General features: G+C 72.0%; 73 protein-coding genes, 2 tRNA genes and 1 pseudogene (1 of these 76 only partly in view). 50 read left to right on the top strand and 26 right to left on the bottom strand.

Going from position 1 to position 87,143, the window contains the following annotated elements; translation table 11 throughout:
- The 6 genes from DEJ24_RS10775 to DEJ24_RS10800 all read left to right on the top strand — a co-directional run.
- Positions 1-102, top strand: partial view of an amidohydrolase gene (locus DEJ24_RS10775; protein ID WP_111078640.1) — the 3' portion only. Its footprint begins 1,092 nt before the window's first position; only the last 102 of its 1,194 coding nucleotides appear in the window; its start codon lies off the left edge, out of view; its stop codon occupies positions 100-102.
- A gap of 147 nt (positions 103-249) precedes the next feature.
- The gene (locus tag DEJ24_RS10780) at positions 250-798 is read left to right on the top strand and encodes a hypothetical protein (RefSeq protein ID WP_111078641.1); all 549 of its coding nucleotides are present in this window, start codon (positions 250-252) and stop codon (positions 796-798) included.
- Positions 799-837: 39 nt separating this feature from the next.
- Positions 838-2,058: a PIG-L family deacetylase gene (locus DEJ24_RS10785; protein WP_111078642.1), complete on the top strand. Its 1,221-nt coding sequence runs from the start codon at positions 838-840 to the stop codon at positions 2,056-2,058.
- Positions 2,059-2,097: 39 nt separating this feature from the next.
- Positions 2,098-2,412 (top strand): ferredoxin, encoded by a 315-nt coding sequence (gene fdxA, locus DEJ24_RS10790; protein ID WP_110903275.1) that lies wholly within the window; start codon positions 2,098-2,100, stop codon positions 2,410-2,412.
- Positions 2,413-2,415: 3 nt separating this feature from the next.
- A complete protein-coding gene (dapC, locus tag DEJ24_RS10795; protein WP_111078643.1) occupies positions 2,416-3,534 on the top strand; it encodes a succinyldiaminopimelate transaminase in 1,119 nt (372 codons plus the stop codon).
- Positions 3,535-3,713: 179 nt separating this feature from the next.
- Positions 3,714-5,012, top strand: a complete 1,299-nt coding sequence (locus DEJ24_RS10800) for a citrate synthase (RefSeq protein WP_110903273.1) — start codon at positions 3,714-3,716, stop codon at positions 5,010-5,012.
- A 1,046-nt stretch (positions 5,013-6,058) separates the two neighbouring features.
- On the opposite strand, the gene dapD is transcribed toward DEJ24_RS10800, so the two are convergent.
- Positions 6,059-7,042 (bottom strand): 2,3,4,5-tetrahydropyridine-2,6-dicarboxylate N-succinyltransferase, encoded by a 984-nt coding sequence (dapD, locus tag DEJ24_RS10805; RefSeq protein WP_111078644.1) that lies wholly within the window; start codon positions 7,040-7,042, stop codon positions 6,059-6,061.
- A 96-nt stretch (positions 7,043-7,138) separates the two neighbouring features.
- On the opposite strand from dapD, the gene dapE reads away from it, so the two are divergent.
- From dapE to DEJ24_RS10825, 4 genes are all read left to right on the top strand, one after another.
- Complete coding sequence (gene dapE, locus DEJ24_RS10810) at positions 7,139-8,221, top strand: succinyl-diaminopimelate desuccinylase (protein ID WP_111078645.1); 1,083 nt, start codon at positions 7,139-7,141, stop codon at positions 8,219-8,221.
- Complete coding sequence (locus DEJ24_RS10815; protein ID WP_258374635.1) at positions 8,218-9,465, top strand: mannosyltransferase family protein; 1,248 nt, start codon at positions 8,218-8,220, stop codon at positions 9,463-9,465. The genes dapE and DEJ24_RS10815 overlap by 4 nt, the downstream gene beginning before the upstream one ends.
- A 106-nt stretch (positions 9,466-9,571) precedes the next feature.
- Positions 9,572-9,742 carry a DUF3117 domain-containing protein gene (locus DEJ24_RS10820; RefSeq protein WP_017887054.1) on the top strand — a complete coding sequence of 57 codons (171 nt, stop codon included), beginning with the start codon at positions 9,572-9,574 and terminating at the stop codon, positions 9,740-9,742.
- A gap of 223 nt (positions 9,743-9,965) precedes the next feature.
- Positions 9,966-10,637 (top strand): AAA family ATPase, encoded by a 672-nt coding sequence (locus tag DEJ24_RS10825; protein WP_111078694.1) that lies wholly within the window; start codon positions 9,966-9,968, stop codon positions 10,635-10,637.
- A gap of 122 nt (positions 10,638-10,759) precedes the next feature.
- Here DEJ24_RS10825 and DEJ24_RS10830 read toward each other — a convergent pair whose 3' ends face one another.
- Entirely contained in the window at positions 10,760-11,392 is a 633-nt protein-coding gene (locus DEJ24_RS10830; protein ID WP_111078647.1) for an O-methyltransferase, read from the bottom strand.
- A 63-nt stretch (positions 11,393-11,455) separates the two neighbouring features.
- Here DEJ24_RS10830 and DEJ24_RS10835 point away from each other — a divergent pair, with 63 nt between their 5' ends.
- Complete coding sequence (locus DEJ24_RS10835) at positions 11,456-11,830, top strand: twin-arginine translocase TatA/TatE family subunit (protein ID WP_111078648.1); 375 nt, start codon at positions 11,456-11,458, stop codon at positions 11,828-11,830.
- A 10-nt stretch (positions 11,831-11,840) separates the two neighbouring features.
- Here DEJ24_RS10835 and DEJ24_RS10840 read toward each other — a convergent pair whose 3' ends face one another.
- Genes DEJ24_RS10840 through DEJ24_RS10850 form a run of 3 tightly spaced genes read right to left on the bottom strand, consistent with a single transcriptional unit; the run spans position 11,841 to position 14,920 of the window.
- A complete protein-coding gene (locus DEJ24_RS10840) occupies positions 11,841-13,001 on the bottom strand; it encodes an Mrp/NBP35 family ATP-binding protein (protein WP_111078649.1) in 1,161 nt (386 codons plus the stop codon).
- Positions 12,994-13,542, bottom strand: a complete 549-nt coding sequence (locus DEJ24_RS10845) for a DUF1003 domain-containing protein (RefSeq protein WP_111078695.1) — start codon at positions 13,540-13,542, stop codon at positions 12,994-12,996. The genes DEJ24_RS10840 and DEJ24_RS10845 overlap by 8 nt, the downstream gene beginning before the upstream one ends.
- Positions 13,543-13,588: 46 nt before the next feature.
- Entirely contained in the window at positions 13,589-14,920 is a 1,332-nt protein-coding gene (locus DEJ24_RS10850) for a magnesium transporter MgtE N-terminal domain-containing protein (RefSeq protein ID WP_111078650.1), read from the bottom strand.
- Positions 14,921-15,012: 92 nt separating this feature from the next.
- Here DEJ24_RS10850 and DEJ24_RS10855 point away from each other — a divergent pair, with 92 nt between their 5' ends.
- A complete protein-coding gene (locus tag DEJ24_RS10855; RefSeq protein WP_111078651.1) occupies positions 15,013-16,158 on the top strand; it encodes a general stress protein in 1,146 nt (381 codons plus the stop codon).
- Between the two features lie 176 nt (positions 16,159-16,334).
- On the opposite strand, the gene DEJ24_RS10860 is transcribed toward DEJ24_RS10855, so the two are convergent.
- Together DEJ24_RS10860 and DEJ24_RS10865 are read right to left on the bottom strand one after the other, a co-directional pair.
- Positions 16,335-16,808: a GNAT family N-acetyltransferase gene (locus DEJ24_RS10860; RefSeq protein WP_220034470.1), complete on the bottom strand. Its 474-nt coding sequence runs from the start codon at positions 16,806-16,808 to the stop codon at positions 16,335-16,337.
- 10 nt (positions 16,809-16,818) lie between these two features.
- Positions 16,819-18,303: an aminopeptidase P family protein gene (locus tag DEJ24_RS10865; RefSeq protein WP_111078697.1), complete on the bottom strand. Its 1,485-nt coding sequence runs from the start codon at positions 18,301-18,303 to the stop codon at positions 16,819-16,821.
- 162 nt (positions 18,304-18,465) lie between these two features.
- Here DEJ24_RS10865 and DEJ24_RS10870 point away from each other — a divergent pair, with 162 nt between their 5' ends.
- Positions 18,466-19,338, top strand: a complete 873-nt coding sequence (locus DEJ24_RS10870; protein WP_111078652.1) for a PHP domain-containing protein — start codon at positions 18,466-18,468, stop codon at positions 19,336-19,338.
- A gap of 237 nt (positions 19,339-19,575) precedes the next feature.
- On the opposite strand, the gene DEJ24_RS10875 is transcribed toward DEJ24_RS10870, so the two are convergent.
- Positions 19,576-21,129, bottom strand: coding sequence for a DEAD/DEAH box helicase (locus DEJ24_RS10875; RefSeq protein WP_111078698.1), 1,554 nt, complete (start codon positions 21,127-21,129; stop codon positions 19,576-19,578).
- An 84-nt stretch (positions 21,130-21,213) separates the two neighbouring features.
- On the opposite strand from DEJ24_RS10875, the gene DEJ24_RS10880 reads away from it, so the two are divergent.
- Positions 21,214-21,927: a ferritin-like domain-containing protein gene (locus DEJ24_RS10880; protein ID WP_258366129.1), complete on the top strand. Its 714-nt coding sequence runs from the start codon at positions 21,214-21,216 to the stop codon at positions 21,925-21,927.
- A 105-nt stretch (positions 21,928-22,032) separates the two neighbouring features.
- On the opposite strand, the gene DEJ24_RS10885 is transcribed toward DEJ24_RS10880, so the two are convergent.
- On the bottom strand, positions 22,033-22,329 hold the full coding sequence (locus DEJ24_RS10885; RefSeq protein WP_110903263.1) for a hypothetical protein: 297 nt from the start codon (positions 22,327-22,329) through the stop codon (positions 22,033-22,035).
- 10 nt (positions 22,330-22,339) lie between these two features.
- Positions 22,340-22,564 (bottom strand): DUF3107 domain-containing protein, encoded by a 225-nt coding sequence (locus tag DEJ24_RS10890; protein ID WP_110903262.1) that lies wholly within the window; start codon positions 22,562-22,564, stop codon positions 22,340-22,342.
- Positions 22,565-22,705: 141 nt separating this feature from the next.
- Here DEJ24_RS10890 and DEJ24_RS10895 point away from each other — a divergent pair, with 141 nt between their 5' ends.
- Complete coding sequence (locus tag DEJ24_RS10895; RefSeq protein ID WP_146245975.1) at positions 22,706-25,861, top strand: UrvD/REP family ATP-dependent DNA helicase; 3,156 nt, start codon at positions 22,706-22,708, stop codon at positions 25,859-25,861.
- An 86-nt stretch (positions 25,862-25,947) separates the two neighbouring features.
- Positions 25,948-29,193, top strand: coding sequence for an ATP-dependent DNA helicase (locus DEJ24_RS10900; RefSeq protein WP_375334704.1), 3,246 nt, complete (start codon positions 25,948-25,950; stop codon positions 29,191-29,193).
- Between the two features lie 51 nt (positions 29,194-29,244).
- Here DEJ24_RS10900 and DEJ24_RS10905 read toward each other — a convergent pair whose 3' ends face one another.
- Complete coding sequence (locus tag DEJ24_RS10905) at positions 29,245-30,243, bottom strand: phosphotransferase (protein ID WP_110903384.1); 999 nt, start codon at positions 30,241-30,243, stop codon at positions 29,245-29,247.
- 81 nt (positions 30,244-30,324) lie between these two features.
- Here DEJ24_RS10905 and nudC point away from each other — a divergent pair, with 81 nt between their 5' ends.
- Together nudC and DEJ24_RS10915 are read left to right on the top strand one after the other, a co-directional pair.
- On the top strand, positions 30,325-31,260 hold the full coding sequence (gene nudC / locus DEJ24_RS10910; RefSeq protein WP_111078655.1) for an NAD(+) diphosphatase: 936 nt from the start codon (positions 30,325-30,327) through the stop codon (positions 31,258-31,260).
- Positions 31,257-33,002 (top strand): ATP-dependent helicase, encoded by a 1,746-nt coding sequence (locus DEJ24_RS10915; RefSeq protein WP_181436587.1) that lies wholly within the window; start codon positions 31,257-31,259, stop codon positions 33,000-33,002. The genes nudC and DEJ24_RS10915 overlap by 4 nt, the downstream gene beginning before the upstream one ends.
- On the opposite strand, the pseudogene DEJ24_RS17320 reads toward DEJ24_RS10915, so the two are convergent.
- Together DEJ24_RS17320 and DEJ24_RS10925 are read right to left on the bottom strand one after the other, a co-directional pair.
- Positions 32,953-33,750, bottom strand: a pseudogene (locus DEJ24_RS17320) (TOMM precursor leader peptide-binding protein); the annotation flags it as partial. The gene DEJ24_RS10915 and the pseudogene DEJ24_RS17320 overlap by 50 nt on opposite strands.
- Before the next feature lie 119 nt (positions 33,751-33,869).
- Entirely contained in the window at positions 33,870-35,306 is a 1,437-nt protein-coding gene (locus DEJ24_RS10925; protein ID WP_111078656.1) for a zinc-dependent metalloprotease, read from the bottom strand.
- 103 nt (positions 35,307-35,409) lie between these two features.
- Here DEJ24_RS10925 and DEJ24_RS10930 point away from each other — a divergent pair, with 103 nt between their 5' ends.
- The 3 genes from DEJ24_RS10930 to DEJ24_RS10940 all read left to right on the top strand — a co-directional run bounded on the left by DEJ24_RS10930 (position 35,410) and on the right by DEJ24_RS10940 (position 39,873).
- A complete protein-coding gene (locus DEJ24_RS10930) occupies positions 35,410-36,519 on the top strand; it encodes a PDZ domain-containing protein (RefSeq protein WP_258374634.1) in 1,110 nt (369 codons plus the stop codon).
- Between the two features lie 163 nt (positions 36,520-36,682).
- Positions 36,683-39,733, top strand: a complete 3,051-nt coding sequence (locus tag DEJ24_RS10935; protein ID WP_258374795.1) for a UPF0182 family protein — start codon at positions 36,683-36,685, stop codon at positions 39,731-39,733.
- 63 nt (positions 39,734-39,796) lie between these two features.
- Positions 39,797-39,873 (top strand) — tRNA-Met (locus tag DEJ24_RS10940).
- A gap of 201 nt (positions 39,874-40,074) precedes the next feature.
- Here the strand turns inward: DEJ24_RS10940 and DEJ24_RS10945 are convergent.
- Entirely contained in the window at positions 40,075-41,016 is a 942-nt protein-coding gene (locus DEJ24_RS10945) for an aldo/keto reductase (protein WP_111078658.1), read from the bottom strand.
- Positions 41,017-41,115: 99 nt separating this feature from the next.
- On the opposite strand from DEJ24_RS10945, the gene DEJ24_RS10950 reads away from it, so the two are divergent.
- On the top strand, positions 41,116-41,712 hold the full coding sequence (locus tag DEJ24_RS10950; RefSeq protein ID WP_111078659.1) for a TetR family transcriptional regulator: 597 nt from the start codon (positions 41,116-41,118) through the stop codon (positions 41,710-41,712).
- Positions 41,713-41,782: 70 nt separating this feature from the next.
- Entirely contained in the window at positions 41,783-42,598 is an 816-nt protein-coding gene (locus tag DEJ24_RS10955; protein ID WP_111078660.1) for a carbon-nitrogen hydrolase family protein, read from the top strand.
- A gap of 50 nt (positions 42,599-42,648) precedes the next feature.
- On the opposite strand, the gene DEJ24_RS10960 is transcribed toward DEJ24_RS10955, so the two are convergent.
- Complete coding sequence (locus tag DEJ24_RS10960; protein ID WP_111078661.1) at positions 42,649-43,851, bottom strand: aminotransferase class I/II-fold pyridoxal phosphate-dependent enzyme; 1,203 nt, start codon at positions 43,849-43,851, stop codon at positions 42,649-42,651.
- A gap of 221 nt (positions 43,852-44,072) precedes the next feature.
- Here DEJ24_RS10960 and DEJ24_RS10965 point away from each other — a divergent pair, with 221 nt between their 5' ends.
- The 5 genes from DEJ24_RS10965 to DEJ24_RS10985 all read left to right on the top strand — a co-directional run bounded on the left by DEJ24_RS10965 (position 44,073) and on the right by DEJ24_RS10985 (position 50,394).
- Positions 44,073-46,043 (top strand): S1C family serine protease, encoded by a 1,971-nt coding sequence (locus DEJ24_RS10965; RefSeq protein WP_111078662.1) that lies wholly within the window; start codon positions 44,073-44,075, stop codon positions 46,041-46,043.
- 228 nt (positions 46,044-46,271) lie between these two features.
- Entirely contained in the window at positions 46,272-47,315 is a 1,044-nt protein-coding gene (locus DEJ24_RS10970) for a glycosyltransferase family 2 protein (protein WP_111078663.1), read from the top strand.
- A gap of 5 nt (positions 47,316-47,320) precedes the next feature.
- A complete protein-coding gene (locus tag DEJ24_RS10975) occupies positions 47,321-48,169 on the top strand; it encodes a CDP-alcohol phosphatidyltransferase family protein (RefSeq protein ID WP_111078701.1) in 849 nt (282 codons plus the stop codon).
- A 50-nt stretch (positions 48,170-48,219) separates the two neighbouring features.
- The gene (locus DEJ24_RS10980) at positions 48,220-49,074 is read left to right on the top strand and encodes a glycosyltransferase family 2 protein (RefSeq protein ID WP_258374632.1); all 855 of its coding nucleotides are present in this window, start codon (positions 48,220-48,222) and stop codon (positions 49,072-49,074) included.
- An 87-nt stretch (positions 49,075-49,161) separates the two neighbouring features.
- A complete protein-coding gene (locus tag DEJ24_RS10985) occupies positions 49,162-50,394 on the top strand; it encodes a CDP-glycerol glycerophosphotransferase family protein (RefSeq protein WP_111078664.1) in 1,233 nt (410 codons plus the stop codon).
- A gap of 90 nt (positions 50,395-50,484) precedes the next feature.
- On the opposite strand, the gene DEJ24_RS10990 is transcribed toward DEJ24_RS10985, so the two are convergent.
- The 4 genes from DEJ24_RS10990 to DEJ24_RS11005 all read right to left on the bottom strand — a co-directional run bounded on the left by DEJ24_RS10990 (position 50,485) and on the right by DEJ24_RS11005 (position 53,264).
- Positions 50,485-50,787: a hypothetical protein gene (locus tag DEJ24_RS10990; RefSeq protein ID WP_111078665.1), complete on the bottom strand. Its 303-nt coding sequence runs from the start codon at positions 50,785-50,787 to the stop codon at positions 50,485-50,487.
- Between the two features lie 108 nt (positions 50,788-50,895).
- Complete coding sequence (locus DEJ24_RS10995; RefSeq protein WP_111078666.1) at positions 50,896-51,666, bottom strand: ABC transporter ATP-binding protein; 771 nt, start codon at positions 51,664-51,666, stop codon at positions 50,896-50,898.
- The gene (locus DEJ24_RS11000) at positions 51,666-52,490 is read right to left on the bottom strand and encodes an ABC transporter permease (protein WP_111078667.1); all 825 of its coding nucleotides are present in this window, start codon (positions 52,488-52,490) and stop codon (positions 51,666-51,668) included. The genes DEJ24_RS10995 and DEJ24_RS11000 overlap by 1 nt, the downstream gene beginning before the upstream one ends.
- A gap of 78 nt (positions 52,491-52,568) precedes the next feature.
- Entirely contained in the window at positions 52,569-53,264 is a 696-nt protein-coding gene (locus DEJ24_RS11005; RefSeq protein ID WP_111078668.1) for an NTP transferase domain-containing protein, read from the bottom strand.
- Between the two features lie 362 nt (positions 53,265-53,626).
- Between DEJ24_RS11005 and DEJ24_RS11010 the strand changes: the two genes are divergently transcribed.
- The 3 genes from DEJ24_RS11010 (at position 53,627) to DEJ24_RS11020 (ending at position 56,801) form a co-directional block, all read left to right on the top strand.
- Positions 53,627-54,850 carry an ABC transporter ATP-binding protein gene (locus DEJ24_RS11010; protein WP_258374796.1) on the top strand — a complete coding sequence of 408 codons (1,224 nt, stop codon included), beginning with the start codon at positions 53,627-53,629 and terminating at the stop codon, positions 54,848-54,850.
- Positions 54,826-56,397, top strand: a complete 1,572-nt coding sequence (locus DEJ24_RS11015) for an ABC transporter permease (RefSeq protein ID WP_146242577.1) — start codon at positions 54,826-54,828, stop codon at positions 56,395-56,397. Before DEJ24_RS11010 ends, DEJ24_RS11015 begins: the two co-directional genes overlap by 25 nt.
- A 140-nt stretch (positions 56,398-56,537) precedes the next feature.
- On the top strand, positions 56,538-56,801 hold the full coding sequence (locus DEJ24_RS11020; RefSeq protein ID WP_110823714.1) for a DUF3039 domain-containing protein: 264 nt from the start codon (positions 56,538-56,540) through the stop codon (positions 56,799-56,801).
- Between the two features lie 16 nt (positions 56,802-56,817).
- On the opposite strand, the gene DEJ24_RS11025 is transcribed toward DEJ24_RS11020, so the two are convergent.
- Positions 56,818-58,104 carry a nicotinate phosphoribosyltransferase gene (locus tag DEJ24_RS11025; protein WP_111078670.1) on the bottom strand — a complete coding sequence of 429 codons (1,287 nt, stop codon included), beginning with the start codon at positions 58,102-58,104 and terminating at the stop codon, positions 56,818-56,820.
- Between the two features lie 129 nt (positions 58,105-58,233).
- Here DEJ24_RS11025 and murI point away from each other — a divergent pair, with 129 nt between their 5' ends.
- The 3 genes from murI (at position 58,234) to rdgB (ending at position 60,528) form a co-directional block, all read left to right on the top strand.
- Entirely contained in the window at positions 58,234-59,073 is an 840-nt protein-coding gene (gene murI / locus DEJ24_RS11030; protein WP_111078671.1) for a glutamate racemase, read from the top strand.
- Between the two features lie 82 nt (positions 59,074-59,155).
- Positions 59,156-59,902, top strand: a complete 747-nt coding sequence (rph, locus tag DEJ24_RS11035) for a ribonuclease PH (RefSeq protein WP_111078672.1) — start codon at positions 59,156-59,158, stop codon at positions 59,900-59,902.
- Complete coding sequence (gene rdgB, locus DEJ24_RS11040) at positions 59,899-60,528, top strand: RdgB/HAM1 family non-canonical purine NTP pyrophosphatase (protein ID WP_111078673.1); 630 nt, start codon at positions 59,899-59,901, stop codon at positions 60,526-60,528. Before rph ends, rdgB begins: the two co-directional genes overlap by 4 nt.
- Positions 60,529-60,768: 240 nt before the next feature.
- Here rdgB and DEJ24_RS11050 read toward each other — a convergent pair whose 3' ends face one another.
- The 3 genes from DEJ24_RS11050 to DEJ24_RS11060 form a co-directional block, all read right to left on the bottom strand.
- Positions 60,769-61,446: a DedA family protein gene (locus DEJ24_RS11050; protein ID WP_111078674.1), complete on the bottom strand. Its 678-nt coding sequence runs from the start codon at positions 61,444-61,446 to the stop codon at positions 60,769-60,771.
- Between the two features lie 132 nt (positions 61,447-61,578).
- Positions 61,579-61,658 (bottom strand) — tRNA-Leu (locus DEJ24_RS11055).
- A 207-nt stretch (positions 61,659-61,865) separates the two neighbouring features.
- Positions 61,866-63,203, bottom strand: coding sequence for an MFS transporter (locus DEJ24_RS11060; protein WP_111078675.1), 1,338 nt, complete (start codon positions 63,201-63,203; stop codon positions 61,866-61,868).
- A 41-nt stretch (positions 63,204-63,244) separates the two neighbouring features.
- Here DEJ24_RS11060 and mnmA point away from each other — a divergent pair, with 41 nt between their 5' ends.
- The 9 genes from mnmA (at position 63,245) to DEJ24_RS11105 (ending at position 76,324) form a co-directional block, all read left to right on the top strand.
- A complete protein-coding gene (gene mnmA, locus DEJ24_RS11065) occupies positions 63,245-64,351 on the top strand; it encodes a tRNA 2-thiouridine(34) synthase MnmA (protein ID WP_111078676.1) in 1,107 nt (368 codons plus the stop codon).
- Positions 64,352-64,438: 87 nt separating this feature from the next.
- A complete protein-coding gene (gene ligA, locus DEJ24_RS11070) occupies positions 64,439-66,793 on the top strand; it encodes an NAD-dependent DNA ligase LigA (RefSeq protein WP_111078677.1) in 2,355 nt (784 codons plus the stop codon).
- 179 nt (positions 66,794-66,972) lie between these two features.
- Positions 66,973-68,316, top strand: coding sequence for an alpha/beta hydrolase (locus DEJ24_RS11075; protein WP_111078678.1), 1,344 nt, complete (start codon positions 66,973-66,975; stop codon positions 68,314-68,316).
- A 202-nt stretch (positions 68,317-68,518) separates the two neighbouring features.
- The gene (locus DEJ24_RS11080; protein ID WP_146245976.1) at positions 68,519-70,885 is read left to right on the top strand and encodes a transglycosylase domain-containing protein; all 2,367 of its coding nucleotides are present in this window, start codon (positions 68,519-68,521) and stop codon (positions 70,883-70,885) included.
- A gap of 110 nt (positions 70,886-70,995) precedes the next feature.
- Positions 70,996-71,295, top strand: coding sequence for an Asp-tRNA(Asn)/Glu-tRNA(Gln) amidotransferase subunit GatC (gene gatC / locus DEJ24_RS11085; protein WP_111076257.1), 300 nt, complete (start codon positions 70,996-70,998; stop codon positions 71,293-71,295).
- An 11-nt stretch (positions 71,296-71,306) separates the two neighbouring features.
- Positions 71,307-72,854 (top strand): Asp-tRNA(Asn)/Glu-tRNA(Gln) amidotransferase subunit GatA, encoded by a 1,548-nt coding sequence (gene gatA / locus DEJ24_RS11090; RefSeq protein ID WP_111078680.1) that lies wholly within the window; start codon positions 71,307-71,309, stop codon positions 72,852-72,854.
- The gene (gene gatB / locus DEJ24_RS11095) at positions 72,854-74,356 is read left to right on the top strand and encodes an Asp-tRNA(Asn)/Glu-tRNA(Gln) amidotransferase subunit GatB (protein WP_111078681.1); all 1,503 of its coding nucleotides are present in this window, start codon (positions 72,854-72,856) and stop codon (positions 74,354-74,356) included. Before gatA ends, gatB begins: the two co-directional genes overlap by 1 nt.
- Positions 74,357-74,468: 112 nt before the next feature.
- The gene (locus DEJ24_RS11100; RefSeq protein WP_111078682.1) at positions 74,469-75,638 is read left to right on the top strand and encodes a type III polyketide synthase; all 1,170 of its coding nucleotides are present in this window, start codon (positions 74,469-74,471) and stop codon (positions 75,636-75,638) included.
- Complete coding sequence (locus tag DEJ24_RS11105; RefSeq protein ID WP_258374629.1) at positions 75,635-76,324, top strand: methyltransferase domain-containing protein; 690 nt, start codon at positions 75,635-75,637, stop codon at positions 76,322-76,324. The genes DEJ24_RS11100 and DEJ24_RS11105 overlap by 4 nt, the downstream gene beginning before the upstream one ends.
- A gap of 82 nt (positions 76,325-76,406) precedes the next feature.
- Here the strand turns inward: DEJ24_RS11105 and DEJ24_RS11110 are convergent, their stop codons facing one another.
- A complete protein-coding gene (locus DEJ24_RS11110; RefSeq protein ID WP_111078683.1) occupies positions 76,407-77,459 on the bottom strand; it encodes a zinc-binding dehydrogenase in 1,053 nt (350 codons plus the stop codon).
- Positions 77,460-77,538: 79 nt separating this feature from the next.
- On the opposite strand from DEJ24_RS11110, the gene DEJ24_RS11115 reads away from it, so the two are divergent.
- Complete coding sequence (locus DEJ24_RS11115; protein WP_111078705.1) at positions 77,539-78,477, top strand: DUF3097 domain-containing protein; 939 nt, start codon at positions 77,539-77,541, stop codon at positions 78,475-78,477.
- 67 nt (positions 78,478-78,544) lie between these two features.
- Positions 78,545-79,198: a spermidine/putrescine ABC transporter substrate-binding protein gene (locus DEJ24_RS11120; protein WP_111078684.1), complete on the top strand. Its 654-nt coding sequence runs from the start codon at positions 78,545-78,547 to the stop codon at positions 79,196-79,198.
- Here DEJ24_RS11120 and DEJ24_RS11125 read toward each other — a convergent pair.
- Positions 79,195-79,620: a DUF3054 domain-containing protein gene (locus DEJ24_RS11125; protein WP_111078685.1), complete on the bottom strand. Its 426-nt coding sequence runs from the start codon at positions 79,618-79,620 to the stop codon at positions 79,195-79,197. The two genes, DEJ24_RS11120 and DEJ24_RS11125, sit on opposite strands and share 4 nt — an antisense overlap.
- Positions 79,621-79,725: 105 nt before the next feature.
- Between DEJ24_RS11125 and DEJ24_RS11130 the strand changes: the two genes are divergently transcribed.
- The 4 genes from DEJ24_RS11130 to DEJ24_RS11145 all read left to right on the top strand — a co-directional run bounded on the left by DEJ24_RS11130 (position 79,726) and on the right by DEJ24_RS11145 (position 84,216).
- A complete protein-coding gene (locus tag DEJ24_RS11130) occupies positions 79,726-81,312 on the top strand; it encodes an inositol monophosphatase family protein (RefSeq protein ID WP_220036712.1) in 1,587 nt (528 codons plus the stop codon).
- Between the two features lie 124 nt (positions 81,313-81,436).
- The gene (locus tag DEJ24_RS11135) at positions 81,437-82,225 is read left to right on the top strand and encodes a hypothetical protein (protein ID WP_111078706.1); all 789 of its coding nucleotides are present in this window, start codon (positions 81,437-81,439) and stop codon (positions 82,223-82,225) included.
- An 87-nt stretch (positions 82,226-82,312) separates the two neighbouring features.
- Positions 82,313-83,359 carry an ATP-binding cassette domain-containing protein gene (locus tag DEJ24_RS11140; protein WP_111078687.1) on the top strand — a complete coding sequence of 349 codons (1,047 nt, stop codon included), beginning with the start codon at positions 82,313-82,315 and terminating at the stop codon, positions 83,357-83,359.
- Positions 83,356-84,216: an ABC transporter permease gene (locus DEJ24_RS11145; RefSeq protein WP_111078688.1), complete on the top strand. Its 861-nt coding sequence runs from the start codon at positions 83,356-83,358 to the stop codon at positions 84,214-84,216. Before DEJ24_RS11140 ends, DEJ24_RS11145 begins: the two co-directional genes overlap by 4 nt.
- 30 nt (positions 84,217-84,246) lie before the next feature.
- On the opposite strand, the gene DEJ24_RS11150 is transcribed toward DEJ24_RS11145, so the two are convergent.
- Complete coding sequence (locus tag DEJ24_RS11150; protein WP_111078707.1) at positions 84,247-85,932, bottom strand: long-chain-fatty-acid--CoA ligase; 1,686 nt, start codon at positions 85,930-85,932, stop codon at positions 84,247-84,249.
- 199 nt (positions 85,933-86,131) lie between these two features.
- On the opposite strand from DEJ24_RS11150, the gene DEJ24_RS11155 reads away from it, so the two are divergent.
- Positions 86,132-87,082, top strand: coding sequence for an oxygenase MpaB family protein (locus DEJ24_RS11155; protein WP_111078689.1), 951 nt, complete (start codon positions 86,132-86,134; stop codon positions 87,080-87,082).
- Positions 87,083-87,143: the final 61 nt, after the last annotated feature.

Here is an 87,143-nt window from a genome sequence, read left to right on the forward strand (position 1 = left end):
GTCCCGAGCAACCACTCGCCGTTCTACGCCCCGCAGGCCGACACTGCGATCCCGGTCGGGGTCGACGCCCTCGTCGCCGCGGCCCGCGCGTCGCTCGGCTGACGAGCGCGCCTGTCGCGGCGTGCCCGTCCCGGTGCGCCTGTCCGGCGTGCTCGCCCGGCGTGGGTGCCTGGCGCGCGTGCCCCCAGTGCGGGTGATCTCCCAGCCGATGCTCGACCAGTCCGGCATCGGGGCGGTTACGGTACCGGCATGCGTCACCCGATCCGCACCTCCCTCACCGCCGCCGTCGCTGCCGGCGTCGCCCTCGCCGGACTGAGCGGCTGCTCGTCCGAGAGCCTCACGCAGGCGACGGACCTCGGTTCCTCGGTGGCGTCGACCGTGTCCGAGACCGTGCACGGCATCGACGGTGCCGCGATCCAGCAGGGCATGGCGAAGGTCGCGGGTGGCATCGACGGCGCGCTCGACACCGCGCTCAAGGGCACGAAGGTGACGAGCGACGGCCAGGTGCCCGCGGGCTTCCCGTCCTCGGCCGTCCCGCTCGTCGACGGCACCGTGCTGGGCGGTGGCGCGGGGCCCGCCGACTCCGGGTGGGTCGTGCAGGTCCGCGCGTCTTCGGTCGACGACTTCGCCCGGGCAGCGCAGCAGCTGGCAGACGCCGGCTTCACGAAGTCGGCCGAGCGGGCCGACTCCTCGAGTGCCTTCGGCCTGTTCCGGAGCGACGACCACCGCGTCGTCGTGACGTTCTCGACCGACAGCGGCGGCGGGGCCACCGCGACCTACATCGTCACACCCCGCTGACACCCGGCGGCCCGACGGCGTCCCGTACGCTTGCAGGCGATGTCCACGGTCACACGCCCTGAGCGCGTCCTCTTCGTCCACGCGCACCCCGACGACGAGACGCTCGCGTCCGGCGGCACCATCGCGACGCTGCTCGAACTCGGCGCCCACGTGACCGTCCTGACGGCGACCCGGGGTGAGCGCGGCGAGATGCTCACGAGCGAGCTCGCCCCGATGGCCGGCGACGGCCTCCGGGTCGCCGCGCACCGTGAGACCGAGATCGCCGCCGCGCTGGCAGCACTTGGCGGACCCGCGCACCTCTGGCTCGGCGGTCCAGGAGCCCGTCCCACGGACCTCCCGGTACGGCGGTACACGGACTCGGGCATGCAGTGGGGTCCGGACGGCCGGGCCACCTCGGCCGGTGACGCTCCGGAGGACTCGCTGACCCGCGCGGACCTGGGCGAGGTCGTCGACGACGTCCGCGCCGCCATCCGCTCGACCGGCGCCGACGCGGTGGTCAGCTACGGCGACGACGGCGGCTACGGGCACCCGGACCACCTCCGCATCCACGCCGCCGCCCGCTACGCGGCGAGGGCCGAGGAGGTCCCGTTCTCGATGATCGTGGACGCCGACTCCGGGCTGGCGGACCTCACCGTCGACGTGCGCCCGGTGCGCGGCCGGGTCCGGGCAGCACTCGAGCAGTACCGCAGCCAGGTCGCGGTCGACCCCGCCGACCCGCAGGACCCCTCGTCGCTGTCGTACGTCATGCCGCACGGCGTCCGGCACCAAGTGCCCGCGCTCGAGGCCTTCCGCCACGACGCGCCCCCGGTCCCCGTCGCCCCGCAGACCTACGCCGAGATGTCCGGTCAGGGGAAGGCCACCGCGGTCGTCGTGGCCGCCGTGGTCGGCGTCCTCGTCGGCGCCCTCGGCACCATCACACACCAGCAGACCGTCGAGATCGGCTCGTGGAGCACCGCGCCGATCGGCATGGTCCTGACCACTCTCATCGTGATCGGCATCGTCGTCGGCGTCCGCCTGCTGTACCGATCGCGACTGCTCGTCGCTGCGGCCGGCATCGGGATCATCCTGGCCACCCAGGTGCTCGTCGCCGTGGCCGGATCGACCTCCCCGCTGGTCCTGGCGAACCCCGCGGGCTACGTCTGGACGTTCGGGCCGGCGGTCGTCGCCATGCTCGTGCTCGCCTGGCCCGACCTGACCGGGCTCCGTGCGCAGGGACCGACGGACGGCGAGCGGTCCGTGGTCGCAGCCCCGCACGAGTAGGCTGGCAGTCGCTCAACCCCCGGAAGGGAGCACTCGCTCGTGACCTACGTGATCGCCCAGCCCTGTGTCGACGTCAAGGACCGCGCGTGCATCGACGAATGCCCCGTGGACTGCATCTACGAGGGTGACCGGTCGCTGTACATCCACCCGGACGAGTGCGTCGACTGCGGTGCCTGCGAGCCGGTCTGCCCGGTCGAGGCCATCTACTACGAGGACGACCTCCCCGAGCAGTGGGCCGACTACTACAAGGCCAACGTCGAGTTCTTCTCCGAGATCGGTTCGCCCGGCGGTGCGGCCAAGGTCGGCGTCATCCACGCTGACCACCCGGTCGTCATGGCGCAGCCGCGGGCCTGACCCGTGCCGCTCGACCTGCCCGACTTCCCCTGGGACCAGCTCGCGGTGTACAAGCAGCGTGCCACGGCGTACGACGGCGGGATCGTCGACCTCAGTGTCGGTTCGCCGGTCGACCCGACGCCTGACGTCGTCCGTCGCGCGCTGGCCGACGCCACCGACGCGCACGCCTACCCGCAGGTCGCCGGCACCCCGGCGCTCCGTGAGGCCATCGCCGCCTGGTACGGCCGGCGGCAGGGCGTCCAGCTGACCGCCGACCACGTCCTGCCGACCATCGGGTCGAAGGAGTTCATCGCGGGCCTGGCGCTCTGGCTGGGGCTCGGCCCCGGTGACACCGTCGTGTTCCCGGAAGCGGCGTACCCGACCTACGAGCTCGGCGCAGCCCTCGTGCGCGCCGATGCCCTGGCCGCCGACGACCCCGCCACCTGGCCGTCCAGCACGAAGCTCGTGTGGCTGAACTCCCCGGGCAACCCGGACGGACGGGTGCTCTCGATCGACCAGCTCCGCGCCGCCGTCGACCGGGCCCGCGAACTCGGTGCCGTGATCGTCGGTGACGAGTGCTACGCCGAACTCGGCTGGGACGCGCCGTACGACACCACGCCGACGCCGACGATCCTGGACCCGCGTGTGGTGGGGGACTCCTTCGACGGTGTCCTCAGCGTCTACTCGCTGTCGAAGCAGTCGAACCTCGCCGGCTACCGTGCAGCCTTCGTCGCCGGCGACCCGGTCCTGCTCGCGGACGTCCTGGCGATCCGCAAGCACACCGGCATGATGCCGCCGCTGCCGGTCCAACAGGCGATGATCGTCGCGCTCGAGGACCAGACACACGTCCAACAGCAGAAGACCCGGTACCGCAACCGGCGGAACGTGCTCCGGACGGCATTCGAACGTGCCGGCTTCCGCATCGACGCCAGCGGCGCCGGACTGTACCTCTGGGCGACCCGAGACGAGCCCGCGCTCGACACCGTGGCGTGGCTCGCCGAGCACGGCATCCTCGTCGCCCCGGGCACGTTCTACGGGGCGGCTGGCGCCCGACACGTGCGCGTCGCGCTGACCGCGACCGACGACCGGATCGCCGCCGCAGCCCAGCGTCTCGCCAGCGCAGGCCGGGTCGCGAACGGCTGACGGGCCTCCCGGACGAACACCCGCCCACCCGCGACGCGTCCGCGCAACAGTGGTTCCACACCAACTCCGGAGCCGCTGCATGTACCCGAGCGACAGTCGCCGCGATTAGGCTGTCCAGCGTGACTGACACTGCCAACGACGCTCAGAAGACGGCCACACCGCCCACGACGCCCGTCCCCGTGAGCCCCGGTGCCGAACAGGCGACCGAGACGGCCACGTTGACGTTCCCGGGGGGAACGGCGGAGTTCCCGATCCTGCAGAGCGTCGACGGCGCCTCCACGATCGACATCTCGTCGCTCAAGAAGCAGACCGGGCTGAACACGCTCGACTACGGCTTCGTGAACACCGGGGCCACCAAGAGCGCGATCACCTACATCGACGGCGACCAGGGGATCCTCCGCTACCGCGGCTACCCGATCGCCGAGGTCGCAGCGAACTGCACGTTCCTCGAGGTCGCCTGGCTCCTCATCTACGGCGAGCTGCCGACCCCGAGTGAGCTCGAGGCGTTCGACAGCCGGATCCGCCGCCACACCCTGTTGCACGAGGACCTCCGGCGCCTGTTCGACGCGCTGCCGCACTCGGCGCACCCGATGTCCGTGCTGTCCAGTGCGGTCAGCGCCCTGTCGACGTACTACGAGGACGACATGGACGTCGACGATCCCGAGAAGGTCGAACTGCAGACCGTCCGGCTCCTCGCCAAGCTGCCGGTCATCGCCGCGTACGCGCACAAGAAGGCGATCGGTCAGGCGTTCCTCTACCCGGACAACAGCCTGTCCTTCGTCGACAACTTCTTGCGGCTGAACTTCGGCACGATGGCCGAGCCGTACGAGCCGAACCCGGTGCTCTCGAAGGCCCTGGACCGACTGCTCATCCTGCACGAGGACCACGAGCAGAACGCCTCCACCTCGACCGTCCGCCTTGTCGGCTCGACCAAGGCGAACATGTTCGCGTCGATCTCGGCCGGCATCAACGCCCTCTACGGTCCGCTGCACGGCGGCGCGAACGAGGCCGTCCTCGAGATGCTGCAGCAGATCAAGGACTCGGGCGAGCCCGTGACGCGCTTCGTCGAGCGGGTGAAGAACAAGGAGCGCGGGGTGAAGCTCATGGGCTTCGGACACCGCGTCTACAAGAACTACGACCCCCGCGCGAAGCTCGTCAAGGAGTCCGCGGACGAGGTCCTCGAGGCACTCGGCGTGCAGGACGACCTGCTCGACATCGCGAAGGAACTCGAGCAGATCGCACTCGAGGACGAGTACTTCGTCAGCCGCAAGCTCTACCCGAACGTCGACTTCTACACCGGCATCATCTACAAGGCGATGGGCTTCCCGCCGCGGATGTTCACGGTGCTGTTCGCCATCGGCCGGCTGCCCGGCTGGATCGCGCAGTGGCGTGAACTGAACAACGACCCGCTGAACAAGATCGGGCGCCCGCAGCAGCTGTACGTGGGGTACCCGGAGCGGCACGTGCCGCAGCGCTGACCCGCTCGTCGGTCCGCTCGCCTCCGGAGGGGTGGGCGTGACCGCCTGGAGGCCCGGTGCCGGTCTCGTGGACCGGCGCCGGGCCTCCAGGCATGTCCGCACACCTCCACGCATGGCCGCACACCTCCGCACACGTCCGCGTGCGGGTCTTTCGGGTCCAGCGGGTCGGGCGGGTCGCACGCGTCGTGCGGGTCCCGCGTGTCGCGGGCGACGCGCGTGTCCGCGGCATGCCCGGGTGGATCGCGCCGTCCGTGTCCCGTCCTCCCGCCGCCGCCGCCGAGCGAGCGGAACGGTGCGGTCACGCGGCGGCCCACCCTGGCCTTCCGCCCGTTCGCGCCCGAACGGAGCTCGGCTCGTCGTGCTCGGCCGCCCCGGAGTGCGCTTCGCCGCGCCTCGAGCGGGCTCGACCACTCGGGCGCACGCGAGCGGGCGCAAACGCGCGGTCGCTCCGCGAGAGCACCCTGGTCTTCCGCCCGCTCGTCGGACGTGCGGGTCCCGCGGGTGGGTCGGGCGACGGCCTGGAGGCCCGGTGCGGTGCTCGTGGACCGGCACCGGCCCCCGGCGCCTCGGTCGCGAGCGGGCGGAACTCCGCGGCCGTCCGTCGCCGCAGCCTGGTGTTCCGCCCGCTCGTCGGACGTGCGGGTCCAGCGGGTGGGTCGGGCGACGGGGTGGAGGCCCGGTGCGGTGCTCGTGGACCGGCACCGGCCCCCGGTGCCTCGGTCGCGAGCGGGCGGAACTCCGCGGCCGTCCGTCGCCGCGGCCTGGTGTTCCGCCCGCTCAGCCGTTCGTCGGGCTGATCGCGAGCATGGCCGCCGGGGCGGCGGACCGGAGCGGACCGGACTGGGCGGCGGAGCGGACCGGACCGGACCCGGCCGGACTCGGCGGCGGACCGGACCGGAGCGGAGGACCAGAGCGAGCGGAGCCCCAGCCCGGGCCCGGTCCCGCCTCCGCGGTGACCTGCAGCTCCCCGCGGCGCAAGGGAGGCCCGTCACCCGTCCGACGGACGGGTGACGGGCCTCCCGGCTGGTCGCGCCGGATCGCGCGTGTCAGGCGTGCAGCGCGGTGTTCAGCTGGATCCCCTCGCCCTTCCGCTGCAGCGCCTCGACCGCCCCGGTCAGGGAGTTGCGGCGGAACAGGACGTTCGGCGCGTCCGAGAGCTCGACGGCCTTCACGGTGCGGGGTGTGCCGTCCGGGTTCGGTGCGGCGCCGACCAGGACGACCTTCGTGCCGGCGGTGACGTAGAGTCCGGACTCGACCACGGAGTCGTCACCGAGCGAGATCCCGAGCCCGGCGTTCGCGCCGAGCAGGGCACGTGCTCCGAGCCGCACGCGGTGGGTGCCACCGCCGGAGAGCGTGCCCATGATCGATGCGCCGCCGCCGATGTCGGTGCCGTCGCCGACGACGACGCCCTGCGAGACGCGGCCCTCGATCATCGCCTCGCCGAGGGTGCCGGCGTTGAAGTTGACGAAGCCCTCGTGCATGACGGTGGTGCCCGGTGCCAGGTGGGCACCGAGTCGGACCCGGTTGGCGTCGCCGATGCGGACGCGGTCGGGCACGACGTAGTCGACCAGCCGCGGGAACTTGTCGATCGCGTGCACGGCGATCCCGGCGCGCTGCAGGGTCGGCCGCAGCCGGGCGAGCGTCTCGGGGAGCACCGGGCCGGCGTTCGTCCACGCGACGATCGGCAGGTGGCCGAAGACGCCGTCGAGGGAGATCTCGTTCGGCCGCACGTGCAGGTGGCTGAGCAGGTGCAGGCGGAGGTAGGCGTCCGGGGTGCTCGCGGGCGCGTCGTCGATGGCGATCTCGACGGTGACGGTCTCGATCCGGACGTCACGGCGCGGGTCGTCACCGGCGGCCGCGACGAGCTCGTCGGGGACGGTCGCGTCGGTGGGCACCCGGCCGAGGTGCGTCGTCGGGAACCAGGTGTCGAGCACGGTGCCGTCAGACGCGATCGTCGCGAGGCCGTGGCCCCACGCGTGCGAGGCGCGGGAGGTGTCGGAGGTGTCGGGCTGCGGGGTCGTCTCGGTCACCCTCCGAGCGTACCGAGCAGCCACCTCCGGAGACCGTCCACCCGGACTCCTGTGGAGAACTGCCGACCTGCGGGGAACGATCGGTAGGCTGCCCGCATGCCGCAGCCGCTCGACCTCTCCGCCTCGTCCATCGACATCACCCGCGCGATCTGCGACATCGAATCGGTGTCCGGCAACGAAGGTGCCCTCGCCGACGCGATCGAAGCCGCCCTGGCCCCGCTCGAGCACCTCGACGTGGTCCGCGACGGGGACGCCATCGTCGCCCGCACGCAGCTCGGTCGCGCGCGTCGCGTGGTGATCGCCGGGCACATCGACACCGTGCCGCTCAACGACAACCTGCCGACGGAGTTCCGCACCGCCGACGACGGCACGGAGATCCTCTGGGGGCGCGGGACGGTCGACATGAAGGCCGGCTGCGCGGTGCAGCTCAAGCTCGCGGTCGACCTCGTCGCGCCGAACGTCGACGTGACGTGGGTCTTCTACGACCACGAAGAGGTCAGTGACGCGCTGAACGGCCTCGGTCGTCTGGCCCGCACGCGGCCCGAGCTGCTCGCCGGCGACTTCGCGATCCTGGGGGAGCCGTCGGGGGCGCAGATCGAGGGCGGCTGCAACGGCAACCTGCGCGCCGAGGTCCGCACGTCCGGCAAGCGCTCCCACAGCGCGCGCAGCTGGATCGGCGACAACGCGATCCACAAGACGGCCCCGATCCTGGCCACCCTCGCCGCGTACGAGCCCCGCACGGTGACGGTGGACGGGCTCGAGTACCGCGAGGGTCTGAACGCCGTGGGCATCTCGGGCGGCATCGCCGGCAACGTGATCCCCGACGAGGCGATGGTGCACGTGAACTACCGCTTCGCGCCGTCGCGCTCGGCGGAAGAGGCCGTCGCGCACATCCGTGAGCTCTTCGACGGCTACGACGTCACGATCGTGGACCTGGCAGCCGGCGCCCGCCCCGGCCTCGATGCCCCGCTGGCGCAGCAGTTCGTCTCGGCCGTCGGCGGTCCGGCGCCGCGGCCGAAGTACGGCTGGACCGACGTCGCCCGGTTCTCCGCGCTCGGCGTCCCGGCCGTGAACTACGGCCCCGGCGAGCCGGTCTTCGCGCACCACGACGACGAACAGGTCCCCGTCGCTCAGATCACGGCCGTCGAGGACGGGCTGCGGCGGTGGCTGACGGCGTGACCACCGCCTCGTCGGCCGTGCCCCGCGCACGGTCGCCGCGAGCGGGGCGGTCGTGGCTGGTCGTCCGGTGGCGACTGCTGCCGTGGTGGCTGCGGATCACCGTCGTCTACACACTCTCGCGCGTCCTGACGACGGCGCTGATGTCCGGCTTCGCGCGGATCCAGACCGCGAACTCGTTCACGGTGCAGCACCCGTCGTACCTGTCGTTCGCCTCGATCTGGGACGGCGCCTGGTACCGGGTGATCGCCGCGTCCGGCTACCCGTCGACGCTGCCGATCGACGCCGCCGGGCACGTGACCGAGAACGCGTGGGCGTTCATGCCCGCGTACCCGTTCATGGTCCGGGCACTCATGACGGTCACCGGCGCATCGTTCGAGTTCGTGGCCGTCGGAGTGTCGCTCCTCGCCGGCTGGGGCGCGGCCCTGGTCTTCCGGCGTCTGATGGGGCGCTTCCTCGACCCGGCCCGCGCGACCTTCGCCACGGTCCTGTTCTGCGTCGCTCCGGTCTCGGTGGTGTTCCAGGTCGCCTACGCCGAGGCGATGGGGCTGCTGCTCCTGCTCGTCGCGTTGCTGCTCCTGGTGCAGCGGCGGTACTGGGCGATGCTGCCCGTGGTCCTGCTCCTCGGGATCACCCGTCCGACCGGTCTGGCGTTCGCCCTCCTGATGGGCCTGTTCGTGGTCGTCGGTGTGCTCCGTCCGGCCTGGCTCCGGATGCCCGAGCGGCTGACGGTGCGGACGGCCGTCGCCCCGGCGATCGTTGCCGTGGTGTCCGGACTGGTCGGTCTGGCCTGGCCCGCGATCGCCTGGGCAGCCACGGGTGTGCCACGCGCGTACACCGACACCGAGCTCGCCTGGCGGTCGTCGTACATCGGCTGGGGGGACCTCGTGCCCTTCACCCCGTGGGTGCAGGGCTTCGGGTGGTGGTTCCACCAGCCGGCGGGCACGATCCTGCTGGTCGTGGTGCTGGTCGGCTTCGTCGCCGTGGTGTTCCAGCCAGCCGCTCGGCGCATCGGCCTGGAGCTCCGACTGTGGGGTGTCGCGTACCTGGTGTACCTGCTGGCGGTGTTCTTCCCGCAGTCCAGCACGTGGCGGATCCTGCTGCCGATCGCCCCGCTGCTCGGGGTCGTCGCGCTGCCCCGATCGCGGGTCTACCGGGTCGCGATGGTGGTCCTGGCGGTCGTCCTGCAGTGGACCTGGCTGTACTTCTGCTGGTGGGTGGACGGGTACGACTGGACGCCGCCGTGACGCTCAGGGTGCGCTCAGGGAGCACCCCCGACCTGGGCGGTTTCGCAGTCGTGCCTGTCTACGGGATAATGGCCCCTGTTCGTACTGCACGAAAGGGGACAATCTGATGGCAGCAATGAAGCCGAGGACCGGCGACGGGCCGATGGAGGCTGTCAAGGAGGGTCGACTCATCATCGTGCGGGTTCCGCTCGAGGGTGGAGGCCGCCTGGTGGTCTCGGTCAACGACGCCGAGGCCAAGGAACTCCACGACGCACTGGCAGAGGTCGTCTCGGCCTAGTTCGTCGACGCACCACCACGGAAGGTCCGGGACGCGTACGTCCCGGGCCTTCCGTGCGTCCGTCATCGGCGGAGACCCGGTGGGGATGACCCGCCGGCGGACGCCCGATCGGAGCCCCGGCCTGGAGGCTGTCGGTCCCGCCCGGCATGATGGTCACGTGCCCCGGGACCGCGTCCGCAACCTGCCGGTCCGCCGCATCGAGGAGTACCTCGACCCGGACCCGATGCCGCGCGACGACTGGCCGGCGACCCTGGCGCCGGTCCGGCAGCTGCTCGACGAGGGGCTCGAACTCGGTCCCGTCACGGTGCTGGTCGGTGAGAACGGCGTCGGGAAGTCGACCCTGGTCGAGGCGATCGCACTGGCGTTCGGCATGGCGCCGGAGGGCGGATCGACCGGGTCCGGGCACTCGACACGACCGTCCGAGTCCGACCTGTGGGAACACATCCGTCTGGTTCGCGACTTCGGGGCAGCGCGCAGTGGGTTCTTCCTGCGTGCCGAGACCATGCACGGTTTCTTCACCTACCTGGAGCAGCACCCGAACCCGAGCCGCCCCGAGCCGCGGTTCCACGAGCGTAGCCACGGCGAGTCGTTCCTGGACTTCGTCATCGACCGGGCGCGGTGGCCCGGGCTGTGGCTGCTCGACGAACCGGAGTCGGCGCTGTCGTTCTCGGGCTGCCTGTCGCTGATCGCGCTCCTGCAGTCCATCGTCGAGGACGGTGTCGGTCAGGTGATCCTGTCGACGCACTCGCCGGTGCTCGCCGCGTTCCCGGACGCGACCGTCCTCGAGGTGGGGGAGTGGGGCATCCGTCGGAGCGCCTGGGCAGACCTGGATCTCGTCCGGAACCAGCGGGCGTTCCTCGAGGCTCCGGAGCGGTACCTGCGGCACCTGGCGTGAGTCGTGCCTCCCGGCCGGCCCTGGTCGCGCTCCGACGTCGTACGAACGGCCGCCGAACCGGGCGGTCGGCAGCACGCCGTGCGACCGCGGCGAACCGCGGGCGGCACGCCATGCGGCCTCGGTCAGTCGGTGAGCTTCGTCATCTGCAGCAGCCCGTCGCCCGCGGGGGACAGGGCGCTGCGGACCGCACCGGAGGTCGACACCTCGGTCAGGAGCAGCCGGAAGTCGGTCGTCGCGCGGTCCCGCTTGACGGGGTCCGCGACCTTGCCGCGCCACAGCGCGTGCGGGACGAGCACGGTGCCACCGGTCTTCGCCAGCCGCAGGCCGTGCTCGACGTACTCGATGACGTGCTCCGGGTCGGCGTCGATGAGCACGACGTCGTACGAGGCGTCGTTCATCCGCGGCAGCACCTGCGCGGCGCGGCCCGGGATCAGTCGGACCCGTCCGGGCGCGGTGCCGGCGGCGATGAAGGCGTCCCGGGCGTCCTGCTGGTGGTCGATCTCGATGTCGATCGTCGTCAGGGTCGCATCGGGTGCACCCGCGAGCAGGTACAGCCCGGAGACGCCGAGCCCGGTGCCGATCTCGATGATGCTCGTCGCCCGCGAGGCGGCCGCGATCACGCTCATCTGCGCGCCGATGGCGGGTGAGACGGCTTCGACCCCGAGCTCGAGGGAGCGCTCACGGGCACGGGCGACACCGTCGGGTTCGGAGACGATGTCCTCCGCGAACTTCCAGTTCGAGTCTTTCTCTGACACGCACACTCCTCGTCGGTCAACTCTACGGGTGACTCGCCGACTCCACGCGTTAGGCTCGCTCCCGTGAACATCCAGCTCGACAAGATCCTGCTCATCGGGATCATCGCCGTGCTGTTGCTCGGGCCGCAGCGGTTGCCCGTGTACGCCCAGAAGCTCGCCGACTTCGTCAAGGCCGTCCGCCGGTTCGCGGACACCGCGAAGGACCGGATGCGCGAGGAGATGGGCCCCGACTTCGACGACGTGGACTGGCAGAAGCTGGACCCGCGTCAGTACGACCCGCGTCGGATCATCCGCGACGCCCTGCTCGACTCCCCGTCCGCCGGTGCCGAGGCGGCTGCGGCCGCGGCGACGGTGACTGCGGCGAAGGTCCGCGCACCCGCGCCGATCGTGCCGTTGGCCGCTGGCGAGCCGGCACCGTACGACGCCGAAGCGACCTGACGCAGCCGCCTCACGACAGCGAGAGGCCGAGCTTCCGCCCGGCCAACCCGCGACCCATCGCGGTGAGCCGCTCCGCCACCGCGTCCAGCGCGACGGCTGCGGCGTCCGTCGGGTCACCCAGCACGACCGGGAGGCCCACATCACCCCCGGCGCGCAGCGGCACCGAGAGCGGCACCCGGCCGAGCACCGGCACGGGGGAGTCCTGCCCGCGGGAGAGCCGTCGGGCGGTCTCGTCGCCGCCGCCCTCGCCGAAGAGGTGCAGCACGCTGCCGTCGGGTTGCACGAGTCCCGCCATGTTCTCGACGACGCCGATCACCCGCTGACCCGTCTGCCGGGCGACGATCCCGCTGCGTTCGGCGACGTCCGCCGCAGCAGCCTGTGGCGTGGTCACGACGAGGACCTCGGCGTGCGGCAGGAGCTGGCCGACGGAGATCGCCACGTCACCGGTGCCGGGCGGCATGTCGAGCAGGAGCACGTCGAGGTCACCGAACCACACGTCGGACAGGAACTGGTTGACCGTCCGGTGCAGCATCGGCCCGCGCCAGGACACCGCGGTGGAGACGTCGTCGACGAACATGCCGATCGAGACGACCTTCACCTCGTGGGCGACCGGCGGCAGGATCATGCTGTCCACGCGGGTCGGGCGAGGCGCGACGCCGTGCTCGTCGGTGAGGCCCATCAGGCCCGGGATGCTGAAGCCGTGCACGTCGACGTCGACGATGCCGACGCGCTGCCCACGACGGGCGAGGGCGACGGCCAGGTTCGCCGTCACCGTGGACTTGCCGACGCCGCCCTTGCCGCTCGTCACCGCGATGACGCGGGTCAACGAGTCCGGGGTGAACTGGACGCCCTGCGGACGGCCCTCGCGCAGCCGCTCCGTGAGGGCACGACGCACGGCGGGGTCCATCACGGACACGTCGACGTCGACCGCCGTGACACCCGCCACGGAACCGGCGGCGGCCCGGACGTCCCGCTCGATGGTGTCGGCAGCCGGACACCCCACGATCGTGAGTTGCAGGTCGACGCGCACCGAGCCTCCCGGCTGCACGTCGACCCCGCGGATCATGTCCAGCTCGGTCACCGGGCGGCGGATCTCGGGGTCGATGACGCGGCCGAGGGCAGCGAGGACCGCCGTGGCGAGCTGGTCCTCCGGCCGGGAGACGTCAGCCACGTGTCACCGAACGGTCGTGGCCACGGTCGTGCCCCTGGCTCCGCGCGCGGTCTCGGTCTCGGTCGTCCAGGTCGTCGAGGTCCTCGGGGTCGCCGTCCCGGCGGTCGAGCTCCTCGAGCAGTGACCGCAGCTCGGCGCGGATGAAGTCCTTCGAGGCCATGTCGCGCATCGCCAGGCGGAGTGCCACGACCTCGCGGGCGAGGTACTCGGTGTCGGCCAGGTTCCGCTCGGCCCGCTGCCGGTCCTGCTCGAACTGCACACGGTCTCGGTCGTCCTGGCGGTTCTGCGCGAGCAGGATCAGCGGCGCCGCGTACGAGGCCTGCAGTGACAGCACGAGGGTGAGGGCGGTGAAGCCGATCGCGGCGGAGTCGAACTGCCACGACTTCGGCGTCAGGATGTTCCAGCCCATCCACAGCACGCAGAAGAGCGTCAGGCCGATGAGGAACCAGGGGGTGCCCATCGCGCGGGCGATTCCCTCGGTGGCGCGACCGAAGGCGTCCCCGCGCCCACGGCGCCGGGTCGGCAGGACGCGGGTACGCATGCCCTTCGGGGAGTCGAGACGTTCCTCGGGTCGTTCCCTGCGGTTCTCATCCGTGCGTGCCACGAGTCGTCCTCCTTCCCGAGGCCAGCGGTGCTCTGCGTGTCAGTGAGCGGGGGCGCGAGACCGCGCCCGGGTTGGCGTCGGCCTCGTCCTGACTCCGCCAGTCGTCCGGCAGGACGTGGTCGAGGACGTCGTCGATGGTCACCACCCCGACGAGTCGGTGGGCGTCGTCGACCACGGGGACGGACAGGAGGTTGTAGGTCGCCATCACGCGGGTCACCTCAGCGGCACTCGCGTCGACCTTGACCGGCTCGGTCTGCTGGTCGATCAGGGTGCCGAGGCGTTCGTTCGGCGGGTACCGGAGCATCCGCTGGAAGTGCACCAGTCCGAGGAAGCGACCGGTCGGCGGCTCGTACGGCGGCAGCGTCACGCAGACCGCGGCCCCGAGCACCGGGGCGAGCTCGTGGCGCCGGATCAGGGCGAGACCCTCGGCGACGGTCGAGTCGGCGGACAGGATCACCGGCTCGGTGGTCATCAGACCGCCCGCGGTGTCCGGCTCGTACTCGAGCAGCATCCGGACGTCTTGCGCCTCTTCCGGCTCCATGAGCTCGAGGAGGGCTTCGCTGCGCTCGGCCGGCAGCTGCGCCAGCAGGTCGGCGGCGTCGTCGGGCTGCATCTGGTCGAGGACGTCGGCGGCACGGGAGTCACGGAGCGCCGAGAGGATCTCGATCCGCTCCTGGTCAGGCATCTCCTCGAGGACGTCGGCCAGACGGTTGTCCGGCAGTTCCTCGGCGACCTCGAAGCGTCGCTCGGACGGCAGGTCGAGCAGGGTCGAGGCCAGGTCGGCGGGCACCAGGTCCGAGTAGGCGGCGATCACGTGTTCGGCCGACTGCGACTCACCCGGCAGCTCGTCCTCGGTGACCTCGTTCCAGGCGGCGAAGGTCGTCGGACCCTTGCCGAACGGCGACGGCGTGGTCTTCGGCTTGCGGAGGAAGAGCTGCGCGATCGACCAGTCGCCCTGCCCGTGGTCCTCGATCGCGACGTCCTCGATCGTGGCGCGGATCTGCTCCTTCTTGATGAGCACCTTGCGGCCGAGGATCTCCGCGATCACCCGGACCTCACCACCGCGCTGCTCGAAGCGGCGCATGTTGACCAGGCCCGTCGTGATGACCTGCCCGGCGCCGATCGAGGTGATCCGGCCGATGCTGACGAAGATCCGGCGCTTGCCGGGGACCTCGACGATCAACCCGACGACCTGCGGGGCGTCGACCCGGCGGTAGACGACCAGGACGTCCCGGACCCGGCCCACCCGATCGCCCGCGGGGTCGAAGACGGAGCACCCGGCCAAGCGGGCGACGAAGACCTTCGAGGCGCTCACCCGTCCAGCGTAGTCGCTCGCCCCGGCGCGCTCGCCGCCCCTTCCCTGGTGGTTCTCGTGTGATCGCAAGGAGCCCGGTGGATGATGACTGTGTGAGCACTCAGAGCCCCTTCGGCGGCCGCACGGCACAGGCGTTCCCCACGCTGCCCCGCGGTGACGTCCTCGGCACCTACGACAGCTACCCCGAAGCACAGCGCGTGGTCGCGAAGCTCGCCGAAGCGGACTTCCCGGTCGCGAAGCTGGCCATCGTCGGCAATGACCTGAAGACCGTCGAACGCGTCACCGGGAAGATGACCTACGGCCGCGCGGCCCTCGCTGGCGCGCTCTCCGGGCTCTGGCTCGGGTTCTTCTTCGGCATCGTCCTCACCCTCTTCTCACCGTCGGCCGGCGGGCTCTTCGCCGCCGCGGCCGTCATCGGTGCGGGCTTCGGCATGCTCTACGGCATCGTCTCGTTCGCCATCACCAAGCGACAGCGCGACTTCACGAGCGTCCACCAGGTCCTCGCCACGAACTACCAGATCGTCGTCGAGCCGCAGCTCTCCGGGGAGGCGCAGCGCATCCTCGGGCAGGCCGGCGCGATCCAGCACACGGCGTGGGACCAGCCGGGTGCCGGGAACCCCAAGCAGGGCGGGCAGCCGGGGCAGTACGGCCAGCAGGGTCAGGTCGGCCAGCAGGGCCAGCAGGGCCAGTACGGCCAGCAGGGTCAGGTCGGCCAGCAGCCGTGGCGTCCCGGTGCCGGGCCGGGTGGTGCTCCGCAGGGCGGTCCCGGCCAGGGCGCGCCGACGCAGGGCCGTGCTCCGCAGTACGGCGAGTACGGCCAGCAGGGCCAGCAGGGCCAGCAGGGCTCACCCTACGGCGGCCACGCGACGCCGCACCAGCAGCCGGGCACCGGCCAGCAGGCGGCACCGACGCCGGACGGCCGTCCCCGGTACGGCACCAACGACGGTCCCCGCTACGGGACGGACGACGACTCCACTCGCCGGGCTCCCGCCGACGACGCTCGCCGGGGATCGACGGGAGGCCCGCGGTACGGCACGAACGACGGTGCCGCCCGCGATGCCTCCGGTGACCGCGGCGCGAACCCGCCGCAGCGCCCCGAGGGTTCGGCCCAGTACGGCACGAACGACGGCCCCCGCTACGGCGAGCGGACCGCCGCTCCCGAGTCCGAGGCGCAGACCGGTGAGCGTGCGACGGACGACACGGACCAGGCTCGTCGCGAGGACGAACGCCGCGACTGACCAGCACCCACACTGACGAGGAGGGGCTCCCGGACCAGATGGTCCGGGAGCCCCTCCTCGGTTCCGGGCGAACCGAGTCCAGGGCCCGCTGCCCGGCCCCTGCTAGCCAGTGCCTACTGCTCGTTGCCTACTGCTCGTTGCCTACTGCTCGGTGCCTGTTGGTCGGCACCCGCCGATCAGAGGATCTTCGAGTAGCAGACCGAGCGGTCGGCGCCGACGTAGGGGCCGAATGCCGCGATGCGGCTGAACCCCTCACGCTCGTAGAACGCGATCGCTCGCTTCTGCTCGCTGCCGGTCTCGAGGACCAGCGCCGGCGAGCCGAGGTCGAGCGCCGCCTCTTCCAGCCGACGCAGCATGGCGGCCGCGACACCGGATCCGCGGGACTCCGTCCGCACGTACATCCGCTTCACCTCGGCGATGCCGTCGTCGACGATCCGCAGACCGCCGCAGCCCACCGGGGTGCCGTCACCGTCACGCGCGACGAAGAACACCGCGATCGATTCCGCCGTCGGCTTCGGGCCGGGCTCCGTGTCCGCGCCGTACGTGCTGTCGATCTCGATGCGCTGGGCTGCACGCAACCGCTGTGCGTCGGGCGAGTCGAAGTGCTCGACGTCGATCAGGAAGGTGCTCGAGGGGGCTTCAGCGCTCACGAGGCCCAGGCTAGCGCGGAGTGCGGGCGATCCACCCCTCCACTTCCGAGGGGGTCCGGGGGATGTGCACCGAGAGGTTCTCGGCACCGTCCTCGGTCACCAGGACGTCGTCCTCGATGCGGACACCGATGCCGCGGAACTCCTCTGGCACGGTCAGGTCGTCCTGCTGGAAGTACAGCCCGGGCTCGATCGTGAAGACCATGCCGGGCTGCACGATGCCGTCGAGGTACATCTCACGCCGGGCCTTGGCGCAGTCGTGCACGTCGAGACCGAGGTGGTGGCTCGTGCCGTGCACCATGTAGCGGCGGTGGAACTGGTTCTCCGGCAGCAGCGACTCGTCGGCGGAGACCGGCAGGAAGCCCCACTCGGCCGTCTTCCGGGCGATGACCTGCATGGCGGTCGCGTGGACCTCACGGAAGGTGATGCCGGGCTTGACGATCGCGAACGCCGCGTCGGCAGCCTCCAGGACGGCCTCGTAGACCATCCGCTGCACGGGGGAGAACGTGCCGCTGACCGGCAGCGTGCGGGTGATGTCGGCCGTGTAGAACGAGTCGACCTCGACCCCGGCGTCGATGAGGATGAGGTCGCCCGGCTGCACGGCGCCGTCGTTCCGCGTCCAGTGCAGGATGCAGGCGTGGTGACCGGCCGCCGCGATCGTGTCGTAGCCGACCGTGTTGCCGTCGGCGCGGGCACGGCGGTTGAAGGTGCCCTCGACGATGCGCTCACCGCGGGGGTGCGCCAGGACGGCGTCGAAGTCGGCGATCACGTCGTCGAAGCCGTGCTGCGTGGCGTCGACGGCCTTGCGCAGCTCGTTGACCTCGTACGCGTCCTTCACCAGGCGGAGTTCGGACAGGTCGCGGGAGAGCACGTCCGCCGTCGCCGGGGCGTCGTCCTGCTCCTCCGCGCCGCCGACCGTCGCACCCAGACGCTCGTCGAGCGCGCGCGTGAACTCGGTGTCGGCGTCGCGGACGACCAGCACCGAGGCGTCGAGCCCGTCGAGGACGCCGTCGAGCTCCCCGAGGTCGGCCGTCGCCAGTCCGAGGTCGGCGGCGACCTCGGACAGGGAGGGGCGCGGGCCGACCCAGAACTCGCCGATCTCGGGGTTGGCGTAGAACTCCTCGGAGTCGCGGCCGGCGGTCGCACGGAAGTAGAGCGTGGTGTCGTGTCCGCTGCCGTTCGGCGTGAGGACCAGCACGGAACCGACGACGGTGTCCGTGCCCCACCCGGTCAGGTGCGCGAAGGCGGAGAGCGGGCGGAACGGGTAGTCGCAGTCGTTCGAGCGGACCTTCGCCTGCCCGGCGGGGATGACGAGCGTCCGGCCGGTGTGCAGCTCGGAGAGCCGCGCACGACGCGCGGCAGCGAAGGCGGACTGTTCACGGGGCGCCGGGAGCGGACGCTCGCGCTCCGCCCAGTTCGACGCGATGTGGTCCTTGAAGACGGACGAGCCGGGAGTGGTGGAGCGGTTGCTCGTCGCGCGGGGAGTGGTGTCGGCCATGCGTCCCATCATCCCACCGCTCCACCGATCAGGCTCCGGCGCCGCCGTCCGCACACGCTCCCCGCCGGAGTCGACCGCGCTCATGGCGGCCGGACCCTCGTGGCCGACCCGCGTCTGTGAACGGCGTCCGACCGGCTGGTGACCTGTGGATAGCATTGCGGCGTGCCTGATCCGTTCATCGACCTGCACGCTCACTCGAGCGTCTCCGACGGCACCGAGCGCCCGGCGGACCTCGTCCGGGCTGCGGCGGCCAGCGGCCTCGACGGCGTCGCCCTGACCGACCACGACACCACCGCGGGGTGGCACGAGGCGACCGAAGCGGTCCGGCAGCTCCCGATGACGCTGGTGCCAGGGCTGGAGCTCAGCACCCGGATCGGCTGGCGGAGCGTGCACGTCCTCGGCTACCTGGTCGACCCGCAGGACCCGGGCCTGGTCGCCGAGACCACCGCGATCCGCGACGGCCGCCTGACCCGCGCCCGCAGCATGGTCGACGCCATCGGCCGCGACCACCCGATCACCTGGGACGACGTCCTGGCCGAGTCGAGCGAGGGGGCGACGATCGGTCGCCCGCACATCGCCGACGCCCTGGTCCGACTCGGCCTCGAGACCGATCGCAGTGCGGCGTTCCGTGGCATCCTGCACCCGTCCTCCGGCTACTACGAGCCGCACGATGCCCCGACCCCGCTGCGTGGTGTCGAGCTCATCCGTGCAGCTGGTGGCGTCCCCGTGATCGCGCACCCGGCGGCGTCCTCGCGCGGGATCGTGATCGACGAGCCGATGCTCCGCGAGCTCGTCGACGCGGGTCTCGCCGGTCTCGAGGTCGACCACCGCGAGAACCAGGCGCACGGCAAGCGGACGCTCCTGGACTGGACCGAGCAGTTCGGGCTCGTCGTCACGGGGTCGAGCGACTACCACGGCGAGGGCAAGCCGAACCGCCTCGGCGAGCACCGCACGGCACGTCGTTCGTTCGACGCGATCGTCGAGCAGGCGACCGGCAGCGCGCCCGTCGTCGGCCCGGGTTCGCGCCTGTTCTGACGCGCCGGCCTGACGTGCCGGCCTGACGCGCCCGACCTGACCCGGTCCTGCGGACCGGCCCCGGGCCTCCCGTCCGGCGGCGCGGTGCGCGACGGAGACGCGAAAGCGACAGATCGCGCGAGGAAACCGGCGCAGATCTGTCGCTTTCGCGCACCACCCCGCCGCAGAGCCGCCAGCGGGCCCGGGAACGACGACGGCCCCGTCACCGGGGTGACGGGGCCGATCGGTCTGGAGGCGCTACTCGCCGTCCGAGGAACCCTGCGGGCTCGAGGCGGTCGCCTCGGACGAGCCGCTGCCGCCACGACGGCGACGACGGCGGCGACGCTTCTGCGTGCCGTCGCCCGACTCGTCACCGGCGGGGGAGGACGGCGCACCGTCGGCCGGGGTGGTGGCGGCCTGCGTGGTGGGGTCCTCGGCGGGAGCAGTGCGCTCCGCCGCCGGACGGTCACCCGAGGTGCGACGCGAGCCGGACTGCTCGGAACCGGCGGACCGGCTGCGGTTGCGCGACCGGGACTCACCGGCGCTGCCGGAACGCGAGCCGGAGCCGGAGCCCGACCGCGAGCCGGCGGACGACTTCTCGGTACCGGCGGTCGCCGCGTGCGACGTGGTGCCGGGCAGGCGGCCCTTGGTGCCGGTCGGGATGTCCAGGTCGGTGAACAGGTGCGGCGACGACGAGTAGGTCTCGACGGGCTCGGGGATGCCGAACTCGAGTGCCTTGTCGATCAGCGTCCACTTGTGCAGGTCGTCCCAGTCCACGAACGTGACCGCGATGCCGGTCTTGCCCGCACGACCGGTGCGGCCGGCGCGGTGCAGGTACGTGTCCGGGTCGTCCGGGATCGTGTGGTTGATGACGTGCGTGACGTCGTCCACGTCGATGCCGCGGGCGGCGACGTCCGTCGCGATGAGGACGTCGCGCTTGCCGGCCTTGAAGGCGGCCATCGCGCGCTCGCGCTGCTCCTGGTTGAGGTCACCGTGGACGGCGGCGGCGTTGAAGCCGCGGTCCTTCAGCTCCTCGACGATGCGGGCGGCGGCGCGCTTCGTGCGGGTGAAGATGACGGTCTTGCCGCGACCCTCGGCCTGCAGGATGCGGGCGATGACCTCGTCCTTGTCCAGGGAGTGGGCGCGGTAGATGACGTGCTTGATGTTCGCCTGCATCAGACCCTCGTCGGGGTCCGTCGCGCGGATGTGCACCGGACGCGACATGAAGCGGCGGGCGAGCGCGACGATCGGTGCCGGCATCGTCGCCGAGAAGAGCATCGTGTGCCGGACCTCGGGGACCGCCTGGAAGATGCGCTCGATGTCGGACAGGAACCCGAGGTCGAGCATGCGGTCGGCCTCGTCGAGGACGATCTCCTGCACGTGCGAGAGGTCGAGCAGGCGCTGCCGCTGCAGGTCGATGAGACGCCCGGGCGTGCCGACGACGATCTGCGCGCCGGCCTTGAGCTGTTCGACCTGGCCCTCGTACGCCTTGCCGCCGTAGATGGAGACCAGCTTCGTCGGACGGTTGACCATCGCGGACTCGAGGTCCTCGCTCACCTGCACGGCGAGTTCACGGGTCGGGACGACGACGAGCGCCTTCACACCCGGTGCGGGGTCGGCGCCGATGCGCTGGATCAGCGGCAGGCCGAACCCGAAGGTCTTACCGGTGCCGGTCTTGGCCTGACCGATGATGTCCTGGCCGGTCAGGGCGAGCGGGATCGTCTGCTGCTGGATCGGGAAGGGCTCGATGATGCCCTTGCTCGCGAGCGCATCGACGATGTCCTGCTCGATCTGGAGTTCTGAGAAAGTCAAGAAGTTCACCCTGTTCGTGGGGAGGAGTCCGGGCCAGTCTACCGACGTGCCGGAGGGGGATCACCCGACCCGTATGCTGGGCGGGTGGTGTCGTGGTGGAACCGGAAGCGTGCTGGGCAGCTCGCTGCAGCCTGGCTCGCGTCGCGGAACCCGCGCAGCGGGACCGTCGAGCGTCTGCAGCTGGACGACGTCAGCCCGGAGCTGGACGTCTACCTCGGCCAGGCCGCCTACCTGCAGCTGTCGCTGTACGAGACCATGGGCCGTGCCGGCGCCGGTGCGCCGACGCTCTCGGGCCGTCTGGTCACCGGGGTGCTCGCGACGACCGCTCTCGAGCGGCACCGTGCCATCGTGGCCGAGATCGAGCGCGGCGGCAAGGAGCCGGCCGATCTGATGGCCCCGCACCGGGACGCGATCGACCGCTTCCTCGAGCGCACGAGCGGTGCGGACTGGTACGAGTCGATGCTCACGGGGTACGTCACCGCCGGCATCCTCAACGACCTGTTCGCGAACCTGCTGCGCTCGCTGCCGATCGACGTCCGGCAGCGCCTGCGCACGGTGTTCGACACCCGGGAAGAGCCCGCCGTGGTCGAGGAACTCACCGCCCGCATCGACGAGGACCCCGTGGTGGCGTCCCGTCTGGCGATGTGGGGCCGGCGGCTCGTGGGTGACACACTGCTGGTCGCCCGGTCGGCGCTGGCCTCCCATGCTCGGGAGGACCAGGAGCGGCTCGAGCCGGTCTGGACCGAACTCATCGCCGCGCACACGCGCCGGATGGACGCGCTCGGCCTGACGGCCTGAGCGGCGCGGTGGCAGCGGTCCGGCCCCACCACAGCGATCCGCCAGCGCCGCAACAGGTCGACACAGCGATCTGCCAGCGCCGCGACAGGTCGACGCAGGAGTGCCTCAGGCCCCCTGCTTGACCATCCGCTCGTAGTGCGCCTCGTCGGCTGCGCTGCGACGACGGCCGAACACGACCTCGACGACGAGCGCGACGACGCCGGCACCCACCAGGGCGACGACCCAGATCCACGTCCCGCCGTACGACCAACCGGCCCAGGTCAGGACCTCCCACAGGACGGCCGCGACGATGCCGCCGACCACGGGGCCGATCAGCACCCCGCGGGTCGTGCGCCAGGGCACGACGACGTGGGCGACCGCCCCCAGGAGGATCCCGCCGAGGACGGCGAAGAGGAGCTCCATGCGGGGAGCGTCAGGCGAAGAAGCCGATGCGGCGGGACTCTTCCGAGCCCACCTCGACGTACGCGAGCGATGCGACCGGCACGATGAAACGGCGGCCCTTGTCGTCCTTGAGGGAGATGTGCGTCGCCTTGGCTGCGAGGGCGTCCGACACGGCGGTCTCGATCTCGTCGGCGGTCTGTGCCGTCTCGAAACCGATCTCGCGGGGGCTGTTGATGATGCCGATCTTGATGTCCACGACCTCACCCTAGTCGAGCGCCACCGGCCGGCCCCGAGCGTTCGCCGCGGGCGCACGAGGCGTTCGCCGCGGGCCGACGAGGGCATCCACAGCCCGGCGCGGGCGGCCCGCGATGTCGGCCGCGGTGGGTACCGTACGAGCGTGCCACCGACCACCCTGATGCCCGCGCCGGACCTCGGCTCGGTCGCGCGCGCACTGGTCGACGACCCGGCGCAGCAGGCCGTGCTGACCCTGCCCGACGGGGTGCACGCGGCGGTCATCGGCGCCCCGGGGACCGGCAAGACGAGCACGTTGACCCGACTGGTGGCCGATCGGTACACCCGCCCCGGTGCCGTCGACCCGGCAGGGCACGCGACCGTCCTCGCGCTCACGTCGGCGCGCGTCGCCGCGACCGCGCTCCGTGACCGTCTGGCCGCCGCGGTGGACCGGGTCACGCCGGGCGCCCTGGCCCGCACGGTCAACTCCCTCGCCTTCCAGGTGGTCGCGCACGCGGCGGCCGCACAGGGGCAGGACGCACCGACCCTCCTGACCGGCGGTGAACAGGACCGGATCATCGCGGACCTCCTGGACGGTCACGAACTCGACGGCACGGGTCCGGACTGGCCGGCACCGATCACCGAGGTGGTCCGCGAGCGTGCGGGCTTCCGGACCGCGCTCCGCGACCTCATGATGCGGGCGGTCGCCGCCGGCATCGAACCCGACGACATGCGGGAGCTCGGCGACGACACCGGACACCCCGAGTGGAGCGCCGCTGGCGACTTCGTGGACGAGTACCGGGCGGCCGTCACGGCGTTCCGGTCGACGAGCCTCGACGCTGCCGAACTCGTCGCCTTCGCCACCGCAGCCGTGCTCCGCGGCGAACTGCCACCGGCCGTCGCCGCACTGCGCCTGGTGGTCGTCGACGACGTGCAGGAACTCGTCGAGGGCGAGATCGCGTTGCTCGGCGCCCTGGCCCGCTCCGGTGTGCAGGTGGTGGCGTTCGGCGACCCCGACATCGCCGCCTCCGCGTTCCGCGGCGGCGTGCCCGACGTGCTCGGCCGGCTCGGCCCGCGCCTCGGGGTCGCGCACGTGCAGGAGATCGTGCTCGGCACCGTGCACCGGCACGCCGCGCCGGTCCGCGCGCTGGTCACCGGCATCACCGGGCGCATCGGCACGGCCGCCGCCGGTCGCCAGCGTGCAGCCCTCGCCCGGGAGGCCCGTGGCCGCTCCGACGCGGTCCTGCACCTCGAAGCACCCAGCCGTTCAGCGATGGTGGCCGCGGTGGCGAGACGCCTCCGCGAACACCGGCTGCTCGACGGCGTCCCGTGGCACCGGATGGTCGTCGTCACCCGCAGCGGTGCGGCGATCCCCGAACTGGTCCGGGCGCTCTCGGTGGCGGAGGTCCCCGCCACGGCCGGCGCCGCGCCGACCCGTCCGCATGACGACACGGCGTCCCGGACGCTGGTCGACGCCGCCGCCGTCGCGCTCGGGGTCGTGCCGCTCGACGCCGACCTGGCGACGTCCTTCGCGACCGGGCCGCTGGGAGGGCTCGACACCCTGGCGATCCGTCGGCTCCGCCTGGCGCTCCGCCGTGAGGAGCTGGCCGGTGGCGGGACCCGCACGGCCGACGAACTGCTCGTCGACGCGCTGGGCGCCCCGGAACGCCTGGCCACGATCGACGCCGCCTTCGCCCGACGTGCGATGCGGCTCGCGACGAGCTTCGTGACCGCACGGCAGGACGCCGAGTCGGGTGCGAGCATCGAGGAGATCCTCTGGGGCCTCTGGGAACGCAGCGGTCTGGCCGGTGTGTGGCGGTCGCAGTCCGTCGCCGGCGGGGTCGGCGCGGCCGAGGCGGACCGGCACCTCGACGCGGTCGTCGGGCTGTTCACCGCCGCCAAGCGCTTCGTCGAGCGGACTCCGGACGCCCCCGCCCGGGTGTTCGTCGACGACCTCCTCGGTGCGGACCTGCCGGAGGACTCCATCGGGCCGGACCGGACCGCCGGACGGGTCCGCGTGCTGACCCCCTCGGCCACCGTCGGACTGGAGTGCGACGTCGTGGTGGTGACGGGCCTCCAGGACGGCGTCTGGCCGAACACCCGCGTCCGCGGCAGCCTGCTCGACCCCGACGGGCTGGTGCGGGCGGCGGCGGGGATCCCGCACTCGCCGACGGACGACCGCGCCGCGGTGATCGGCGACGAACTCCGCCTGTTCGCGCGGGCGGCGTCCCGCGCGACGACGCAGGTCGTCATCGCCACGGTCGCGAACGACGACGAGTCACCCTCGCCCTTCGTGCGGCTGGTGCCGGTGCCGCCGGACCGGCAACCGTCGGCGCACCCGCTGTCGTTGCGCGGGCTCGCCGGGTCACTCCGCCGCCGGGTGGTGGCGACCGGGGACCATGAGGCAGCCTCAGCGCTGGCCCGGCTCGCGGCCGAGGACGTGCCCGGCGCGGCCCCCGACGACTGGTACGGCATCGTCGAACCGACGACGGACGCGCCCCTCGTCGACCTGGCTGCCGAATCGGTGGTGCCCGAGGACGGTGACGAGCCGGTCCCGCCGACGGTGGCGGTGTCGCCCTCCCGGATCGGCACCTTCGAGGAGTGCCCGGTGCACTGGTTCGCGCAGACGTTCGGCGGCGGTGCGCCGAGCCCGGCGATGGGCATCGGCACGATCGTGCACGAGGCCATGGAACACGCGACCGACGTCGACGTGGAATCGCTGTGGCACCGGGTCGAGGAACGCTGGGACGAGCTGGTCTTCGAGTCGCCGTGGGTCGCGGACCGCGAGCGCGCGCGCACCCGACGGATGATCGAGGGCCTCAGCGACTACCTGCGCACCTTCGCCAGCGCGGGTCGACGGGTGCTCGGGGCCGAGGCCTCGTTCGCGCTCGTGACCGGGCCGGCCCGGGTCCGCGGGAGCATCGACCGCATCGAGGTCGACCCCGACGGCCGGATCAGCATCGTCGACCTGAAGACCGGCCGGTCCATGCCGAGTGAGAAGAACGACATGCCCGGACACCCGCAGCTCGCTGCCTACCAGCTCGCCGTCGCCGACGGGGCGGTCGAAGGTGTGCCGGAGGGAGCGGAGACCACGGACGCCCGCCTCGTCTTCGTGCAGAACCCGAAGGGCGCGCACGCGTACTCCGAGCGGACGCAGCGGGCCCTCGACCCGGAGTCACGCGAGGCCTACCGGGAACGCCTGCACACCGTGGCACGCGGCATGGCGGGACGGACGTTCCTGGCCAACGTCGACGACCACTGCGACCGGGCACGCACCGGCACCGAGTGCCGGATCCACGTGGTGGGGGAGGTCACCTGGTGAGCGACGAGACCACGGTGGACGAGACGGCTGCGTCCGTCGCAGCGTCCTCGGCTGCGGCCCCCGCGTCCGCACCGACCGGAGGCGCGGTGCCGGATGCGCGCCCGGCCCGCCGCCGGTACGGGGCCGACGAGATCGCCGACGCCCTCGGCAAGCCCCGGCCGACCGAGCAGCAGCGCGCCGTGATCGAGTCGCCGCTCGCCCCGGCCCTCGTCGTCGCGGGTGCCGGCAGTGGGAAGACCGAGACGATGGCCTCCCGCGTCGTCTGGCTGCTCGCGAACGGGTTCGTGCAGCCTGACCAGGTGCTCGGGCTGACCTTCACCCGGAAGGCCGCCGGGGAGCTCGGCGTCCGCATCAACGACCGGATCGGTGCGCTCGAGGACGCCGGGCTCATCGAGGCCGGGGACGCCTTCCTCGCCCCGACCGTGTCCACCTACAACGCCTTCGCGAACGCCGTCTTCCGTGAGAACGCCCTGCTCGTCGGGCGGGACGGCGAATCCCAGGTGCTCACCGAACCCTCCGCGTGGCAGCTCGCCCGACGGGTCGTCGTCAGCGCGCGTGACGACCGGCTGGTGGGCCTCGACCGCAACGTCGACACGATCACCGCCGCGGTCGTCGCGCTCGCCGGGGCGGCGTCCGAGCACCTCGTCGACCCGGCCGACCTCCGCCGCTTCTCGATCGACTTCGGGGAGCTGCTCGAGCTGCCCGGCTCGAGCCGCGGCACGCCCTACCGGGCCGTCACGGACGCCGTCGCCGCGGTCGGGTCCCTGGAGCCGCTCGCCGACCTGGTCGAGGAGTTCCGCCGCCAGAAGGTCGACCGCGGGTTCGTCGAGTTCTCCGACCAGATCGCCCTGGCGCTCGCCGCCGCCGACGCTGCTCCGCGGGTGGCCGCCGACCTGCGCTCGCGGTTCGCCGTGGTGCTGCTCGACGAGTACCAGGACACCTCGGTCGTGCAGACCCGGTTCCTGGCACGGCTGTTCCGGGACCACCCGGTGATGGCGGTCGGGGACCCGCACCAGTCCATCTACGGCTTCCGCGGCGCGAGTGCCGCGAACCTCGCGCGCTTCCCCGCCGACTTCGGGGACGCCTCGGGCGACCCGGTCGTCACCTACGCCCTGTCGACCAGCTGGCGGAACCCGGTCGACGTGCTCGCCGCCGCGAACGCCGTCGTCGAGCCGCTCTCGAGCGCGTCCGAGGTCCAGGTGGAACGCCTCGCACCGCGGCCCGGCGCCGATCGCGGCACGGTCAGCGCGGTGTTCCCGGAGACCCTGCCCGAAGAGGCCGACGCGGTGGCCGCCTGGTTCGCGGACCACCGGACGCGGAACCCCGGCGGGTCGATGGCGCTGCTGCTCCGTGCCCGGAAGGACCTGTCCGCCTTCACGGCGGCGCTCGGGGTCCGGGCCGTGCCGTACCACGTGCTCGGGACCGGCGGACTGCTGCAGCGACCGGAGATCGTCGACCTGGTGGCGTGCCTCCGCGTGCTGCACGACCCGGCCGCGGGCAACGACCTCATCCGGTTGCTCGCCGGTGCCCGGTGGCGGATCGGGGCAGCGGACATCGTCGCGTTGCACGGCCTGGCCCGCTGGCTGTTCGGCCGCGACCACACGCACCGACGGCTCGACGACGAGGTCACGGCGGCGTTCCGGGCATCGGTCGCGGCGGGGGAGCACGGGTCCGTCGTCGACGCCCTCGACTTCGTCACGACCGCACCGGACGACCACTCCGCGCTCGCCGACATCAGCCCGGCCGGACGGGAGCGCATGCGGGCCCTCGGGGCGCAGCTGTCCTCGTTGCGAGCCCGTGCCGGCGGCGACCTGGTCGACTTCGTCACGCTCGTCGTGCAGGAGATGCGGCTGGACATCGAGGTCACCGCGCACGAGCAGGGCGGCTCGGCGTACCTCGACGCCTTCGTCGACGAGCTCAGCGGCTTCGTGCAGACCGACGACCGGGCCGACCTCGGGGCGTTCCTCGGGTGGATCGACGCCGCCGCCCGTCGCGACGACATGGGGCCGCGGTCCGAGGAACCCGAGGGCGGCACCGTCCAGATCCTCACCATCCACGGGTCGAAGGGGCTCGAGTGGGACGCCGTCGCCGTGCCCCGCATGGTCGAGGGCGGACTGCCGGCCCGGCCACAGGAGGGCTCGACCGGCTGGCTCGGCTTCGGTCGGCTGCCGTACGAGTTCCGCGGCGACGCCGACGAACTGCCCCGCCTGCACTGGCGCGGGCAGGAGACCCAGAAGGACGTGGTCGACGCGATCGACGCCTTCAAGGACGAGGTCAAGGCCCGGAACGAGGACGAGGAACGCCGCCTCACCTACGTCGCGCTGACCCGGGCGAAGCACGAGCTGCTCGTCAGCGGGTCGTCGTGGTCGACCGGCGTGAAGCCGACCGCACCGAGCCGGTACCTGCACGACCTGGTCGACGCCGGAGTGCTCGACGCGGGCCGCATCCCGGACGGCACCGCGCACGAGACGAACCCGCTCGGGGACCAGGGCGCGTCGCAGACGTGGCCGCACGTGCCCTTCGGCTCCCGCGGGCCCCGTGTGCTCGCCGCCGCCGACCGGGTCCGGAACGCGAACCCCGGTGCCGCCGGTCGCTACGCCGCGGACATCGAGCTGCTGCTGGCGGAACGCCGGGCCTCCCGGTCGGCCGCGCACCAGGTCGTCGTCCCGCACCGGGTACCGGCGTCCGGCTTCAAGGACTACCTCGGCGAACCGGACCGGGTGGCCGAGCGGCTGCGTCGGCCGATGCCCGAGCGGCCGTACCGCGCGACGCGCCTCGGCACCCTGTTCCACCAGTGGGTCGAGCAGCGCGCACGGGGTGGGGCGCCGGCGGCGCTCGGCGGATGGGACGGCGGGTTCGACGCGTGGGACGGCGAACTCGACGCCGATCCGGATGAGACGACCGCAGGCGGTCCGGCCTCCGCTGGTGAGGTCCCGGTGAGCGACGACGACGCCCGACGGCTGGCCGACTTCCAGGACACCTTCGCCCGCTCACGGTGGGCGGGGCTGACCCCGGTCGAGGTCGAGCGCGAGATCCACATCCCGTTCCTCGGGCACAGCGTCGTCTGCAAGCTCGACGCCGTCTACGAGATCGACGGACGCATCGAGGTCGTCGACTGGAAGACCGGCAAGGCCCCGAGCGGTGCGGACGACCTGGACCGCCGGCAGTTGCAGCTCGCGCTGTACCGCGTCGCGTACGCGGAGTTCACCGGTCGGCCGATCGAGGACGTCGACGCGGTGTTCTACTTCGTCGCCGACGACCTCGAGGTCCGACCGTCGTCGCTGCTCGATCGTGCCGGACTGGAGCGCGCCTGGCGCGAGGCGATCGGCTGACGCTGGTCGGGCCTCCCGGCCGTCCCGCGGGCCGGGCCTGTGCCCGCCGCGTCAGCTGTGGCGGCGCTCGGTGGACGAGAGCAGCTGCTCGACCTCGCCGATCTCCATCGTCTCCGGCGACACCGCCTGCAGCGGCGCGGCGGACGGGGCGTGCACGGCCTCGGCGAGGCGGTGCATCATCGCGACGGCGTCGTCGACGACCTCGGTGCTCTTGACCTGCACACCGTGCAGCAGCCACTGCGCCGTCTCGAGTTCGTGGTGCACGCGTGCACGCTGCCCGAGCTGCCGGTCACGGCCGCCGCCACCGGCGGTGTAGGCGCTGAGGACGGTGTCGAACGCCTCACGGCGTCCGGCGAGCACCCACGCCAGGTCCTTCGCCGGGTCGCCGAGACGCAGCTCGCCCCAGCCGAGGACCCCGGTGACGTCGTCGCCGCGGACCAGGATCGAGTCGAGGCCGAGCGACCCGTGCACGACCGTGGGCGTGAACTGCCACAGCTGCTGGTCGCGGGCGGCGCCCTCCCAGCGTTCCCGGAGCGCGTCCGGCACCAGCTTCGTCGCGACGGCCCGGTCCATCACGGACACCGCGGACCGCAGCACCTCGAAGGGGGTGAGGGACGGCAGGCCGGCGTCGGTGACGAAGCTCGTCGGCAGGACGTGCAGTGCGGCGATCGCCCGGCCGACGCTGGTGGCGAGCTCGGGCCGGTCGGTCAGGTCACGGAGCGCGGGGTGCTCGCCCTCGACGTAGGAGGTCAGGATGGCTCGGGTCGACCCGATGGGTGCCTGGCCGCGGTACTCCGGGACGGCGAACGGGAGGCGCGTGCGGATCCCGGCGCTCAGGGCGCGGATCGCGACGAGGTCGGCGGACTGACGCGCTTCCGCCCGCTGGTTCCGGGGCCGGCGGATCGCCGAGGACCGTCCGTCGACGTCGCGGACGACGGCCGACTCGTAGTCGCCACCGGCCACCGAGCCGAGCGTGCGTGTGCCGGTCAGGACCAGTCCGGGCACGGCCGTGGTCGCCAACGCGGCTAGAGTGAACTGCGATCCCGCCATGCCCAACAGGGTAGGTCCGCGGCGCATCCGATCGGTGCGCGCCACGCTGACCCGGGACGTGTCGACCACCAGGAGATCCGTGTGACCGTGGAGTTCGCCGCCCGGCTGCCGCTCGCCCGCAACGAGCTCGACCGCGACGCGGAGCACCGTTCCACGCCCGACCTCGAGCGGGTGCTGCGCGCCGACCCGACCACCCGCTTCCTGCCCGTCCACGGCGGCGCGATGCTGCGGAACGCCGACGGCACGCTGCGGTTCGTCGACGCCGACCAGGTGCCGGACGACGCCACCCTGCTCTACCTCGGTCGTGCGGTCAGCGACGCCCCGGACGCCCCGGCGGGCACCCGCTTCGTCGCGGCGCTCGTCGACGACGCGGCGGCCGCCCGGATCGAACCGGACACCGACGCGTGGGAGAACCTCCGCATGTTCGGCACCGAACTCTCCGCCCGCGACCAGGGCCTGGCGGTCGAGGCCGTCGCGATGGCGAACTGGCACGCCGTGCACGGGTTCTCGCCGCGAACCGGTTCGCCGACCGAGTCCACCGTGGGCGGCTGGGTCCGCCGCGACCCCGAGGGCCACCAGCACTTCCCCCGCACCGATGCCGCGATCATCGTCGGGATCACCGACGGGCAGGACCGGATCCTGCTCGGCTCGAACGCCGCCTGGGACGCGAACCGGTACTCGTTGCTCGCCGGGTTCGTCGAGCCGGGGGAGTCCCTCGAGGACGCCGTCCGCCGCGAGGTCTTCGAAGAGGCCGGCGTCACCATCGAGGAGCCCGAGTACCTCGGCTCGCAGCCGTGGCCGTTCCCCGCGTCGCTGATGGTCGGGTTCCGTGCCCGGGCGGTCGACGGCGACCCGTCCACCGCCCGCCCCGACGGGGTGGAGATCATCGACGTCCGCTGGTTCTCGCGGGACGAGATCCGCGACCAGGCCGGGAAGACCGTCCTGCTGCCCGGCCGGACCTCCATCGCCCGCGTGATCATCGAGGAGTGGTACGGCGGGCCGCTCGACCTGCCGTGACCCTCGCAGCCGGTCCCGCCGACCCGACGACCCCGTCGCCGGACGCCCTGCTCGCCGCGCTCGACGCGGAGCAGCGCACCGTCGCCCGGACGCTCCTCGGGCCGGTCGCGGTCCTGGCCGGCGCCGGCACGGGCAAGACCCGGGCGATCACCCACCGGATCGCCTACGGCGTCGCGACCGGCACCTACTCGCCGAACCACGTCCTGGCCCTGACCTTCACCACCCGCGCGGCCGGTGAGCTGCGCTCCCGGCTGCGTGCCCTGGGCGCCGGAGCCGTGCAGGCCCGGACGTTCCACGCGGCGGCGATGTCGCAGCTCGGGTACTTCTGGCCGGACACCGTCGGCGGCCACGCCCCCGGCCTGGTGGAGTCGAAGGGCCGGGTGATCGCGCACGCGGCCGACACGATCGGCCTGCGGGTCGACACCCCGACCCTGCGGGACCTGGCCGGCGAGGTCGAGTGGCGGAAGGTGCAGCGGCTCACCTACGACGAGTACGAGGCGGCCGCACCCGAGCGCACCATGCCACGGGACACCTCGCCGTCGCGGGTCGTCGACCTGATGCGCGCCTACGAGCGGCTCAAGGACGACCGCCGACAGATGGACTTCGAGGACGTGCTCCTGCTGACCCTCGGCATGGTGGAGTCCGAGCCCCGGGTGGCGTCCTACGTCCGGCAGCAGTACCGGGTCTTCGTGGTGGACGAGTACCAGGACGTCTCGCCCGTGCAGCACGACCTGCTCCGGGCCTGGCTCGGCGGTCGGGACGACCTGTGCGTCGTCGGGGACGCCAGCCAGACGATCTACTCGTTCACGGGAGCGTCGAGCCGCTACCTGCTCGGTTTCGGGTCGGAGTTCCCGCGCGCGTCCGTCCTCCGGCTCGAGCGGAACTACCGGTCCACTCGGGAGGTCGTGCACGCCGCGAACGCCCTGATGCGCGGGCAGCCGGGAGCGCTGGACCTCGTCGCGCAGGAGACCACGCCCGGACCCGACCCGGTCGTGCTGCCCTGCGTGCACGACGGTGACGAGGCCGCGACCATCGCCCGCCGGATCGCCGAACTGGTGACCGGCGGTGCCGCGTACGGCGACTGTGCGGTGCTGTTCCGCGTCGGCGCACAGTCCGCCGCGATCGAGTCGGCGCTCGCCCGCAACGGGATCCCGTACCGGGTGCAGGGCGGCAAGCGCTTCTTCGACCGGCCGGAGGTCAAGCTCGCGGTGCACCACATGCGCGGCGAGGCGGTCCGGCAGACCGACGACGAGCTGCTGCGACGTGTGGAGCTCGTCCTGCAGATCAGCGGCTGGACCCGCACCGCGCCCGAGGGCACCGGAGCGGTCCGTGAGCAGTGGGAGGCCCTGCAGGCGATCATGCAGCTCGCCGAGGCAGCGCCCGCCGGCACGACCATGCAGCAGTTCACCGCCGACCTGGTCGACCGCGCGGCAACCCACCACGAGCCGGAGCTCGACGCCGTCACGCTCGCGACGCTGCACTCGTCGAAGGGCCTGGAGTGGCCGCACGTGGTGCTCGCCGGCGTCGCCGAGGGGTTGCTGCCCATCTCGTACGCGACCACCGACGACGGCATCGACGAAGAGCGTCGGCTGTTCTACGTCGGCATCACCCGTGCTCGTCGTTCCCTGACCATGACGTGGTCGGCGCAGGGCTCGTCACGGGGCGGACCCCGGGTGGCGAGTCGGTTCCTGGCAACGATCGGCACGCACACCGCGGATGCGGAGCGACCCACCGGCGCGTGACCGACAGGTCGGTCCGGTCGAACACCAGCTGCTCGGCGTCCGGCCGCTGCACCACCAGGGGGAGTCGGTCGAGGACCGAACGGGTCACCGTCGCCGCGACGGTCGCCGCGCGCCACGGTGACAGCGCCGCCGCCGGTCGCCCCCACACCTGCGCCGCGATCGCCGGCCACGCGGGGTCCGCATCGGTGCGCTCGAGCTCCACGCACTGGAGGCACGGGCCGGCTCCCGGCACCAGGAACGGCCCGACGCGCACCCGGCCGTCCCCGACCACGACCGGCAGGTGCGGCACCGAGCGCCGGGTCCAGGCCGCGCGGACCGTCGGATCAGTGACGTGGTCGGCGACGAGGACCGCCAGCGCCGGAGGCGGGTCGGGCTCGGGCACCGGCCCGCCCCGCGGTGTGAGGGTCCGGACGACGGTCACACCGTCCCCGGTGAGCATCCGGTCGAGTTCGTCCGCGAGGGGACCGGCCCCGGCGACCTCGACCCGGGCGAGGGGTTCCGGCAGCATGTCGACGACCGCGGCGGCAGCGTCACCCAGGACGCGTGCGGCGGCGGCCGGTGCGCACCCGACGCTCCGAGCGAGCCCCGCCATCACGTCACGGGCGGTCTCGCGTCGCAGCGCGCAGAGGAACCGTTCCTCGGCCGTGGTCGGGACCGGCACCACGGCGCGTGGCGGGTCGACCCCGAGCTGCACGGTGCACGGGTCGCGCCACACGAACTCGAGCGACGGATCGATGCGGATGCCCATGTCGTCAACGCTGGCGCACCACGGACTCCGGCGGGCGGCGGGCAGCGGGATCTGTGGAGAACCCCCGGCGGACCGCCGGGTGTGGACGGGAGGCGGGATGCGCCTCCCGTCCGGGACGACTACTGCTGCTGCGGGCCGCCGATGGGGCCGCCGGTCGGGCCGTCAGCCGGGCCACCGGCGCTGCCGTCCTCGCCGGTCTCGTCGATCCCGCCCGCCTCGTCCTCGTGTGGACGGTCGTCCGTCGCATCGTTCAACAGGTCCTCGAGCGCACGGTCGAACGCGTCGTCCTCGGCGGACTGCGACGGGTCCCGCAGTCGGGCGACGAGCGACTCCGGAGCGTCGATGTCGTCCGAGCCGGGCACCAGGTCGAACGCGGCCCAGAGCGCGTCGCGCTGGTCGGCGCCGAGCTCGTCGGTCACGCGCTGCCACATCGCGGCGGCCTCGCGCAGTCGGCGGGGGCGGAGCTCCAGGCCGACCAGCGTGGCGAACGCCGACTCTGCGGGACCACCCGCGGCACGGCGGCGCCGGACCATCTCGGCGATCGCACCGGCGCGGGGGAGACGCGCGGTGGCGGCGGCGGTGACGGTGTCGACCCAGCCCTCGACCAGGGCGAGCATCGTCTCGAGCCGGGCGAGGGCGGCGTCCTGCTCGGGCGTCCGCGGCGGGATGAGCGCTCCGGAGGCCAGCGCGTCACGCAGCTGCTCCTGGTCGGTCGGGTCGATGCCGGAGAGCGATTCCTCGACCCGGTCGAACGGGATGTGGACGCCCTTCGCGTACTCGGTGATCGACGAGATGATGTGCAGGCGGAGCCAGCGGGCCGAGCGGAACAGCCGGGCGTGTGCGAGCTCGCGCACCGCCAGGTAGATGCGGACCTCGTCGACCGGGACGTCGAGCCCGTCGGCGAACTCGGCGACGTTCTGCGGCACCAGGGCGGCGACCTGTTCGTCGAGCAGCGGCACGCCGACGTCGCCGCCGGACACGACCTCTTTCGCGAGCTGTCCGACCACCTGGCCGAGCTGGATCGCGAAGAGGGCTCCACCGACACCGCGCATCGCCTTCGAGACGTCGCCGAGCATCGCCTTGAGCTCCTCCGGCGCGCGCTGGTCGATGGCCTCGGTGAGGGCGGTCGCGATGCTCGATGCGACGGGTTCGGCGATCTGCGACCACACCGGGGCCGTCGCCTTCGCCCACTGCTCGCGGGTGTAGACGCTCGGTGTGGCGGTCAGTTCCGCCACCGTGGTGACCTCGTCGAGCCAGAGGGCGGCGACCTGGAACGCCTGAGCCGACACCTGGGCGGTCGCGGGGTCGAGCGGCTCGGCGCCCTCCCGTGCGATGGCGGCGGCGCGGTCGGCCGTCACCGTGAAGTCGATGCCGTCCGACCCGGTCTGCGCGGCACGCTGGAGTTGGCTCATCAGTTCGGCGACGGCGGCGGGGTCGTTCGGCAGGCCGGCGGCACCGGCGAGCTGCGACGGGTCGATCTGCCCCTCGCCGGACAGGAGCTTGCGGAGCATCTCCTGGAAGTCGTCGTCCGGCCCCGGCTGCGGTTCATCAGGCATGCCGACTACGCTAACCGCTGCCCGCGGGCCCGGACCTGGGACCGGCCCGGGCATCCGCCCGGACGGCTGCGCCGTGGGCGAACAGCCTCCGGAAGGACCCTGCGTGACCCTCTTCGCCCCCGCTCCCCGTCGTCGTTCGCGATCGCGGACGGTCGGGTGGGTCTTCGTCGCCGGAGCCGTCGTGCTGGGTCTGGTCGCGAGCGTGCTGCCGAGCCCGTACGTCATCGAGATGCCCGGCCCGGTGTTCAACACGATCGGCACCCAGCGGCAGGGGACCGGCAAGGACGCGAAGGACGTCGAACTGATCCAGGTCGACGGACACCGCACGTACCCGACCTCCGGCGCGCTCGACATGCTCACGGTGAGCGTGCAGGGCACCGCGACCGAGCGGCCCTCGTGGACCAGCGTCGTCCGGGCCCTGTTCACGAAGTCGCAGGCGGTCGTGCCGGCCAGCGCGATCTACCCGCCCGGTACCTCGACCGACCAGGTCAACAAGCAGGACGCCGCCGACATGACGAACTCCCAGCAGTCCGCCGTGGCCGCCGCCCTGATCCACCAGGGGTACCGGATCCCGACCGAGCTCGAGGTCGGCAGCATCCAGGACGGCTCCGCGGCCCAGGGCGTGGTCCGCACCGGCGACGTCGTGACCGCCTTCGACGGGAAGTCCCTCCGCACCAACGCCGACGCGACGGTGCTCCGCGAGCTCGTCGCGGAGCACGGCACCTCGTCGCCCGCGACGGTCACGGTCGAGCGTGACGGCGCGACCCGCGAGCTCTCGCTGACGCCCCGCTCCGAGCAGGGCACGGCCCTGATCGGCGTCGGGGTCGTCGAGCACTACGACTTCCCCTTCGACGTCGACATCAGGCTCCAGGATGTCGGCGGCCCCTCGGCCGGCATGATGTTCGCGCTCGGGATCATCGACGAGATCACGCCGGGCAAGCTCAACGGCGGCCGACACGTGGCGGGCACCGGCACGATCACGGCCGACGGCGAGGTCGGGCCCATCGGCGGGATCCGCCAGAAGCTCTACGGGGCCGAAGCGGCCGGCGCCACCGTGTTCCTCGCGCCGAAGACGAACTGCGACGAGGTCGTCGGACACGTGCCGGCGGGCCTCGACGTCTACGCCGTCTCCACCCTCGACCAGGCGGTCACCGACCTGCAGACGATCGCCGCCGGCCGCAGCACCGCCGGTCTGGAGCGCTGCACGACCTGAACGTCCGGTCGGACGGGGGACGGGCCTCCCGGCCGGACGGGAGGAACGTGGCGACTTCCTGAGACGCGGCACAGGTTCACTGTCGGCCGGGGCGAATAGGATCGTCAGCACTGACGGCTCGGCCTGCCGGCGCCGCCGGTCCGACACGTCTGGAGCACAACAAGTGACGAACCCCTCGACCACCGCGGGACGGCGCTCGCCGCGAGTCCCGATCGTGGTCACGATCATCGTGCTGGCCGCACTGGTGATCGGCTTCTTCATCTTCGCCAGCCTCTACACCGACTACGCGTGGTTCACGCAGCTCGGGTTCGAGCGGGTCCTGACCACCAGGTGGCTCGCCGGGACGGCGATGTTCGTCGCCGGGTTCCTGGGCATGGCGGTCCCGGTGTGGCTGAGCATCACGCTCGCCTTCCGGTTCCGTCCGGTCTACGCGAAGCTCAACTCGCAGCTCGACCGCTACCAGCAGGTCATCGAACCGCTGCGCCGCGTCGTCATGCTCGGCATCCCCGCGGTGCTCGGCGTCTTCGCCGGTCTCGCGACGGCCCCGCGCTGGAGCATGGTGCTGGAGTACTTCAACCGCACGCCCTTCGGCAAGACGGACCCGCAGTTCGGTCTCGACATCGGCTTCTACGTCTTCGAGCTGCCGTTCTGGCGTGCCGTCGTGGCGTACTCGTCCGCGGTCGTCCTGATCGCCGGGCTCGCCGCCCTGGCCGCCACGTACCTGTACGGGGCGCTCCGCTTCGGTGGCCGCGAGGTCCGGATCTCGCGTGCCGCCCGTGTCCAACTCGCGGTCACGGCAGGCGTCTACATCGCCCTGCAGGCAGCCAGCCTGTGGCTCGACCAGTACGCCGCGTTGACCAAGGACAACTCGCTGATCACCGGTGCGCAGTACACCGAGGTGAACGCGACCATCCCGGGTCGCGAGATCATGGCCGGCATCGCCGCGATCGTGGCGATCCTGTTCATCGTGACGGCGGTCATCGGCCGCTGGCGCATCTCGATCGTCGGCACGGGCCTGCTCCTGGTCGCGGCGATCGTCATCGGCGGCATCTACCCGTGGATCGTCCAGCGCCTCCAGGTCGCACCGAGTGAGCGGTCGTTCGAGTCGGCGTTCATCCAACGGAACATCGACGCCACCAGGGACGCCTACGACGTCGCGGGCGTCAAGGAACGCGACTACGACGCGACCACCACGGCGACGTCGGGTGCGCTGTCGGAAGACGCTCAGACCACCGCGAACATCCGCATCATCGACCCGAAGATCGTCGCGGACACCTACAGCCAGCTGCAGCAGTACCGGCAGTACTACCAGTTCCCGGACCAGCTGGACGTCGACCGCTACCAGGTCGACGGGAAGACCGAGGACACCGTCCTGGCCGTTCGTGACATCGACCTCGACGGGCTCGGCTCGTCGGCGACGCAGTACAACCGCACGTTCGTCTACACCCACGGCTACGGCGTCGTCGCGGCGTACGGCAACCAGCGTGCCAGCGACGGCAAGCCGGTCTTCATCGAGTCGGGCGTCCCCGCCGGCGGCGACCTCGGCAAGTACCAGCCGCGCGTGTACTTCGGTGAGAACTCGCCCGCGTACTCGATCGTCGGGGCGCCGAAGGGCACCAAGGACGTCGAGCTGGACTACCCGTCCGGATCGGACGACAACGACGGCAACGCGACCACGACCTACGCGGCCGACGGTGGTCCGACGATCGGCAACTTCTTCAACCGTCTGGTCTACGCAGCCAAGTTCCAGTCCGAGCAGATCCTGCTCTCGAACGCCGTGAACGCGGACTCGCAGATCCTCTACGACCGTGACCCGGTGCAGCGCGTCGGCAAGGTCGCGCCCTACCTGAAGCTCGACAAGGACGCCTACCCGGCGATCGTCGACAACCGCATCCAGTGGGTCGTCGACGGGTACACCACGAGCAACGCGTACCCGTACTCGCAGAGCCAGAGCATGACGGACAGCATCAACGGCACCGACACCGGCAGCTTCCGCACCGACCAGGTGAACTACATCCGGAACTCGGTCAAGGCCACGGTCGACGCGTACACGGGCAAGGTCACGCTCTACGCCTGGGACACCACTGATCCGGTGCTGAAGACCTGGCAGAAGATCTTCCCGACGTCGCTGCAGCCGGTCTCCTCGATGAGCGCCGACCTGCTGTCCCACGTCCGCTACCCGACGGACCTCTTCAAGGTCCAGCGCAGCATCCTCGGCACCTACCACGTCACCAACGCCAACTCGTTCTACTCGGGCGACGACGCGTGGACGACCCCGGTCGACCCGACCTCGACGTCGACGAGCGCGGGTGACTCCGACTCGGCCGGCTCCGGCTCGGGGACGAACACGACCACGACGAACGCGCTCGGGACGCAGACCACCGCGACGAACCCGGATCAGCAGGACCCGTACTACCTGACGATGAAGGTCCCCGGCTCCGGCACGGCGTACTCGCTCTACAGCACGTACATCCCGAAGCAGAACTCGTCGTCGAACGCCCGGAACGTCCTGACCGGCTACCTGGCCGTCGGGTCGGACGCCAGTGGGGCGGGCAAGGGCAAGAAGGGCAAGGGCTACGGCAAGCTGACGCTGCTGACGATCCCGAAGACCGACAGCATCCCCGGGCCGTCCCAGGTGCAGAACCTGTTCAACTCGGACCCGACCGTGTCGCAGGAGCTCAACATCCTGAAGCGCGGGAACAGCACGGTGAAGCAGGGCAACCTGCTGACCCTGCCGGTGGGCGGTGGCTTCCTGTACGTCCAGCCGGTGTACGTGCAGTCCACCTCGAGTGGTTCGTACCCGCTGCTGCAGAAGGTCCTGGTGGCCTTCGGCGACAAGATCGCGTTCGAGGACACCCTCGACCAGGCACTCGACGAGCTCTTCGGCGGCAACTCCGGGGCGGCCGCGGGTGACTCCGGTGCCGCATCCGGTTCGGACTCGGCGGACACCGGGTCGGACGCGTCGACCGGTGGCAGCTCGACCGGTGGCAGCTCCACCGGCGGTGCGACGGGTGGCGCCACGGGTGGTTCGTCCGCGGGCAGCACGGACCCCGACGTGCAGCAGGCCCTCTCCGACGCCGACAAGGCACTCCGGGCTCGCGAGCAGGCGTACGCCGACAACGACCTGGTCGCGGCGGCCGAGGCCGACAAGCAGCTGCAGGAGGCCATCGAGGCCGCCATCGCCGCGGAGGGCAGCAGCGCCCCGCAGGGCTGAACACGCCGAGCGGGGTGCTCGATTTGGCACCCCGCTCGGGTCCGTGTAGTGTTTTCCATGTGCCGCGGGGTGGAGCAGTTCGGTAGCTCGCTGGGCTCATAACCCAGAGGTCGTAGGTTCAAATCCTGCCCCCGCAACCAATGCGACACAAGAAGCCCCGGTCCTCACGGACCGGGGCTTCTTCGCGTTCACCGCGGACTTGGTTGGCCGCGTTCGCTGTCCGGTACGGCGCGATCCCCGGCAGCGCCGAGGCGGCTGTGGTGACGGACGGGAGGCCCGGTGCCAGCTGGCACCGGGCCTCCCGTCCGTCACCGGGCCGAGTCGTGGCCTCGCGCTGTTCCTCAGCTCGTGGCGCGTGCGCCACGGACGCCGCGTCCGAGGACGTCGATGCGCGCGAGCTCGTCCGCGGACAGGGCCACCTCGGCGGCGGCGACGTTCTCCGCGACGCGCCGCGGGTTGCGCGACCCCGGGATCGGCACGATGTCGTCGCGCTGCGCGAGGATCCACGCGAGCGCGAGCTGGGAGAGCGAGATGCCCTTCTCGTCGGCGAGCTCGGTCAGGCCGCCGACGACCGCGGTGTTTGCGTCCCAGTGCTCGGGTGCCCACCACTCCAGCCACTGCCGGATGTCGTCCGCCGCGTACGCGCTCCGCGGCTGCACGGCTCCGCTGAGGAAGCCGCGCGCCAGGGGTGAGTACGCGACGAGGCCGATGCCGAGCTCGTCCACGACGGGGAACAGCTCCTCGGACTCGCGGGCGAAGACCGAGTACTCCGTCTGCAGCACGGAGATCGGATGGACCGAGTGTGCGCGGCGGATGTTCTCCGCGTCCGTGTTCGACAACCCGAGGTAGCGGACCTTGCCGGCCTGCACGAACTCCTGCATGACGCCGACGACGTCCTCGATCGGTACCCGGGGGTCGTGCACGTGCTGGTAGAGCACGTCGATCGAGTCGGTACCGAGGTTGCGCAGGCTCGCGTCGACGACCTGCCGGATGTGGTCGAGCTGCGAGTTCGGGGCGAAGGTGTCGGGCGTGAAGCCGAACTTCGTCGCGATGGTGACCTCGTCGCGGATCGGTGCGAGGGCGGCGCCGAGCAGGCGTTCGCCCGTCCCCCACCCGTAGAGCTCCGCGGTGTCGAAGTGGGTCACGCCGAGTTCGTGGGCGTGCCGGATCGCGGTGATCGACTCGGTGTCGTCGCCGGGCCCGTACGCGAAGGTCGTCCCCATCGCGCCGTAGCCGATCGCGCTGACGACGAGGCCCTGTCGTCCGAGTGTGCGTTGCTGCATGTCGTTCTCCTCTCGAGTGGATGTCTGTTGGCACACTACGCCGAGCCTGGCAGAGACTGTCAAGTACGGCTCATCCTGTCATCGCGGTAGACTCGCCCCATGAGCGAGACGACGACGCCGACGCGGAACGTCCTGCGCGACATCACGCGCGACGCCGTCCGGGCGCGCATCGCCGCGGTGGCCATCGCCCGCTTCGACGCGGACGGCTTCGACCGGGTCACCGTCGAGCAGGTGGCGGCCGAGGCAGGGATCTCGGCTCGGAGCTTCCACCGGTACTTCCCGGCGAAGGAGGACGCGGTCATCGGCGATCCGGCACGACACCGGGACGCCCTCGCCGCGGCGTTCCGGGACCAGCCGGACGAGGAGCCCGTCTGGACGGCCCTGCGCGAGTCCTTCGCGACGATGCTCGTGCACGGCGGCGACGACCCGGAGACCGGGCGTCGTTCCGTCCGGGTGATGACGAGCACACCGTCGCTCCGTGCGCGGAACCTGGAGAAGCACCAGGCGTGGGCCGAGGCGCTCACGCCACTGGTCGCCGATCGTCTCCGCGGGACGGACACCGACCTGCGTGCCCGGACGATCGTGCAGGCGGCGCTCGCGTGCTTCGACGTGTCGATCACGACCTGGGCGACGGGCGACGACGACGTGGTCGCGATCCTGCGGCGGTCGTTCAACGTCCTCGCCGTCCGGGGCTGACGGGCCGACGTCCGGAGCCGACGGGCCGACGTCCGGGGCCGCCGGGCGGACGTGCGGTTACCCTGACACCGTGACGACCCTGACGATCGCGGCAGCCCAGTTCGCCCCCGTGGACGACCCCGCGGCGAACCTCGAGGCCGTGCGGGCGGCCGCGGTCGACGCGGTGGCCCGGGGTGCGCGGCTCCTGGTCACCCCCGAGTACACGTCGTACTTCACCCCGGAGATCGACGACCGCTTCGTCGCCGCAGCCCAACCGCTCGACGGTCCGTTCGTGACGGGGCTCCGCCGGATCGCGCGCAGCACCGGGATCGCGCTCGTGGTCGGCGTCGCCGAGGCGGGGCAGAGGGCGGACCGCTTCCGCAACACCCTCGTGGCGATCGCTCCGGACGGTTCGCTCGTCAGCACGTACCGGAAGGTGCACCTCTACGACGCCTTCGGCTCCCGCGAGTCGGACCACATCGAGCCCGGCGATCCGGAGCAGCTGCCGGTGTTCACGTTCGACGGCGTCCGGGTCGGGCTGGAGACCTGCTACGACCTGCGTTTCCCCGAGGTCACGCGCCGCCTGGCGGCCCCCGAGGACGGTGCTGCCGATGTGGTGGTCGTCCCGGCGGAGTGGGTGCGCGGGCCGGGCAAGGAGCACCACTGGCGGACGCTGCTCACGGCGCGGGCGATCGAGAACACGGTGTGGGTGCTCGGCGTCGGGCAGGCGCCGCCCGTCGGCATCGGGGGATCGGTCGCACTCGACCCCACCGGCACCGCCGTCGCCGCGCTCGGGGCCGAGCCCGGGCTGCTCGTCACGACCGTCGACACCGCGGTCACCGAGCGGGTGCGGACCGTCAACCCGTCCCTGTCACTCCGTCGGTACGACGTGCGCGCGCGGGGCTGAGGGCGACAGCGCAGGCTGGCCACCGACGCCGACGGGTCGGCGGGAGGCGCTCAGACAGCCGCGGCGAGCCCCGCCAGCCGGGCCACGGCCTCCTCGAGCACCGACCGCCGCTTGCAGAAGGCGAACCGGATGAGCGACCGGTACCCGTCGACGTGGTCGGGCCGGACGAACGCGGACACCGGCACACCGACGACGCCGGCGATCCCCGGGAGCTCCAGGCAGAGGGCCCGGGCGTCGTCGTACCCGAGGGGTGCCGCGTCCGCGATGACGAAGTAGCCGGCGTCCGGCCGGAGGACGTCGAAGCCGGCGGCGGCGAGGCCGTCGGCCAGGATCTCCTGCTTCGCCCCGAGATCGGCCGCGATGCCGGCGAACACCGCGTCGGGCAGTCGCAGCCCGGTGGCGATCGCCGGTTGGAACGGCGCCCCGTTGACGAACGTCAGGTACTGCTTGACGGTCGTGATGGCCTGGACCAGCGCCGGGGGAGCGGTGAGCCAGCCGATCTTCCACCCCGTCGTGTTGAAGGTCTTGCCGGCGCTGGAGATCGACACGGTCCGTTCGCGTGCCCCGGGGAGTGTGACCGGCGGGACGTGCGTGCCGGCGAACGCCAGGTGCTCGTAGACCTCGTCGGTGACGATGACCGCGTCGGACCGCTCGGCGAGCTCGACCACGGTGCGGAGGACCTCGACCGGCAGCACCCGACCGGTGGGGTTGTGCGGGGTGTTCACGAGGACGACGCGGGTGCGGTCGGAGAACGCGGCACGCAGGTCCGCCTCGTCCGGCAGGAAGTCCGGGGCCCGGAGCGGGACGGTGACGTGCGTCGCGCCGGCCAAGCGGATGAGGGCGCCGTAGGCGTCGTAGAACGGCTCGAAGGTGATGACCTCGTCGCCGGGCTCGACCAGGGCGAGCAGGGTGGCGGCGAGGGCCTCGGTCGCGCCGGCGGTGACCAAGACCTCCCGGTCGGGATCGACGTCCAGGCCGTACCACCGTGCCTGGTGTTCCGCGACGGCAGCGCGCAGGTCCGGCGTGCCACGGCCCGGTGGGTACTGGTTCGCACCGGTGCGGATCGCGCGGACCGCGGCCTCCAGCACCTCGACCGGACCGTCCTCGTCCGGGAAGCCCTGCCCGAGGTTGATCGCCCCGGTCGCCGCCGCCAGCGCGCTCATCTCGGCGAAGACGGTCGGCGCGGGCACCCCGTCGGCTCCCAGGAGCATGGCGCCCTCGGCGGCTCGCAGCCACGGACCGGTCTGCCGCATGAGCGACCCCTCTCGACGTCGCGGCACCGGCCGGGAGGCGCGGCGCACGCTGGCCACCAACCTAGCGTCCGCCCCGTGCCGGCCCCGGAGCCGCGGGCCTCCTGTGCGGACCGTGCACACAGCGGACGCATACGATCGGCTTGGCCACCTCGCAGGTGCGCCATCATGACCGCCCAGGTCGGTGGTGGAGACTGCAGGGGCTTGAAAGGAGCACGTCCAGCATGAGCGACACCACGCCCAACGGGCACGGCGACGACGACCGTCGCGACGAGACCACCGGTCCGGACGAGGCGAACGGCAGCCAGCACGGGCACCGCGACGCCGACGACACGGACGTGGTGGGGACGACTCCCGGAGCGGAGGGCGAGCACACGGTTGCCTCCGACCACCCGACCGAGCAGTACACGACCCCGTACCCGACCTTCGGCGGCGGATCGTCCTCGGACGCCGACGCCACGGCGACCGCCGAGTACGGCCGGACCGGACACGATGCTCAGACCGGGTACGACGCCCAGGACGCGACGTACGGGCAGTACGGCCAGTACTCGCAGCAGGGTCAGTACGGCCAGCAGGGTCAGTACGGCCAGGACCCGCAATACGGTCAGAGCCAGTACGGCCAGAGTCAGTACGGCCAGGACGCGCAGTACGGCCAGGGTCAGTACGGCCAGCAGGGTCAGTACGGCCAGGGTCAGTACGGTGACGCGTCGCAGTACGGCCAGCAGGGTCAGTACGGCCAGGCGTCGCAGTACGGCCAGCAGGGTCAGTACGGCCAGACCTCGCAGTACGGCCAGCAGGGCCAGTACGGCCAGGACCGCCCACGCTACGGCGAGTACTCCGGCGCCGCAGCCCCGACCCCGTCGTCCGACCAGCCGCCCTCCTCTGCGACGAGCTCGTTCGGTGACGCCGCGGACCAGCAGCGTGCGAACGGCCACTACTTCTCCGGCGCTCCCGCGTCGACCGGCACCACCACCCGCGAGCGTCCCGGCCGCAACAGGCTCCTGCTGCCCGCCGTGGCCATCGCCCTGGTCGGCGGGCTCATCGGCGGCGGCATAGTCTGGGCCGCCGACTCGGCCACCGACGGCAACGCCACCTCGAGTGGCTCCGGCACCTCGCAGAGCGGCGGGAACCTGACCGTCAACGACTACGACTCGGCCACCGTCGTGACCGCGGTCGCCGCGAAGGCCACTCCCTCCGTCGTCACGATCAACGTCTCGGCGAGCAGCGAAGCCGGCACCGGTTCCGGCGTCATCCTGAACAAGGACGGCTACATCGTCACGAACACCCACGTGGTGACGCTCGACGGCGACAGCTCGAGCGGCACCATCTCGGTGACGACCTCGAACGGCCGCGTCTACAAGGGCAAGCTCGTCGGCACCGATCCGACGGTGGACCTCGCGGTCATCAAGATCGACGCGCCGGACCTCACCCCGATGGACTTCGCCGACTCGTCGAAGCTCAACGTGGGTGACACCGCCGTGGCGATCGGTGCTCCGCTGGGACTGTCGAACACCGTCACGGACGGCATCGTCTCGACCCTGAACCGCAGCATCCAGGTGACGTCGAGCGACCCGAACGCGGGCGGCGACTCGAACGAGGGCCAGGGCAACAACGGCAACGGCCCGTTCGACTTCTGGGGCAACGGCGACAACGGCAGCAGTTCCTCGGCGAGCACCACGGTGTCCCTGCCGGTGATCCAGACCGACGCGTCGATCAACCCCGGCAACTCGGGCGGTGCGCTGCTCGACGACAAGGGCCGGCTGATCGGCATCAACGTCGCCATCGCCAGCGCCGGCAGCTCGAGCTCGTCGAGCGCCCAGTCGGGCAGCATCGGCGTCGGGTTCTCGATCCCGTCGAACCTGGTGAAGCGCGTCGCGTCCGAGATCGTCGACAACGGCAAGGCCACGCACGGCCTGCTCGGTGCGTCGGTCGGTGACGCGACAGAGGACGCCAACGCCTCGCAGGTCGGCGCCCTCATCAAGTCGGTCGTTTCCGGTGGCGCGGCCGCCGACGCCGGGCTGCAGAAGGGCGACGTCGTCACGAAGCTCGGCGACGCCACGATCGCCGACGCGACGGACCTCACCGCGCAGGTCCGCTTCTTCGCCGGTGGTGCCACGACGAAGGTCACCTACGTCCGCAACGGCGAGACCCGGACCGCCGACGTCCAGCTGGGGACCTACGACAGCTCGAAGTGACCCGACCGACCCCTGACGGGAGGCCCGCCACCGGTCCGGTGGCGGGCCTCCCGTCCGTCCGGGGCACGGGCGGGACCGGCCAGTACCGCCGGACCGGCTCGACGGGATCTGCTCCCGCGCCGGTCCAGGGTGCGGCCAGGTGTCCGCCTCGGGTGCTTGATAGGCTCGGTCCGCTCTGCGGGGCGGCCCCACCAGGTCGTGTCGCGCCCGCCGGACCCCGAGGATCACATGCAGCACGACGGACAGGCCCTGCCGGGTGTCTCCTACGTCATGCCCGTCCTCAACGAGGTGACCGAGGTCCGCGCCGCGGTCGGCAGCCTGCTCGACCAGGACTACGCCGGGCCGTTCGAGGTCATCCTGGCACTGGGTCCGTCGATCGACGGCACGAACGAACTCGTCGCCGAGATGAGCGCCGCCGACCCGCGGATCCGCGCGGTCGACAACCCCGTCGGGTCGACGCCCGCCGGTCTCAACGTCGCGATCCGTGCCTCCGAGCACCCGATCGTGGTGCGGGTCGACGCGCACAGTGTCCTTCCTCCCGACTACACGCGCATCGCCGTCCGGACCCTGCAGGAGTCCGGAGCCGACAACGTCGGCGGCATCATGCGGGCCGAGGGGCGGACGCCGTTCGAGCAGGCCGTTGCCCTCGCCTACGGCAGCCGCGTCGGCCTCGGTGGGACCCCGCACCACGTCGGTGGGCAGGCGGGCCCCGCTGAGACGGCGTACCTCGGGGTGTTCCGACGTGAGCGCCTGTTCGCGGTCGGTCTCTTCGACGAGGGGATCAAGCGCGGGCAGGACTGGGAGCTCAACCGGCGCCTCCGGACCACGGGCGGCACGGTCTGGTTCACGCCGGAGCTCGTCGTCACCTACCGTCCGCGCCCGAGCCTGAAACGTCTGGTGCGTCAGTTCGTGGCCACCGGTCTCTGGCGCGGCGAACTGGCACGGCGGTTCCCGGCCGGCAACGGGCTGCGCTACTTCGTCCCGCCGCTGATGGTCGTGGCCGTCGCCCTCGGGCTGGTCGCCGGACTCGTCGGTGTCGTCGGGGCGGTCCTCGGCTCGCCGTCGGCGTGGGCGATGACCGGGTTCGCGATCCCGGCGGTCTACCTGCTCTTCGTCGTCGTCGGTGCCCTCGCGGTGTCGCGGCGATCGGTGCCGGCGACGCGGGCGTGGCTGCTCGTCGTGCTGCCGTGCATCCACGTCGGCTGGGGTGTCGGCTTCATCATCGGGTTCCTGACGCGGACCTCCGATCTGACCACGCACACGGGACGGTGACCGACATGGCCGACGATGACCTCGGGAACGGCGGCGCGCCGGACCCCCGGGACGCCCGCGGGTTCACCCGCCCGACCTCGATCGCCGAACTGCGGGCGGTCGCCCAGCCGGACGAGGTCCGTGCGCGCGCCAACGCCGAGCACTGGACGGCCTCGCTCTACCTGCGGGACGTCTCGCCGTACCTGACGTCGGTGCTGCTCCGCACCCGGGTCAGTGCGAACCAGGTCACCGGTCTGATGATCCTGGTCGGGTGGTCCACCGCGGCCGCGCTGCTCATCCCGGGCATCTGGGGTGCGCTGCTCGCGCTCGTGCTCGGGCAACTGCAGATGCTCGTCGACTGCTCCGACGGCGAGGTCGCCCGGTGGCGCGGGACCCGTTCCCCGGCCGGCATCTTCCTCGACAAGGTCGGGCACTACACGACCGAGGGGCTCATCCCGATCGCACTCGGCGTCCGGGCGGCGACGTGGCCGATCCACGGCGTCGACTGGATGTGGACGACGATCGGCTGCGCCCTCGGCCTGGTCATCGTCCTCAACAAGGCCCTCAACGACATGGTGCACGTGGCGCGTGCGCACGGCGGCATGGAGAAGCTCGCCGACCGGCGCGACGGAGTCACCGCGCCGTCGGGTGCCCGGCTCGCGACGCTCCGCCGTGTCGCCCGCTTCCTGCCGTTCCACCGGCTCTACCACTCCGTCGAACTGACGATCATCACGTTCGTCGTCGCCCTGCTGGCGCTCGTCATCGGGCACCCGCTGGCCGACCGGATCCTGGTCGGGGCGCTCCTGCCGCTCGCCGTCCTCGCCACCGCCGGGCACTTCCTGGCGATCATGTCGTCGAAGCGGGTCCGCGCGTGAGGCCCGGCACGCTCCGTCGGGAGGCGGTGCCGCACCGCGACCGACCGCGCGTGGCCGTGGTGAGCCTGTCACAGGGCACCCGACCCGAGGACCTGCGACGGGGCCTCGAGAGCGTGCTCGCGCAGCAGGGCGTCGAGCTCGACGTGGTCTGCGTCGGCAACGGTTGGCAGCCGGTCGGACTGCCCGACGGCGTCCGCGCGCTCGCCCTGCCGGAGAACCTCGGCATCCCCGCTGGCCGCAACGCCGGTGCCGCCGAGGTCGACGGTGACTACGTGTTCTTCCTCGACGACGACGCCTCGGTCCCGTCGCCGACGTTCCTCCGCGACGCCATCGCCCTGTTCGAGCACGACCCGTCGCTCGGGCTGGTGCAGCCACGGGTGGTCGACCCCACCGGGTCGGCGAACCCCCGACGCTGGGTGCCACGGATCCGGAAGGGCGACCCGGAGCAGAGCTCACCGGTGTTCTCCGTCTGGGAGGGCGCCGTCGTCCTGCCGATGGACGTCTGGCGGGCGGTCGGCGGTTGGGGAGCCGAGTACTTCTACGCGCACGAGGGCATCGAGCTCGCGTGGCGGGTCTGGGGCGCCGGACGACGCACCTGGTACGCGGGCGAGCTCGTCGCGAACCACCCGGCGATCGACCCGGCGCGCCACCGCGAGTACGTCCGCCTCAACGCCCGGAACCGGGTGTGGCTGGCGCGGCGCAACCTGCCCGCCGTGCTCCGGCCCCTGTACGTCGGCAGCTGGGCCGCGATCCAGGTGTTGCGCTGGTGGCGGTCGCCGCGGCGGCTCGCGACCTGGTTCGGTGGTGTCGCCGAGGGGTGGCGCACCGACTGCGGGCCGGTCCACGTGATGGGCTGGCTGACGATCGGCCGGATGACGCTGGCCGGCCGCCCACCCGTCGTCTGACAGGGTCGGGACGGACGGGAGGCGCGCCTCCCGTCCGTCCTGCACCGCACCGAACGACCTGTCCGACCCACCGCCCAGGAGCACAGCATGGCCATCGTCAAGGACGCCCGTACCGCGATCCGGCTCGCGCAACGGCTGTGGCGGTCGCGGCAGACGCGGTCGCAGCTGGCCCGTCGGTTGCCCTCGATGCCGATGCCGGCACCGGGGACCGTCGAGATCGCCGTCTACTTCGCCGACGGTCCGGTGAACATGTACCAGATCCGCCAGTGGTACGGCCCGCTCGCCGAACTGGCCCGGCACCGCGGGGTGGCGATCCTGTCCCGCAGCCCCGGAGCGATGCTGGTGTTGGCGGACGAGTCACCCGTCCCCGTCGTCTACGCCCGGCAGGTGGTCGACCTCGAGCGCTTCGTCACCGAGCAGGCGCCGAAGGTGGTGCTCTACGTCAACCAGAACGCCCGCAACTTCCAGATGATGCGGTACGGGCGGATGTGGCACGTCTTCGTCAACCACGGCGAGAGCGACAAGATGTACATGACGACGAACCAGTTCAAGGCCTACGACGCCGCGCTGATCGCCGGCGACGCGGCCCGGGACCGGCTCGCCGACGCGCTCTGGGACTACGACCTGGACGCGCGCACGATCGCGATCGGTCGGCCCCAGGCGGACCACTTCGCCGGCGAGCCGCCGTACCCGGCGGACGACCGCACCGTCGTGCTGTACGCGCCGACCTGGGAGGGCGACCGTCCCGCGGCCGCCTACGGGTCGATCGCCAGCCACGGCACGACGATCGCGGAGCAGGTCCTGGCGTCGGCACGACACCGGCTGGTGTACCGGCCGCACCCTCGCAGTGGGGTGCTCGACGCGGACTACCGGTCGGCCCACCAGCGGATCGTCGCCGCCATCACGGCCGCGAACGCCGCCGACCCGTCGGCGCACCACGTGTACGACGACGGGCCGACGCTGGGCTGGCAGCTCGCCGGGGCCGACGTGGCGATCACCGACATCAGCGCGATGATCTACGACCGCCTGGCCGTGGGCAAGCCCCTGATCGTCACCCGACCGGTGTCGCCCGAGGCCGACGTCGACGAGCGCGGCTACCTGGGTGACGCGAACTGGCTGCGGGCGGAGGACGCCGAGGACGTCGTGGCGCGGGTGGACCGCGCCGCCACGGACGCGGACGAACTGGCCCGACTCCGCCACTGGGTGGAGCGGTACTTCGGGGACACCACGCCGGGCGTCGCCACGGCGCGCTTCCACGACGCGATCGACCGGCTCGTCGCACGCTGGCATGAGGTCGCGCGCTCCCGATCGGCCGACTGACCTCCGGCGTGCGCCGGCGTCGCCCGTGTGGGCGCCGCCGGTGTCGGCGCCGTCGCACGGGCGTCCGGATGCCCCGGGCCGGGTGCCCGGTCACGGGGCGAACCCGGGTCCGGCGAGCGACATCCGCCACAGGAACTCCGTGCGGTCCGGTCGGCGCCACCGGACGATGACGACACCGGTCTCGTCCGCGCCGGCGCCGAAGACGGCCAGGGACAGGCCGCGCCCCGGCTCGAGGCGTCGGACGACGAGCGGCGGCGAGTAGCCGGTGCCGAGGTGGGTGAGGGAGATCCCGTCGAGGGTCTCGGTACTGGTGTTGACCAGTTCGTAGCGGCGTGGAGCGGCTGATCGGTCGATGGAGAAGGGAACCGGGTAGGCGGTGGTGGGGTGGTGCATGGGGAGCACGCTAGGGGTGGGGTCCGACGTCGGGACCCCCGGAGGGCCCTCGGGGAACCGGGGCTGTGGAGCGTGCTGCGGAGGTGCTCGGTTGTGGAGGAGTGGGCGTCAGACGCCGTGGTCCGCGTTGTACCGCTCGAGGGCCTCGTCGATGGGTCCGTCGAACTGCAGTCGGCCACCGTCGAGGTACAGGCCCCGGTCGCAGAACCGGCGCAGGTCCTTGTCGTTGTGCGAGACGAAGAACAGCGTCCGGCCGCCCGCCAGGAGCTCCTCGATCCGCTTGTAGCACTTCTCGCGGAACTTCTTGTCGCCCACGGCCAGGACCTCGTCGACCAGGATCACCGGCTCGTCCAACCGCGAGATGACGGCGAAGGCGATCCGCACCTTCATGCCGCTCGACAGGTGCTTGTAGGGGGTGTCGACGAAGTCCGCGATCTCGGCGAACGCGATGACCTCGTCGAAGGCGGCACGGATCTCGGCCCGCGACATGCCGTGCAGCCCCGCGGTCAGGTAGACGTTGTCCCGCACCGTGAGGTCGCCGACGAACCCGCCGGTGATCTCGATCAGCGGCGCGACACCGGCGCCGACGTGCACACGGCCCTCGTCCGGCAGCATCACCTGGGCGACGAGCTTGAGGAGCGTCGACTTGCCCTGTCCGTTCCGTCCGACGACGCCGATGGCCTCGCCGGGACGGACGTCGAACGACACGTTCCGGAGCGCCCAGAACTCGTCCGCCTTCCGCCGGCGCTGTCCCCGGCCGAAGAGGTCCTTGAAGCTCCGGCTGGCACGGCGGTTCCGTTTGAAGCGGATCCCGGCGTCGGTCACGGAGATCACCGGCGCGGTGGCGCGAGCGGTCGTCACGGGTTCGGTCGTGGCCATCACAGCTCCTTGAGGACGCGGTGCTCGCTCCGACGGAACACGACGAGCCCGATGACGAGGACGATGCCCGTGACGACGACCGACGCGAGCACCTCCTTCCAGTCCAGCTGCCCGGGGAAGAACGCCGAGCGGTAGATGCCGAAGATGCCGCTCAGCGGGTTGATCGCGGCGAGGTCGTGCAGGGCCTCCGGCAACGCCTGCGTGCCGTAGATGATCGGGGATGCGTAGAACAGGAAGCGCAGGACGAGCTTGACCGCTCGCTCGAGGTCGCGGAAGAAGACCACGAGCGGTGCCACGATGAGCCCGAGGCCGTAGACCAGCGCGACCTGCAGAACGATCGCCAGCGGCCACAGCACGACCTGCCAGTGCAGGTGGGCTCCGGTGGCGATGACGAAGACCGCGAGCACCGGGATGCTCAGCAGGAACTCGATGCCCTTCGACGCGTCGATCCGGGCGACCCAGATGCTCCGCGGGATCGTCGTCGAGCGGATCAGCTTGGCTTCCTTGATGAAGGCCCGCGTCGAGTCCGACACGGCCCCGGTGAACCACATCCAGGGCAGCAGCGCGGTGAGCAGGAAGACGATGTACGGCTCCTCACCCACCTTGCCGCGGTGGAACACCTGGGTGAAGACGAACCAGTAGATGGCCGACATCACCAGCGGGTCGAGGATCGACCAGAAGTACCCGAGCGCCGACGTCGAGTACCGCACACGCAGGTCGCGCACCGTCAGCAGCCAGAGGGCCTGGCGGTACCGACGACCGGAACCACGCGGAGCCACCGGCGTCGCGGCGACGACGGTGGTCTGCGTCTGCGCGTCAGTCATGGGTTCCCTCCGGCCGGGACCGCGCCGAGGGGCGGGCCACCCGGGCCGGTGGGCCGGATCGGGGGATCCTGACCGGGCTCAGGCGAACAGGTCGTTCGCGCGCTGCAGGTCCTCGGCGAAGTCGATCTCGACCGCGTACAGGTCGGAGATGTCGATCGGCGTCCAGCGTAGCCCGTCCTCGGCGATGGCAGCCTCGATGCCGCCCTCGAAGTACTCCTGGTCGTCGACCCGGCCGAGCTGGCGGATCAGCGCCTGCTTGTCAGCTGCGGAGACGTAGTTGATGCCCACGGCTTCACCCAGGCCGCCGACGACCTTCTTCGAGAGCTTCGCGATGAAGCCCTCGGCGTCGATCGTGTACTTGACCTCTTCGTCGGAGACCTTCTCGGTGTTGACGCTGACGAACGACCTACCCTCGTCGATCATGTCGGCGGCACGGACGAGTGCCATCGGGTCGAAGACCACGTCGCCGTTCATCCAGAGGACGCCGCTCTTGCCGGTCGCCTTGAGTGCCCGGAGCAGGCTCTTCGAGGTGTTCGTGGAGTCGTAGGACTCGTTGTAGACGAAGTTCGCCTCGGGGAAGGCCTCGACGATGTACTCCGACTTGTAGCCGACGACGATCGTGACCCGCGCGCTGGACCCGAAGGCGGCACGGATGTTGTCGAACTGCTGCTGCATGATGGTGCGGCCGTCGCTGAGCTCGGTGAGCGGCTTCGGCAGGCTGCGCCCGAGGCGGCTGCCCATCCCCGCTGCGAGGATGACGATCTGCGTGGTCATGCTTGTCCCTTCCGGTGTCCGCCTGCGTCCGGTCCGCCCGTGAGGGTGGAGGTTCCGGTCCGCACTGGGGGACACGTCGAGCGTGTCCTGACGGGCACTTCGATACGGCTTTCCTGGATACTGCTCGCACCGCGTTCGAGTTGGCCGGGAGTCGCGTGATCCGGAGCGACGAACGCCCGGTCCAGCAACCGCTCCGGGAGCGCTGCGGGCAGGTTTCCGAGTGGTGAACACTCCGTCGTGTCTCGGTGAATGATACGGAACCACCCGGTGCCGGGGTACGGGTCGGGCAGCATCGTGTTCAATTCGTGACCCGGTCCGACACGGCTCAGCGAGTGGTCGGAACCGTTGGTACGGTTGGCCTCGTGTCGGCAGGAACAACGGGAAACGACGACGTCTACAGCACGTCGGACGCGACGTGGACGGCCGACGCGGACGACGACGGCACGACCGTCGCCCTGGGGACGGGCGACGACGACCACGACGACACGGGGGACACGGGTGCGTACGGCGCGCCCGCGGGTGACGACATGACGGACGACAGGACCGACTCGGAGACGACGGCGGGGGCGGACGTCCTGCCCGCCGGGTCGCCGTCGAGCACGACGCCACAGCCTCGCCAGGGGAAGAAGCGGGACAAGCGTTCCGGCCGGGCGACCCGGCCGCAGGGCTCGGCCCGCACGGGCGACGAGCCGGACGGCCGGGAGGCCCGGGGCGGCTCCGGCACGTCGGCATCCCGGAACGGCTCGGGCGGCTCGGCCGGCACGGGCGGCGCGCCCGGCTCGACCACGACGAAGCGCCCGACCGGTCGGCCGAACGTGCCGCAGCAGCCCGTCGTGCTCCGCGCCGACGGCCTCGTCAAGCGGTACGGCCAGACGCTCGCCGTGGACGACGTCGACCTGGAGATCCGGAAGGGCTCGATCTTCGGGGTCGTCGGCCCGAACGGCGCCGGCAAGACGACGACGCTCTCGGTCCTCACGGGCCTCCTGCGCCCGGACGCCGGCACCGTGACCGTGCTCGACCACGACGTCTGGGCCGACCCGACCGCCGCCAAGCGGGCGATGGGCGTCCTGCCGGACCGGCTCCGCCTGTTCGACCGCCTGACCGGCGCGCAGATGCTCTTCTACTCCGCGACGCTGCGCGGACTCGACGGCAAGACCGCCCGGAGCCGCAGCGCCGACCTGGCCGAGGCGTTCGGCCTCGGCGACGCCCTCGGTCGACCGGTCGCGGACTACTCGATGGGCATGGCGAAGAAGATCGCCCTCGCCGCCACGCTCATCCACTCGCCGCGCGTGCTGGTGCTCGACGAACCGTTCGAGTCCGTCGACCCGGTCAGCGCGACGACCATCACGGACATCCTGCGGCGCTACACCGCGGGGGGCGGCACCGTCGTGCTCTCCAGCCACTCGATGGAACTCGTCCAGCGCACGTGCGACTCCGTGGCGATCATCGTCGGCGGCAAGGTCCTGGCCGCCGGCACCATGGCGCAGGTCCGCGGTCGTCGCAGCCTCGAGGACAAGTTCGTCGAACTCGCCGGCGGTCGTCCCGTCGCAGAGAGCATGGAATGGTTGCACAGCTTCTCCGGCTGAGGGTCGACCTGCTCGCGGGCCAGGTCCGCGGTGGGGCACGCCGTCCGGCCGCCGTGGTCGTGGGCAGCCTGGTCGCCCTGGTCGTCGTCCTCTGGGCGGCGACCGTCCTCGGCGGGCTCCGCACCGCCGACCCGGTCGCCGCACGGACGATCGTGGTCCTGGTCGGCACGGCGGTGGCCATCGGCTGCACCGTCGTGCCGTTCGCCGTCGGTGTCGCCGACCAGTTCGACCCACGGCGCTTCGCCGCGTTCGGGATCGGGCAGCGCGACCTGGCCGTCGGACTCGGTGTCGCCGGGCTCCTGGGCATCCCGGTCGTCGCGGTCGCCGTGCTCGCCGTCGCGCAGGTCGTCACCTGGAGTCGCGGTGCCGGCCCGGCCCTCCTGGCCGTCGTCGCCGCCGTGCTCGTGCTCGCCACCACGGCCCTGCTCATCCGCGTCGGCAGCACGCTCGGCGCGCTGGCGTTCGCCGGCCACCGCGTCCGCGAGGCCAACTGGCCCGTGGTGCTCGTCGGACTCGTGCTGCTCGTCCCGTCCGTGTCGCTCCTGCTCCGGACCGACCGGCTCGACCCGGCCGGACCCGCACTGCAGGGACTCGCCGACATCGCCGGGTGGACGCCGTGGGGTGCAGCGTGGGCCGTGCCCGCCGACGCCGCGACCGGTCACGTCGGGACGGCGGTCGCCCGGCTTCTCGTGGCGCTCGTCGTCGTCGGGCTGCTCGGCCTGGCCTGGTGGGCACTGGTCGGTCACGTGCTCGTCACGGTCCCACGTCCGCTCCGTGCGCGCCGACACCGCGCGCTGGGCTGGTTCGACCGGCTCGGCTCGACCCCGTTCGGCGCCGTCGCGGCCCGGGCGCTGACGTACTGGACCCGCGACCCGCGGTACCGCAGCTCGTACCTGATCCTGGCGTTCGTGCCGATCGTGGTGCTGCCGCTCGGTGTCGCCGGGGTGCCCTGGGCGTGGACGGCCCTCGTGCCGCTGCCGCTGATGGCCCTGATCGCCGGGTTCCTGCCGCACAACGACGTCTCCTACGACAACACGGCGGTGTGGTTGCACGTCGCCTCGGGCGCTCCGGGCTGGACCGACCGCCTCGGTCGTCTGGTGCCGCTCATCGTCGTCGGCGTCCCCCTGCTGGTCGCCGGGGCTGCGGTGTCCGCCTGGCTGTACGGCGACATGGCCGCGTTCCCGTTGCTCGTGGCGGTGTCGGCGAGCGGGTTGCTCGGCGGTCTCGGCCTGTCGAGCATCGTCTCGGTCGCACTGCCGTACCCGACCGTCCGACCGGGTGACCACCCGTTCCACCAGCCGCAGGCCGCGGGGGCGACGGCGACCGTCGCGCAGACCCTGATGGTCATCGGCACGGTGCTCTGCATGGTGCCGGCCGGGTGGTTCGGCGTGCGCGCGCTCATCGGGGCGGAGGACCCGTCGCTCACGCTCGTCCTCGGTGTCGGGATCGGGATCGGCGTGGTCGTCCTGGTGCTCGGCGTCGTCGTCGGAGGCGCGGTGTTCGACCGACGTGGCCCGGACCTCCTGGCCGCGGCGCAGCGGAACTGACCCACCGCAGCCGCTCCGCCCACGCGCTGCACCCGCTCTGCCCGCGCGCTGGAGCCGGCCCGCCTACGCACTGCAGCCGCTCCACCCACAGCGTGACCGATCGGCCGACGGACCCGGCGGTGACGACGTACCCTGGTGACATGAGCACGACGGAACCCGGTGGTGGCGGCCTCGACGTGATGGACCGCGAACTCGAGAAGCTCCTGGAAGAGGAGGCGATCGAGCCCGGCGACCACGAGCGCTTCTCGCACTACGTCAAGAAGGACAAGATCCTCGAGTCCGCACTGACCGGCAAGGCCGTCAAGGCCCTGTGCGGCAAGAAGTGGATCCCGGGCCGGGACCCCGAGAAGTTCCCGGTCTGCCCGGACTGCAAGGCGATCTACGAGAAGATGAAGTCCGAGTGACCCCCGCCGACGCCGCTCAGACGAGCAGCGTCGGGATGGCCGGGTCGCCTCGACCGATCCGCTCGGCATCAGCCGGCAGCTCCGCCTTCGCACGCTTGTGGTGCGCGCGAGCGGCCTCGACCCCGGCGGACCCGAGGAACGCCGGATCGACCTCGCCGTGCGTGACGACGGGGACGAGCAAGTCCCGCTCGTCCGGGCCGACGGAGCCGGAGGTCAGGACGACCTCCGCCGTCGCGATGCCGTTCCGCAGACGGCGGCCGGCCTCCTTCCGTCCGCCGACCGACGCCTTGTCGGCGGACTTCTTCGCCACCGGCACCCACTCGCCCGCCGGGGAGTGGTGGGCGACGAGCTTGAAGACCATGCCCGCGGCCGGGTGCCCCGACCCGGAGACGACCGAGGTGCCGACGCCGTAGGAGTCGACCGGTGCGGCACGGAGTGCGGCGATCGTGTACTCGTCCAGGTCGTTGGTCACCGTGATCTTCGTCGCGGTCGCACCGAGCCGGTCGAGCTGCGCGCGCACCGACGCGACCACCGACGGCAGGTCACCGCTGTCGATGCGGACCGCGCCGAGCTTGCCGTCGGTCAGGCGGACGGCCGTCTCGACCGCCGCCTCGATGTCGTAGGTGTCGACGAGCAGGGTCGTACCGCTGCCGAGCGCGTCGAGCTGGGACCGGAACGCGGCCTCTTCCGAGTCGTGCAGCAGCGTGAACGCGTGCGCTGCGGTGCCCATCGTCGGGATGCCCCAGGTCCGGCCGGCCTCCAGGTTGCTCGTCGCACCGAAGCCTGCGATGTAGGCGGCCCGGGCGGCGGCGACGGCGTTCCACTCACCGGTCCGACGCGAGCCCATCTCGGCGAGCGGGCGACGGTCGGCGGCGGACACCATGCGCGCGGCGGCGGAGGCGATGGCGGAGTCGGCGTTGAACACGCTGAGCGCCAGGGTCTCGAGCATCACGGCCTCGGCGAAGGTGCCCTCGATCTGCAGCACGGGGGAGTTCGGGAAGAAGACCTCGCCCTCGCGGTACGCACGGACGTTCCCGCTGAACCGGTAGTCGGCGAGCCACCGGGCGGTGCCCTCGTCGATGACACGGCGGTCCCGGAGGAACCCGATCTCCTCGTCGCCGAACCGGAACTCGGTCAGCTGGGTGAGGAAGCGTCCGAGCCCCGCGGCGACGCCGTACCGGCGACCGTCCGGCAGTCGTCTCGCGAAGACCTCGAAGACGCAGCGGCGGTCGGCGGTGCCGTCCTTCAGGGCGGCGTCGACCATGGTGAGTTCGTACTGGTCCGTCAGGAGCGCGGTGGTCACGACTCCGACCCTAACCAGGACCGGGTGCGCAGGCACGGAGCGGGCCCGGAACGGTGGACGTCGCCGGCATCCGGACGGGAGGCCCGGGCCACGCCCGCAGGGTCGGCGCGCGTCGGTACGCTGGTCACCGTGACGGATGCACCGATCGGAGTCTTCGACAGCGGCGTCGGCGGGCTGACGGTGGCGCGGGCGATCATCGACCAGCTGCCCCGCGAGAGCATCCGCTACGTCGGCGACACGCTGCACTCGCCGTACGGCCCGAAGCCCATCGCCGACGTCCGCCGCTACGCGCTCGAGGTCATGGACGACCTCGTCGACCAGGGCGTCAAGGCGCTCGTCATCGCGTGCAACACCGCGAGTTCCGCCGTCCTCCGCGACGCGCGTGAACGCTACGAGCAGGCGTACGGCATCCCCGTCGTCGAGGTCATCCAGCCCGCCGCCCGGGCCGCCGTCAAGCAGACCCGCACCGGCCGCATCGGGGTCATCGGCACGATCGGCACCATCGCGTCCCGCGCCTACGAGGACGCCTTCGCGGTCGCCGCCGACGTCACCCTCACCACTGCGGCGTGCCCTCGCTTCGTCGAGTTCGTCGAGGCCGGGGACACTTCGTCCGCCCAGCTCCGCGAGGTCGCCGCGGGCTACCTCACACCCGTGCGGGCCGCCGGGGTCGACACGCTGGTCCTCGGGTGCACGCACTACCCGCTGATGTCCGCCGCCATCCAGTACGTCATGGGACCGGACGTCACGCTGGTGTCGAGTGCCGAGGAGACCGCGAACGACGTCTACCGCCGACTCGTCGAACACGGTCTGGAACGCACCGGCACCGAACCGCCGGAGTACTCGTTCGAGGCCACCGGTGCCGACGAGGCCGGGTTCGTCCGCCTGGCCCGCCGGTTCCTCGGCCCCGAGGTCGCGACCGTCGGCCACCTCGAGACCGGCACCATCACGCTCCCGCGCACCCTGCACTGACCATGCCCCACGCCGCCCTCGGCGGACGCACGACGACCGGACCACCCGCACCGAGCCTCCAGGCCGGACCGAGAGGAACACCATGAACGCCACCGACGGCACCGTCCGCATCGACGGCCGGACCACCACCGACCACCGACCCGTCACCATCGAACGCGGCTGGAGCACCCAGGCCGAGGGCAGCGCGCTCATCTCGTTCGGCAACACCCGGGTGCTCTGCACCGCCTCGTTCACCAACGGCGTCCCACGCTGGATGGCCGGCAAGGGCACCGGCTGGGTCACCGCCGAGTACTCGATGCTCCCGCGCTCGACGAACGAGCGCATGCAGCGCGAGTCGATCAAGGGCAAGGTCGGCGGGCGCACGCACGAGATCTCCCGGCTGATCGGCCGTTCACTGCGCGCTGTCGTCGACATGAAGGGGCTGGGCGAGAACACCCTCGTGCTCGACTGCGACGTGCTGCAGGCCGACGGCGGCACCCGCACCGCGTCGATCACCGGCGCCTACGTGGCGATGGTCGACGCGATCGAGTGGGGTCGCGAGCGTGGCTTCATCGGCAAGAAGGCGACGCCGCTCACCGACAGCGTGCAGGCGATCTCCGTCGGCATCGTCGGGGGTGTGCCGATGCTCGACCTGGCCTACGAAGAGGACTCGCGCGCCGACACCGACATGAACATCGTCACGACCGGGTCGGGCAAGTTCATCGAGGTGCAGGGCACCGCCGAGCACGCGCCGTTCGACCGCCAGGAGCTGGACGCGCTGCTCGACCTCGGGCTCGCCGGGAACGCGTCGCTCGCCGCGGTGCAGCGGACCGCGCTGGGGCTGGCATGACCGGGGCGGCGGCGGACGGCACCGCCCGTACCGTCGTCCTGGCCACCCACAACCAGGGCAAGGTCGTCGAACTGCGCGAGATCCTCGGTTCGGCCCTGGGTGACGGCGTGACGCTCTCGTCCTACGACGGGCCCGAACCCGTCGAGGACGGCGACACCTACGCGGCGAACGCACTCATCAAGGCGCGGGCCGCGGTCGCCCACACCGGACTGCCGGCCCTGGCGGACGACTCCGGCATCGCGGTCGACGCGCTCGACGGAGCACCCGGCATCCACTCCGCCCGGTACGCCGGCACCCGGGTGGACGCCGACAACATCGCGCTGCTGCTGCAGAACCTGGACGGTGTGGTCGAGCGCACCGCGGCGTTCGTCTGCGCGGCCGCGTTCGTCACGCCCTCCGGCGTCGAGCACGTGTTCGAGGCCGTGTGGAACGGCGAGGTCCGCACCGAGCCGATCGGGGACGGCGGGCACGGCTACGACCCGGTGTTCCAGCCGGACGACGCGGACCGCTCGGCGGCGCAGCTGACCCGGGCGGAGAAGAACGCGCTGAGCCACCGGTCGAAGGCCTTCCGGGGCATCGCGCCGATCGTCCGCGAGTGGTTCGACGGCGAGACGCCGCGGGCGTAGGCGCGCCCGGCGCTGGCGCTGGTGCTGGTGCTGGTGCTGGTGCTGGTGCTGGCGCTGGTGCTGGTGCTGGCGCCGAATGGCAGCGCACAACGGAAACCGGCTCGAACCACGGGATTGCGTGGTTCGAGCCGGTTCGTGTTGTGCGGGTCCCGCTCGCGCCAGGCGGGCGCTGGTGCAGCCGAGGGGCGCGGGCAGCCCGGCGGCCGGACGGCCGGACGGCCGGGCGCCGGCTGCGCCGGGCTACGGCTGCTCGGGCTCGCGCTGCTTCGCCTTGCGGGCGTTCCGGAAGTAGGTGATCGCGGCCGGGACCACGGTGACGACGACCGCCACGAGGAGGATCACGTCGATGTAGTTGCGCACGATGTACGCCACGGCGGGGATGTACCCGAGGAAGTACCCGAGGAACGTCACACCGACGCCCCAGACGACCGCTCCGACCGCGTTGTAGAGGGAGTACTTCTTGTAGTTCATCCGGCCGACACCGGCCGCGATCGGGGCGAACGTCCGCACGACGGGGACGAAGCGCGCGAGGATCACCGCGAGGGCGCCGTACCTGTGGAAGAACGCGTTCGTCCGGTCGACGTTCGCCTTCGAGAACAGACCGCTGTCCTTGCGCTCGAAGATCGGCGGGCCGGCCTTCTTGCCGATGTAGTAGCCGAGCTCACCGCCGAGGAACGCCGCTGCGCCGATCATCAGCGCGACGACCCAGATCGGGATCCCGCCGATCTGGCCGTCGCGGTCGAAGGCGAACAGGCCCGTGATGACGAGCAGGCTGTCGCCGGGGAAGATGAAGCCGACCAGCAGTCCGGTCTCGGCGAAGATGATCGCGCAGACGATGAGCACGGCGAACGCCCCGAAGTGGTCGAGGATGTACTGCGGATCCAGCCAGGGGATCAGGGCGAGTGCGACGGAGTGCATGGTTCTTCCGGTCGGCGGGCGAGGGCGGATGGAGCACCCGCCGGACCGAGGGTACCGTGCGGGCGTGTCCGGGCCGTCCGTCGGGAGGGTGACGTCCGGAGCGGCCTCGAGCACGGTCCCGGGGACGTTCGGTGCGGAAGGAGGGACTCGAACCCTCACGCCGGAGCACAGGAACCTAAATCCTGCGTGTCTACCAATTCCACCACTCCCGCTGGCCGACCCAGTGTACGCAGCGGGCCGGGTGGCGGAGGTGGGACGGGCCTCCCGGTCGGGTGGCGCCCGCCTGCGGGCGTCGCGCCCTGTCGCGACGGGGCGCGCCGTCCGTGACGGGGCGCGACCGCGCGACGGACCCGGTCATCGCACCATGCGATCGCGCGACGGACCCGGTCAGCGCGGCGTGCCGGCGAGGACGGACCCGGTCAGCGCAGCGTGCGGGGCAGGTACCGCGGCACGTACCGGAGCAGGATCCCCGCGCCGACCAGGCCGAGCACCCCCATCACGCCGCTCGCGACCGCGATCGTCGCGAGCGCGGTGACGCCGGAGATCACGAGCGGGGCCGCGGCGGACCCGAGGTCGCCGGTGAACCGCCACGCCCCGAGGAACGGTGCGGGCCGGTCCGCGGGTGCCAGGTCCGCGCCGAGTGTCATGAGGATCCCGGAGCCGACGCCGTTCGCCAGGGACATCGCCATCGCGACCGCGACGAACCAGCCGACGCGGGCGTCGAGGTGGTCGCTCCAGGCCAGCAGGAAGTAGCAGATGCTCAGGCCGAGCATGCAGGGCAGGGCGCTCGCCAGGCGTCCCCAGCGGTCCATGATCTGCCCGCTCGTGTAGAAGAGCGCGAAGTCGACGGCGCCGGCGATGCCGATGACGAGAGCGGCGGTGGAGTCGTCCAGACCGACGCTGACCGCCCACAGCGGCAGGATCACCTGGCGTCCGGCGCGCATCGCGCCGATCAGCGCCGCCCCGCTGCCCAGACGCACGAGCACCCGGTGGTGCGCGCGGATGGTCTGGAAGAGACCGTGGGACTCCTCCTCGACGAACTGTTCGCCCTCGAGCTCGCCCGGTCGCGTCGTGCCGGCGGTCGTCGCTGACACGTCGGTCGCCGTCGCGTCGGTCGCTGCCGCGTCGGTCGCCGTCGGCCGGGAGGCCCGGGTCGGCCGCTGCAGGCCGCGGACGCCCGTCGCGGGGTCGCGGATGACGAGCAGCACCACGGCAGCGCCGAGGCAGCAGACGACGTGCACCCAGAACGCGCTCTGGGTCGTGCCGGTGAGGTGGATGACCCCGGCCGCCAGGAACGGACCGACGAAGTAGCCGAAGCGGAAGACGCCGCCGAGGCTCGAGAGCGCCCGGGCCCGGATCCGCAACGGGATCGCGGTCGTCATGTACGCGTGCCGGGCCAGGGCGAAGACGGCGGTGGACAGGCCCACCAGGAAGACGCCGACGGCCAGGACGAGGGGGTTCGGGGCGACGGTGCAGACCAGCAGCCCGACGACCGAGACCACCGCGGCGCCGATCATGGCGTTGCGTTCGCCGATCCTGGCCACGACGACGCCCGAGGGGACGTCCCCGATGAGTTCGCCGACCAGGATCAGCGAGGCGACGAACCCGGCGATCGCCAGGCTCGCCCCGAGGGAGTCCGCCGCGATCGGGATGATCGGGATGATGGCACCCTCGCCGATCGCGAAGAGCGCGGCGGGCAGGAACCCGGACAGCAGGACGCCCCGGAGGTCGAAGGCGTCGTTCGTGGTGCTCGTCATCGTCGAGCAACGGTACGCCGTGTCGGAGTTACCCTGGACCCATGCGTGTTCTGGCGGCGATGAGCGGTGGTGTCGACTCGGCGGTGGCCGCGGCCCGGGCGGTGGACGCCGGACACGACGTCGTCGGGGTGCACCTGGCGCTCAGCCGGATGCCCGGCACCCTGCGCACCGGCAGCCGCGGCTGCTGCACGGTCGAGGACTCGATGGACGCCCAGCGTGCCGCCGCGGCCCTCGGCATCCCGTACTACGTGTGGGACTTCTCGGCCCGGTTCAAGGAGGACGTCGTCGACGACTTCGTGGCCGAGTACCAGGCCGGCCGCACGCCGAACCCCTGCATGCGCTGCAACGAGCGGATCAAGTTCGCGGCCCTGCTCGAGAAGGCACTGGCCCTCGGGTTCGACGCCGTCGCGACCGGCCACTACGCCTCGATCGTCACCGGCCCGGACGGCTCGCGGGAGCTGCACCGCTCGGCGGCGTGGGCGAAGGACCAGTCGTACGTGCTCGGCGTCCTGACGGCCGAACAGCTGCAGCACGCCATGTTCCCGCTCGGGGCCACCCCGTCGAAGGACGAGGTCCGGGCCGAGGCCGCCGCCCGCGGGCTCACGGTCGCGCAGAAGCCCGACTCGTACGACATCTGCTTCATCCCCGACGGTGACACCCGCGGGTGGCTCGCCGACCGCGTGGGCAGCGAGACCGGCGACGTCGTCGAGCGCGACGGAACGGTCGTCGGCAGCCACGACGGCGCGCACGGCTACACGGTCGGGCAGCGCCGCGGTCTGGCGCTGGGACGTCCGGCGGCGGACGGCAAGCCCCGCTTCGTGCTCGAGATCCGCCCGAAGGACAACACCGTCGTCGTCGGCCCGAAGGAGGCGCTCGACGTCGCCTCGCTCTCGGGCACCCGCTACACCTGGGCCGGCGCGGCACCGGCGGACCCGTCGACCCCGTTCCGCTGCGACGTGCAGATCCGGGCGCACGCCGACCCGGAGCCCGCCACGGCCCGGATCGAGGACGGCGCGCTCGTGATCGTCCCGGACGCGCCGCTCTCCGGCGTCGCTCCCGGGCAGACCGCGGTCGTGTACGTCGGCACGCGCGTGCTCGGACAGTGCACGATCGACACCACCGTGTCGGTGGCACCCGTCCCCGCCTGACCTCGCACGCCTGACCTCGCACGCCTGACCTCGCTCGTGCCTCCCGCCGGTGGGACCGGGGTCGGTGGCGCACGGTAGAACTGACACATGAGCGACACCGACGCGACCTTCGAGACCATCGACCCCGCGGGCCTCGACGCCGCGCAGGCCGCTCGAGAGGTCGACCGGCTGCGCCTCCGTCTCAACGAACTGCGGCACGCGTACTACGAGGGCAACGGCTCGCCGGTCGCCGATGCCGAGTACGACACGATGATGCGCCGACTCGACGCGGTCGAGCAGCGCTTCCCGGAACTCCTGACCGAGGACAGCCCGACGCAGACCGTCGGCGGACAGGCGCAGACGACGCAGTTCGCGCCGGTGGAGCACGCCGAGCGCATGCTGAGCCTGGACAACGTGTTCAGCCCGGAGGAACTGACCGACTGGGCGCTCAAGGTCCAGCGGGACGCCGGCACCGAGCGCGTGCGCTTCCTGTCCGAGCTGAAGATCGACGGGCTCGCGATCAACCTCCGCTACGAGCACGGTCGCCTCGTCTCGGCGGCCACCCGCGGGGACGGTGTGGTGGGCGAGGACGTGACCGGCAACGTCCGGACCATGGGCACGATCCCGGACCGACTCGCCGGCAGTGGACATCCGCCCCTGGTGGAGGTCCGTGGCGAGATCTTCTTCCCGGTCGCCCAGTTCGACGAGCTGAACGCCCGACAGCGCGACGCCGGCGAGCGGGTCTTCGCCAACCCGCGGAACGCCGCCGCCGGGTCCCTCCGGCAAAAGGAGGAGGGCAAGTCCGCCGCGAAGCGCGAGCTGATGGTCGACCGCCTGCGCCGACTCCGGATGCTCGTGCACGGCATCGGGGCCTGGCCGGTCGCCGAACTCGAGCGCGACACCGACGTCCGTGCCCAGTCCGAGGTCTACGAGCTGCTGCACGAGTGGGGGCTGCCGACCGGCACGCACCACCGCGTGTTCGACTCGGTGGAGGACGTCCTGGGCTTCGTCAAGGACTACGGGGAGCGTCGGTCCTCGGTCGAGCACCAGATCGACGGCATCGTCATCAAGGTCGACGACCTCGGCCTGCACGAGGAACTCGGGTCGACCAGTCGTGCCCCGCGCTGGGCGATCGCGTACAAGTACCCGCCGGAAGAGGTCCACACGAAGCTGCTCGACATCGTCGTCAGCGTCGGCCGCACCGGTCGGGCCACCCCGTTCGCCGCGATGGAGCCGGCCGAGGTCGCCGGCTCGGTGGTCCGGCAGGCCACCCTGCACAACCAGCAGGTGGTGAAGGCGAAGGGCGTCCTGATCGGTGACACGGTCGTGCTCCGCAAGGCCGGCGACGTCATCCCCGAGGTCCTCGGCCCGGTCGTCGAACTGCGCGACGGCACCGAGCGCGAGTTCGTGATGCCGACCGCCTGCCCGGAGTGCGGCACCCCGCTCCGTCCGGCGAAGGAGGGCGACATCGACCTCCGTTGCCCGAACGCCGAGAGCTGCCCCGCCCAGGTGCGCGGGCGGGTCGAGCACATCGCCTCCCGCGGGTCCCTCGACATCGAGGGCCTGGGTGAGGTCGCCGCCGCCGCCCTCACGCAGCCGGTGTTCCCCGAGACCCCGCCACTCGTGACCGAGGCGGGGCTGTTCGACCTGACGCTGGAGGACATCGTGCCGATCGAGGTCGTCGTCCGCGATGCCGAGACGGGCATGGAGAAGACCGAGGACGGCGGCGCCCCGAAGCGCGTGACCCCGTTCAGCCGGGCACGGAAGAAGACCGACCCGCCGTTCGACCCGGAGGCCCGCGGTGCGGACTACACCGGTGAACCCGGTCGGTACCCGTCGAAGAACGCCTTCGAGATGCTCGCGAACATCGACGCCGCGAAGACGAAGCCGCTGTGGCGCATCCTCGTCGGGCTGAACATCCGCCACGTCGGACCCGTCGCGGCCCGGGCGCTCGCGAACCACTTCGGGTCGCTCGACGCGATCCGCTCGTCCTCGCGCGACGAGCTGGCGGCGGTCGACGGCGTCGGCGGGATCATCGCCGACGCGCTGCTCGACTGGTTCGAGGTCGACTGGCACCGCGAGATCATCGACCGCTGGACGGCGGCGGGCGTGCAGCTCACGACGCCCGGACACCCCGGGCCGGGAGCGGCGACCGAAGCGGGTGGTGTGCTCGCCGGCATCACGGTCGTCGCGACCGGGTCCCTCGAGGGGTTCAGCCGCGAGGGCGCGCAGGAGGCGATCATCGCCGCCGGGGGGAAGGCCGCGTCGAGCGTCAGCAAGAAGACCGACTTCGTCGCCGCCGGCCCGGGTGCCGGCTCCAAGCTGACGAAGGCGGAGCAGCTCGGGTTGCGGATCATCGACGCGGCGCAGTTCGCCCTCCTGGTGCGCGAGGGACCGGCTGCCCTGGGTGACCCTGCGCCCACGGAGGTCGACGACCCCGCCGCCGAGCCGGGAGCGCAGTAGCGGCACATGCACGGCCGTGCGGGATCCGGCTGTCGCGACGCACCTCCGGATTGACCCCAGTACGGGGGGCAAGTCGCCCTCCGCATGACCCCCGAAGGGCCGGATCTCCATAGACTCGACAGAGCATCACCTGTCGTCTGCAGGGGAACGACAGGCCGGCCTTCCCGGGGGAGACCCGTTTGCTGCTCATCGCCGCGGCGCTGCTGACCGCCTCGATCCACTCGCTGGGAGTCGTCGAGGCACCGACCGTGCCCGTTTCCGCCGCCGTCTCGTCGGGCGCCGCGGGGACCTCGGGACCGGGACGGCCCGAGCGGGGCACGCAGCCGTCCGTCGACGCGCTCGCCGGAGCCTCCGGGCAGCGCTGGCTGGACGCCCTCGAGGCGGCGGCGCCGGTGACGCTGCGGGCCGCCGACGACGACTCCCGCGTGACCGCGACCGCGATGGACGACCCGCCCAGCACGAACCTCGTCGCGAACTGGTGGCGCGCCCTGTCGCCGGCGTCCCGGACGTCCCTGACGGACGACGCCCCCGTCGTGATCGGCAACCTGGACGGTGTGCCGTACGCCGTCCGGGACGTCGCGAACCGGGCTGCCCTGGCAGCAGGCCTCGCCGACGCGGGCACCCCGACCGCGCTCGCCTCGATGCTCGGCCAGGTGCGGGAGTCGCTCGAGCAGGCCCCCGACGACCCGCGGAAGTACCTCGTCACCCTCGACACGCGGGGCAGTGGCCGGTGCGCGATCTCGGTCGGTGACCTCGACACCGCGGGCGACGTCTCGGTCGTGGTGCCCGGCATCTTCTTCTCGGTCAACGGCCAGATGGCGGACTTCACCGCGACGGCCGGCGACGTGTTCCGGGAGCAGGCCACCCTGGCACCCGTGGCCGCCCCGGCGGACGGACCGGGCATCGCGGTCCTGGCGTGGATGGGATACCGCACGCCCGGCATCTCGGACTTCATGTCGCTCGACCTGGCCCACCTCGGTGCCGACCGGCTCGTGCGCACCCTCGACGGCATCCGTGCGGTCCGCAACGACCACCAGCCGCGCCTGGGCGTCGTCGCGCACTCGTACGGCTCGACCACCGCGATGATCGCGCTGTCGTCCGGGCGGACCCGGGTCGACAGCCTCACCATGCTCGGGTCCCCGGGGAGCGCGGTCACCTCCGTCGACGAGCTCGGCGTGCCACGCGGCGAGGTGTACGTCGGCGGGGCGCACTGGGACCCCATCGCGGGCACGGGCTTCTTCGGCACCGACCCGGGGCGGGCGGCGTTCGGTGCTGCGGCCCTCGACCTCGTCGGCGGGAGCGACCCGGCGGACGCCGGTGACGTCTTCCGCCAGCCGTGGGGGCACAACGACTACCTCAAGCCCGGCACCGCCTCGCTGCACGACGTGGCGCTCATCGCGGTCGGACGGGGTGACCTGGTCCGCAGTGGGCACCGGCCGGGCGACACCCCGGACGACGGGGTCGTCCAGGCGTCGCCGGACATGTACCTCGTCCGTCCGCAGGACCTCCAGCCGCGCGACTGAGCACTTTTCACCGGAGGCCGGACGGGAGGCCCGTCAGACGTGACCGGATCGTGACCGGACCCGTGCAGGGCCGGTGATCCGGGCCTCCAGGCCGGGTCGGAGCACGTGCCGGAGGCGAGGCCGAGCGCATCCTGTGCGGCTGCGCAGTCGCGCGACCACGCGCACCAGAGTGGACCCAGCCCGTCTCCTTACCGTGCTCGGCATGCGAATCGTGCGGTGGCCGGGTGCCCTCCTGATGTTCATCGTCATGTCGGTCCTCGCCGGCCTGCTCGTCGCCGTCGCGCTCACCCCGGCCGTCGCGGTCGCGGGGGAGGGCACGAGCGGAGCGGCCGAGTTCTTCGAGGACCTGCCGAGCTACCTCGACATCCAGACACCGCAGCAGGTGTCCACCGTCTACGCGAAGCAGGGCGGACACGAGGTCCCGATCGCGTCCTTCTACGCCGAGAACCGCGTCAACGTCACGTCCGACCAGATCGCCGACTCGCTCAAGCAGGCGGCGATCGACACCGAGGACCCGCGCTTCCACGACGAGGGCGGGATCGACGTGGTCGGGACCCTCCGCGCGACCATCGCGGACGCACTCCACCAGGGCGTGCAGGGCGGCTCGAGCATCACGCAGCAGTACGTCAAGAACGTGCTCGTGCAGCAGTGCGAACAGTTGAACGGCACGGACGCGGCCTCCACCAAGAAGAAGGTGGATGCCTGCTACGAGAAGGTCGCCGGTCAGTCGAAGGCACGCAAGCTGCAGGAGATCCGGTACGCGATCGCCGTCGACGAGAAGTACACGAAGGACCAGGTCCTCACCGGCTACCTGAACATCGTCGGGCTCGGCGGTCGTGTCTACGGTGCCGAAGCGGGGGCCGAGTACTACTTCGGCGTGCACGCGAAGGACCTGTCGCTCGTGCAGTCGGCGACCCTGGTGGCGATCCTCAACAACCCCTCGAACCTGCGCATCGACCAGCCGGCGGACAAGACGAACGGGGCGGCGAACGGGTACGCCCTGACGAAGGTCCGCCGCGACTACGTCCTCCGCCGGATGTACGCGCACGGAGCCATCACCCGGGACGAACTGGCGAAGGCCGTCGCGACCCCGATCGCACCGGAGATCACCGCGACCGCCAACGGTTGCTCGACCGCCGCCACGAAGTACGACGCCGGCTACTTCTGCGACATGGTGCGCTCGCAGCTGCTCGCCGACCCGGCGTTCGGCAAGACGGCCTCGGACCGGATCGCCACCCTCGACACGAAGGGACTGTCGATCCACACGTCGCTCGACCTCGACCTGCAGGGCCACGCGCAGAACGCCCTGTCGTCCTACGTCCCGACCACGATGGCGGGCGTCGACGCCGGTGGCACGAACGTCACGGTCGAACCCGGCACGGGACGCGTGCTGTCGATGGTGCAGAACACCGCCTACACGCAGTCCGATGCGCCCACCGCAGGCGCCACCGCCGTCAACTACAACGCCGACCAGGCCATCGGCAGCTCCAGCGGCTTCCCGACCGGGTCGACCTACAAGGTCTTCACCCTGGCCGACTGGTTGGCGAACGGGCACACCCTGTCGCAGTCCGTCTCGACGACCGAGCACACGTTCCCGCAGGCCGAGTTCACCAACTCGTGCACGCCGATCGGTGGCGCACCGTGGACGGTGGCCAACGCCGAGCAGGTGCCGTCCTCGATGACGGTCCTCGCGGCCACCGTCGAGTCGATCAACACCGCGTTCGGCGCGATGGCCAAGCAGCTCGACCTGTGCGGGATCCAGAAGACCGCCGAGAGCATGGGCATCCACCAGGCCGACGGCAGCGCACCGGACTCGAACCCCGCCTCGGTGCTCGGCACCAATCCGCTGGCACCGATCGACCTGGCCGAGGCGTACGCGGGGTTCGCCAACGGCGGCGTCGCCTGTACGCCCACCACGATCGACTCCGTCACGACCGCCAGCGGCGGCACCATCCGCCCGACCCCGGCCACCTGCAAACGCGGGGTCAGCGCCGCGGTCGCCGGCACGGTCGACTACGCGCTGCAGGGCGTCCTGAGTGGATCGGGCACGGCGGCCAGTGCGAACCCCGGCGACACGGTGCCGAAGTTCGCCAAGACCGGCACCACCGACGGTGACGAGCAGAACTGGCTGATCACCTCGTCGACGAAGTACACGAACGCCACCTGGATCGGCAACGTGCAGGGCCACGTGCGCCTCGCGAACTGGCCGTTCCTGCAGGGCACGACCGGGTACAGCGCGAAGTTCGGCGTCGGCAAGCAGATGATGACCTACCTCGACGGCGCGTACGGCGGCGGGGCGCTGCCGGCACCGGACCCGGCGATGATCGGGACGCCCGCGAAGGCGAAGACCGCGACGCCGTCGACCGGCTCCGGCGCCCGGCAGGGGACGCAGGCGGCCGGGCAGCAGGCTGCGGGGACACGGACCCAGGGCACGCAGACCCAGGGCACGCAGACCCAGGGCACGCAGGCACCGGCATCGTCGGGCCCTGCTGCGCAGGCTCCGGCCGCGCAGGCTCCGGGCACCGGTGGGGCTGCGGTCGGCGGTGCAGCTGCGCCTCCGGCCGGCTGACCCAGTCCTGCACAGGCGAGCGCTCGGGGTCGGCCGTGCACAGCCGTCCGACCCCGCGTGGCACGCCCAATAGACTGGTGCGCATTCCACGAACCGATCGACGGAGCACCATGCCTGACATCACGAGCGAGCAGGTCGCACACCTGGCGAACCTCGCACGTATCGCACTCACGCCCGACGAGATCGAGAAGATGACCGAGGAGCTGTCTCTCATCGTCGACAGCGTCGCCAAGGTCACCGAGGTCGCGACCCCGGACGTCCCCGCGACGAGCCACCCGGTCCCGCTCGAGAACGTGTCCCGCCCCGACGTGGTCGGCGAGACGCTGACCCAGGAGCAGGCGCTCTCCGGTGCCCCCGACTCGGACGGCGAGCGCTTCCGGGTGACCGCGATCCTCGGCGAAGAACAGTAGGCGGAAGAACAGTGACCCACGACATCACCACGCTGAGCGCTGCCGCGCTCGCCGACGCCCTGGTGGCCCGCGACGTCTCAAGCGTCGAGGCCACGCAGGCCCACCTCGACCGGATCGCCGCCGTCGACGGGGACGTGCACGCGTTCCTGCACGTCAACCAGAACGCGATCGCCGCCGCGAAGGCCATCGACTCCCGCCGCGCGGCCGGGGACGACCTCGGTCCGCTCGCCGGCGTGCCGATCGCCGTCAAGGACGTCCTGTGCACGCAGGACATGCCGACCACCTCGGGCTCGAAGATCCTCGAGGGCTGGGTGCCGCCGTACGACGCCACCCCGGTCGCCAAGCTCCGCCGTGCCGGCCTGGTGCCGCTCGGCAAGACGAACATGGACGAGTTCGCGATGGGCTCGTCGACCGAGTTCTCGGCGTACGGCCCGACCCACAACCCGTGGGACCTGGACCGGATCCCCGGCGGGTCCGGCGGCGGCTCGGCGGCAGCGGTGGCCGCGCACGAAGCCCCGCTCGCCCTGGGCTCCGACACCGGTGGGTCGATCCGTCAGCCCGGTGCCGTCACGGGCACCGTCGGTGTGAAGCCGACCTACGGTGGCGTCAGCCGTTACGGTGCGATCGCGTTGGCGTCGAGCCTCGACCAGATCGGGCCGGTGTCCCGCACCGTCCTCGACGCCGCACTGCTGCACGACGTCATCGGCGGGCACGACCCGAAGGACTCCACCTCGCTGCGGCAGGAGTGGCCCTCGTTCGCCGCTGCCGCGCGCGACGGTCTGCAGGCCGACTCGCTCAAGGGCGTCCGCATCGGCGTCGTCAAGGAACTCGCCGGTGGCGAGGGCTTCCAGGCCGGCGTCACGCAGCGCTTCCAGGAGACCGTCGCGCTGCTCGAGTCGGCCGGTGCCGTGGTCGTCGAGATCGACGCGCCGTCGTTCGCGTACGCGATCAGCGCCTACTACCTGATCCTCCCGGCGGAGGCGTCCTCGAACCTCGCGAAGTTCGACTCGGTCCGCTTCGGCCTGCGTGTCACGCCCGAGGGCGGCGCCACGGTCGAGGACGTCATGGCCGCCACGCGCGAAGCCGGCTTCGGGCCCGAGGTCAAGCGCCGCATCATCCTCGGCACGTACGCCCTGAGCGCCGGGTACTACGACGCCTACTACGGCAGTGCGCAGAAGGTCCGCACGCTCGTCCAGCGCGACTTCACGGCCGCCTTCGAGCAGGTCGACCTGCTCATCAGCCCGTCGGCGCCGACGACGGCGTTCAAGATCGGTGAGCGCATCGACGACCCGCTCGCGATGTACCTCAACGACCTCACCACGATCCCCGCGAACCTGGCGGGCGTCCCCGGCATGAGCATCCCGAACGGCCTGGCGCCCGAGGACTCGCTGCCGACCGGCGTGCAGCTGATGGCCCCGCAGCGCGAGGACGCCCGGCTCTACCGGGTGGGTGCCGCGCTGGAGCGTCTGCTCGAGCAGCAGTGGGGTGCCCCGCTCATCTCCCGGATCCCGAACCTGGACGCCACACAGCAGTCCGCCGCAGAGGAAGGTGTCATCTGATGGCCAAGGACGCACTCATGGACTTCGACGAGGCGCTCGAGCGGTTCGAGCCGGTCCTCGGCTTCGAGGTGCACGTCGAACTCGCGACGGCCACGAAGATGTTCTCGGACGCGCCGAACTTCTTCGGCGGCGAACCGAACACGAACGTGACACCGGTCGACCTCGGGCTGCCCGGGTCCCTGCCGGTCGTCAACGAGCAGGCCGTGCGCTACTCGATCCAGCTCGGGCTCGCGCTCGGCTGCTCGATCGCCGAGAGCTCGCGGTTCGCACGGAAGAACTACTTCTACCCGGACAATCCGAAGAACTACCAGATCTCGCAGTTCGACGAGCCCATCGCCTTCGAGGGCGAGGTCGAGGTCGAACTCGCCGACGGCACGATCTTCCAGGTGCCGATCGAGCGCGCCCACATGGAAGAGGACGCGGGCAAGCTGACGCACGTCGGTGGTGCCACGGGCCGGATCCAGGGCGCCGAGTACTCGCTCGTCGACTACAACCGCGCGGGTGTCCCGCTGGTCGAGATCGTCACGAAGCCGATCATCGGCGCCAAGGAGCGTGCCCCCGAGCTCGGCGCCGCGTACGTGCAGGTCATCCGTGACCTCGTCCGTGCCCTCGGCGTCTCCGAGGCCCGCATGGAGCGCGGGAACCTGCGCTGCGACGCGAACATCTCGCTGCGCCCGTGGGGCCAGGAGAAGCTCGGCACCCGCACCGAGACGAAGAACGTCAACTCGTTCCGCGCGGTCGAGCGGGCCATCCGCTACGAGATCCAGCGGCAGGCGGCGATCCTCGCGGCCGGCGGCACCATCACGCAGGAGACCCGACACTGGCACGAGGACACCGGTCGCACCTCGGCCGGCCGTCCCAAGTCGGACGCCGACGACTACCGCTACTTCCCGGAGCCGGACCTGCTGCCCGTCGTGCCCGACCCGGCACTGATCGAGGAGCTCCGCGCGGGTCTGCCCGAGGCGCCGGTGGCCCGACGTCGTCGCCTGAAGGGCGAGTGGGGCTTCGCGGACCTCGAGTTCCAGGACGTCGTCAACGGCGGGCTCCTCGACGAGGTCCAGGCGACCGTCGACGCCGGTGCCGGTCCGCAGGCCGCCCGCAAGTGGTGGACCGGTGAGATCAGCCGTGTCGCGAACGCGCAGGACGCCGCTCCCGGCGACCTGGTGTCGCCGCAGCACGTGGCCGAGGTCATCGCGCTCGTGGAGTCCGGTGACCTGACCGACCGTCTCGCACGCCAGGTCCTCGAGGGCGTCATCGCCGGAGAGGGCTCGCCGGCGCAGGTCGTCGAGTCCCGCGGGCTGCGGGTCGTCTCCGACGACTCCGCCCTCACCGCCGCGGTCGACGAGGCACTGGCCGGTCAGCCGGACGTGCTGCAGAAGATCCGCGACGGCAAGGTGCAGGCCGCCGGCGCGATCATCGGCTCCGTGATGAAGGCCATGAAGGGCCAGGCCGACGCCGCGCGAGTGCGCGAGCTCGTCCTGGAGCGCGCGCAGCAGCAGTAGGACCCAGCACGACCCAGCGCTGGACGCGCATGACGGGAGGCCCGTGGCGAGAACGCCACGGGCCTCCCGTCCATCCTGGGGACACGTCAGCGATCCGGTGACAGGATGGAGCGTGTCAGCAACGATCCGAGCCATCGGTACCGCCGTCCCGCGGACCACCCTCGGGCAGGCGTCGGTCCGTGACCTGTTCGCCGCCCAGCCCGGCCTCGGGAGGCTTGCCTCGCGGCTCGTCCCCGCGGCCTTCAACGCCTCCGAGGTGGAGCACCGCCACAGCGTCCTGCCGGAGCTCGACGCGGCGGCCGCGCCCGGTGCGTTCCGCGACGCCGACGGGATCCTCAGCTCGCCGAGCACCGGGACACGGAACGACCGCTTCCGCGAGCTCGCTCCGCCGCTCTTCGTCGGCGCCGCTCGTGACGCCCTCGAGCGCGCTGCGGTCGACCCGGCGACCGTCACACACGTCGTGACCGTGTCCTGCACCGGCTTCACGCAGCCCGGGCCGGACCTGGCGATCGTCGAGGAACTCGGTCTGCCGCGCAACGTCTTCCGGCAGCACGTCGGGTTCATGGGGTGCTTCGCCGCGTTCCCCGCCCTCCGCATCGCCGATGCGTTCGTCGGCGCGGACCCGACGGCGGTCGTCCTCGTCGTCTGCGCCGAGCTCTGCACGTTGCACGTCCGTCACTCCGAGGACCCGGACCAGATCGTCGCGAACAGCGTCTTCGGCGACGGAGCCGCGGCGGCCGTCGTCACGGCGGACGGTCCGGGCCTCCGACTCGACGGCTTCACCACCATGGTCCTGCCCGAGGGGGCGAGCGAGATGGCGTGGAACATCGGTGACGAGGGCTTCGAGATGGTGCTGAGCACCGAGGTCCCGAAGCTGATCGGCGTGCACGCGGCCGAGGCGGTCGCCCCGCTCCTCGACCCGCGCGGCTGGACGCCGGACGACGTGCCGGTCTGGGCCGTGCACCCCGGCGGGCGGGCGATCCTGGACCGTACCCAGGACGCCCTGCACCTGCCGGACAGCGCGTTGACGGCGAGCCGCGCGGTCCTCCGCGACCACGGCAACATGTCGAGTGCGACGGTGCTGTTCGTCCTCCGGGAGGCCCTCGAGGCACGTCCCGCGGACGGTACGCCCGTCGTCGCGCTGGCCTTCGGGCCGGGGCTGACCGTCGAGGCGGCGTCGCTGACCGTGGTCGGGAGCGCGATCGCCGCGGCGGACGCCAGCGGTGCGTCGGCAGTGGTCGACGCGGCCGACGCTGTCGCCCCCGTCGGGGTGGGGGCGTGACCGACCCCGTCGACCTCTCCACCCGCGCGGTCGACCTGCGCGAGTTGATGGACGACCCGGACTGCGACCCCGCGACGCTCGACCGGACCTTCCGCCGCTTCGCCCTGGTGAACGCCGCGGTGTCCGGCTGGCGGTCGGTCTGGCGCACCCACGTCGCCCCGGCACTGCCGCCGACCGGTCGGGCCCGCGTGCTCGACCTCGGCTGCGGCGGCGGTGACCTCGCCCGGTCGCTGGTGCGGTGGGCGCGGGGGGACGGCTTCGACCTCGAGGTCGTCGGGGTGGACCCGGACCCGCGGGCGATCGCGGCGGCCGAGCGACGGACGACGGCCGGGGTGAGGTTCCGCACGGAGTCGAGCGCCGACCTGGTCGCGGCGGGCGAGCGGTTCGACGTCGTCGTGTCGAACCACGTGCTGCACCACCTCGACGACGCCGAGCGAGCGGCGTTCCTCCGGGACTCCGGGGAGTTGGCCGTCACCCGCAGTGTGCACTCCGACATCCGGCGTTCGGTGTCGGCCTACCGGCTGTACGCGATCGGGGCGTCGTTCGTCTCGGCGGGCACGTTCATCCGCGAGGACGGTCTCCGCTCCATCCGCCGGAGCTTCACCGTCCCGGAGCTCAGCGCCGCCCTGCCGCCGGGTTGGCGTGCCGAGGCGGCGTCCCCACACCGGGTCCTCGCCGTCCGCTGACCTTCCCCAGAACGCAACGTGGGCGGCTGTACGCAACGGAACACCGTCGCGCGCAACCGCCCACGTTGCGTTCCCTGAGGAGCTACGGGCGCAGCAGCACCTTGATCGCCCGGCGCTCGTCCATCGCGGCGTAGGCCTCGGGAGCCTGGTCCAGGGGCAGTTCGAGGTCGAACACCTTGCCCGGGTCGATGGTCCGCGACAGCACGTCGGGCAACAGCTCCTCGATGTACGCGCGGGCCGGGGCCATGCCGCCGCCGACCGTGATGTTCTTCGCGAACAGGAACGGCATCGGCAGCTCGGGGTCACCCGCCGGCACGCCGACGTAGCCCACCGCACCACCGGCGCGGACGACCCGGAGGGCCTGGTCCATGCTCTCCGCGGTGCCGACGGCCTCGAGCGCGCAGTCGGCGAGGTCGCCGTCCAGCAGGTCCCGCACGGCCTGGACGCCCTCGTCGCCGCGGGTCTCGACGATGTCGCTCGCGCCGAAGTCGCGCGCCAGCGCCTGCCGGTCCGCGTGGCGGCTCATCGCGATGATCCGCTCGGCGCCGAGACGCTTCGCGGCGAGGACCGCCGACAGCCCGACCGCACCGTCGCCGACCACGACGACGGTCTTGCCCGGGCCGACCCCGGCCGACACCGCGGCGTGGTGCCCGGTGGAGAACACGTCGGACAGGGTCAGGAGCGACGGCACGAGGTCCTCGTCGACCGGCCCTGGCACGACGACGAGGCTGGCGGCGGCGTCCGGCACACGGACGTACTCGGCCTGGGCGCCGCCCAGCGGGTGGCCGTAGGCGTCCGGCGTGACACCGAACGTGGAGCCGTGGTCGCAGCCGCTCGTCATGCCGTGCGCGCAGGCCTGGCAGGTGCCGTCGTTGGTCGTGAACGGTGCGATGACGAAGTCGCCGACGCGCACGTCGGTCACGTCGTCGCCGACCTGGTCGACGACGCCGACGAACTCGTGACCGATCGCCCGCGGTTCCTTCGTGTCGCGGACACCCCGGTAGGGCCAGAGGTCCGAGCCGCAGACGCACGCGGCGACGACACGCACGACGGCGTCGGACGGGGTGAGGATCGTGGGGGCATCGCGCTCTTCGACACGGATGTCGCGGGGGGCGTGGATGACTGTTGCACGCACGGGTGTGCCTTCCGTCGGGATGATGGGGAACCGGCCGGTCGACGTTGTCCGGACGCCCGTCGACAGTACGCTCGTGCGGGTGGACGAGGACCGGTACGGCAGTGACGTGCTCTCGGGCGACTGGCGCTCGCGGGGTGTGCAGAAGGTGCGGCAGGTGCCGCTCGAGCGTGACATGGTGCTCGAGGACCCGGACTCCGGGTGGGCCGGCGCCGTGGTCGGCCTCGAAGCCGGCAACGTCTCGCTCGAGGACTGGAAGGGTCGCGTCCGCGCCTTCCCCTTCGTCGGTCAGTTCCTGCTCGAGGGTGAACTGGTCACCCTGACGCGTCCACAGGCACCGGTCGGTCGGTCCGCCGCGGCCGCGCCGCCGGCTCGGTCCACCGCCGGCACCGCCACGGCCGGGAGGCCCGGAGCGGCCCCGGCGGTCCGGCATGCCTCCGACGGTGGTCGCCTCCGCACCGCGTCCGGGTCGTTCGCCGTCGAGCAGCAGCGCGCCCGGGTGGCCCTGCCGAGCCGGATCATGGTCGAGGGCAAGCACGACGCCGAACTCGTCGAGAAGGTGTGGGGCGCCGATCTCCGGGTCGAGGGGGTCGTCGTCGAGGAGCTGTCCGGGGTCGACAACCTGGCCGACGTGCTGGACGACTTCCGCCCGACCCGGGAGCGTCGGGTCGGCGTCCTCGTCGACCACCTCGTGCCGGGCTCGAAGGAGTCCCGTTTCGCGGACGCCGTGATGCGCGGGAAGTGGGGCGCACACGTGCTCGTCGTCGGACACCCGTTCGTCGACGTCTGGCAGTCGGTGAAGCCGGCACGTGTCGGACTGCAGGCCTGGCCGACGATCCCACGGTCGATCGAGTGGAAGGCCGGCATCTGCCAGGCACTCGGGTGGCCGCACGCCGAGCAGGCCGACATCGCCCGGGCGTGGCAGCGGATCCTGGGGCAGGTGCGGACCTTCGCCGACCTCGAACCACAGCTGCTCGGTCGGGTCGAGGAGCTGATCGACTTCGTGACCGAGCCGGTCTGACGGTCGCGCACCGGGCCTCCCGTCGCGCCTCGGGGCGGATCCCGGGCGCGCCGCCTACGCTTGCAGGATGGACGGCATCGACGGACGCGTGCGGAACGCCGTCGACGTCTGGCTGCGCTGGCTGCCCCGGTGGCAGATCGGGACCGCCCGTCCACGCACCCGCATCTGCCGACGCTGCACGGGCTCGCCGATCGCCGCCGCGGCGGGGTTCGGGCCGGACGTTCCGCACCCGGTGCAGCACGCGCTGATCGGTCGGATGTCCGCCATCGTCGAGGACGCGGTCGACGACCACACGGCGAAGAACCTGCCGCTGCTGCAGCGTGAACTCGAGCGGGCCGCAGCACGCAAGCGACGCTCGGGGTACCAGCCCGCCGACGGGTTGTCGCCGGAGTTCCAGGGCCTGGACGTGGACCCGCAGCCCGAGCCGGGCGAGCCGTTCCTGTTCACCCTCGGCGAGCTGGCGGGCATCGGGGCGAGCGAACAGGAGCCGCGCGAGCCGCTGTCCGACGAGGCGAAGGCGGCACTCCGCCACGAGATCGAGCTGTCTGACGAATGCGCCCGGTCGACCGGCACAGCCGTGTGCCTGGCGCTGCTGGACCACCGGGAGCGCATCGCCGAGGCCATCGAGCGTCTCGTCGAACCGCAGATCGCCGCGCTGGTGTCGGACATGTTCCGCGGGTTCGACGGCCCGGACGAGGGTCCGCGGGGCGGCCTCTTCTAACCGGCAGCCCGCGCGTCGCCGCCCGCCGGACGCCTGCCCGACCGGAGGCGGACCACGAGTCGGGCGAGGAGCCGCCAGCCGACCAGGAACACGCCGAGCACGATCGTCGCCACGACGAGGAACGAGATCGGCAGCGGGTTGCCGTCGACCACGCCCTGCCCGGTCGCGACCCGGATCGCCATCCCGACGAACACCGTCAGGATCCACGCCACGACACCGGTCGGCCAGATCGCGAGCGGGCGTGACCACGCCCCGGAGGTCACGTACGCGATCGCCCACCCCGCCAGGAACGGGTACGCGGTCGTCCACAGGCCGAGCGGCGCGAACGCCTCGCCGTGCGAACTGCGTCCGATGACGGCGAACGCGACGATGAGCACGACGTCGACGACCGCCGCGAGCCAACCCCAGGTACGAGTCTCCACGGCACCATCCTCTCAGGCCCCGGCCGCATGGCCACCGGCCGCATGGCCCCCGGCTGTTCACCGCCGCGTCACGTGGTGTTCGGGCCACGCTCCCACCATGGGACGGTGACGACGCTCGAGACCCCGGCACCGACGACGACCGGGAGGCCCGGCCTCCGTCCGCCCCGGATCGTCGCCTCGCGTGGGGCCCCGGGTGTCCGCCGCGAGAACACGCTGCCGGCCGTCGCCGTCGCCGAGGCCCTCGGTGCCGACGTCGTCGCGGTCGACGTCCGGGTCACCGCCGACGGGGTCCCCGTGCTGCTGCACGACGAGACCCTCGGCCGGATGTGGGGCGACGGCCGCCGGGTCTCCGCGACGCCGTGGTGCGACGTCGCTCGGCTGGGCAACGGGCTCGACCGCATCCCACGCCTCGACGCCGTGCTCGAGCGGCTCGAGGGGTGCTCCGCCGCGCTGGTGGTCGGGCTCGCGGACCCGGCCGATGCCGAGGCCGCGGTGCGCACCGTGGCGGGCGCCGGCACCGGCGTGGACGACGCCGTGCGGGTGGCGTGGCGCGGGACGCTGGCTGCGATGCAGGCCGTCCGGGCGCTGCTGCCCGAGGCCGACGTCTGGATGCCCTGGGACACCCTGGGAGCACCGACGGCCGCCGACGTGCAGGAGCTCGGGCCCTCGACACTCGACCTCGACATCGCCTTCCTCACGCCCGCCACCGTCCGCGCGGCACACGCCCTCGGGCTGTGCGTCGCGGTGTGGACCGTCGACGACCCGGAGCCGACCCGCTGGGTGACCCGGCTCGGCGCGGACCTGGTCCTCACCGAGGACGTCGCCACGGTGCACGCCGTCCTGGCCGCCGCCGAGCGGGACGGCTGGTCGCGGCCGGTCCGGGATCCCGGTGAAGCCGAGGTCGCCGGCCGCGCCCAGACCCTGGCACACCGGATCGCGCACGAGGTCATCGCCTTCACCCGCGAACACCGCGTCGACCCGGACGCCGGCGACACCGGAGCGCAGGTCACGGCACTGGACCGGTCGATCGAGCAGCACGTCCGCGGTCGCGTCCGGGCGGCGTTCCCCGAGCACGGCTTCGTCGGCGAGGAGTACGGCGTCGCCCCAGGGGACAAGCACCGGTGGTACCTGGACCCCGTCGACGGCAGCCGGAACCTGGCGAACGGCGTGCCGTGGACGAGCACCTCGCTGTGCCTGACCCGGTCCGGGCGCCCCCTGGTCGGCGTCGTCGTGGACCCCTGGCGCGGCGAGGTCCTGGAGGCCCGCCGCGGCCGGGGAGCGACCGAACGCGACCGGGTGCTGCGCCTCGACGACGCCCCGCGCGCCCTCGCCGGCGCCGTGGTCGGGACCGAGCTCGACGGTGCCCACCCGTGGCCCGGCTTCGGCGCGTTCGTCGACGCGCTCGCCGCCCGGTCCTGCTCCGTGCGCGTCCCCGGCTCGGGCACCCTGACGATCGCCCAGGTCGCCGCCGGCCGGGGGATCGGGGCGTGCATGCCGGCGTTCGACCCGGTCGACCACGGTGCCGCCGTGCTCCTCGTGCACGAAGCCGGTGGGGTCGTGCTGACCCTCGACGGGCCGGTGCAGGACTTCCCGCCCGCCGGTGTGCCGTTCCTGGCGGCGCACCCGGGCGCGGCCGACGAGCTGTTCGCGGTCTGGACCGCGGCGGTCACCGGGGCCGGGCCGACGTCCTGACGGTGGACGGGCCTCCCGGACGGGAGGTGCACGGCGGCTTCTGAGCGCACGCACAGTCAGACCCGGCCGACGGTGCCTAGCGTGGGCGCCAGTGGGCACGGTGCCCGCGACGAAGGAGCACACCATGGGATTCCTCGACCGTCTGCTCGGCCGCGAGGAGCGTCCGGAGCAGCCACGACGCGGAACCGGTGGTGCACCGCAGCCGGGCTACCAGTACGGCCAGCAGTCGTACCAGCAGGCGCCGGCCGCACCGTACGGGGCAGCCACGCCGTCCGGTGTACCCGACCGGTCAGGACCCGGCCAGCAGCCCGGGGGCGAGGACCAGCGCGCCGTCGAGCGGTACCGCTACCTGCTCCGCACCGCGCCGCCCGAGCGGATCGAGGAGGTGCACGCCGAGGCGTTCGCCACCCTGACGCCCGAGCAGCGCCGGATGGTCTACGACGAGTTCACCCGCACCGCTCCGGCCGGCGAGGCCCCACGTGGCGATGATCCTCGCTCGCTCGCCCAGAGTGCGACCCGGTCCGAGCTCCGGCAGCCCGGGTACATGGAGCGCTCGCTCGGTGGCATCGGTGGCGGCGGCATGGGTGGTGGCTTCGGCGGACGGCAGGGCTCGGGCTTCGGCAGCATGCTCGGCGCCTCGCTACTCGGCACCGTCGGCGGCTACGTGATCGGTTCCGCCCTGATGAGCGCCTTCCTCCCGGACCCCGGGTCGTTCGACGGTGGAACCGATGCGAGTGGTGCGGATGACGGCGGTTCGGGGGACACTGGTGACGGATCCGGCGACGGCGGTGCGGCCGACGGCGGCGGGTACGACAACGCCTCCTGGGGCGACGGTGGTTCCGACTTCGGCGGCATGTCCGACGGCGGGTTCGACCAGGGCTCCAGCGACTTCGGCGGTGGCTTCGACGTCTGAGTGACGTCCGTCGCTCCCGCCGCCCGGTCGACCGGGTCCGCGTGTCCGGTCGGCCCCGAGGGACGCAGCCGGTCACGAAGGAGCGACATGGCCATCATCGAGGCCTCCGGCCTCACCAAGACCTACCGATCCAAGTCGGGGCCCGTGCACGCACTGGCGGGCCTCGACCTCTCGGTGCCCGAGGGCACCGTCACCGCACTGCTCGGCCCGAACGGGGCCGGGAAGACCACCACCGTGAAGGTCCTCACGACCCTCGTCGAACCGGACGCCGGGTCAGCGTCCGTCGCCGGCATGGACGTCGTCGCCGACCCACAGGGCACCCGCCGCGCGATCGGCGTCTCCGGGCAGTACGCCGCCGTCGACGAGAACCTCACCGGGTTCGAGAACCTCGAGATGATCGGGCGGCTCTACCACCTGGGCCGACGAGCAGCGCGCGACCGGGCACGCGAACTCATCGACGTGTTCGGGCTCTCCGAAGCGGGCGACCGCCCCGTCAAGGGGTTCTCCGGCGGCATGCGCCGTCGGATCGACCTCGCCGGGGCACTCGTGATGAACCCGCGCGTGCTGTTCCTGGACGAGCCGACGACGGGCCTCGACCCGCGCAGCCGCCTCGCGCTCTGGGGCATCATCGAGGACCTCGTCGCCGGCGGAGCCACGGTGCTCCTCACCACGCAGTACCTCGAGGAGGCCGACCAGCTCGCCGACGACATCGCCGTCATCGACGACGGCCGGGTCATCGCCGAGGGCACCTCGGACGAGCTCAAGGCCCAGGTCGGCGGACACCGCGTCGTCGTCACCCTCGTGGACGCCGCCGACGGGGACGCCACCACCACCGTCCTCCGGCGGCACGGCAGCGGGGAGGTCGAGACGAGCGGCGACGGTCGCACCCGGGCCGTCACCGTCGACGCCGGGCCCGCGGCGCTGCAACGGGTCCTCGCCGACCTCGGCGCCGCCGGCATCGCGCTGCACGACGCCGGGATGCGCCGCCCGACGCTGGACGACGTGTTCCTCCGTCTCACCGGACACGCCGCCACGGACGACCAGGACGGCGGTGGGGGCGGACGTGTGGACGGGACGGCGGCGACCGGTCCGTCGGGCGGGGAGCGGGCCTCCCGACAGGAGCTGGTGCCATGACCACCACCACGACCGGCACCGGCAACGCGCTCGGGCGGCAGCTGCCCGTCGTCGTCACCGCCCCGCTCGCCGTCTGGTTCGAGGACGGCTGGACGGTGACGAAGCGCAACCTGATCAAGATCAAGCGGTCGCCGGACATGCTCGTGTTCGCCGTGCTGCAGCCGATCATGTTCGTCCTGCTGTTCAGCCAGGTCTACGGCGGCGCCATCAGCGTGCAGGGGACCGACTACACGCAGTTCCTGATGGCGGGGATCTTCGCGCAGACCGTCGTCTTCGGCGCCACGTTCTCCGGATCGGCCATGGCGCAGGACCTCAAGGAAGGACTCATCGACCGGTTCCGGACCCTGCCGATGTCGGCCTCGGCCGTGCTCGTCGGACGGACGAACTCCGACCTCGTGCTCAACGGCATCTCGATGGTGATCATGATGGCCACCGGGCTGGCGGTCGGTTGGCGGGTGGGATCGTCACCGGTGGAGTTCGTCGGCGGGCTCGCACTGCTCCTGCTGTTCAGCTACGCGTTCAGCTGGGTGATGGCCCTGCTCGGCATGAGCGTCAAGACGCCCGAGGTGATCAACAACGCCTCGTTCATGATCCTGTTCCCGCTCACGTTCATCTCCAACGCCTTCGTGCCCAGCGAGACGATGCCGCTCGTGCTCCGGGTGTTCGCGGAGTGGAACCCGGTCTCCTCGCTCGTGCAGGCGGCGCGCGAGCTGTTCGGCAACGCCGGGTCGGCGCCGGAGCCGGAGATCTGGACCATGCAGCACCCGATCACGACGGTGTTGATCGGGATCGCGGTGATGCTCGCGGTGTTCGTGCCGTGGGCGGTGAACAAGTACACGAGGATCAGCAGCAAGTAGGAGCGGACTGCCGTCGCTCGTCGCTCGTCGCTAGTCGTGCAGGATGGCGTCGCGCACCTTACGGCGCAGGACCTTGCCGATCATCGAGCGGGGGAGGTCCTCGACCACCACCACCCGCCGCGGCACCTTGTACGCGGCGAGGTGGTCGCGGGACCAGGCCCGGAGCGCATCTCCGTCGAACGTCGCCGGGTCGGTCGGGATCACCGCGGCGACGACCTGCTCGTTGCCGCCCTGCGTGATGCCGACGACCGCGACCTCCTTGACGCTGGGGTGCTTGAGGAGAGTGTCCTCCACCTCGGAGGGTGCGACGTTGAACCCGCCGGTGATGATGAGCTCCTTGAGCCGGTCGACGATGCGCACGAACCCGTCCGCGTCGATCGCCACGATGTCGCCCGTCCGGAACCAGCCGTCGGAGGTGAAGACCTCGTCGGTGGCCTCGGCCTTGCCCCAGTAGCCGCCGAAGACCTGCGGGCCGCGGACCTGCAGCTCACCGGACTCGTCGGTGCCGAGCACCCGGGACTCGTCGTCGGGGTCCACCACCCGGCAGTCGGTCGACGGCAGCGGCAGGCCGATCGCACCCAGGCGGCGGGCGTCCGACACCGGGTTCGCCATGAGCACGGGAGAGCACTCGGACAGGCCGTAGCCCTCCACCAGGAAGCCGCCCGTGCGGGCCTCCCAGGGCTCGATGACGTCCTGCGACAGCGGCATCGCGCCGGAGATTCCGATGTCGATGCCCGCCAGCGACACCTTCGCCGAGTCGGCGGCGTGCTGCAGCCGGGCGTAGATCGGCGGTACGGCAGGCAGGAACGTCGGCGGACGCTTCTTGATCGCCTTGAGGACCAACGCAGGGTCGAACGCCGGGAACAGGACGAGCCTCCCGGCGATGCTCATCGCGAACGTGAGGCACAGTGTCAGGCCGTACGCGTGGAACATCGGCAGCACCGCGTGCACGACGCTGCCGTCACCTGCGCTGATCTGGGGGATCCAGGCACGGGCCTGCGCGGCGTTCGCCAGCAGGTTCCGGTGCGTCAGGACGGCACCCTTCGGGGTGCCGGTCGTGCCGGAGGTGTACTGGATGAGCGCGACATCGTCGGTCTCCGGCCGCGGGTGCCGCTTCGACAGCTTCCGGGCCGACACCAGGTCGTCCCACCGCGTGGTTCCGGACACCGAGGTCGTGAGCTTCGCGCGGGACTCGCGGGCCTTCGCCACCGGCAACGACAGTGCCAGGCGCGTGCTGCGCGGCATCGCCCGGGTGAGGTCCACCGAGACGATCGCATCCAGCGCGACGTCCTTCGGGAAGTCCTGCAGCGTCGCCACCGACTTGTCCCACGCGATCGCGACCTTCGCGCCGTGGTCCTCGAACTGGTGGCGCAGCTCCCGCGGTGTGTACAACGGGTTGTGCTCCACGACGATGCCGCCGAGCCGGAGCACCGCGTAGAACGCCACGACGTGCTGCGGACAGTTCGGCAGCACCAGCGCCACCCGGTCGCCCTTCGTCACGCCGAGCTTGCGCAGCCCGTTCGCGGCACGGGCGATCTGCTCCTCGAGCTGGGCGTACGTGGTCTCCCGCGTGAAGAACTCGAGCGCGACCGCCTTCGGGAAGCGCCGTGCCGACTGCTCCACGAGATCCGGCAGGGACCCCGTCATCGGTTCGATGTCGTGCGGCACCCCTGACGCGTAGGAGGCAAGCCAGGGACGAGGCGTGTCGATGCTCACGTCGACCAACCTAGCGGGCGGACCCGAGGGGTTGTCAGACGAGGGCGGTGCGCGCGTCGGCAGCGGTGGTCGCCGGGGGTGCCGCGGGTGCCTCGGGTGCCGCGGGTGCCTCGGACGTTGCTCGGGACGCTCATCGGCGCAGACGCGGTTTCCGGCGAGTGTCCGGTGCGCTGTCAGGGGGCCGACGGACCATGACGGCATGTCGTTCGTCACCGATGCGTTCCGCACCCGCTTGCAGGCCACGTTCACGGGCAACACCCACGGCAGCCCGGAGTGGGTGGACGAGCTCGAGAAGGGAACCGACGCCGGCTTCTTCGGCCCCGGCTCCGCCACCTGGTCCGTGCACGGCGGCAACCAGACCATCGTCGCCGGCGTCCGGGCGCTCCTCGTCCAGGCCCTGCACCCCGGGGCGCTCGCCGGGGTCGCGGACCACTCCCGGTACAAGGAAGACCCGTTCGGCCGGCTCGCGGGCACCATCCGCTGGATCTACACCGTCACCCACGGCGACACCGACACCGCCACCTCCGGCAGCGAATGGGTGCTCCGGCTCCACGAGCGGGTGCGCGGCCTGTACGTCGACGGTCACGGCATCGGACGGCCGTACACGGCGAACGACCCGGATCTCGCCCGCTGGGTGCACCTCGCGTTCACCGACGCGTTCCTCCGCACCGCCCAGCGCTGGGGCGAGCCGATCCCCGGTGGTGCCGACGCCTACGTCCGCGAGTGGGCCGTCGCCGGACGCCTGATGCGCGTGCACGACGCCCCCGAGACCGAGGTCGAACTCCGCGCGCAGATGGACGGCTACCTCGACCGCGGCGAGCTCGCCGTCACACCCCGGACCCGTGAGGTCCTGCGGTTCATCAAGAACCCGCCCCTCGCCGCGATGCTCCGACCCGGCTACCGAGCGATCTACCAGGGCGCGGTGTCGACCCTCGACCCGCGACACCGGGCGCTGCTCGGGATCCGGGCACCCATGATCGGTCCGATCGAGCTGCCCGTCGACCGGGCGACCGGGCTGGTCCTCGACGGCATCACCGGCGTGCTGGGCAACCAGACGGGCAGCGAGCGGGCGGCGATGCGGCGCATCGAGCGGCTCGAGCGTGAGGCCGCGGACGCGAGGTCCGGAGAGCGCGGGCTCGGCGCAGCCTGAGGGGTGCGGGAGCGGGGGCTCGGCGCGGCGGCGCCTGCGGCGGGCGGGTGCGGCTGGCGGG

This window comes from Curtobacterium sp. MCPF17_001 (genome assembly GCF_003234615.1).
In the GTDB taxonomy this organism is placed as follows: domain Bacteria; phylum Actinomycetota; class Actinomycetes; order Actinomycetales; family Microbacteriaceae; genus Curtobacterium.

What these genes read in the sequence shown, in the direction of transcription:
- DEJ24_RS10780 (WP_111078641.1), top strand. Translation starts at nt 250, where the DNA reads ATGCGTCACCCGATCCGCACCTCCCTCACCGCCGCCGTCGCTGCCGGC.
- DEJ24_RS10785 (WP_111078642.1), top strand. Translation starts at nt 838, where the DNA reads ATGTCCACGGTCACACGCCCTGAGCGCGTCCTCTTCGTCCACGCGCAC.
- dapE (WP_111078645.1), top strand. Translation starts at nt 7,139, where the DNA reads ATGCCGCAGCCGCTCGACCTCTCCGCCTCGTCCATCGACATCACCCGC.
- DEJ24_RS10820 (WP_017887054.1), top strand. Translation starts at nt 9,572, where the DNA reads ATGGCAGCAATGAAGCCGAGGACCGGCGACGGGCCGATGGAGGCTGTC.
- DEJ24_RS10825 (WP_111078694.1), top strand. Translation starts at nt 9,966, where the DNA reads ATGCCGCGCGACGACTGGCCGGCGACCCTGGCGCCGGTCCGGCAGCTG.
- DEJ24_RS10845 (WP_111078695.1), bottom strand. Translation starts at nt 13,542, where the DNA reads ATGCGTACCCGCGTCCTGCCGACCCGGCGCCGTGGGCGCGGGGACGCC.
- DEJ24_RS10865 (WP_111078697.1), bottom strand. Translation starts at nt 18,303, where the DNA reads ATGGCCGACACCACTCCCCGCGCGACGAGCAACCGCTCCACCACTCCC.
- DEJ24_RS10885 (WP_110903263.1), bottom strand. Translation starts at nt 22,329, where the DNA reads ATGGAGCTCCTCTTCGCCGTCCTCGGCGGGATCCTCCTGGGGGCGGTC.
- DEJ24_RS10905 (WP_110903384.1), bottom strand. Translation starts at nt 30,243, where the DNA reads ATGGCGGGATCGCAGTTCACTCTAGCCGCGTTGGCGACCACGGCCGTG.
- DEJ24_RS10925 (WP_111078656.1), bottom strand. Translation starts at nt 35,306, where the DNA reads ATGCCTGATGAACCGCAGCCGGGGCCGGACGACGACTTCCAGGAGATG.
- DEJ24_RS10945 (WP_111078658.1), bottom strand. Translation starts at nt 41,016, where the DNA reads ATGCAGCAACGCACACTCGGACGACAGGGCCTCGTCGTCAGCGCGATC.
- DEJ24_RS10950 (WP_111078659.1), top strand. Translation starts at nt 41,116, where the DNA reads ATGAGCGAGACGACGACGCCGACGCGGAACGTCCTGCGCGACATCACG.
- DEJ24_RS10960 (WP_111078661.1), bottom strand. Translation starts at nt 43,851, where the DNA reads ATGCGGCAGACCGGTCCGTGGCTGCGAGCCGCCGAGGGCGCCATGCTC.
- DEJ24_RS10965 (WP_111078662.1), top strand. Translation starts at nt 44,073, where the DNA reads ATGAGCGACACCACGCCCAACGGGCACGGCGACGACGACCGTCGCGAC.
- DEJ24_RS10970 (WP_111078663.1), top strand. Translation starts at nt 46,272, where the DNA reads ATGCAGCACGACGGACAGGCCCTGCCGGGTGTCTCCTACGTCATGCCC.
- DEJ24_RS10975 (WP_111078701.1), top strand. Translation starts at nt 47,321, where the DNA reads ATGGCCGACGATGACCTCGGGAACGGCGGCGCGCCGGACCCCCGGGAC.
- DEJ24_RS10985 (WP_111078664.1), top strand. Translation starts at nt 49,162, where the DNA reads ATGGCCATCGTCAAGGACGCCCGTACCGCGATCCGGCTCGCGCAACGG.
- DEJ24_RS10990 (WP_111078665.1), bottom strand. Translation starts at nt 50,787, where the DNA reads ATGCACCACCCCACCACCGCCTACCCGGTTCCCTTCTCCATCGACCGA.
- DEJ24_RS10995 (WP_111078666.1), bottom strand. Translation starts at nt 51,666, where the DNA reads ATGGCCACGACCGAACCCGTGACGACCGCTCGCGCCACCGCGCCGGTG.
- DEJ24_RS11000 (WP_111078667.1), bottom strand. Translation starts at nt 52,490, where the DNA reads ATGACTGACGCGCAGACGCAGACCACCGTCGTCGCCGCGACGCCGGTG.
- DEJ24_RS11005 (WP_111078668.1), bottom strand. Translation starts at nt 53,264, where the DNA reads ATGACCACGCAGATCGTCATCCTCGCAGCGGGGATGGGCAGCCGCCTC.
- DEJ24_RS11015 (WP_146242577.1), top strand. Translation starts at nt 54,826, where the DNA reads ATGGTTGCACAGCTTCTCCGGCTGAGGGTCGACCTGCTCGCGGGCCAG.
- DEJ24_RS11020 (WP_110823714.1), top strand. Translation starts at nt 56,538, where the DNA reads ATGAGCACGACGGAACCCGGTGGTGGCGGCCTCGACGTGATGGACCGC.
- rph (WP_111078672.1), top strand. Translation starts at nt 59,156, where the DNA reads ATGAACGCCACCGACGGCACCGTCCGCATCGACGGCCGGACCACCACC.
- rdgB (WP_111078673.1), top strand. Translation starts at nt 59,899, where the DNA reads ATGACCGGGGCGGCGGCGGACGGCACCGCCCGTACCGTCGTCCTGGCC.
- DEJ24_RS11050 (WP_111078674.1), bottom strand. Translation starts at nt 61,446, where the DNA reads ATGCACTCCGTCGCACTCGCCCTGATCCCCTGGCTGGATCCGCAGTAC.
- DEJ24_RS11060 (WP_111078675.1), bottom strand. Translation starts at nt 63,203, where the DNA reads ATGACGAGCACCACGAACGACGCCTTCGACCTCCGGGGCGTCCTGCTG.
- mnmA (WP_111078676.1), top strand. Translation starts at nt 63,245, where the DNA reads ATGCGTGTTCTGGCGGCGATGAGCGGTGGTGTCGACTCGGCGGTGGCC.
- ligA (WP_111078677.1), top strand. Translation starts at nt 64,439, where the DNA reads ATGAGCGACACCGACGCGACCTTCGAGACCATCGACCCCGCGGGCCTC.
- DEJ24_RS11080 (WP_146245976.1), top strand. Translation starts at nt 68,519, where the DNA reads ATGCGAATCGTGCGGTGGCCGGGTGCCCTCCTGATGTTCATCGTCATG.
- gatC (WP_111076257.1), top strand. Translation starts at nt 70,996, where the DNA reads ATGCCTGACATCACGAGCGAGCAGGTCGCACACCTGGCGAACCTCGCA.
- gatB (WP_111078681.1), top strand. Translation starts at nt 72,854, where the DNA reads ATGGCCAAGGACGCACTCATGGACTTCGACGAGGCGCTCGAGCGGTTC.
- DEJ24_RS11120 (WP_111078684.1), top strand. Translation starts at nt 78,545, where the DNA reads ATGGACGGCATCGACGGACGCGTGCGGAACGCCGTCGACGTCTGGCTG.
- DEJ24_RS11135 (WP_111078706.1), top strand. Translation starts at nt 81,437, where the DNA reads ATGGGATTCCTCGACCGTCTGCTCGGCCGCGAGGAGCGTCCGGAGCAG.
- DEJ24_RS11140 (WP_111078687.1), top strand. Translation starts at nt 82,313, where the DNA reads ATGGCCATCATCGAGGCCTCCGGCCTCACCAAGACCTACCGATCCAAG.
- DEJ24_RS11145 (WP_111078688.1), top strand. Translation starts at nt 83,356, where the DNA reads ATGACCACCACCACGACCGGCACCGGCAACGCGCTCGGGCGGCAGCTG.
- DEJ24_RS11155 (WP_111078689.1), top strand. Translation starts at nt 86,132, where the DNA reads ATGTCGTTCGTCACCGATGCGTTCCGCACCCGCTTGCAGGCCACGTTC.